The organism is Pseudoalteromonas sp. JC3 (genome assembly GCF_030291895.1).
Lineage (GTDB): Bacteria > Pseudomonadota > Gammaproteobacteria > Enterobacterales > Alteromonadaceae > Pseudoalteromonas.
In genome coordinates this window covers 173,015-288,357 of sequence record NZ_CP127856.1, presented here as the reverse complement: position 1 = coordinate 288,357, position 115,343 = coordinate 173,015, and the positions used below count along the sequence as shown (strand labels likewise).

Here is a 115,343-nt window from a genome sequence, read left to right as displayed (position 1 = left end):
GGGTAGTTGGACGTTTGGTAGCATTGAAGACTTTGAAAATAAGAAATTATTTTTAAATAGATACGATGACTACCAATTTTCTTACGCCAATGCTTATACTAATGATGTCAATGACTTAGCTTATGATGCAACGCGTGAGCAACTTGCGCTTTACATTGAAGATAAGTTTTATCTAACAGATGACCTTGAAGTGACGGCGGGCCTTCGTTATGAGCGTTTATCTTCAAGTGACAAGCCTACATTAAATACTGCTTTCCAAGAAACTTATGGTTATACGAACCAGGAAAACTTGGATGGTGCTGATATCGTTCTACCTCGTATTGGCTTTAAATACTATGCTACTGAGTCATTAACAATTAATGGTGGTGTTGGTCGCTTCCACGGCGGTATTCCAAATGTTTGGTTTAACAACCCATTCCAAAAAGATGGCTTAACGCAAGTTGATGCGACACAAGACGCTATCAATAATTACTTTGCAGGCGTAGATCAAGTTGATTTCACTCGCGTGCCTCAGCAAATTCAAGATTCTTTACAGCAAGGTGCTGGCAGCACAGCTTATACGGATCCTAACTTCAAGCTACCATCAAGCATTCGTGCACAGGTTGGGTTTGAATACGAATTTGATTCTGAACTGCTAGGTGATGGCTTCAAGTGGACTGCTGAACTTGCTTACCACAACAAGCAAGACGAAGCGGTATGGCATAACACTTCTATTACGCCAAAGCTTGATGAGAACGGTAACATCGTGCGCTCTGCAACTGGTCGAATCATCTATGATAACAAGTACTCTGGTGAGCTTAGAGATAACTATGACATCATGATGACCAATGCTGATGAAGACGCACGTTCTATTATTTTAAGCACCGCAATTGCTAAAGAGTGGGATAACGGTCTTTACGTTTCTGCAAGTTACACGAATCAAGATGTTGAAGATGTATCGCCTGGTAGCGCTTCTCAAGCAGATGGTAACTACAAACACGCAACTACGCACAGCCGTAATGTTGACCTAGTAGGTCGTGGTCACTACGAAGTAGAACATAGCTTCAAGATTAACTTGCGCTACACCACTGAATTCTTTGACGGTTATGCGTCGAAGTTTAACGTGTTCTTTGAACGTCGATCTGGCCGTCCGTTTAGCTACACAATGGGTTCATACAATGATTATGACTTGGGAGATACCCGTGACTTTGCAGGTACATCTGCATACCTAGCGTACATCCCATCTGGTCCTGATGATGCGAATGTAAACTGGGAACAGTCAGATTTATCTTGGAATCAGCTAGAAGCCTTACTTAACCGTGCAGGCATAACTGAGCGTGGACAACTATTAGACCGCAATACGGGAACTCAGCCTTGGGTTACCACTATGGATGTTAGCTTTAAACAAGAAATCCCAGGTTTCTATAAAGAGCATAAAGGCGAACTTTACTTTATGATCGAAAACTTCGCTAACCTACTTAATAGTGACTGGGGTGTAGAGAAGAAGCTAAGTTACTCTGACCAAGCCGTTTATGACTTCGGCGGTTTAGATGACGATGGCAAGCTAATCATCGAGCCACGCTACAACGGTGCTGATGTTCGCAATTACTCGACTATCGATAAAGGCGCGTCAGCATGGCAAGCTAAAATTGGTATTCGTTACACATTCTAATATCTAACACGTAATTAGATAATCTCCCAAAGGCCAACGACCGTTGGCCTTTTTTCATTAATCAGCATTGCTGGTATCACCGTTTGCTAGTCTATTTTGAAGCGTCATTAGCAGCCCAATAAAATTTTCTTTCTGCTCATCGCTAAAACAACTAAGTAACTCAGCTTCCCATGCCAATGCAAGCGGCGTTAATGCTTGATAAAGCACTCTTCCTTGCTCTGTCACCGCAATAGTTTTTGCACGTTTATCACTTGGACTCACTAACATCTCGATCAACTGTCTGTCTTGTAACTGCTTAATTGCTCTTGAAACGGTTGATTTATCCATGCTTGCCAATTCACATATGTGCTTTGCAGTAAGCCCCTCCGTCTGTATTGCGTGAGATAATACTCGCCATTGTGGCTGCGTTAATTCTCCCTTTTGTTCGTAGACGTGCGCAAAGTCATTGCTCACTTTTGTTGACAGTGAAACGAGCTGATACGGCAAAAAATCGTTTATATTCAGCAGTTTTTTATCAGTTTTAGACATTATTTCACACTCCCAACTGTCACTATTACTTTACAGAGCGACTAGATGACAAACATTGAAAATACTCTCACATGAGAGTATCTTACTATAAAACACAAAGGAGTCGAGACACATGAGCCAAGAACTTCAATATTTAACTGGATTTGGTAATCAATTTGAAAGTGAAGCACTGCCGGGCGCTTTGCCTATTGGTCAGTTTTCACCGCAAAAAGTAAAATACGACCTTTATGCGGAGCAATATAACACCACCGCTTTTACAGCGCCTCGTGCTGATAATCGTAGAAATTGGTTCTACCGTATTCGCCCTTCTGTTTTACAAGGTGAATATGAAGCGATGGATAATGGCCTATTGCGCACGGCACCAATAACTGAAGCCGTTTCCCCCCCTTCTATGTTGCGCTGGAGCCCTATCGATATACCACACGAAAAAACAGACTTTATCGATGGCTTAGTGACGATGGCAGCTAACGGCAGTGCCAATGGCCAAAGCGGGATTGGTATTCATGTATATGTTGCTAACGCATCGATGGAAGGTCGTTACTTCTATAATGCGGATGGCGAGCTGTTATTCGTCCCACAGCAAGGCGAACTCATTTTACACACAGAGTGTGGAAAACTCGCAATTAAACCAGGTGAGATTGCCGTTATCCCTCGAGGTATCAAATTCAGTGTAGAGCTTTTAAGCGATACGGTGCGTGGTTACATTTGTGAAAACTACGGACACCCTTATATATTGCCTGAACGAGGCCCCGTTGGGGCGAATGGCTATACCAACGAACGTGACTTTCAATACCCCGTTGCCGCCTTTGAAGACAAAGAAGGCGATTTTGAACTCGTTGCAAAGTTTAATGGTAATTTGTTCCGCTGTGAGATTGGCCACTCACCACTTGATGTGGTTGCATGGACTGGTAATAGCGCCCCATACAAATATGATTTAGCACGATTTAACGTAATGAACACCGTAAGCTTTGATCACCCAGATCCGTCAATCTTTACTGTACTGACTTCTCCATCAGGCACGCCAGGTGTTGCAAACGTAGACTTTGTGATCTTCCCACCGCGCTGGATGGTGGCAGAAAATACATTCCGTCCGCCTTATTATCACCGTAATATCATGAGTGAGTTTATGGGCTTAATTGAAGGGGTATACGACGCCAAAGAACATGGTTTTGTGCCAGGTGGCATGAGTCTACACAACTGTATGTCTCCTCATGGGCCAGAAGCTGATGTATTTGAAAAGGCGAGCAACGCAGAGCTTGCACCACAGCGCTATGAAAACACACTCGCGTTTATGTTTGAGTCACGTTACATTATCTCTCCAACTAAGTATGCTTTAGAAGGCAAAGCACGTCAGCCTAACTATGCTGATTGCTGGAAAGGCATTAAAAAGTACTTTAAAGGAGCATAAAGATTATGTTGAAACTCTATACTTATTTTCGCTCATCTGCAGCCTACCGTGTGCGTATTGCTTTAAATCTTAAAGGATTAGAGCATGAATTAGTCCCTGTAAACTTGCTTAAATCGGAGCAAAACGGCGAGGCATATTTAAGTAAAAATGGTCAAGGATTGCTACCGGCGCTTGAAACTGAGCATGGCGTTCTTGCACAATCTTTAGCGATATTAGAGTGGCTAGAAGAAACCCAAACAGGCCAAGCATTGCTACCACAAGATCCTTGGCAAAAAGCGCAGGTAAGAAACTTTTGCTACGCCATCGCCTGTGATATCCACCCTATCGATAACCTGCGTGTACTTAAATATCTCTCAAGTGAGCTAGGTGCATCTGATGAGCAAAAAAATGAGTGGTATCGCCATTGGGTTATCGAAGGCTTTAAAAAGCTCGAGCCTATGATAGGCGACGGTCAATTTTGCTTTGGCACGGAGCCCACACTTGCGGATGTTTGTTTAGTACCACAAGTGTTTAATGCCCTGCGTTTTAAAGTTGATATGACTGCATTTCCTAAGATCAGTCGAGTGTACGAATATTGTAATACGCTTGATGCGTTTTCTGATGCGGCGCCTGAAAATCAATTAGACGCACAATAAGGCTAGTAAACGATAAGCCAACTAAAAAGAGTGACATGCTAAGCATATCACTCTTTCAATCAAATGAACGTTTGTTATTTCAACGCGCTATAGACATGATCAAAATGGCCAATAAGGTCGTGACCAAGATCAGTCAAATAACCCCCATCGGGGCTGTCAATGACCCCTTTTTCAAATAGCCGCATCGCGGCACCTTGTATACCTTCAGGCGCGCTGCTATGAATTTTTATCCCCTGATGCAAACTATGTCTTGGAAATCTAGCTAGTAAGGTCAACTCATCCAACAATTTTTGGTCTAATGCCATTGTCATTTTTCCTTATTCTTCTATAGTCATTTAACACTCTAGTTCAAAAAACCAAATTTGATGAAGTTTTTAATTTGTTTAATCACTGTTAATTTGATCTCACTGCCTGTTTTGGCTACAACGCCCGCTGATTTGAGGTTATATGGAGAAATACCAAAGCAAGTCTGTTGGTATGAAGGAAAGTCATATAGCGAAGGCGCACTATTGCTACAGTTTGACATGCTGTTTGTCTGTGCAACGAAAAAGTACAACGAAGACAATGGCAAACTTGTGTGGGTAAAGGCTGACGCGTCTGGGGCACCAATTAGACCTGAAATTTCGGATAAAATTAGGGTAAACTAGGCGTAATATCTAAAGTTATATAGAAGTAGAAGATGACAACCCAAGCAAATAACCCCCTTCACGGTATCAAGTTAGAAGAAATTATTGTAAAACTTGAACAGCAACTAGGCTGGAAAGAAATGGCAGCCGCCGTAGATATCAACTGCTTCAAAGATAATCCAAGCGTTAAATCTAGTCTCAAGTTTTTGCGTCGCACACCTTGGGCAAGAACCAAAGTGGAGCAACTGTATCTAGATACCTTCCACGGCTTTCAGTGGCCAGATATAAAAAAATAACCCGTTTTCTCTAAGTTTATTTGGCTACATAAAGCACGTTGTAAGTTTCCTGGAGCTTTTCAAGAATATGCTTGGGAACATTTTTATTACAAGCTAGGTAAAGAGACGTATTAAACTGATCTAATGTATATACCGGCTCAAGTAATTGAGCCGTTTGCTCTTTTGCACTTCGAAACCTAAACTGAGCATCGCTTAATATCACCAAATCAACAAAGTCTTTGCGCGTCTTGAGTAGCTCAAAAACCTTATCAAAAGAATTAATCAGGATAAGCTGTTTCCCTTCTTGAAAACCATGCTCCATTAAAAATTGGTGGCTAAAATTATCTCGGATCACCGCAGTTCGATAAGCTTGAGCATCTTCTAATTTATTCAGCTTGATTTTGCTTTCACGTAGTGCATAAAAAGAGGTGGTAAACGTATCAATGGGAAATACCCAATTAAACTCATTTTCGCGAATGGTATTTCTGGCTGTTGAAAACACACAGGTATCTTCTTTTCTTAATGCGGCATTATAGGCTGCAGGCCATGAAAGTACGTTGATGGTGTAATCAACGCCAGAGTCATCAAGCACTGCCCTAACTTTATCCGCTGAACGCCCAATTAGCTCCCCTTTTTCATTAAGGTATTGGAAGTCAGGAAAGTTCTCAGTGACAATATTTAGCGTATAGGCAAGCGCACTGAAACTCGTCAGTAAAATACAAAGACCAAAAGAGTATGCACCCTTCATGAAACTCTCCCCATAGCTACTTGAATAATATAGTCTTAACTTAAAGGTTGAGCAATTTTTAAAGAGATAGAATAGCTGCTTGTGAATGCGGGTTATGAGTAACTTATTGAAGTGAATGAGTGATAGACAAAGATGCCTTCGCCTATCACAGTGCTGTTTAGTTATTTAGTTGCTTTAGCTATTGTTGATAGCATCAATTAAAAACGCACTCAGCTTAGCGCCTTCTTTAAGCGTGGTTTCTGAGCTCGTTTGTCCAACAAGAGAGCTGTCGGTAAATGGGGCTATTTCCATCATGTCTGCACCTGTGATTTTAAACTCACCACGCAGCGCTTGTAGAATTAACATCGCTTCGTCTGGAGTCATACCCCCTGCCTCTGGAGTACCCGTTGCAGAAGCAAACTCTTCATCAAGTGCGTCAATGTCAAAGCTAACATAAAGCTCTTCAACACCGTCAGCCTTTAGCTGTGCAATAACTTCATCTACAATCGCTTGTGCACCACGCTCTCTGATCTCATGAGCCCAATGCTGCTTAACACCGAATGTAGACTCCCAATGAGACTTAGGTTTGCCACTCGAGCGGATCCCAAATTGTACTAAATGATGGGGTGCAGGCAAAAACTCTAGGATATGCGTACACCAAGAGCCGAAGCATAAATCGATACCTAAGCGCTCAACAAGTAAATCCGTGTGAGCATCAAAATGGATAATCGCTGTTTTTACGCCACGAGCACGCTTTGCTTTAAGATACGCTTTTGTTAACGGGTAGCTGATTGAGTGGTCGCCACCAATGCCAAACACGCCTTTATCTGGGTAATTTTCGTAAAAGCCATCACACACATCTTCTGTAATAGATAATGGTGAGACGTAATACTCACTCTCTGGGTCAGCATAAAGTGCCTTTTGACAATTACTGATCGTGCTCTCGTTTAAATATTTGTCGTGCAGTAAATGTGGAATAACACGCACATCGCCAAGGTCAAACGCGCTCGTTTGCGGCTGTTGCTCAATTAATGTCGAACGCAAAAATAACGGGCCCCAGTTGGCGCCGCGTAAAATACCACCGCCACAATCTGAACTGATCCCAAGAATTGCCGCTTTATGTTCACTTTCGCCCAATTTTTCCAGTGACGCTTTCCATAAAGTATCGACACCTTCTGTTTGTCCATATAGCTTTCGTCTTAGCGCGTCTTTTCTTTCTTTCGCTGTGTTTACTGTAAACACACCATCTCCCGGTGGGCATAAACAGTGCTCAAGTTTTTTATGGAATTGTTTTTTGCTCTCAGACATCGCTATCCCCTCTTATATGCATAATCATGCGACCCAGAAAAATCTTCCCTATTGCGCTTTATATATTGCGAAACACTCAAAATACGATTGGCTTAAAATGAGTAAAAACGACAAATTAAAAATAAAAATCCTTATAAATCAAAAGATTTACTTGATCTCTAACTTCGTTTTCGGAAGACATTGACTGTTCATTAGGTCGTTGTTGCAGCACATATAACAGGTTCAAATAAGAAGTCAACCGCAGTACCAACAATGCTCATTGATGCTACGGTTGTTTATTCATAGAGGGTGTTTAGTTATTCGTAGTGGCGTGGCACTTTTGTTTTAATTACAGCGATATAGCCATGCCAACTTGCGTACGCTAGCAGCGGCATAATAACGATAAACCCAGCCGTTCCAGTTGCAAACCCAAGCATCACCAAGAACACTAAGATCCCACACCATACCACCATAGCGCCGACATTTTCTTTCACAGCATGCATTGAGCTTATTACCGCAGTCATAATATCCACTCGGCGCTCCATCATTATTTGTGGCGTAAACGCTGAGATTGCAAATACACACACCAATAAAATGCCTCCCACTATCGAGCCGAGTGCTAAAAATGCCGAAAGCTGTTCAAACGTAGGATTCGGAACATTTGGATATAATGCATGGATAAGCGCCGCTAAGCGCATCCAAACAATCATAATGACCATCAGTAACACCGCAAACCCCCACTCGCCAGCGGGATTACGAAACATTGATTTAAGACTATGCGTTAACGTTGGTTTATGGCCCTTTTCCAACTCCCACGCAACATCATACAAGCCAGCTGCGAAAGCAGGTCCAATAAGTGCAAAGGCGACAGCGGCAGGCAGAATTACCAAGTGGGTACCTGATTGGTACACTAACCACATGATAAAAGCAGGTATTAGGGTAAAAATAAGTCCATACACTAGGCTAAGTAATGGTGCATTCGCAATATCTTTAAATGCTAATGCAAGCCAGTGAAACGGTGCCAAGGTTGGAACTTTGTTGCATTCAAAGCAACGCGCAAATTCGTTATCTTTATTTATAGAATGTGTAGCAGGCATAACCATTCCTCATTGTTGCTCTCATGTTAAGGTTTAGTGGAACATCGACAATCCCGCAAGCTATCCTGAGCTATAATACCAACTGCGTTAATTCTCTAACCAATTTAACGGGTAAAATATCATACAAGCTTCGTTAAAAATTTCTTATTTAGAACAACTAAATAGCAAAATTTTTGCCTTGCCTATATGGATTTAGTTGCCAAAGCGGTAGCAGGACGCGAGAGCGGTGCTACTAATATTATTTCCCGCTTCAAAATAGCTCATTTACTTAATACGATTGGTATAATTTAAACACGCCACACTTAAATAGGACATCTGTCCTGTACTTGATAGGCGTTAACTATAAACATTACGCTTTAATTATAACTAAGGTTTACTATGGAAAAGGTATTTCACTTAGGTCTTACGAAAGCCGACCTACAAGGCGCTTCACTAGCAATTGTTCCGGGTGATCCCGAGCGCTCAAAACGCATTTCTGAATATCTCGACTCTCCAGTCTGCTTAGCACAAACTCGCGAATTTCATATTTACCTTGGCTTTTTAAATGAAAGTCCTGTGGTAATTTGCTCAACTGGTATAGGCGGCCCATCTACGTCAATCGCCGTTGAAGAATTAGCACAGCTTGGTATCACTACCTTTTTACGCATAGGTACGACTGGTGCCATTCAACCACATATCGATGAAGGTGATATTTTGGTGAGCACGGCATCAGTGCGTTTAGATGGCGCTAGCCAGCATTTTGCGCCTATCGAGTTTCCTGCTGTGTCTGATTTTCATACCACTTCAGCAATGGTACAAGCCTGTGAATCGTTGGGCATTACTCACCATGTTGGGATCACTGCGTCTAGCGATACTTTCTACCCAGGGCAAGAACGTTACGACACATACTCAGGCTACGTCAGAAAAGCGTATCAAGGTTCGTGTGCAGAATGGCAAAAGCTTAATGTGATGAACTATGAGATGGAATCTGCGACGTTATTTACCATGTGTGCAGCACTTGGATTGAAGGCAGCTTGTCTTGCAGGCGTATTGGTAAACAGAACACGCCAAGAAATTCCTAATGTCGACCATCAAGCTGTTGAAAAGAAAGCTGTCACTGCAGTTTTAAAAGCAGCTGAACTGTTACTTTCGAAGTAGTAGCAGTAAACGTAGAGATTGAGTGGTTACTCAATCTCTATATGTGTAAGCAAATGCTCGGCATTGTATGCCTTTAAAACCGCTAAGCTTACTTGCAACTGATTAGCACTGCCCTGTTTTTCTAGCAAAGTGATCTCTACGACATTTACCTCAGATAATACTTTACCCGACATAGCTAATTGACTTAGTGCACTTTGTAATGGCGATAAGCTTGGGTTATAAGCCGCATTTTCAGCATAACGCCCATAAAAGCACTCACCAGTGTCTAGTTTAATTTCCACCGCACTTTGGTTGTGTGTGTAGGGGCAATAAGCGCGCAGATAATGCCGATAAAGCGCCGCACTGATTGATGCAGGCGATGTTTCATTCGCAGCAAGATGTTGCGCTTGAGAAAAGAGCTTTTCACTGTTGCCCAGATCGTCCGGACCAAACGAAGTCGGCAGCAAGTCACACAACGAGGTTTTGCCTGTCGGCAATAAAATTTCAAGCTCCTTTGCCGTGCTTAGCTCATTCATAAATTGACGACAAAATCCGCAAGGCGCGGCATTAATCGTCATTTTAGAGATTTCCGTTGCACCATTTAACCACGCATTGTTAATTGCCGCTTGCTCGGCATGAACAACCAAAGAAAGCGCCTGATGCGAGAATTCTAAATTCGCGCCTAAAAACGCTTGTTGCGATTTATCATCCCAAGCAATGGCACCAACATAAAATTGTGAAATAGGAGGCGTAGCAAACTCAGCTGCAACTTCAAGTAATGCAGCCTCAAGCTCAGATCGAGATAAGTGAAAGCGGTTTTGATATTGTACTAATTGGGAATAACTAAATATTCCACGATGGGCGATGGCGTATTGCGTTAACGCACTTTTTATTGATGGTTCTATCTTTGCCATATTGTTGTCATGTTTATCTATGGCAGGATAGTTTACGCAAGAGTTACAGCCGACTCAACCATTCTCTTGCAGATTTAAAACACTCAAAGTTTTCAGCGCTGATATTAAAACGCTTAATTTTCTGTAGAAAAAGATCATGCATATAACCTTCAAAACCAACGACGCGTGCAATATGTAAATTGCCAATATTGTGCGCAACTTTTGGCATTATGTTCACAATATCAATTGCGGCGAAGCGGTGTTCAAGTTCACTCACATCTACTAATACTTTGCTACTATTATGCTTTTTTGCGTATAGATTGGCTTTCTCGTATGCCGAGACCACATCGTTTGCATTCGCAATGCCTCTGATCTTCATCATAATCAGATCATTACACTCATCAAATGTGACGCTAGTAGATATTTTGTGCATGTATCGTAGACCCATCAACCGACAATTCTTGAATAAAACAAATAAAACGACTGGTAAAACCAGCCGCGCATTTTAAATCAATGAGAATTACTGTCAATAAATATACTAATAAAAAACCAATCAAAATAAAAAAACCAATCCATTGGGATTGGTTTTGTAGCTATTATGCTTATAAATGTAAAATTTTACAAAAATAGATTATTCAAATTGTTGCACTAACCCGTGTTGCGCATCCCCGCCGCAATCCCTGTCATCGTGATCATGAGTGCCAGTTCCAAATCGTGATTGGTTTCTTCACGCACACGCTTTAACAGTTCTATTTGTAACAAGTTTAGAGGATCAGTATACGGATTTCTCAGCCCGATCGATTCTTTGATCCAAGGTTGCTGTGACAACAGCGACGACTCTGGCGCAAGGCCGCGAATAAGCTCGATGGCCTGTTGTAAGTTGTCTCTTAACTCATCCCCTAGGCCTATATACTCGTCACTAACTAAACTTGCATCATACATCTCGCTGAGCCAAAGGTCGGCTTTACAGAATACCATTTCGAGCATTTCTAAACGGGTTCTAAAAAATGGCCACTTTGCGCTCATTTCTTGCAGCATGTCTTTACCAAACGTTTCTACGGCAGCTTCAAGACCTTCTTTCGCCCCTAGCCAAGCAGGCAACATCAAGCGGTTTTGACTCCATGCGAAAATCCATGGAATAGCCCTCAAACTCTCTACTCCGCCGTTTGGATTTCGTTTAGAAGGCCTCGAGCCTAGCGGTAATTTAGACAGCTCTTGTTCTGGCGTTGCCATTCTAAAGTAAGGCACAAACTCAGGGTTCTCTCGAACAATACTGCGATACTTTTTGCAGGAAGCTTCACTAATCGTCTCCATAACCTCTACCCATTTAGGTTCGGGTCGAGGGGGCGGCAACAAATTACTTTGTAAAATCGCACTGGTATAAATAGATAGACTTTGCATCGCGACTTTAGGTAAACCAAATTTAAAGCGGATCATTTCGCCTTGCTCGGTCACTCGCAAGCCACTTTTTAGCGAACCAGGAGGCTGAGATCTCAGCGCTTGTGCAGCAGGCGCCCCCCCTCGACCAATCGTACCTCCACGGCCATGGAAAAGCACCAGCTCAACGCCCTTCGCATCAGCAAGGTTAACCAGCTTTTCCATTGCATCATACTGCGCCCATCCTGCCGCCATCATCCCTGCGTCTTTTGCAGAGTCGGAATAGCCGATCATGACATATTGCTTGGCACCAATCGTGCCTTTATACCAAGTGTTCTCAAATAACCCGCTGATCACTGATTGCGCATTGTTTAAATCATCCAGTGTTTCAAATAGCGGGGCTACCGGTAAGTTGAATTTACACCCGCTTTCTTGGAGTAATAAATGCACGGCAAGAATATCAGAGGCACTTTGCGCCATCGAGATAATGTAAATGCCGAGTGCGTTTTGGTCTTGATCCGCAATCGTTGCAAATGTCTCTAGCACCTCTTGGACATTGGAAGAAGGTTGCCAATGACGTGGCAGTAACGGTCGTCTCGAGCTTAGCTCGGTTAATAAGAAAGCTTGCTTGTCTGCTTCTTGCCACTGAGCATAATCACCAAGACCCAAATAGCGTGTTAATTCAGAAAACACTTCGGTATGTCTGGCGGAATCTTGGCGAATATCTAACTTACATAAAGACACGCCAAAACAGTCAATTCGTCTTAATACATCTAACAACAAACCGTCGGCAATATTAGCCATGCGACAATCAACCAGCGAGCGATAACACGCCTCTAGTGGCTCTCTTATCTGTGATACCTGTTTAATCTTGTCCTGATAATGAGAGGGCGTGCCTTTGATTTTATATTCCAATGCTGCAATGGTTTCTTCTACCTCAGCGCGTACTTGCTTTAGTACATAACGATAAGGTTCATTACTGCCGTCCGCTCGCGCTATAAAGCTTTCGGATGCATTACTCATAGAGAGTTCTGCGCCCAAAATTTCTAGATCTCGACGATATAAATCAAGCGCCATCCAGCGGCCGTGATCAAGCACAGATTGCGTCACATGAGAAGTAACAAACGGGTTGCCGTCTCTATCGCCCCCCATCCAAGAAGTGAGTTGAATAGGACTAAAATTGGCGGGTAGTTGTAAATTTAATCGCGTTTTCACTTGGGCGTTGAAATACCGAACAAACTTAGGCACGGCTTCCCAAAGACTATTTTCAATAACCGCGAATCCCCACTTTGCTTCATCCAGCGGCGTAGGTCGCTTTTCTCTAATATCGCTTGTGTGCCACGCTTGTGAGATCAACTGCTCAATGCGGTCAATGACCTCATCGTAGACAGGGTCCTCACCTGAGGTCACCTCAAGCACTTTTAAACATTCGCTCAGCTCAACGTGTTTATTGATGATGGTTCTGCGTGTTACTTCCGTCGGGTGAGCAGTTAGCACCAAATCGATTTTTAGTTTGCTTATTACATCTGCAACTTCGTTTAGTGTCAGCGCACCAGCATCAACTTTACTTTGCAATTCATCAAGCGCCTTATCGACTTCGATCATCACGCCGTCTGGAGAGCCTGATTTTGAAATGGTGTGGAATTGTTCTGCGACATTCGCCAGGTTTAAGAAATGATTAAATGAGCGAGCAACGGGAAGTAGCGCTTCATCGCTTAGGCTACGTAAGGTGTCAATCAGCGCTTGCCTATCTGAATCATTACCGCTTCTAGAGGATTTTGCTAGGTGTCTAATTTCTTCAACTTTGTCTAATGTTTCTTGACCCTGCGCTTGTTGAATAATTTGCCCTAACATCTGCCCCAAAAGGCTCACATTACTACGTAGGCTTGCGTATTGCTCAGTCATACAATCTCCTTGATGAAAAGATACTCGAACTCCACTATACCGAGAATAAATTGATTTGCGAACGATCTATTTTCAAGACGTTAACGTAATAACATGACAAAGATAAGTATTATTCGAGTGAGCGAATGATTGTATTTTACGATGGTAACTGTCCGCTATGTGTGAGAGAAATGAATGAACTTAAGCATTTCGATCAACACAATAACATTGATTTTGTGAATATTCATGATGCTCGCTTCTCGAGCGAGTTTCCTGAGATAGAGCATGAAGCAGCTATGGCTAAACTCCACGGTTATGATAACCAAGGTAAGCTTATTTTAGGACTAGATGTTACCGCAGCGGCTTGGAGTCACGTTGGCAAACATCGCTGGATCAAATTATTAAGATTACCCATCATCCGAACAATTGCAGACGGCGTTTACCTGTTTTTTGCAAGGCACAGAATGAAAATTTCTAAACTTCTGGTCCCAAATCAATGCAGTATACAAAATAGTGGAGATTGCAATCGTGACTAACTTCGCCATCATAGTGATTGGTGCAAGTTCAGCGATCGCTGATGCCTTTATACAAGCGCAATCCGAACAAAATCCCGACGTAAAAATGATCACGGTGTCTAGGCAAGCTAAAACGGCTTCACATGCCAATAACCTGCATTTTCAGTGTGATTATTCTAAAACACAAATTCGTCAAGTTGCGAGCCGTATTCTCGAGTTGGACTTAATGGTAAAAAGTGTCACCATTTTTAATGGCTTACTCCATGACGAGTTTGATACATTCCCAGAGAAAAAGCTCGAGGACATTGATCTTGAATACAGCATGGCGCTGTTTAATATCAATACCATGATCCCCATGCTTTGGTTACAAGCTTTATTGCCAGTCTTAAAAGGTAAGCAGTCATGCGTAGTTACAGCACTCTCTGCCCGTATTGGAAGCATCAGTGACAACCAGATGGGCGGCTGGTACAGCTACCGCAGCTCAAAGGCTGCGCTTAATATGATGTTTAAAACCGCAGCAGTCGAGCTTGCGCGTCGAGCAAAAAACATTAAGCTCATTTTGTTCCATCCAGGTACTACCGACACGCCACTTTCAAAACCTTTTCAAGCCAATGTCCCGGACGAAAAACTCTTTACGCCGGAATTTGTAGCACATCAACTTAGTGGCATCATCGCAAACAGTCATCCTGATGGTACGGTGAGCTATGTTGACTGGCAAAATAAATTAATTGGATGGTGAACACAGCATGAAATACTTCTCAAGTAACGATATTAAAACCTTAGACGAGCGTTATCGCGCATTGATGATAAATTCACTATCAGGCTTCAAAAGCGCTAACTTAATTGGAACGGTTGATGAGACAGGTCAAGAAAACTTGTCTATCGTCAGCTCCGTTTTCCACCTCGGTGCCAGCCCGGCGCTCGTGGGTGTGATTTTTAGGCCTCATAGTGTACCTAGGCACACATTGGAAAATATCTTAGCGACTGAAAAATACACCATCAATCAAGTTAATGTTCAAATTTATACGGCAGCCCATCAAACCTCAGCCAGATATGAAAAGAATCAATCTGAATTTGAGGAAACGGGTTTAACCTCCGAGTATTTAAATGCTTTTCCTGCTCCATTCGTCAAGGAAAGCAGATTAAAATACGGGCTTAGCCTCAAAGAGCACCAAATCATCAAGCTCAACGATACTGAGCTGGTAATAGGCGAAATTGAGTCGCTTCACATTGAAGAAAACGCTCTACTCGAAGACGGCTATATCGATATAGAGGCGCTCGACTGTGTCGCGATTTCCAGTTTAGACGGCTATCACAGTACCAAGCGTATTAATCGCTTGGAGTATGCTAAACCAAACAAGCCAACCAGAATTAAATTACTTGGCTAGGTATCTCTACAATGATTCCAAGAGCTCAAGTAATTCTTCGAGCTCTTCCTTAAAGTGCTTCTTTTGTTTGCCGCTCATCGTGCCTTTAAGTTTAACAGCGAGATTTGCATACTCTTTTATTCGCCTTGCTTGAATATCTAGGATGCGCTCAGGCAGCGCTGTGGGTGTAGTAACTATCGCTTGCTGCAACAGCTCAGGTGAAACCTGCTCGACTCCGCTCAGTATCATGGCTTGTTTAAACTGGCTAAATCGTCTTTGTTCATGTGCACGCCAAACCTGACGCGCAAACTCGCCTTGCTCGTAATATTCGTTAATAAGCTCCTTTTGTTTATCACTCAAATCACCAAGCCAACGCTCGTAGCGGTTAAATTGGTCTCCTTCCTCCCAGTCATCGTCCAACATTTCTTTTTCTATGTTGGCTATCAGCATTTCTCGCTGTTCACGGTTAAGCGAATTTAGGTGTGTTTCTAACTTGGGATATACGGCTTCAACGACGGAATACCAATAGTTCCTTGTGGTATACACCATATGCACCATGTCACTCTCTGTCATGGTTTGCCAGTGCTTCAACAGTGATTGGATATGAGATTTGTATTTTGGTAGCTCTGACTGTCGATGCCACGCAACCAAAGATTCTACATCAGCCTCAAGCTTTTCCTCTTGCTCATCCGTCAGCTCAACATAATCGGAAATATAATAACTCGCTAACCATCCTAAGTTGTTATAGGCCAATCTTTGACTACATCCAGCCAAACACAGTAAACATAGCGCCAGTGCTATTAATTTCTTCATCCCATAGCCTCAATTTTTGTTTTTATTACCTTATATTAACGCAGTATCTGCCATTTTAGATTTGTATTTTGTAAATCTGTGTTTCTGGCATTAGAATAACTAACAACATAGTTAGCATAGCTACCTTAAGGAGGTCTATGATGTTAGGCAGGATTTCAAAAGCATGTATCGCCATTGCACTTTTAAGCCAAGCACCTTTGGCAACAGCTGGATTGGAAGAAGGCATAGATGCACTCAATGCTGGCAGGTTCGAAGAAGCACTACAAGAATTCAATTATTTAGCTGAAATGAACTACGCCCCAGGCATTTATCAACTCGGTGTAATGTATGAAGGCGGCTATGGTGTCGTTAAAAATCAACGCAAAGCTGCAGAGTTATTTCAACAGGCCGTAAAACTTGGTGAAGCCGACGCAATGTTTGCGCTAGCAGTCATGTATGACGAAGGTCGCGGCGTTAAAAAGGACCGCTCAAAATACGTTGAGCTAATGACCAGAGCGGCAAACAAAAACATGCCAGCCGCGCAATTTAACGTAGCGCTAATGTATGCAAACGGTGACGGTGTACCACAAAGTTACCGCCACGCACTTAACTGGTATGAAAAAGCCGCCGCAAACAACTACACCTTAGCCATGTTTAATTTAGCACTCATGTATTTTCAGGGCTTAGGAGTCGAGAAAAATATTGAACGCTCGTACGTATGGAACACGTTAGCCGAATTTAATGGTTATGCTGAAGCCACAAAGAGCCGAGTACTCGACGAAAAACAGCTTTCCCCTTCACAAATCGAGCAAGCGAAAGAGCTCGCTAATAGTATTTACGAGCGAATTCAAGCCGGTAAATACGTAGCTGAAACACGTACAAAGTAAGTAAAGTGGTAAATAATAAAGGTCTCATGTGAGGCCCTTATTATTTTCCTTACTAAGAGATTGAGCTAGTACCATCACACCTAGGTAAAAGTCATGCTCATTGTTAACTGCGGCAATCTTTTTACATTGTTGAACCCGCTAACACTAAGGTAAACTAGCACTTCATTCATAATGAGCTGTGAAAATGAATCGCAAAAAGAAAATTTACGAAACCTTAAAGAAAAAAGACAAACGTGCTAATGCTAAACTCCACAAAAGCAACAAACCTCGTTATATTTCAAAAGCTGAGCGTGAGAAAATCGCAGCCCAACAGCAAGAAAGTGACGAGTTAAATAGCGAAAACAATGAACATTAATTGCCTGAGTTTTGTGCCAGCTCGTCATTAACTGTTTTAATTTCAAGCTCTTTTTAACTATGATTCTGCATTGTTGCCTACCTCAATCAATCCTCCAACGTTAGATGAGGATCTCTGCTCTCAAATTAAAATTGATTTGCTGGTTTGAACAGTGAAAATTCACACGTGTTAGGTGTTACTATTTCCATGACTCTGAGTCTTTGCAAACAAGGTGGATAATCGATGCAGGGCTTGACACCCAGAATGCCTGAAATCCTTCAGGTAACGGCTCGATTTCATCACAGCGTACGACGCCAGCAGCTTTGAGGTGCTCTGACGCTGCTGCAATATCATTGGTAACAATCTCGAGCCATGTTTCGGCTTGGCTGATACCAGGTACGCTGTCGAGCCAGAGACTATTGGAGCCAAACTCAAAACCAACCGATGGAGCATGCTCTGTTATTTCTTTGAGGCCAATGACATCGCGGTAGAACTGAAGTGTTGCCTCGTACTGATGAGGCGGCAGCTTCATGGCGATATTACGACCAGCTGTGAACTTAACCTTAGTATTCATGTGAACTCCTTCCTGACTGAAACTGTCATCCTGTATCGTGTTAGCCTGAATATTGGGCTGAGCCAGCACTCTCTCTAGCATCAGCTTTTTTATCTGTTGATATAGTAAAGTCCCATAAAAATAACCAGTGATATTTCAGGCTAAGTCTTATTTCAAGTACATTGGATCTCAATATGTAATGGCGCTTCGCTCAACACATTAACGCTACTTTCTCCTCAAAAATAGCCACTCTAAAGGCTTTGTAAGCAGCTTCGAATGGCTAAGCAACATCTTGTTGCGCCATTTAGTATTATTGGATTGGAGAATGGGCTTTTTGTGGCTAAAGGTATAAAAGCCTTCTTCGCCATGATATTGACCCATACCAGAGTGACCTAGGCCACCAAAGGGTAAAGACTCAACAACCACGTGCACTATGGTTTCGTTGATCGCTAGAGTCCCCGTTGCGAGCTCCTTTGACACTTTATTCATAGCAACCTGAGATTGCGTAAACAAATAACTCGCAAGCGGTGTGGTGTCTTCTCTAATGTAGTTAATCGCATCATTTAAGTCGGATATTTTTAGTATCGGCAAAATCGTTCCAAATAACTCCTCTTGCATCACCCTCATGCTTTTGTTGACATGGGTAATGATATGCAGAGGGAGCTGACGGTTGTCGCATGCCGGCTCAGCTTGCCATACATTTGCGCCTTTACTTTTGGCATCAATAATAATGTCATTTAAGCGCTGAAATTGTCTGTCGTTAATAATTGAAGTTTGGTTTTTTACACCTACTTTTGTTTTATATGTTTTTTCGTAGTGCTGTTCCAGCTCAGCAATAAATGCGTCGTATTTTTCTTCGTGCACTAACACATAATCTGGTGCAACACAGATTTGACCTGAATTAGAGAGCTTACCCATTAACACGCTCATCGCAGCGGCGCTGATATCAGCGTCATCAAGCACAATAACAGGTGATTTCCCCCCTAACTCTAGGGTGACCGGCGTGAGATTTTTAGCCGCCGCCGCCATCACCTTTTTGCCAACTGCTGTTGAACCTGTAAATAGCAAGTGATCAAATGGCTGCTCAGTAAAAGTCGTGGCAATATCAGGTCCACCTTCAATGACGCACACTTCATTATCCAATCCTTTAAAAATGGCTCTTATCACCGCATTCACATTGGGAGTGAACTCGCTCAACTTGAGCATGACTTTGTTTCCAGCGGCGAGGGCGGTAATCACGGGGACAATCGCCAACTGAATTGGATAATTCCACGGGGCTATCACGCCCAAGACTCCTTTTGGCACAATCTCAATTTTCGCCTTAGATGGTAGCCACTGCGCACCGGGTGAACGATGCTGCACTTTGCTCCATTTGCGCAGGTGCTTAGCGATATAATCAATCGAATTAATGCAAGGCATGATGTCTGCAATCACAGTATCGAATCGACTCCGAGTACCAAAGTCCTGATCCGCCGCCTCGACTAATTGATCTTGCCGTTGCAATATACGTGCTTTTATTTCCGCTAGTAAACGTAAGCGCTTTTCAAGCGCTGGGTAAGGATCTTGGTTAAAGCGGCTTTTTAACTGAGTAAATGTGGCTATTAGAGTGCTGGTATTATCTTCAATCATTATCAGGTCCTGCTAATGTCTAATTCGAATATAGCAAGGAAAAAACAACGGGTCTATCTTCAAAAAGCTAGGTATTACTATGGAGGCAGGCTGCGTATGACCGAGTTGCCTTTCGATGGACACAGCCTGTGGAGAATGGCAACTTTAAAACCCTAGTATGCTCCTTGCCAAAGTCAAGGTAACGATTGTAATTAACCCAATTGCGACTAAGTTCAAAACAAACCCTGCTCGGATCATGTCTTTAATTTTAATCTCACCCGAGCCAAATACGATGGCATTTGGTGGTGTTGCGACAGGCATCATAAAGGCGCAACTGGCCGCGATTGCTGCAGGGATAACCCAAGCTAAAGGAGAGCCCGTGATTGATTCAGCGACAGGTCCAAGTAAAGGTAAAAAGCCTGCAGCCGTTGCGGTATTGCTGGTAATTTCCGTTAAGAACGTAATAAGCGCTGCAACAACTAGCACGCCAAGCACTAAGCCCATGGCATCCGCGCCCACAAGTAAGTTAGCGATGTAATCGGCAAGTCCTGAAGATTTGATCTGTGCCGCGAGCGATAAACCACCGCCAAATAATAGCAAAATCCCCCAAGGCACCTTAGCTGCGCTTTCCCAATCTAAAATACGTTCGTCACTTCCCGACTTAGCAGGAAGAACAAATAGTAACAGTGCAGCGGCAATTGCAATGCCAGTATCTGACAATTTAAGACCCGTAACATCACCAATTAGCGGTCTAAAGATCCAACATACTGCCGCTAAAATAAATACCGCAAAAACCCCTTTCTCCGCACGAGACATTTCACCGAGTGCTTTTAATTGGGAAGTAAATAACGACTTAGTATCAACATTGATTTCTTCTTTATCAACCTTGTAAGTCACTTTGGTCAACCAGAACCAAGCAAATGCCAGCATCACCAAAGACAAAGGCACACCAATCATCATCCAAGTGGCAAAACCAATCTCTATTTGATAACTGTCGGATAAATATGCAGCCATTAACGCATTTGGTGGCGTACCAATTAAAGTTGCAATACCTCCAATACTGGCACCATAAGCGATAGAAAGTAATAGCGCTTTAGCAAAGCTTTGGCTATCTCCACCCTGCTCTTTTACCAAGTGAATAACCGAAAGTGCAATCGGTAACATCATTACTGCCGTTGCCGTGTTTGACATCCACATAGATAAAAATGCTGTCACGCCCATCATCGCTAAGATCTGTATACTCGGTTTAGTGCCTGCGAACAACATGGTATTCAGCGCGATGCGTTTATGCAGCCCCCACCTTTCCATGGCGATTGAGAGCAAAAATCCACCCAGAAATAGATAAATCAAAGGATGCGCAAACGGTGCAGCGACTGCTTTAATAGATGCAATCCCGACTAAAGGCGAAATAACCAAAGGTAATAACGAAGCCGCTGGAATAGGCACAGCTTCGGTTATCCACCAAGAGGCTAGCCAAAACGCTAAGCCTGCGGTTCTCCATGCCTCAACCGACATGCCAGATGGTGGTTCAACCAAACAGATCAGTAACATTACCAAGGGACCAAGCCACAGAAACAGCTGCGTTTTTATCGTTTTTTTATTCTCTTCTGTCATTATCTTGAACCTTTAAAACTTATATTTTAAACCAACAGCGATGCTAGTATCGTCTTGTGTTTCAAGGTCGAGCTGCGTTGCCATTACATACAAGTTAGTTTGTTTATCAAAAATATAGTCTGTACCTAGCGTCCACTGAGTCGCATCTTCACTGTGGCGTAATCCGCTTGAGTCTTTGGCAAACTGTAGCTTCGGACGCCAATTATCGTCGAGTTGATAACTTGCGCTTAGCACATAGCCATTACCTGATTTGTCTTTCGCTAGATTTTCACTGTCTTGGATGATGGCACCAAGTTGTAGCTTTTGCCACTTGTAAGCCAACGCGATACGCGTGGAAACCAAATTACCAATACTGTCGGTATGACTCAGAGCAACATAGTAATCTTTATTTTTTAATGCTCGGTCACCATAAATTGCGGTAGCTGCAAACCCAGTTTCGTCGTTGCTCGCGTCGTCTTTCGGTGTGTAGGTCAGAGAAAAAGAAAAGTCGTTCCATTTAGGTGAAGAATAGGTAATTGAATCACCAACTCTGTCTTGGCCTGCTAGCACTTGGGCAATATCACTTTGGGTTTCGTTAAATTGATCGATTTTCCCTTCACTGAATTTAAAACGCGTGTCGTTTCTGCCCACTAAAACCGTACCAAATTTACCTTCAAGGCCAACATAGGTGTTTCTTGCTGAAAATGGCTCGGTGGTATCGTCGTGTTCAAAACCTTTAACTTGTACTTCATATTTGTAGACGAGTTTTAGATCGCTTGATAAGCCGTGAGTGCCTTTTACACCAATTCTTGAAAATGGTGCGTCAATTTGTGTGCCCTCTTTGGTATAACGCATCACACCTTTGTCTGTGTTAGCAATTTGAACTTCTGCTTTACCATAAATGCTGTAGTCTGCGGCTAACGCAGAGGCTGATAGCATTGCACTGGCAACTGCCAACGCCACTAAAGATTTACTTGCTGTCATAACTTGTCTCATTTTTTGATTATTGTCGCTTAAGACAACGCAATTCTGAGACCAGAGTTTATTTTTTAATATAAATCATATGGATAAATATAAATCTAAGATTAACACCAGCTAAAATGTGCGGATTTCCACACACTTAAATCTATAATGTGTCACTAAATTCACCCATCATCATTGGTGAACATAGTGCGATTTAAACCATACTTGCTCATCTTGTCGTACAAGGTTTTTCTCGGCACTTTTAATAAATTCATCGCATCTTTTATGCTACCTTGGCTTTGTGCCAGCGCTTCTTCAATTAACGATTGCTCGTAGTAGCTCACCTTCTCAGCCAAACTCAACGTTTCATCAGACAAATTGCTTTGCATGTTGTTACTCGCAGTCATCGCACCACCGAGTAAAATATGGCGCTCGGCGTGGTTTCTCAGCTCTCGCACGTTCCCAGGCCAGTCTTGCGCCAGTAGCTGCGCCTCTAATTCAGGGCTAATTGGCTGCATAGGTTTATGAAAGCGAGTAGCAGCAATGGAGCTAAAGTGTTTATATAGCAGCGGAATATCAGCTTTTCTGGAACGAAGTGATGGGATCATCACTTTGACGAGGTTAAGTCGATAAAATAAATCCGAGCGAAATTTACCCTGTGCGACTAAGGTTTGTAAATCCACTTTCGTCGCCGCAACCACTCTAATGTCCAGTGCTATCGCAGTGTTGCTACCAACTGGCGTCACACTTCTCTCTTCTAAAACGCGCAGCAGCTTCACTTGTAAAGCCGCAGACATGGCTTCGATTTCATCCAAAAAAACCGTGCCACCTTGGGCAAAAGAAAATTTTCCCTCGCGAGACTCTTTAGCACCCGTAAATGCTCCGCTTTTGGCACCAAATAATTCACTTTCAATCAGCTCTTCTGGAATCGCACCGCAATTGATGGCGACGAAGTTATGGTTTGAGCGCTCGCTATGGTCGTGTAAGTATCGCGCCACCAATTCCTTTCCTGTACCGGTTTCACCTTCAATTAGTACGTCAGCAGGAGTATCAATCACGGCATCAAGCAAATGTAGCATTTGCTGCATTTGTTTTGTCTCACCTAAGATCCGCACCCCCGGCGCAGACTTTTTCTTGACTTGCGCTTTTAGCTCTCGGTTTTCCATCACCAGCCGGCGTTTATCAAGCGCCCTTTCTATGCAGTCAAGTAGCGGCTCTGACACAGGCTTTTCAAAAAAGTCGTAAGCCCCTTTTTGGATAGCTTTTACCGCCACTTCAACATCCGCAAAGCCGGTTAGAAATACCACAGGTAACTCAGAATCAAACTGCATTACCTGCTCTAAAAATTGAATACCATTGATCTCAGGCATATTGATGTCACAAAGCACAACACCGCTAAACTGACGAGAAAGCTTTTTTAATGCAGGCGTTGCACTGGAAAAACACTGCACTGAGTACCCTTCTATTTCAAACAGTTGCTTTAGTGCATCTCGTATACTTTGTTCATCATCGATGATTAACAGGGTTTTCTCTTCAGTCATGTTGCGGATTCTTTGTGTGTAAACTAATTAAAAACTCGGCACCACCTTGCGGATGATTATGGGCACTGAGTTTGCCATGAAACGATTCAATGATCTGTTTTGAAATGGATAACCCCAAGCCCAAGCCATTACCTGATTTAGTGGTGTAAAACGGTTCAAATATGTTGGATAAAGCATGCTGCTTTATCCCTTCGCCCGAGTCAATAATAGACAGCTGGATCTTGCCTTCGTGCTCCACGGCGCGAATATAAATGCATTTATTATCTTGCTCAACAATGGCTTGGCACGCATTGCTAATAATATTCACCAGTACTTGCTCAAACTTAAATGGATCGACCCAGATATTGCACGCAAGCCCCTCACTTTGAATTGCTACACCGTAGCGTTTGAGTTCAGGCCCAACTATAACTAAGGCGTTATCTACAGAGTGTTTAAGGTTGGCCACCAGCATCTTATTATCATGATGCTGACTAAATGATTTTAGCTGCGCCACGATTTTATGCACTCGAGTGATCAAAGATTGGATCAGGACCATATTTTCGACTACTTTGCTCACTTCTCCCTTTTGAGCCAACCGTTTGGCGCTGGCAACATACGCACTCATGGCACTAAGCGGTTGATTGATTTCATGGTTAATGCTGGCGCTGAGCTGCCCTATGGTTGCTAACTTGGCAGCGCGAATCAGTGCATCTTGCGCCTGCTCGAGCGCTTGCTTGCGGCTGGCAACCTCAGCCTCGAGACTCCGCTGGCTGAAAAGCAGTTGTCGGTATCCTGTCAATTTACTCAACGTGTACTCGACAACAACAAAGAGTAAAATCAATACCAGTGCAGTTACCCCAAGCCGCGGCCACTGTGCAGCTTTGATAGGCGCAACTTCATGTAGCAAATAAAGAGTGTATTGCTTGTTAAGCGGCCTCTTTTGCATCAGCGCGTCGCTGCCATGAGATGAAGTTTTCACTCTGGTTGGTGAAAGCACGCGCCAATCAATCGGAAACAGAGATTCGTTTTCAAACTGCCTTGAGGATTCAATTTCTTTTCGCTTTGCTGGGGACAGTTCCCCTAACGAGCCTAACCGCCACTGCTCAACATCAGATGCCAGTACAATATGATTATCGTCCACAATTAAGAAATGGCTATCAGTTCCCGTATCAAGCTGGGCTTTATCTGATTCAAATTTACTGGCGTTAACCTTCATCACCACCACGCCCACAAGCGAGCCGTCTTTATAGACAGACTTAGCAAAATAGAAGCCACGGGTTTTGGAACGTAAACCGAGCGCAAAAGAGACATGCTCATTGCCCTTGATTGTTTCGTAAAAATAGGGGCGAAAGGCAAAATTGCTGCCTTTATAGCTATGCGGTAAATACCAGTTGCTGCTCGCAATCACAGTTCCACTGAGGTCTAGCAGGTAAACGTCTGACGCACCACTGGATATTTGAATGTCCTGAAGGTATCTGTCCAGTTCATTGGAGTTAATAGCGGTTGCTTGCTGTAAGCCTGATTGCACCAAATTGCTTAGGCTCAATTGCGTTTGGATAGCTTGATAACGAGTAAATTCAGTCTGGACATAACTATTGAACTTTTCTAGGTTGGTTTTAGTCTGACCAAGGACATTTTCCTCATCCTGTGCCACATTGAACAAATAACTTGCCCACAGCCCACAAAATAATAATAAAAGATAAATTAATATCTTAACTGAGAACTTATGTGACACACGCAACTCCTAATTGAACTCATTGAGTCTATCAGAAGCAGAATATCAATTAAATCAAATCTCTCTAAATCAATGTATCACTAAGCGCCAAGACCGGAGATAAGCAAGATTATATCCCCGGTCTTAATTTTAAACGCGTATTAGTTGGCGTATTAATTCGCGCTAATACTTAGCGTTACATTGCTCGCTGCTTGGTAGCCTTGCAGGCCGATATGCCAAGTGCCAACCTGAGGATTGGAGATTGTACATACCTCATTATTGCCATTTTTGTATGGCCGACATTGGTAGGTGCTGGTATTTGGTTGCGTGCCAAAATTAACATAAAGATCCGCATCTCCCGTGCCTCCCGACGTCGTAATTGTCAGGGTTTGGTATCCCGCGGTTAGTGCTTGACTAAAATACTGCCACTGACCACTGGTGACAGAAATATTATTGATAGTTTCGTCAATAGGCGTATTGCCACTTGAGGTATCGTATTGTCCTACCAAACTGACCCCCGAAATCGCGTTCCATGCCTCTACCATCACGTAATACGTACCAGTTTGCACAGCGGAAATATTGCATTGCTCGTTACTAGACGAGTTAGTGCTCTTGCAGTCATGAGTATCCAAAGTAGGTTTGGATCCATAGCGAACGTAGAGATCGGCGTCACCAGTACCACCTGAGGTGGTAAAACTTAAATTAGTTGCACCTTGTGGTACTTCCATGGTGAAAAACTGTTGGCTTTTAGAAGCGCCAGAAATCCCCGTTTTAGCCACGCCGTTTTCAAGCTTATTGTTTGGTTGTGGCGGAGGTGTATCACCCGCATTTTTACCAAGCTCAGCAACAAATGCCAGCGCGAGTTTTGCAAATTTTTGTGCATGTGTTGAATCAAATTCAGTATCGTTGGTGGTATGAATTTTTCTGTTGATCTCAGACATTCTTGATTCAAATGGCATAGAAGCTGGGAACCCTTGCTGATACCAAGATGCATGGTCAGAACAGCCATAACCGCATTGGTCATAGGCATAGCTAAGGTTTGGCAAATAAGTTTCAATTAATTGGCCTAAGAACTGATTCTGTGCGCTGTTTGTATAGTCTGTCATCATCACAATATCCGCACTACTGCCATTGCGGCCAGTCATATCAAATTGTGTCATACCGACTACGTTTTTTCCCTGAGAGCTGTACGACTGCGCGATAGCTTTAGAACCTCGAAGCCCAACTTCTTCTGCCGCAAAGCCCATGATTTGGATTGTCCGCTGAGGCTGATAACCATCTTCAACAATAGCGCTTAGCGCTTCGGTAAGCACAGCTATCCCTGAGGCATTATCATCCGCACCCGGCGCAAGCCCACTCGAGTTAGATTGGTTAATTGAATCAAGGTGCCCGCCGATAATAACGATTTCATCGCTCAGTTCGCTACCTGGAATGGTGACAATCACTGAAGACTGAGCCCAAGAGTGGCTAAAATATTCAACACTAATATCTGAGCGACTTGCTGCAATATCGCTCCATGTTTGCTTGACCCATGCAGCGGCATCAACACCCGTTTGCGAGGTATAATAGCGGTTATAAAAACTGGTTAGCGAATTGACACTGCTGTCTAAATTTACCGTACTGACTTTTGAGATTAAGCTGTTAACCCGCGCGGGGTTATCAATGCTGTAGTTAACCAGCGTCGCACTTGGGTTTATGCTTTCTAACTGTGCAAGGTAGCTTTGCGCCTGCTCTAAAGAGTCATGAGCGACAAAACCACCACAGCGGTGATATTCGTCGTGCATAAATGCACTCAGGTGTGAATGTAAGCTTGCAGGTACTTTTAACGCTTTGACTTCGCTGTTCGGTAAAGAAAGCTGCTCAAAGTGAGTACCGCGAATAGAATTATGGACTTGGAAATGCTGACTAGACTTCGCATCCATCGTCACCCAAACCTCTTCTGACGCTTCAGAAAAGCCACTCAAACAGGCAATGCTCAGTAGCATAGGTGTAGTTAATTTCATTGTTGTATCCTCAACTCATTTGAATAACAACATGATTTAAGCGCTGAGCAAAATAAAAGAATTATTCAAATGAGGTAAATTTATGACTTTTTTGGGGCCTAATAAAAAAGGGAGCTTGCGCTCCCTATAAACTGTTACTTAGTTCGCTTTGATATTCAGTGTTACACCGCTAGCTGCGCTATAGCCACGTAAATCAATATACCAAGTACCTTGCTGCGGGTTTGCAATCGTACAAGTCTCATTGTTACCGTTTTTATAAGGACGACACTGATAGCTCGACGTTGTTGATTGAGAACCAAAGTTTACGTATAGGTCCGCATCACCTGAACCACCTGAAATGCTTACTTCAAGGCTGCTGTAGCTAGCATTTAGATCTTGCGTGAAACGTGTCCAGCTGCCAGATGCAACACTGATATTTGACTCAGTGCGGTCAATTGGTTGAGTTCCACCTGTTGAGCTGTATGTACCAGTCAAAGTTACGCCCGAAATCTGATTCCACGCTTCGACCATCACGTAGTACTTACCAGCTTGAATGTTACTAATATCGCAGCTTTCGTTGCTTGTAGACGTTGTGCTATTGCAGTCATAAGTGTTTAGTGTCGGACGAGAGCCATACTTGACATAAAGGTCCGCATCACCGCTACCACCAGAAGTGGTGAAGTTTAGGCTAGTCGCATCAGCTGGCACATCAAGGGTAAAAAACATTTGCTCTTTTGCCGCGCCACTGATCCCAGTACGAGGCTGACCGTTCGTTAACTCTTCATCGCCACCAGGAGGAGGTGGTGGGTTGGTGTCACAGCTACTACCTGTGCTTAAGTTAGAGTTAACGCCAACCGCTGCTAACGCAGCTTGTACATCACCAGGTTCATAACCTAGGTCACATGCCGCATCCATCACGCCATTACCAGCTAAGTCCCAGTCAGTATTAGCGGTCCAATACATTTGGTTAGCTTTTGCCATTACGATAAAGGCTTTTTTCGTATCCCAACCTGCCGTAGTTGCCAGATTGTAGAAGGCTTTGTTGAACACCCCTGAAGTGTGATGAACATCCATGCTAGACGTATAGTTAGACTGATGATCGATTGAGCGACCGTCTTGCGTTGGATCATTCATATAACGCAATGCACCACTCCCTTTGAAAATGTCTTGTCCAACTAACCAGTCATTGCTGCCTTTCATATAAAATTCAGCAGCTTCACCTGCCATATCAGAAAACGCTTCGTTCAAGCCACCTGATTTATAACGGTATACCAAACCTGAGTTTTGCTCAGTGAAACCATGGCTTACTTCGTGAGCAGATACATCAAGACTTACCAACGGATAGAATGTATTTGCACCATCACCAAATGTCATCGCACTGCCATCCCAAAACGCGTTTTCGTAGTTGCTACTATAGTGCACACGCATTTTAAGCTGGAACGACAACGGCGCTGTGCCGAGCCAATCGTTGTACATATTAAATACTACATTGCCAAAATAATGGGCGTCGTTCAGCGGTGAGTATGCACCGTTAATTTCTTTAACGGTATTTTCTGGGCATGTAAAGCTATGTGCAGTCGAACCGCTACTACCGTGATTTAAGTTAATTGTCTTAACGTTCGCATTCGTCATGGTACAAGTATTGCCCGACTGCGCTACGTCTAGATGACCATAATCAGTACCATATTGGTAACGACCAGTCTTTTGGTTACCACCAGGGCCTATCGCATCTGCATGCTGCAAGTTATTGAAGCTTTCTAACACTTCGCCTGTGTTTGCATCAATGATCAAATATGGGCGTTTAGGCTCATCACCATAAGTAACAAAAGTGACTTCATAGACTAAACGTGCCGTTGAATTGCCATCCAACCAGATCGCAAGGCGAGATTTCTCGTTATGTTTTTTAAGCTTTTTGCCTGCACTAAGCGATTGCTTTTCAAACTGATTCAATGCCATTTTGGCATTTAGCTTGGGTTTTACCGAACCGATGTCAGCCGCGATGTTATAAACCGCTGCACCGTGAGCCTTTTTAAGCGCACCGGCATCGTCAAACGTTAAAATGACCGAATCGCCAATCACTGGTAATCCTTGGTACATTTGTTGAAAACGCTTAGTTACTTCACCTTTTTTACTATTGAAGCTTTTAAGCTCCTTTAGTTGGCTCGCGCTTTCCAAACCAATCAGCACTTCTGGTTGTGTACTCAACACTGTTTGAGAAGCTGACTTAAGCATAGTATTAATGTCAGCTTGCTGGTTTAAGTATTGTTTTGTTGCAGCTTGAGCACTGAGCGAAGTAAACGCAATCGCACACGCCGTAGCCATAGTTACTGTAGATAATTTCACGAATTACACTCCTAGTATTGTTGTTTTATTGTCCTTTTCATCACTGCTTAACAAAAAACATTAGATGAAATGTGACTGTTTTCTCCTTCAACTGCAGAAGACATGGCAAGCCCATTAGCACTCGCCACGCCTTATTAGACTAGGCAGCAATTCAAATAAATAAACCCCAAAGTTAACATTTTAATAATATTTAATTTACTTTAAATATTTATGCAATGCTTTCATGCATTTGTTTAAAAAATAGACCCACACTTAATATCTTGAATTAAGTAACAAAACATACGTTTGTAAATTTTTTGATACAATATGAGTAAATATGCCAGTTTCTTCCCTAAACTAACTTTATAATCATTATGTTGTATCAAAACATGTAGTAACTACTCGGTAATTCTTTCTGCCTTGTGCTTCATTTGTTCAACCCCACAACATCTGAAATCTAAAATTATTAATAAAATTCAATACCTTATAAATCTCATTCTCCCGGTATAACACTTGCAGTTTGAATAATTACAAGCTGCAACGAAATTAGGAGGAGTAATGGATACTTTTGAAATATTATCCTACACAGATCATAGAGTTGGGGCCGTTCTAACAGGGAAAGCAGCCGCAGAAAAATTGCAAAATGAATTGTTAAACAGCCACCTTGTTCAACATGAGCATCTAGAACTGGTTAATCCGTATGACAAAGATGCCGACAAAAAACTTGAGCCTAAAAGCGAAAGTCGCCTTGCCAAAAACATGCTTAATTGGCATTTGTACCTTGGCAGCATGGGGGTGATATTAGGCTTTCTAATCGCGGGGCTATTGGTAAGTTATGGACCGGCTTTCACACAAGCTAATCCTTACTTAACGTTTATCGCTTTATTAAGCCCCGGCTTATTTTTAGGGCTATTTGCTTCAGGCCTTATTTCTTTGCGTCCAGACAAAGATGCGTTTAACCAGGCGGTGATGAATAAAATCGCAGAGGGCAAGTGGCTGCTTATCATTAAAACGAATAATGAGGCGCATCGCAGCAAACTCATGTCGTTTTTTAAAAACAGCACCAGAACAGACGTTTTAAGCTAGAAAGAGGTAATCTACATGGAAATTTTTAATGCAATAAAGCAAGATCATGATCATCAACGCGCCCTATTGAACATGTTGGCAGAAACGTCTGGTGATTCAAAGGTTCGCGAGAAGTACTATAAAGAGTTGAAGGACGCGCTAGAGGCGCATGCCATCGCAGAAGAAAGGTACTTTTACGCCCCGTTAATGGAAAGCGACATGACGATCGAAGACTCTCGCCACGGTATCGCCGAGCATCATGAGATTGATGAGTTAATTGAGGCACTGGATAATACGGAGTTTTCCGATCCTAGTTGGCTAACTAAATTGAAAAAACTCAAAGACAAAGTTGAGCATCACTTGGCTGACGAAGAGCAAGCATTTTTCCAGCGTGCGGGTAAGGTACTTGATAAAAGTGAAAAGTCGCAACTTGCAGATGAGTATCAAAAAGAGATGGAAGAGCAGTTATAGCTTTCTATGCCCACAACATGTTGTGGGCATTTACTTTGCTAGATTTTGGTAACCGACACCATCACAGCAATTTACCAATCAATACCACTCCAAGTATGAGCAGTAGTCCATTCATCACCAGCAAAAATTGCTTTTTAGGTAAGCGTTTCGCAAGGTGCACACCGAGCCTATTACCAAGCAACGCTAAAGGTGTAAAACAGATAGCAAGCAGCACATGTTGCCACTGTAACAACCCAGTTGCAGAGAAGGTCGCCAACTTAATCACATTCATCAGCGCAAATAGTACCGCAACCGTCGCGATATAAGCCGTTGGCTCTAATTTTCGAGCGTTAAAATACACCATGAGTGGTGGGCCGCCTGCATGAATTAAGGTCGTGGAGATACCAGCTGCGGTAGAGGTGCTCGCGGCCAATAACCTTAAGTGCTCAACACTTTCAGGTGTATTTTTAATCAGTAAGCTTTTAAGCGCAAATACTATGCTCATCGCTGCAATCACAACCGTCAGCCAAAATTCACTGACGCCTTGAAGAAAAAGCGTTGCTAAAGCTATCCCGACTAGCGTACCTGGCAATAACCGCTTTAATTCTGACACATTCCATAAGCGCCAATAGCTCTTCAGGCTAAAAACATCCGCAACGATAAGTAGCGGAAGCATCAACGCAATGGCGTCCCTTGGATTCAACACCATCATCAAAATTGGAACAGAAAACGCCCCTAACGCGCCTGCAAAGCCAGACTTTGAAATACCACTTAGCAGAACGACAAGGGCAATTACTGCAAGTTGAATTGGTTCTGTCATTCTTCAATTCCTTTAATTTTAGGCGCTGAATTTAATACCAATTTGCTTAGTTAAGTAATAAAAACCACAGCGCTTCAACATCTGTTACTGCCGTAACCTGCATGTTGTCATCAGCAATCAGACCGATGCCATCTCCTTGCTGAAACCTTTCACCATCAAGCGTCGCTTCACCGCCAACAATGTGCAAATAGGCTTTTTGCGCGTGCGCATTCAGCTCAATCTGTTGACCTTGATGTAGTTGCAATCGGTGTATTTCAGCGTCAGCATTGATACTCAGAGTGCTCTCTACGCCTGTAGGCGTAACAATCGGCGTAAGTGCACTACTTTGTTTGATTTGAATTTGTTCATAACTCGGGGTTATGCCTTTAAGCTTTGGCTCTATCCAAATTTGTAAAAAATGGGCAGGCGCTGTCTTTGAAGCATTATATTCTGAATGAAGAATGCCACTACCGGCGCTCATTCTCTGAACTTCACCTGCCGCCACAGTAAACTGATTACCCATACTATCTTGATGTGCTAATTCACCGTCAATGACATAGGAAATAATTTCCATATCTCGGTGACCATGAGTATCAAAGCCATGACCACCAAGTACTGTGTCATCATTGATCACCCTAAGATTACCAAATCCCATGTGGGCGGGATCATAATATCGACCAAATGAGAAACTATGTTGGCTTTGCAACCAGCCAAAATCTGCTTTACCTCTATCTTGTGCTTTTCGAATATATCGCATGTTTCGCTCCAAACGCATGTTGATGACCTTAGTCTATTGCCTGTTTGAAACGAATAAAATTTGATAATTTAACATCAACCATTCTACTCAAGAGAATCTTCTAGCTGCATGCACTGATATCTTAACTCACCAATAAAAGCGCGCGCGGCGGGCCCAAGCCTGTCACCATCTTTAAAAATAAGATGAAGCTGTGCTTTACGCTGACTATGTTGCGATAGTGGTAGTGGTTTCAAGACGCTAGAGTCTAGTTGCGTTTTAATAGCCGGAATAGGTAGCCAAGCAAATCCTAAGCCTTGCGCTATCATATCTATCGAGGTTGTCATATGGCTCACCGTCCAACGTTGATGCGCCCCCAACCATCCTTCATCTTTTTTACGCGAGATTGCAGAATCTCTCACTACGATTTGACGATGGGATTTTAAGTCTTCGAATGTAAGCTCGCGACCAAATTGATGTAATGCGTGATTGGGATTTGCCACTGCAACAAACTCGATTTGGCACAACTCTTCACTGAACCCATCTTGTAAAGTAACTGGAGAAATGGCGATATCTACGTCGGTATTTTGTAAAAGTTCTGATGCGCCTGTTAATACTGACTCGACCAACTCGACACGCAATAAAGGGTATTGTGCAGATGTATTTTCTAGCACCTTATAGAGTACCTGCTGTGGGAAAATTTCATCGACCGCAATGCGCAATTGACTCTCAACTCCCTCGCCCAGCGTCTGCCCTACCGCTTCCACTTTTGCCGCTTCTTCCAAGAGATAATTGGCACGGCGCAGCATCATTTCACCCGCTTCGGTTAACAGGGTTCTTCGCCCTTCGACTCTAAAAAGCTTAACACCAAGGCATTCCTCAATTTTATGGACCGCAGTGTGGATACTTGACTGGCTTTTATGCACTTCTTTGGCAGCTTGATTAAAACCACCATATTCAACAACGGCTCTAAACATTCGCCACTGTTCTAATGTCACTCTCAACATACTGATTTAACCTAATATTTATGCGTTATTGCTCAATGGTTGATGGTTTATTTTCACAATATTCACCATGGCAGGTATTAAGATCTTCTTGCGCTTTTTCGTCCGCCTGCAACACCTGTTTGAGGTCAGCCATACGCTGACGGATCGCAATACCATAGCTTTCATCGTCTCCCCACACATCGGCGAGCATATGCATAGATTCAACATCGTGTTTGGTAAAGAGGTAACCCGCTCGTGCGACATCTTCTTCACTATGGCCCAATAACTTGAGCGCCTGTTCACCTAACTTCACAGCAGAGACAAAGGTTTCTCGCTCAAACGCAGTGACACCCAATTTTATCAGTTGGTAGGCATGGCGACGGTCGGTCGCACGAACTACAAGTTTTAGGTTAGGGAAATGTTGCTGCGCCAACCTGACGATTTCGAGGGTTTTATCTGGCTCATCAATCGCCACGACCAGCATTTGCGCCTCGTGAGCCCCTGCGGCTTCGAGTAAATCTAATCGAGCACCATCGCCATAAAACACTTGATTGCCAAAGCGACGGAGTAATTCAATTTGGCTTGGGCTGTGATCCAAAATCGATAAATGATAACCCTGTGCATGAAGCAAACGCCCTATCACTTGGCCAAAACGCCCGTAGCCGACCACAATAACGTTTTGTGTCGCTTCCATCGTCTCTAAGCTATCTTGTTCTTGAGGAGTATTGGCCTGGCGTTCAACTATTTTGTCATAAAGAATAAAAATGAGGGGCGATCCGAGCATAGATACCGCAACAACCAGTGTAACTAACGCGACTTGATCTGGAGTTAAGATTGCTAAACTGCCAGTAACCGAAAGGAGTACAAACGCGAACTCACCGCCTTGACACAGGGCTGCGGTAAATAACCATGTCGCTCGCTTATGCAGTGAAAACGCCGTTGCCAACATATATAAAATAACCGCCTTTAACCCCATTAGTAGCACCACTGACGCTAAAATAAATAACCATTTTTGTGCCAATAAGGAAAAGTCGATTGATGCGCCTACTGTCATGAAAAAGAGGCCAAGTAGTAACCCTTTAAACGGTTCGATATCGGCTTCTAATTCATGGCGAAATTCACTTTCCGCGAGAACAACACCCGCGAGAAATGTTCCAAGCGCTGGGGATAAACCAATGCTTTGCATCAATAACGCGGTTGCGATAACGATAAATAACGCCACCACGGTAAATAGTTCGCGCATTCGAGTGCTGGCAATATACCTAAATAACGGCGCGGCAACATAATGCCCGGCAGCGATAATAGCCAAAATGACAAAAACAGAGATAATCACTTGGAGATAAGTCGGAAAAGCGTGTAATAAATTGCCGTGGCCATCACTCACAGCCAAATCACTAAATGCTAACAACGGCATAATAGCGAGAATGGGGATCACGGCTATATCTTGAAATAACAACACCGAAAACGCATTTTGACCGCCAGATTGTTTAATTAAGCCTTTTTCATTTAAGGTTTGCAGTGCAATGGCAGTAGAAGACAGTGCCAACATTAACGCGATGGCTAATGATTGCTGCCACAAAAAGCCAAGCACTAAATCAATCGCGAAATAGAGTACAGCCGTTGTTATAACTACTTGTAAGCCACCGAGACCAACTATAGAGCGGCGCATCGTCCAGAGCCTTTTGGGCTGTAACTCAAGCCCGACTAAGAATAGCATCATCACTACACCAAACTCGGCAAAGTGCATGACGTCCGTTTGCTCCCCCACAAGATGAAGAAGGTGAGGACCAATTAGGATCCCCGCCAATAAATATCCAAGCACAGAGCCAAGCCCTAGCCGTTTAGCGATTGGCACCGCCAATATCGCAGCAGCCAAATAGATAGTCGCGAGCAGTAACATAATAAAGACACCTGTTATTGTTATCGTCTTTATTATGTTCAGGGTAAGTGTATTTATCCAGTCTTCGTTCTAAAAAACAAAATATAAATGACCGAAATCCTGCAATTAATCTTGTAAATCCGAATATATAGTGGGGTGGCAGATCTGCATCAAAATGCTCGGATCTGGCACCGCTGCAAAGCCGAATTTTTCATATAGAGTATGCGCATCAAAAGTTGCCAGCATAAAGCGCCTTAAGCCTTGTAGCTCTGGATGTTCAACCACGGCTTGAACAATCGCTTTGCCTACTCCTTTACCTCTGGCACTTTCATCAACTATCACGTCAGCAAGATAGGCAAAGGTGGCATAGTCAGTTATCACGCGACAAAAACCCTGAAACTCGCCTTTGTCATCCAAACACATGAAACTCAGGCTATTTTGAATGGCTTTTTCTAGCAATGCTTTAGGCATTTGTTTTGCCCAATAAGCATTAGAGATCAGTGCATGGATAGTATCAAGGTGGCGCAAAATAAGAGGAGTATCAGTGGTTATCATTATTGTCCCGGTTAACAGCAAGAGTAGAGCTAAAAATTAAGCGATTTTTAGCAAGAAGCAAAGTGAAATTTTCACAGTCATAAATCTTTCATTATTGCGTAACCCTTCGGTCAATAAAGCGGCGTAATCTCCTTTACGAAGACTCCCCTTGATTGATTTAGAGTTGTTGGCAGTGTTGACTCAGTTGACACTGCCTTTTTTGCTTGATACCAAAAAATAATAAAAAACGGCGCTCTAAGCGCCGTAATTAAACAAGCTTTTGAATATAACTAACCTAAGTTTATTTGATAGGTTGGCGGTTGGTTAAGTTTATTGCCCAGTCGGGATAACCCTTTCCACCACGCAAATCCAAACAACAACATCGCTACAATCCAAAGTGAAGCACTCGTCGGCGAGGTACTTAACTGACTAGCTTGGTAAACTAAAGTCGCCATGATATAAGCAATTGAGGTCGTCCAGCCAATAACAAGCCACATCCACTTACCGCCAGATTCACGCTTAATTGCACCTAATACCGCTACACAAGGAGTATAGAGTAAGATAAAGACAAGATAACTAAATGCACCAATTTGACCATTAAATTTCGCGGCCATTGCGGTGAGTAGCACTGTGCCACTTTCAGCACCTGATTCTAATTCGTTAAGTCCTAATGGATCACCAAGGTTTGCGATAAGATCTTTACTATTGTCTACTATGGTCATCAACGCTTCTTTTAACGAAGCCAACAATGAAAACTCTCCACCTTCTTCTTCGGCACCGGTATAAAGCGCATCTAAAGTACCGACGATGGCTTCTTTGGCAAACATACCAGTCACAACACCAACCGTAGCAGGCCAGTTTTCCTCTTTTAACCCAATTGGCTCAAAGATTGGCGTGACAACTTGTGCAGCCTTCGCCAAAAGTGACCTATCTGTATTCTCATTGCCAAACGAACCGTCGGTACCAATCGAGTTTAATGCACTGAGTAAAATAACCACCATGACAATTGTTTTGCCAGCACGTTTGATAAAGCCGCTCAGACGCTGCCAAGTGGTAATGAATATATTGCGCCAAATTGGCATATGATACGCTGGCATCTCAGTAAACGAGGGTAATTTTTGCGTTTTGAATACTTGCTTTCTAAATAAAAAGCCAGAACCTACCGCAACCACTATGCCAAGCAAATACAGACCAAAAACGACATTGGCTCCGTTCGTTGGAAAGAAAGCCGCTGCAAATAACGCATATACCGTCAAACGAGCGCCGCAGGACATAAATGGCGCCATAATAATCGTCAGTAACCTATCTGACTCTCGGCCCATCGTTCTTGACGCCATAACCGCAGGCACATTACAGCCGAATCCAACAATCAAAGGTACAAAAGCATTGCCAGGTAGACCAATGGATGACATCAAACGGTCAATAACAAACGCGGCCCGAGAAAGATAACCACTGTCTTCCAAAATGGATAAGCACAGATACAGCACCGCAATAACAGGGATGAAGGTCGCCACTAATTGAATACCCGCACCAAAACCATCAGCCAATAACACACTTAGCCATTGAGGTGCGCCAATATCAGCCAGCAAGATTTTTACACCATCGATGAGTAAGGCGCCCACGGCGATGTCAAAAAAGTCGATAAATACAGCACCAACATTCACCGCAATGGTAAACATTAAATACATCATGGCTAAGAAAATAGGTACACCAAGCCAGCGGTTGAGCACAATTTTATCAAGCGTTTCTGTCGTATCTGCACGTTTTGGCGTAATGACACTTACGCCATCAGCCAATTTTTTCACTGCTTGGTGACGAGCAACCGCTTTTTCGAGGGGATCGCTGCTAGCACTTTCGGTGTTTGCCGTCACAGGTGCTTTTGGAAAACGCGTGATCTGTGCGAGTTGTTCCAACAACGCTTCTTGCCCTGTACCTTTAGCACCGTGGAATGGCACTACAGGTAACCCTAACTGTTCAGAGAGTCTTTTTAAATCTAACGTTCTTCCACGCTGTGTTGCGACATCAACCATATTTGCAACAACGAGAATAGGTTTGCCTAATTCTTTCAGCTGGGAAGTTAATACTAGATTTCGCTGTAAGTTTGCGGCATCCACGATGTTAATGATGACGTCAGCTTCATTTTGCTTTAGGAAGTCACACGCGATTTGCTCATCTTGGCTTGGCTCAATTTGCTCCATGCTATATAAGCCGGGCAAATCTACCAATTCTACGTTTGTGTTTTCTAAAGCAAAATAGCCGAATTTTTTCTCGACAGTTACCCCTGGCCAATTCCCTACTTTTTGTTTAGAGCCGGTCAGGCGGTTAAATAATGTGGTTTTCCCGCAGTTCGGGTTCCCCACTAACGCAATTTTCATACGTGAGCCCTTAATAACTTATAAAACTTCAATTTCAACGAACTGTGCGTCGGCCTTACGCACACTCACAAAGGTGTCACCAATTTTCACTTGCATCGGGCATCCAAGTGGGGCGACGTTAATGACTTCTATTTGCTCACCAGGAATAATTCCAAGTGCCATTATTCGACTCAGTAACGCAGTATCTGGATGGGTAAGAGAAGTGATGGTCGCTGCGCTATTTTTGGAAAGTTTATCTAATGTCATTGATTATGAGAACAATTTGCAATAAAAGTATGGCGCATCATACCTCATTGACTATTTTCTTTAAACTAGATTGCGACAATAATCTATTATTGCTTGTTATTTAAGGTGTTTACTAGTTAAGATGAACTAAACCATTGCCATATGCCTGACTGTATTAAGGGGTCCTGCCAATGAGTAACGACAAAAAAAAATGGACGCTCAAAAGCATTGCGGCGGAATTAGGTGTGTCAAATGCAACTGTATCGAATGCTTTTAACAGACCAGATCAACTCTCTAAATCCAAACGAGAAGAAATCCTAAAAGCCTGTAAAGAATTGGGTTATTTTGGACCTAACAAGGCAGCCCAATCGCTGCGTAAGGGCTCGTTTAACATTGTCGCGCTGGTACTACCCGATAGCGTTGAATATATGGTATCAGATCCCGTTGCGAGTAGCTTTATGCGAGGAGTTGCAAGCGTTTTAGAAGCTCAGCATATTAACCTACTCTTGTTCTCAGGCACCGCAGATAATGTCGGAGACATTGTCGATTTCGTCGACGGCTTAATTTGTTATGGCCGCCCGCGTAATCCCAAGTTAATTGAGCATCTTGCGAATGTTAGCAAACAGGTTGTGACGGTTGACTTTGATTTGCCCGCACATGCCAGTATTAATATCGACAACCAACAAGCCGCCTTTGATGTAGCGAGTAAAGCATTAAACGACAATAGTGATGTTGCTATTTTTGGTTTGAGATTATTAGACACTGATTTGCTATGCCGCGTATATGAGCAGAACCTAACAGATATAGAGACCTCTATTGCGCATCAGCGTTATAGCGGATATCTCAAAGCCATTGAAGAGCGTGGGTTAACACTTGGCGAAGACAGAGTGTGGAATATTCCTGAAAGCAGCGAAAGGTTTGCAAATATCGCCGCAAAAGAACTACTTAACCTCTCACCAAGGCCTAATACCGTGCTGTGTATGAGTGACTTAATTGCACTACCGCTGTTAAGAGAAGCCAAAAAACTTGGTGTAAAGATACCGCAGGATCTTAAAGTCGTTGGTTTTGATGGCGTTGATGAAGCGCTACGCTTTAGTCCCAGCTTAACTACCATTCATCAAAATAGTGAAGAAAAAGGCCGAGAAGCAGCCAAACTCTTCTTAAATAAAAGCGATGATAAAGTAATGCTTGGCTATACCTTAAAAATGGGGCAAAGCTGTTAATTGCCCCAAGCTAAATACTCAAATACGAGAAGTTCCTTACGGACACATGCCTTCCATTTCGAAAAGCACCTCTCCCCAAGGATCATAGAATGTCCATGTACAAAACTCTCCACCTACACCTCCACCAGAATTGCGACTTGGATATCGCCCAGTAGCTGGCGGTAAATCAATAGCACCATCTGAAGTATCACTACTTTTCACACTCGCTTTTCTATACATATTAAGCGTTTCAAGAACACAATTCGATACTTGATTTAGGCTTGCAGGATTCTCTCGTAAATAGCGCACAGATACTCCTGCGAATGTCGTCATGTCTTTATTTAAATCCATGCGAATATCATTACTAAACTCTAAATTATATACCACTCTATGGTTGCCATTAATTGCATCATAAAATTTTATATCTATCATTCTTGTGCGCGGTACATACTCTACTTGACCTGTAAATCCAACACCTCCCACACCTACCGTGTAACCAAACTGAGTAACACGAGTAGTCTCAAATGCCGCCCTTAAGCTACCATACTCTTCAATTAATGCATTTTCCGCACGTCTTCGTAGAGTCGTTCTTGTCCTTTCGTCGAAAGCGAGTATTGCAGCTCGGGTAATAGCTTCATTTTCACAGTTATTTTCAGATAACGCTTGCTGGCGGCTAGTGCTAGTATTGATACCCAGTGTAGATTGCATACTTGATGAATTATACTCTTGGGAAACTTTCGTTGTTGCCCGGCCCCAAGCATCATAAGACTTGATTAACTCGTCCGCTAATGCATTTGCATGATTTGGTACAGGTAAAATTTGACTACTAAGCTCCATTTCCGCACTAACCCCTCCTTGATTAGCATGCCATAACTTATAAAGCCACTTCTGTTTTGAGTTTGCGTTGATAATTAGGACTTCTCTAGTATCAGAGTAACATTCTTGAATGTAATCCCTATCGAATACTCCTTCATTTTCGTGACACGTCAGTGCTGGCAGATACTTTTTAGCAAAGCTTTCCGCAGTACTTGCATCGCATGTATAACATAGTTCCAAATCATACATTTTTCTGGTTGAAGCTTCAGCTGTAGCAACCTTAGTTAAGGTTAGTACAGCCGCTACCACCGAACTTGACACTAACAGGTATTTATTCACTTATATTCTCCTTAATATATAGTCAGCTGAATAAATCCAGATTAGTAAAGCATGAAACCATATAAGGAACAAGAATATTCACAAGCAAACACATTTACCTAACAATTTTGTTTGAAATCAGTCCTGCTGTGATTAAGAATATGCAAGATATTACTAAACAAGCCGCTAAGCCATACTCCAAAAAGATCCACCCTGACAATACTGTACCGAGTAACCGCCCGATGGCGTTCGCCATATAATAGAAGCCCACATCGAGTGACACTCCATCACTATCGGCCAAACTCACAATAAGGTAGCTATGAAGAGATGAATTGATAGCAAACACAATACCAAAGAGTAAAAGCCCACCTACTACGACTAAGCTTGTCCAGAGCTGCGTTTGAAGTGAAATAGCAATCAACAGCGGAATAGCCGCTAAATACAACGCCCATCCACTGACTTTACTTGGTGTTGATGCAAACTTATCACGACTAATAAACCTTGGAGTTGTTGATTGCACGATGCCATAACCGATAACCCAAGTAGCCATAAAGCCACCAACCCACCAATGATCCCAACCGAACTGCTGCGATAAAAAGACTGGAAGCGCAACCACAAACCAAACATCCCGTGCGGCAAATAAAAACAATCGCGCGGCAGACAGAATATTAATTGCTCGGCTTTTTGAAAATACATCGCTAAATTTGGGTTTGCTTTTAGCCTTGCCTAAATCGCTTTTTAAGCTGATAAGGCTAAACAACCACACTAATAGCAACATGATTGCCATTAACCACATCGCGCCGGTAAAGCCAAGTAAGGTAAGCAACAACCCGCCAAGAAAAAATCCGACGCCTTTTAGCGCATTTTTAGAGCCGGTAAGTATTGCTACCCACTTAAACAAGGTCCCTTCTTCACCCGATTTTACGATGGCCTTTATCGCACTTTTGGCACTCATTTTATTGAGATCTTTGGCAATACCTGAGAGCGCCTGTGCTGCCATAACATAAGGCACGGTGAGCCAGTGCGTTGGTACTACCAACATCAATAATGCCACTATTTGTATGCCTAACCCAATATTCATGGTGCGGTTTAAGCCAATGCGTGCGCCAAGCCATCCTCCAATTAAATTGGTGACAACACCAAAAATTTCATAAAAGAGAAATAGCATGGCAATTTCAAGCGGGTTATAACCCAATTGATGAAAGTAAAGCACCACCAACATTCTGAGCGCACCATCCGTTAAGGTAAACGCCCAATAGTTGCCTGTCACAATGAGATATTGCTTGATATTTTGAGGTATATTGCGCAGCTGCATAATGCTTTATTCGCCTAACGACAATCCGACTTTACGTACTAATTCCGCGGTACGATTTGCATAGCCCCACTCGTTGTCATACCACACGTACAACTTAACCTGAGTACCATTAACTACCATTGTAGATAACGCATCGACGATACTAGAGCGAGGATCCGTTTTATAGTCAATAGAAACTAATGGTCTTGATTCATAGCCTAAAATTCCGTTAAGCTCAGTAGCAGCAGCTTGCGCCATCCAGTGGTTAATCTCTTCCACTGTAGTTGGCCGCTCAACCTCGAAAACGCAGTCTGTTAATGAAGCATTCGCCAATGGAACACGAACGGCGTGACCATTTAGCTTACCTTTTAATTCAGGAAAGATATGGGTAATAGCAGTCGCTGAACCCGTTGTTGTCGGAATTAAACTCATGCCACAGGCCCGCGCGCGGCGTAAATCCTTATGTGGCGCATCCAAAATGGTTTGCGTGTTGGTGATGTCATGAATAGTCGTCATCGAACCGTGCTTTATGCCGATATTTTGTTGCAGGACTTTTACCACGGGCGCTAAGCAGTTTGTGGTACAAGAAGCGGCTGTAACGATTTGGTGGGGCATATCGTCATATAGATGGTCATTCACTCCCATCACAATATTCAATACTCCTTCTTCTTTTACCGGTGCCGTAACAACAACACGCTTAACGCCTTGATCTAAATACTGTTGCAGCAAAGCTTTGGTTTTCATTTTGCCGGATGCTTCGATCACGACGTCACATTGAGACCAGTCGGTTTGCGCAATCTCTTTGTTTTGAGTCACCGACAACACTGTTTCACCTATTTGGATCTGTTCATCTTGAAAAGACACACTGTGATGCCATTTACCATGGACAGAATCAAACTCTAGCAAGTGTGCTAGAGTTTCTGCATTGCCCGCAGGATCGTTAATTTGTACAAACTCGATTTCAGGCCAGTCAAAGCTAGCGCGAAGCGCCAAACGCCCCATTCGACCAAAACCATTGATCCCTACTTTAATTGTCATAAGAACTCCAAAATCTAATTATTAGTTACAGCAAGTTGCCATGCGTGTTGGCCGTTCGCCCATCGCATTTAGCCTCACTAACTCAGCTTTTATATAATCTGGTTGATGCATAACCGTGGCGTTTATCACCGCCTTCATCCATAGCGGTAGCGTTGGGTTTATAGAATAAAATACCCATTGTTTTTGCTTGCGATCACATAGAATTCCAGCCTTCTTTAGCTGCGCCAAATGCCGTGACACCTTGGGTTGGCTATCTTGTTCAAGCGCAGCCATTAGCTCGCAAACACATAGCTCACCTTCCACCATCAACATGGCAAGCGTTTTTAAGCGGATCTCATCCGCTAAGGATTTATAAAATTGCAAGGGTGTAAGTAGCGTATGTTGTGGCTTACCTTCGCGTAGTAGGGAAATAACTTGTTCATTGATGTCGAACAAGGTTTGCTCATAAGCATTATTGCGATTTCGCTCAGCTGGACTCGCAATATCCCACGCAAGGACATGTTCTCCTTGCAGTTTACCTTCGCATTCAGATTGCACTTCAGAGCATAAGGTTACCACCACATCAAAGTGTTCGTCCTTATACTCATTGAGGTGTTTACTGTACAGATTGTCCGTATTAATCCCTAAACGGCGTAGCATTGAAAGCGTAGTCGCATTCACGGTGCTCGGCTTAGTGCCTGCACTATAGGCATGAACATCCGAACCGCCATGAAAGTTAGTTAGCGCCTGCGCTAAAATTGACCGCGTTGAGTTTCCAGAACAAAGAAAAAGTATCTTCATCATTACATAACAAATTAATTATATAACTTTATTGTTATATAGATAATCCGCTATGTCAATTACGCTTTGTTGATATTTATCTATACATAGCAGCTCAACTAAGATTGCGAGCCGCTACCAAGGATAATCGATGTTGAGGAACTTAAAGCCAACTTTCTACGCGTAACTTTGGCTCCTCGCTATGGTTAGAAAAGCAGCGATTGAATGTTATAGCTCTGCTCTGTTGCGTTTTCAGAAGTTTTAATCATGGCTTCATCTTTTGCGAGATCAACTCGCAACTCCGCTTTTGCATTATTGCCCTCCCAAGTTATAACCAGATTTGAGCCTTGGCATGTTACTGCAAAATTGCCATCAAATGCGCAGCAAGTATTACGCAGTTTAATTAGAGTTTGCAGACCCTTCACGACAGGTTTATCGAGTGCAGCTTCCACCATCACTACATCCAAATAAGGGCGGTTGATATCGCGCCCAACATTACTTTTTTCAAGGAGCGCCATGTCATTTTCCATCGCCAATAGACCACCGTAATAAACTTGTGGTACTCCAGGGCAAAAGAACTGAACTGCTCTTGCTACTAAATAATAAAAATCATGCTTCCCTAAGGCTTCATAATAACTGCAATTGACTTGATACAAGTCGACATTGCTCGCTGCAGCGCCGGTTGCCTTGCGGCTTTGACCATTACTGTTGCTATGGATCTGCTCAACCAAAGCATCAATTTGATTAGCATCGAGTAACCCTGGTTTATCCCCTTCAGGCCCTGCGTCAATAATGCCAATTCCGTCATGAGTATCCAGCACGGTTAGACAATTACGCGGCGCAATGTCCAACCACTTGGCTAAAGCCGAGAAATCTTTATTGAATAAACTGTGTAAAATAAGCGGAGGGAGCGCAAAGTCATAAACACGGTCGACTTTGCTGGCAACCTCTACTTGAGTTTTGTAATAACTGTGGATTTCGGCAATGGTTTCCATGCCAAGCTCATTGGCGCGCTTAGATAATTGATTGATAAAAGCAAAGGCCTCATCGGTCATAAAACAGCTGGTATTTGCGCGTTTGATTGCATATCCTGCGGCATCTAGTCGAATAATTTTCACTCCACTGTCTGCAAACAATGTTAAGACTTTTTCTAAATAAGCGCGCCCCGCTTCTGACTCAACATTAATATCAATTTGGTTATCAGTAAAAGTGGTCCAAAAATCCACAACTTCGCCACTCGCTAACGCCTTTTTAGAAAAGCAACTTCCCGGCCTCGGACGATAAATTGCTTGCGCTTGTGCTTGCGTAATGCCATCAGGAAAGACATCTTCTTCTTTTAAAAACATCGACCAAAACTGTGACTCTTGGCCATGAGCCAACACATCTGCAAATTCTGCTGACTCTCCTGACACATGGTTAACGATAAGATCTGCCATTACCTCATAGTGCTCGGCAATCAACTTAATATGTTGCCAATCGCCCAATCGTCCGTCGACTTTGGCATGGTCAATCGGGTCGAAACCTGCGTCACTACCATCAATTGGATAGTAAAAAGGCAAAATGTGGACACCACCAAATAGTCCAGCTAACGGGCCCGTTAGTAACGTATTTAATTGTGCAAGGCCGCCGCCAGACAGGCGGTCAGCATACGTGATCAACTGAACTTGGTTTTTCATAATTTACTCATTAAAAAAGTTGAGACTTAATCGATTAAGTTATATCTTTAATCATGAACAAACAATAATCAAGTTTTATCGTAGCGTTCTACTAAAAATAATTCGCTTAATGCAGATTAGTATTACACTCAGTCTTATGTAAAGAAGTAGACCAGCTACATAACAAAGCCCTTCAAGAGGTGAACAATGAGCAGCAAGTCGAATCACACTCAGCTCAACACATTGCGCTGGTTAACTTATATGATGTTTTTGATGTTTGCGATGACATCAGACGCCATTGGCGTGATCATTCCAACACTGATCAGCGAATATCAACTTAGCATGACCCAAGCCAGCGCCTTTCACTATGCGCCAATGATTTTAATTGCCTTTAGCGGCTTATGTTTAGGATTTTTGGCAGATAAAATAGGTCGTAAGCTCACGGTGTTAATTGGCCTCATGCTATTTTCATCCGCATGTTTCTTGTTCGCACTGGGTGAAACTTTCACCATGTTTTTAATGCTTTTATGTGTGATTGGATTAGCCATTGGCCTATTTAAAACAGGGGCCCTCGCTCTTCTAGGCGACATTTCTGACGGCGCACAAGAACATACTCAAACCATGAATAAAGTCGAAGGCTTCTTTGCCATCGGCGCGATAATTGGCCCTGCAATTGTCAGTTATCTATTGATACAGGGGGTGAGTTGGACCTATCTTTATGTGCTTGCTGGTGGGCTGTGCTTAATACTCAGTATCGTGACTTTAAGCACTGAGTTTCCCAAGTTTAATACCGCTCATGCACAAAACAATGCGGGCCTCTCACACACAGCAGCGATGCTCAAGAACAAATATGCACTTGGCTTTTCCCTCGCCATAGCACTCTACGTTGCAACTGAAGTCGCAATTTATGTCTGGATGCCCACTTTATTACAGGATTACCAAGGTGATTTAACTTGGCTTGCAACTTATGCCCTCACCATCTTTTTTATTTTACGTGCAGTAGGTCGCTTTATGGCTGTATGGTTACTCGCTAAGTACCGTTGGCAAAGCGTAATGCTAGCGCTGAGCTTTGCTATATTTGTATGCTATTTTTTGACTTATCTTTATGGTGTTAATGCCGCTATCTATACGCTCCCGCTAAGTGGTTTATTTATGTCTATGATTTACCCAACATTAAACTCAAAAGGGATCTCCTGTTTTGACAAAACTCAGCATGGCTCTGTTGCTGGTGTGATGTTGTTCTTCACCGCGCTTTCTGCTGCGCTAGCACCACTTCTGATGGGCATGGTGAGCGATTACTTTGGCCATGTTAGCTATGGCTTTGTACTTGCGACTGGGTTTGCATTTTTACTCTTTGCGGCCATGCTGTACAACTGGTTAAAGGACCCTGCCCGCTTACTATTGAGCAAAAACGCTAAGTTGCAGCGAGTGTAACCCCTCCAACCACAAATTTTTCGCGGGTTAAAATTCATAAAAACCAAAGCATTAAAATTTTGTTTGAATTATTGATTAATTTTTAATTGCAACCAAATTAAATTGTGCTAAAAATAAGCTTAATCGATTAAGCTTATTTTTAATAGACCGCACGAGTTTGACAACGATAACAAGAGGCAAATGATGACAACAATCAAAACCACCCTATTTACACTCAGCGCACTCACGCTTGCAATCTCTCACTCGGCGGCCGCTGAAGAAAAAGCACACACTACGCCTGCCGATGGCTTCGAGAAAATAGTCGTAACGGGTGTACCAAAGCGAACAACCATTATGGCATCGAGTGTTTCTGTTAGCAGCATAGGACTGGAACAAATCTCTGTTGCAACCCCCAGAACTACCGCTGAAGCATTCAAACTAATTCCTGGTGTAAGGTCTGAATCAACCGGTGGTGAAGGTAATGCAAATATCGCTGTACGTGGTCTTCCTGTCGCATCCGGTGGCGCTAAATTTTTGCAGTTACAAGAAGATGGCTTGCCTATTTTGCAGTTTGGTGACATTGCTTTTGGTAACGCCGATATTTTTATGCGCCTTGATAATACCGTGGAGTCAATCGAGTCTATTCGTGGTGGCTCGGCTTCGACTGCCGCCAGCGACGCTCCCGGAGGCATTATCAACTTGATTTCAAAAACGGGTGAAAATGAGTCAGGCAGTGTTGTCACCACGTTTGGTTTAGATTATGACGAGTTTAGAACTGATTTTGAGTATGGGAGTTATTTAAGTGACGACATAAAATTTCATATTGGTGGCTTTGTGCGTCAAGGTGAAGGCCCACGTGACACCGGCTATACCGCAAATAAAGGCGGCCAACTCAAAGCCAATATCACCAAGGAATTTGAAAGTGGCTACGTTCGTTTATATGTAAAACACCTTGATGATAAAACAGCAGGCTACCTTCCTATGCCAATGTATTCTAATGGCGACTCCATCAGCAGCTTTGATGTACTGTCAGATACACCTCACTCTGTTTATTTCACCGCCACGCAAGGCTTAGGTGGTAACAATCAAATTCGTCAAGGGGATATGCGAGACGGAATGCACCCTGTTGTTGATAGTATCGGCTTTGAAGCAAATTTCAAACTAGGTAATGATTGGCAAATCGAAAACAGGTCCAGAAAGTCGAGTATCTCAGGCACATTTATGTCGCCTTTCCCTGCAGAGATCGCCAATAGCCAAGCAATTGCCGAGAGCATAGCCGATACCGGTGCGACACTCACCTTTGCCAATGGACCAAAAGCGGATCAAGCGTTCAATCAAGCACTACTAATGCGCGTTCATACCTTCGAAGTGGAAATGAATGATTTCGACAACATCATGAATGACCTAAAGCTCACCAAGTCATTTGGTACTGACACGTCACTCACCTTCGGCTACTTCATGTCATCGCAAAATATCAATATGTCTTGGTTATGGAATTCATACTTGCTCGAGGTTAAAGGAGATAACGCAGCGCTTGTCAACGTGGCCGCTGCGGATGGCACTGCATATTCTGAAAACGGATTATATGCCTACGGTACGCCCTATTGGGGAAATTGCTGCCAGCGCAACTACGACACTGAATACGATACTCGTGCCCCATATATCGCCTTTTCAACAAAGCTCGGCGATATTTCAGTTGATGCGAGTGTGCGTCATGATTCAGGTAAAGCGACAGGTACATTTGCAGGTGCTGTAACATCTCGTGTAGATATCAACCGTGATGGCACTATATCAAAGCCAGAGGAGCAAGTTGCAGCCATCGATCTCGCTAACCCCAATGTGGTTAATTACGACTGGAGCTACACAAGTTACTCTGTCGGCGCAAACTACCAAATGACCTCAAGCAGCGCCATATTCGGCAGATTTAGTGAGGGCGGTCGTGCAAATGCAGACAGACTATTGTTCGGTAAAGTGAATATTGATGGCAGTGTTGCTGATGAAGACGCTGTGGATGAAGTGACACAATATGAATTTGGTATCAAACAAAAGTTTGAACAAGGTCGTCTATTTGCAACTTTATTTTACGCCGAAACAGAAGAGCAAAACTTTGAGGCAACCAGCCAAAAGTTCTTTGACAGGCAATACGAAGCACAAGGTATTGAACTTGAAGGTGTCTATTTTATTGGCTCCTTCGACTTACGAGGTAGCTTAACTTGGACCGATGCTGAAATCGCAAAAGATGCACTCACTCCCGAAGTCGAGGGTAACGCGCCAAGACGGCAAGCTGACTTTGTTTATTCCTTATTGGGTAAATATAACTTCGATCAAGGTGCTATCGGTTTAAGCCTAATCGGCACCACTGACGCGTACGCACAAGACAACAACGAGTTAAAATTTGACGGTTACACTCAGGTCAACGCGTTTGCAAGTTATGATCTGACTGAACGCTTCAATATCGCGTTAAACGTAAACAATCTCTTTGATACCACAGGATTAACAGAAGCCGAGGAAGGCGTAATTCCAACTAACAATATTATTCGCGCTCGCAGTATTAACGGCAGAACTACGTCTGTCACTTTAAAATACCGTTTCTAATTGGGGGTAGTAGTTATGCAATTAACATGTTTTGGCGAGATGCTTATCGATTTGTTACCTACCGGCGACGGTAGCCTTAACCCTATTGCTGGCGGTGCTCCAGCGAATGTGGCGGTAGGCTTTGCTAAACTTGGTGGCAGTGCTCGGTTTGTGGGAGGTTTTGCTGAAGATCCCTTTTCGCTGCAATTAAAATCAACCTTGGCGTTATATGCTGTTGGAACAGAATATTGTGTATCCATAAGTGGAGCGCAAACCGCCTTGGCCATCGTCCACCTAGACGCTCAAGGAGAACGAAGCTTTTCGTTTTACCGCGACAATACCGCTGATATCGCAATCCGCCCAAAAGACTTTGAGCATTTGCAATGGCCAGATCACGGGATATTTCATTTTTGCTCAAACACGCTTACCGATGCAGAAGTTACAAGTACCACCATGGCGTTATTAAAGTCTGCTGCGGCTCATAATCAATTAATTTCATTTGATGTTAACCTGCGCTTGAATCTATGGCAGGACTTATCTTGCTTATCCGAACGTATAGAGGCTTGCTACCCCTATGTCGACATATTAAAAATGAGTAAAGATGAGCTGAGATATCTTGCTGAAGAAAAGAACATGAGAGAGGCTAGCTATTTAGATTGGTTATTTAGTATCGGCGTACAAGCGGTGATCTCAAGCGATGGGCCAAATCCTTGCAGTGTATTAACAGCTAAAGACTTTTATTCCGTCGCCTCTCCTACTATTGATGCGGTTGATACAACCGGCGCTGGGGATAGCTTAATGGCAGGGTTTCTATTTCAACTCAGCCAACATGGGATCTCAAAAGATACACTAGTGCAAAACTTCCCAACCGTAAAAAAGGCACTTAGCTTTGCTGTGAAATGTGGTGCGTTTACTTGTGAACACAAAGGTGTCATGCCCTTTATGCCAACGCTTATAGATGTGTCTGAACGGTTTTCTTCCTTCAACCCTGAGGCTTTGTTAGGTTAATACCTAAAGCGGGAAAAGGCTTTCCCGCTGTTTTATTATAAAAGTCGAAACTTAGAACCCGGTTTCATAATCAATATGAGCAGAGTTTGTCGTCTCGTATGTACCATCAGTATAAAGAATAGTTGCAGTCGCATTGTACTGACGATAAGCACGAATGGTCATGTTACACGTCGTACCACCGCTGCAGTTCGCATCACCATTCCAAATTACTTTACTAATCGCTTTAGTGGCATTTGCGATATAGAACTTACCTGAAGTTGAATTACCGAAAGAAAAATCAATTCCAGAACAATAGCTAGTATTGTTACCCCACACATTACCGCCTGATTTCACGTTCAAAGAGCATTTTAAATCTGCCGCTTGCGAACTAAAAGACAGGCCACCTAGTACAACCAATACTGAAGCAATTAATGTTGATTTCATTATTATTTCCTTTGATTAAGAATAAGTTAAGTAATTTTTAGTGACCAGTTTCATACGAGATACGTGATACATTCGTTTCTTCGTATGTGCCATCTTTGTATAAGATAGTCGCCGTTGCTGTATGTGTTTGATACGCATAAACAGTAAGTGCACATTCAACACCTCCGGAGCAGTTTGCATCACCATTCCAAATCACTTTGTTAATCGGCTTGCTGATATTCGTTAAGTAAAATTTACCTGTAGTTGAGTTGCCAAATGAGAAGTCCATACCAAAGCAGGTTTGTCCGTTACCGATGACGTTGCCACCTCTTTTCACTTGTAGGTCGCAATTCAACTCTGTTGCGCCAACGCTGCAGGTACCAACTAGTGCAATAGCTGCAAGTATCTTAGTTATTTTTTGTTTCATCTTGCTCTCCTTATATTTATTATGTTAACAACCAAGAAACCTTGGTTAAAAAATAAACTACACAATAAAAATAAAAAATTCAATTATTTTAACCCAATAAAAACATAAAATTCACAATAAGTTCAGAAGGCCATGTTCATTCGACTTGATGGCAAGGGATTTAAACGCTGAGAGTCAGCTGTAGAGATTATCGAAATAATAGACTAAATAAAAAAAGGCCGCAGCGGCGGCCAAACACATCATGGGTAAAACAATGAAGGGATGTAAGTGTGAATACACAGGCCATTCTATGCGAATAACCATAAATTAAAATCACATTATAAAGATTGTTATCATCGCTTTTTTCGAACAGTCAATTTTCTACGACACTCGTGATACAATTGCGGGATTAAAAATTACAACTAATTAACCATGCCATTACTTTGGATTGTTACTTTACTTTGGGCGTTCTCGTTTTCTTTAATTGGTGTCTATTTGGCAGGCCAAGTCGATGCTTGGTTTAGCGCTTTATCTAGAACCTTGCTTGCTGCAATTGTGTTTATTCCATTTTTGAAATTGAACTCAGTGAATAAAGAGTTGATAATCAAGCTGATGGCAATCGGTGCAGTGCAGATTGGTCTGATGTATGGCTTTTACTATCATTCTTTTTTATACCTAAGCGTACCTGAAGTGTTGCTATTCACTGTGATGACACCCATCTATATTACTGCACTCAATGATTTACTAAACCGCTCGTTCAATGCCACCTTTTTGCTGTCTGCACTCATAGCTATCATTGGTGCAATCACCATTAGATTTACAGAGCTTACTAGCGATTACCTTTTTGGCTTGCTACTAGTGCAAGGCGCAAACCTTTGCTTTGCGATAGGCCAAGTAAGTTACAAACGCTTAAGTAACCATAACCAGCTGGTACACCACCAAAGCTTCGGCTTTTTCTTTATTGGTGCGTCCCTCGTGCTCGCCATTGGATTTATGTTATTCGGCAATCCCCAACAACTCCCAAGTACGAATCTACAATGGGGAATACTGATTTATTTAGGCTTGATTGCTTCAGGCGTAGGATATTACGTCTGGAACTTAGGACTGACCCGCGTCTCGGTGGGTGAACTCGCGGTAATGAACAATGTGCTGATCCCAGCTGGGATCATTGTCAATTTGCTGATTTGGAACCGAGAGGCTGACCTCGTTCGCCTTGGTATTGGTAGTGCTATTATTTTTGCAGCCCTTCTGTACAGCAAACTCGGAACTAAAGGCGAAAAATGAGTAGAATAGTACAGCTCTTTCCAATCTGGGCCGTTATTTGCTCAATAGTTGCCTATCTTTTTCCAACTCTATTTAGCGCGTTTAAAGGCAGTATTATTCCGTTATTAATGTTGATCATGCTCACAATGGGTTTAACCCTCACTACAAAAGACTTTTTACGCGTGCTTGACAACAAAAAAGCCATTTGCGTTAGTGTACTGCTTCAATTTACCGTAATGCCGAGTGTTGCCTACTTGATTGCAACCACAATGAGCGTAGAAACTGACTTATTAATTGGTATGATTTTAGTGGGCACGGTTGCTGGCGGCACGGCTAGTAACGTTTTGTGTTATCTCGCCAAAGGAGATGTCGCGTTATCGATTTCTATGACCGCGATTAGTACTTTACTCGGCGTGTTCTTAACGCCACTAATTACCACATTGATGATTGGCCAGATGGTTGATATTCAGTTTTCTGATATGTTGACGAGCCTGCTAAAAATTGTGCTATTTCCTGTGGCTGTGGGCGTTGCTTTCAATACCTTGTTTGCCAAACCACTAGCGCACTCTATTATCAAAACAACTCCGATACTGCCGTTACTTTCAATGCTTTCAATCGTTTTTATCATTGCAGTGATCGTTGCTCTTAATCAACCAAAACTTGAAAGCATCGGGCTCGTTATGCTGGTTGCCGTGATCCTGCACAATACTACAGGGCTACTTTTGGGCTATTTCATTCCGAAACGGCTCGGTTTTGACGAGAAGGTATGTCGCACCATGGCCTTTGAGGTGGGCATGCAAAACTCGGGGCTTGCTGTTGCGCTTGCCATGAAGTTCTTTACTCCTACAGCGGCCGTAGCAGGTACCCTATTTTCTATCTGGCATAATGTCAGCGGCTCAATATTAGCAGGAATATGGAGACGAAGCGCCACTAGCTCATCTGGTAACAATAAAGCCTAATATCAAAGGTTAGGCTTTATTGTAATTGCTTATAAAAGTGAATTTTGCAATCCGATGAGCCGTTGATTTGTTCACAATTTACAATCTGGTAATCGCGGCTTATTAACATCAATAGCATGTTTTTGAATAGGTTTCTCGACTTTACTCTAATGGCACCATAGCCTTGCGCTTTGCACCAAGTTTCTTGCATCACCAACAGCTGCTTGGCAATACCTTTGCCGCGATATTCGGGGATGACCGCGCCTAACCAGCTATAAAACTCGTTGTTTGGCAGTTCGTGACCTAGCTTATACCCTACAGGCTTGCCTTGAGCGTACGCCACCAGTAACAAATGCTGTTTATCTCGCAGTTTGTATTCTACTTCTTCACGCTTTCTTGGCGTAACAAACTCAGGAATTTGGTTTTCTATTGTCAGTAAGTCATCTACCGAGCCAGTTTTAAATTCTAACTTCATTTTAATGTCTGTGTAATTGAAAAGGTATCGCCAACAGTCACTTCGGCATATGCGCCGTTAATCAGCGTTAAATTCGGCGCTTGATGGCCTATATCCACATCGTATAGCACGGGGAAATCGCAACCAGTAAAGACTTTTTGCAATGCATCTAGGTGCGTCCAGTCGCTATCTTTTGCTAGTGGCTCTGGATTTCGACCAATCAAAACTCCAGCGACTTTCGAAAACCAACCTCGTAAATTAATACTTTGCAGCGCACGATAGTATGCTGCTGGCGGCATTTCACCATTTTCAAAATATAAGATAATCGACTCATCAGGGTGCGCCTGTGAAAAAGCGTCCAGATCAAAATATTCCGTACCAGCCAATAACATGTGAATATCCAAACAGCCGCCTAATAATCGACCAGCAAACTGCTGCCGGTGATTGCCATTGGCCAAAATACGCCATTGAGTGCTCGCGGATAAGTTAAATCCAGCATCGGGAAAGTCAACAAAATTGAGTGGCTCAGCTTCAAAATGTGTCGAGGGAAATTGCGTGAAAGAGTCCTTAGGCGCACGCCTCAAATAGTCAAAAAGTCCAACCGTTAAAGGGTCTTGTTGATGCACATTTAATTGCATAAGGTTAGTTGCATGCACACTTGCCCAGCCTAGTTTGCAAGTCACTGCGCTCAGCAAAGTGCTGACATCAGAGAAACCGATGAGCCATTTTGGCGGAGCATGGGCCAACTTTTCCCAATTAAGTAATGTCAGTAAATCCATTGCGATTGCACCGCCCCATGGCGGCATAATCGCGTCTATTGTGTCATCGAGTAAGTATCCCATAAGCTCATTAGCACGGGTTTTGACATCCGCGCTAACGTAGTTGTGGTTATCGCGCAGGCATTCACCAACCACGAGTTCAAAACCTTGTTGCGTTAGATAATCCAAAGCGTTGTCTAGTCTCGCGTGCATAGCAGCAGGTACGCCCGCTGAGAATGCCGTGATCGCAATTTTACTGCCCGCTTTCAACGGATTGGGATACTTCATCATGATTTCCGTTATTTTTTTGCTTATCCTACCTGAATTTCCGCTTTTGCATACTTCAAATTCTCCCGTTTCGGGCGAGCGATCAAATATAGAAAGGTTAGCGGCCCCAAGCGTCCAATCAGCATTAAAAAGATGATTACCGCTTCACCGGGTGCGGACAATGAGCCAGTGATCCCTCGAGATAAGCCAACCGTGCCTAATGCAGACACCGCTTCAAACGTGATATCCGTTAAATTTGCCTGCTCGGTGATCGTTAAAATAAGGGTTGCGAGCATCACGGTAAAAAAGTACACCACGGTGAGACTAAGCGCCTTAAATACCGTTTCAGGCGAGATCTGTCTGTGTCCGATAGCGACTTGATCTCTGCGTCTCAGATAAGCGTAAGTTGCCATTAATAGCACCACAACCGTGGTTATTTTAAGACCACTGGCCGTACTCATAGAGCCGCCCCCTATTATCATTAACCAAATGGTCAGCACGGTACTTTCGTCATTCACCAGCGCAAAGTCGATACTGTTAAAGCCCGCTGTCCGTGGCGTTACCGCTTGCATCCAGGCGGTGCTCACTTGCTCAGACAACGGCAAATTTCCAAGGGTCTCTGGGTTATTTGCTTCAAAAAGCCAAAATAAGCTAAATGCCAGCACATTTAACACCGCTGTTGCTATCAACACTAACTTAGTGGCAGATCCAAACCGGCTCCAACGGCGTCTTTTCACTACATCCATCAACACCACAAATCCAAGTCCGCCAATCACAAATAATCCCGATATCACAAGATTAACGACCCAATCACCACGAAAACTGGTGAGGCTGTCATCATGCAATGCAAATCCCGCATTGTTAAAAGCCGAAATAGTGTAGAAGAAGCTTTGCATTATCGCATCACCAAGCGGTAGCGTTTGATACCAATGGGCAAGCAAAATGGTAAATCCTATCGATTCGATGATCAGTGCATAAACTAACACGCATTTGGCTGTATCAACCAACTGATCAAATCGAGCTATGCCAAAGCTTTCTTTTGCGATAAGTTGTTTACTAATGTCCATTTGCTGCCCCATCCCCCGCAGCACCACAACCGTAATGGTCATAAAACCAAGTCCACCGATTTGAATAAGACTAGCAATAACGAGATGGCCAAAGGTCGTAAAATCATTTGGCGTACTCAATACGGCAAGTCCTGTCACCGTTACCGCGGAAGTTGCTGTAAATAACGCTTGCATCACTTTGATGTCTTGGGTGTGTGCTATCGGTAGCAACAACAAAATAGTACCTAAAGCTATCAGCCCACAAAACCCAATAAACAGAACTGCTGGGGGGCTTAACCTAAGCGGCTTTTTGCGGGCTTTGGGCTGGCTACTTGGATAGGGATAATAATGGGGACTCCATGTTTTCATTACGCCCCCAGTTTTAGCGCGATAGAATTTAACGCTTTTAACTGACCGCTGAGGATCACTTTATCATCTTCGTTGATCAAAAATGACTCTGCCGGATTGCTATAACACGCTTTGCCGCGCTGTACTAACACAGCCTTGATTTCGCCCTTTGCACGCTTTAATAGCGTTGCCAAAGACTGCCCGCAGCTTAATTTATTCACGATGACTTCCACCATATAAAAACCATGCCCCAATTGCATATATTGATTGACCATGGGGTAATTCAGTGTTTGTGCGACCCTGATCCCCATTTCTTCTTCAGGGCGGATCACGCGTGTTACGCCTAAACGAGATAAAATTGTATGATGCGCTTCTGAGCTGGCCTTAACCCAAATTTGCTCAACGCCTAAGTTCTTTAACGACAGTACACATAAAATGCTCGATTCTAGGTTTTCACCTATGGCGACCAATACCGCTTTGCTTCTCGTAATATCTAGTTGGCGTAATGCCGTTTCATCGGTCGCGTCTAAAGAGGTGGCATAATCAATATGCTCAACAACTTGGTTCACCACACGTTCGCGACTATCTACCCCTATCACTTTGTTTCCAAGCCGCTTTAATTCCAAACAAGCCGCAAAACCAAATCGACCTAAACCAATAACTACAAATTGTGCCATAACAACCTCTATATACCCCGTTATGAGAAATGCTTATTGAGCGGTAAAAGTAAAAACCGATAACCAACCCCGGGCTCAGTTTCTATGATTTTTGGTGTAGCAGCATCGTCACTGAGTTTCTTACGTAACTGGCTGACCACAATCCGTAAATAGTGACTATCTTCCACATGGCTTTCGCCCCAAATTTGCTTTAATAAGGTTTGCTGACTGACTAATTCTTGTGCTCTTTGTGCAAGCATACTAAGTAGTGCAAATTCCTTTTTCGACAGTGCTAATGGTGCGTTATCCATAATGACTTGATGCTTTTGTAGATCTATCATCAACTTGCCGTAGTCAATGGCGAGCAAGCGTTTGTTCGGTACTAAATCTCGTAATAGCACTTTGACGCGCACTATTAGCTCTTTGATGCTAAAAGGCTTCGTCAGGTAGTCGTTTGCGCCGCCCTCCAGCAGTTTAATCTTCTCAGCCTCTTGATCTCGCGCAGTTAAGATCAATACAGGTAACTTGCTGGTTTCTCGGATCTTCTTCAAAATGCTATATCCATCAAAATCTGGTAGCCCGAGATCTAAGATAACTAAGTCTGGCAGCTCACCTTTTAACACCGACATGGCTTCCTTTCCAGTGCTGGCTTCCATATAATTCAGCCCTTCAGCTTTTAATGCTAAGCGGATAAAACGACGGATCTCTTCTTCATCGTCAATCAATAAAATGGTGTGAGTCATCAATGCGCCTCCTCTTTTGGCAAACTAACTTCCATTGTGCAGCCTTGCGTCGTCGGCAAAATGCGAATATCACCGCCGTGCGCACGAATAATACCTCTTGCCACACTCAGCCCTAAGCCACTGCCACCGTCTTTACTGGCGCTTTGCCGAAACGAGCTAAAGGCGGTAAAGACTTCTTTTTGCCGAGCAACGGGGATCCCAGGGCCGTTATCCTGAATAAATATCAACAACGCTTGCTGCGTTTCTCCAAAGGAAATCTCAACCCGCTCTCCATCGGGACTAAAGGTGACTGCATTTTCAATTAAGTTAAACAGGGCTTGTTCAATGAGTGCAGCTTGTATCGTGAGAATTGGACTCATATTCTGTGGCATTCTCGAGACGCATGGCGCGCCTAGCCGCAAAATCACGTTATCAATCAAGACATCAATAGACGTAGGTTGCTTCAAAAGCGAAAGCTCATCCCCTTGATGCTGTAACTTGGTGGCTTGCAAAATATTTTCGATATAGCGAAACAAACGGTGGCTTTCTGATCGTGCGGACCCCAACAGCTCATTTTGCTCGTCTTGGTCTAACTTATCACGATAGGTTTCTAGCGTTTCGAGCGCTCCTATCACCGCAGCGAGCGGTGTGCGTAGATCATGAGAAACCGACAACAAGATATTGGAGCGCACATTCGCAACTAAAAGCTGCTGCTTTTGCTCTTTGATATAGCTCGATAAATAGCTGGTAGCTAATGCCACCGCGATAAATACCACTAAATTGACCACGTCCTCGGTGTTATTCATATGAAGCGTGTATCTGGGCTCTGTGATAAAAAAGTTGAACACTAGACTGCTAACAATCGCCACTCCCAGCGCCATCCAACGTTTTGCGATGAGCGACACAACAACAACCCCCAACTGCAATACCAACAATACACTGATCGCCGAATGTAGCAACGAGTCTAAGGCAACGGCAAAGGCACTGGTTAACAGCAAAACCAGAAAACTCACGAGATACTCGTTCTTGGCAATAAATCCATTCTCGGAAAACATAGTGACTCCAACTTGCGCTATGTCTTTATTCTATCCTTGTCGAAATTTCGCTGCCGTATAATTTGCGTAAAATTTACTTAGCTTTAGGCTATTTAGCACAAGAGCCTGTTTATCTATCAAGTTTGTTTTTGCATATTGATGATAAAAAGGCTAAGCGCATATCTGATAAAGCCATTGTGATACGCTGGCACAAGCTGTTCAAAAGCAACTGGATAACTTAGAAATTCATTGAAGAATGGCCGAGAGCGAGTACTGACCACTTATTGTAAAACACTCAAAAAACGACGGCGCACAAACCTAGCAAATTGTGAACGTTTGCTGGCTAGACCAAATAAAGGCTTTAGCAATAACGCCTCAAGCTGCGCTAGCCGTAGCCTCCCCCATGCCGTGCGCGATAAGCTTATTTTGACGTCGAGAAATACGTAAACGCCAAAAACTCGCTTATTTTAGAAACACTTTTGATATGAGTGATGAACACTTGTTTGTAATTCTAAGTCGAAACTGCCGTAACTATGGTGAATAGATAATTTTGGGTGTCTGTATTGTTTTTAGTATCGTTTCCAATTTTATCCGCTTTCAAGCTATTTGTTAGCCGACACTATTAAACTGCATGATCATCAACTGCTTTTTGAAGAAGAGTAGCTAACTCAAAAATGAACTCCATGTCTTCAAAGTTCGATTCATAGCTTAATTCTCTTGAAGTAAGCCCTCGATGCGCAATTTGATGCCGAGATAATAAGATTCCATCAAGCCTTTCCTTTGCTTGAACACGTGAAAAATCATCAGTATCCCAACAAGTCGTAACTTTCGTTAATCCGAAAGCATCTTTAAGTAATTGGTCAATATTTTTTGTATTGGGAGTGTTAAACCTTTTCAGTTTATTTTCAACATTCTGAGCAAGTAAATCGTCTAAAGGATAAGGCCCGCTATAGGACTTTATGTCCGTAAATTTTCGACGCACGAGAGACTCAACAAAATCTTGCCAATACGCAACCAAATGAAACACGTAAGTTTGGTTTAGATATCTAATTTTGCTGTCAAACTTGCGTGTTGTTTCGATGTTCAAATCATTTTGAATATGCTGTACGTACTTTAACCTCACTAACTGGCGGCTAAACATTTGTAACGGAGACTTTCTTAAATCAACTTTCATTTAAAACCTGCAGAATGCAATAGCGGCTAACACCTTAATAAACGGCGGAAAATAGCTGGCTAAACTAAGCGAAGAATGAGCGCAAGCCAAGCGTTTTGCGTCCAATTGCCATGATGGCCTTGTTAGGTATACATTCTTCAAATGGATTTAGTTACTAACTTACGTCCCTTTTTCACTAGGCCAACCGCTAATGCGAAAAAAAGTATATTTGTGACTATAAGACCAATTACAAATCCAATTTGATAAGCAGAATTTTCTGCGTCTGTTCCCCAAAACACAGGCATTGATGTTAATACATTTAAGAGCGATATTGCTCCAAACACATAACCAAGGACAAGTAGAATATATCCGATAATTTTAGATGACTTCAACTTACTTCCTTGAATACCTAGACATAATGACTCCCACACGGTGCTAGCCTCCGCTTTTTCGTGGGTTAGCTTAATACAAAGCCAGAGCCATAATTAGTTTGTCAAATAACTAAACAGCAGAGGCCAGCATGAACAAACATAGCATACTTTTTATCGGACTTGATACACATAAAGAATTCAATGAAGTCGCCTATATTGAAGACTATCGAGGCGCACAACCTGTGCACTTTGGCAGAACACCATCAGCTAAAATAGCTGTTAAAAAACTAGTTCGTCATTTTGAATCTAAATGCCCTGATGCAACGCTTCACTTCGTTTATGAAGCTGGCCCCTGCGGTTACTGGATTTATCGGTTAATTAATAAATCGCTGACACCCACCACTAATTTGCACCCTCTAAATATACCGCCTAAGCTTTAATTCTGCACTCAAAGGATTGAGGAAACCAAACTATGGCTACTGCCCGTTAAAGACAAATCAGTTTAACCGACACCAAATATTATCACTGTATCTCCCGTTGCGTAAGGCACGCCTTTCTGTGCGGTGAAGATAAATTTACCGGAAAATCATACGAGCACCGCCGTGATTGGGTTGAAGAAAAGCTCCTGATGTTAGGCTCCGTGTTTTGCATTGATGTCTGTGCTTATGCCGTGATGAGTAATCACACCCACATTGTTTTATATGTTGATGATAAAAAGGCTAAACGCCTGTCTGATAAAGCAATTGTTATTCGATGGCACAAGTTGTTTAAAGGCAATTGGGTAAGCCAAAAATTTACTGAAGGTGAGCCACTCAATGAGTCGGAGCAGTTGATACTCAATGAGCATGTCGCCAAATACAGAGAAAGGCTCGCAGATATTAGCTGGTTTATGCGAGTGCTTAACGAAGACATCGCCCGCCGAGCAAATAAAGAAGATGGCTGTACAGGCCGGTTTTGGGAAGGACGATTCAAATCCCAAGCATTACTAGACGAGGCTGCACTGGCTGCTTGTCTAGCATATGTAGACTTAAACCCCATTAGAGCCAAAATCGCCGCAACGCCTGAAACCTCAGACTACACCAGCATCAAAAAGCGCATCGACCACGCTAAACCAAAAAGCCTACTACGCTTTGCTGGCAGCCCACGAAAACATATGCCTAAAGGCCTACCTTTTGAACTCAAATCCTATATTGAATTGGTTGAGCTCACGGGCAAATGCATTCGCGCCGATAAACGAGGCTATATCTTTGAGTCACAACCCATACTCACTCGACTCAATATAGAGCCTGAGAACTGGATAAAACTCACTACGCAATTTTCTCGGGTATTCCACGGTGCAGTTGGACGAGAACGAACAATAACCGCTTACTGCGAAACACTGCAAAAACGACGACGGACAAACCTAACAAACTGCGAGCGCTTATTGGCTTAGCAAAACGAACACTATCAACTCGAAAATCTATAACTGTTGTATTTACAGCGCTTTGTCGTGCGCGATAACTCGGTTTTGATGTAGAGATACGCTTGAGCGCTAAAAAATAACCTATCGATAAACGTTTTTGGCCAAAGTGACGGCTGTGCTTTCATACTTTTTTACTTCACCTCCTCAGCTTTGATGTTAATAGTGATGGGTGTCGCTTATTTTCCTTGGCTAAACTAAGCGAAGAATGAGCGCAAGCCTGCTGTTTTGCGTCCACGGTTTAATTAATTTGTTAGAGTTACAAAACATCTTTTTTGATTGAGTGTGCTTCAAGTTCCTTTGCTATTAAATTTCGATCCATATCTTCAGGTAATAAGAATGTGATTTCACTATCATCAGTAAACTTAAAAACGATGCCGTTAAATATAAACCTGTACGAAGAGATCAGCTCCCAAGGTATCGAAGTTATATTATCTGCTTTGATTCTGACAAGGCCTTTGGGACCGGAATCAATTTTAACTGGTGACAGCCACGTGACCGTATACAAAACCCAAGCTAAAGTGAAACCTAGCACAGGAGCAATCCAAATTGTTTTAGCTAGATGACTGATAAAGTCATCTTTAGTCAACAGGCTTACAACTGCCAAAAAAACGAAAAACAACGTCCATAGTAAGCAGCTTATTAACACCCCCTTTGAAATGAGGCTATATTTCTCTTGGTTTTGGATTGATTTAATCCAAGGTTCAGTCCACTTCATTGCCTGATTGTAACCCTAACGCCCGAATAACAGGCTAAAAAATTTTGGCTAAAATAGCGAGGCACGAGCGGAGCCAAACTTTTTTAGTCCTTGTTGATTTGTTTGTTATGCCTTTTAGCACCTTAATTAAAGTCGCTTTCAAAAAAAACTGACTTTAAGCTATTTAAATTTCTTACATTTAAATTAGAAAAAGAAATCATAGAGTTAACTACTTTACCTGAAAGGTCAGTATATTCTTCGTTACAATATTTTTTAACAGATCCATAAATGTTCCCATCATTAAGCATAAAGCGATCTAAAATTGAAAACCTTAATTGATGAAGAATATTTGATAGTACCATATGAGCGCACACATCAGTTTTTGATGGACTATAACCTTTATAACGCATGTATAAATCAGAAGAAAACCCTATTGAGTATTTTTCAAAATCCAACAATACGGCCAACGAGTTTGGGGGAAATAGAAACCTTGAACAAATGTATGTAAGCATATCAACAAATTGCATTATTTGAGCCATATCTGACTTAAAATCATCTTTCGGTAGCCGCTGAATGCTATTTATAAATGAATCATTATATTTGTCATTTTGAATTTTTCTAAAGCAATTTGAATCTAGATTATCAAAAATGATATCTGATGGAATACCGCCAAATAGTTGTAAAGACTCTTTGATACCACGAAATGTACTTTCATAATATTTAGGTATAACTTTTTTTCGTTTTATTTTTTGAAAGCTTGGATCATCTTTTTTAAGGTATGAAATATGTAAACAGTAATACTTACGAAAATGATCTAAAAAGCTTGAAAAAAGTACCCATCGAGCAATTGCATCATCTTTTTTCTGTCCGACCCCTATAACCCTAGAGTCTTTAAAAAGGTATTTGCCATCAGCCTTTATGTACCAATTATTAGGATCTAAATCAGGAATCAACTCCTTTTTGTAATCTCTAAATTTGGAAGCCATAATCGGAATATACATAGGTAGAGTTGTTATACCTACCAATGAGAATGAATTATCACTTGGCTTCTCATCAAGTACCGTAACTAAAGGATTTTGAGATGTAGAAGCCAACCTTAAAAAAGTGTTCCCTGCACTTACTTCATCTAACATTCTTAAATCCAACGTATTTGGTATGTTAGATTCATAATTACTCTGATGTTTAAAAGTTAACTCTGGAACTTTATCTAAATCAAATTTTAAGTGTTCCATATTTCAATATCCTTGCAAAACTACAGAAAGGTATAACGCCCCGCTAAGGGGCAAATTGAGTGGGCTATACTTGCGCGAAGCGCCAGCCCGCGAAAATTTGTCCCGCCAGCGAAGCTGGCTAACTTGAGCGACTTGTTAGGCAGCATTTCAGTAACCCTCTACAGTTACCTTTAAAACCATTGCACCCAATGCTTCTGATTCATTGAATTCCACTATAACTTCGCTCCCACTCCCGTCATTACCATAATGGAAAGAAAACGCAGCGTGTTCAATTTTAACTCCTGAGGCAAAATGGGTGTCAGGAGAAAGGCAAGAAACTACGCGCAATACATTGTTTCCAGCAAACTCAGCAGAACCGTATTTCATCAATGCCTGGCACGCAACCGAACCTAACTCAAACCCATAAAAATCACAGCGTTTATTAAATAGCACTTGTAGTGGCAAACTTGCTCAGGAACACCTTTGAAGTTGCGCCCCCAAACCGTTGAGAATTCTACATGGCGTGATTCACCTGGCGCTACTGATTCAACAAAAGACTTTAGAGAATCGCAAAGCACCTCAGTCTCACTATCCCCCCAGGAAGGACTAATAGAGAAAGCCAGAAAAATTGAAACAACCGAAGTGCGAGAAATACCCATATGCTGCCTAACGCTCGCATTTGCGGCTGATTTGGAGCACAGCGGAAAATCTGTCCGACAACATGCGTTTGTTATACAAATTTATACCAACCCAATTTGCAGCTCGTCGATTGAAGGAGAGACACCTCTCCCCCCAAGGTAAAAACGTGCTATGCCTTCGTGAGGCTTCATAAAGCTCCGGTACCTATGATGAACCAGACAAATATTATTTAGATTAATTTCAAAACAATCGAAGGAATAGCTATTAATCGACTTTAAATATTTTTCGTAACTGAATGGCAGCTTTCTTTTCAGAAATGCAACTGTACAATGAAGCAATATATGATTTTCTTCAATTTTAGGTTTTCTAGACCTCAATCTAGAGATGCTATCGAATGAGTTTGAAACTGGTTGAATAAACTTGTCGTGATATGTAGAGGTAGTACTTATCAATCTCCCCTCGACAAAAAGATCCGTTCCATCTTCAGACACCCCCAATCTATCCATGCATACCTTAATGCCATCAATGTTGGTAGAAGCATCAGAAACTTTTTGAGCGATTTCCTTGATACTATGCCCAGGAGTGAGTAACTTTTCTTTCTGTATTGGGCCGGTAGGACTACTTCTGCATAATGTTATGTGTGTAACATGCAGTTGCTCAGGGGAGAGAAATTCAAAGTATTTCATGCGATCAGATGAAATCGATTTACTAAGCCCCCCTAGGTACTCAAAAAATCTATTTACTTCACTCTGAACTTTAGAAATATCTTCCCTTTGCAGAAAGGATGCTATCGATAGCCCCCATCTTTTCTCCAAGTTCTGTATGATATTTTCTACTGAGTCGCTCTCGCAATGAGAAAAATCAATGGTTACATTTTTAATCATATTTTCCTCATAAAAAATATACAAGAATTGACAATGTGCCGTATATAACCAAAACCGCATTTAGTATTCGATTTGTAGACCAGTATTCTGAGTGTACTGTCTGGTTTAACCTTTCCTGAAAATTACAGCCAATCTCGCTTTCTAGATCTACAAGGTAATCCGATACGCTCTGATTAATACTTCTATATCTTCCATAGAGCAATATTCCTAACGACAAAACCAAAAGACCAAAAAGCCTTGTTATCAGACCCATTAATTCATTTTCTTGATTCAATCCAAATACAAGTATTGCTGAACTAGCTGTAACAAACAAAGAAAGCACACTCCATTGTGTAATGCCTATGCTTCGTTTGTACTCAATTGTCTTGAGATATAGATTTTCTTTAAACTGAGAGTTGCAATTCATTTCTTTTTCCTGGGATGATTTTTTTAATAACCTGATAGGAAGACAGCCTAATATCTTGGTAATAAATTATATCGACACAATTAATTAATATATCGTCGATAACGATTTTTCTAAATTCTTTTTTTATTGTGCTTATATAGGACGCATCAGTGAGATCACTTTTACCGATGCACCCTAATGTACACCAAGCATGAGATTGGACCCTGACATCAATATCAAAATTCGCAAAATATTGTTCAAATGTCCTAGTATCAATTTTTCTTTCTATATCCAGTAATTTGAAGGCCGCCCTTATGGCACCATCCACTCCAACTTCGATACCTTGAAATGAGGCTAAGATATCACTATCTATCTTTATTGAGCGTGCGGCTTCTTGAATCGACTCTAAATCCAAGGGATGATCCTTAGACTTTCCTCTGATAACTGTGATATGTAGACTGTCAGAAGAAAACCAATCAATACCGTCTAATACTTTTTGTGACAATTGACTGGGAATTTCAAAAAACACCTTGTGTGCCAAGCATGATTTTTTAGCAAAAAAAACGCCCGACACTCCGTATCGTTTCTGTTGTCTTCGCAACCTCCAAAGGTTAGATTTGTGCTCACATATCATTGTTTACGAACTCATGAATAGAGTTACAAATAGTAAACATCTCGCTCACCCCAGAAAACGTATTTTCAATCACTAATTTCTTTTCCGCTTTGTCAAATAGCTCTTGGTTCTTTAATAAAACATCTCTATTTTTACTAGTTGACGGTTTGTTCTTTTCCTCTCTAGAGTGTTTTGCTGAATCAGCTGGATTTGCAGTAATGAATACAGTTTTTATATGGGAGTGGAGATCCAACAGAGCCTTAGCTCCTGTGTTCCTAAACATTAAAATACCGATAGATCCTTTATTTATAACTCTGAAAATGTCTTCAACAAGGTAACCGTACATCCCCCTTTCCTTTTCACAGAAAAGCATAAAGTCATTATTTTTTATCATTGACTCGTATCTATCTTCCGAAATATAGCTAAAATGACCTGAACGATCATCGCTCCGTTTATACCGGGTCGTATAGTTTCTTATGATTTCATACTGAGGCATTTTATTTAGGATCGAGGAAATTGAAGATTTTCCTGATCCGGACGGCCCAACAACCAAGAGTATATTACCTGAAATATCTTTTGCTCTTCTTCCAAACAAATATTCATGTGCATAAAAATCACCATAGATCTCTCTCATTGATTAATCCCTATATCAGGAAATCCATATATACCTTTCATTCACTGGTCATAGTCGGCTGTATAACGCTTTGCTAAACGGTGGAATAAACTGGGGTGATTTTTGCCTGCGAAGCAGAAAAGCAAAAAGCGCCACAGTTTATGGAATCCGTTTTGAGCAACTTGTTATATTTCATTAACTTGCCATTCAATTTGTTCTTTTGACACAATAACTTGCAGATAGTTACTTGTGACACCTTTTTCAGACAATAATACATGATCAAATGGTGCACTAACATCAAACCATTCTCCAGAAGTGGATACAAAACCATCAAACTCAAACTTTGAAAGGTCTACTACTTTCCCACTTATCCAGTCTATAGCCTGTATTTTGGCAACACATACGATTTCATGTGTTGGAACCGCATTATGGAAGAACACTCTGCTATGTTTGTCTGTTTCATAATCACTGCCAGTTCCGTAAATAGCTAGACTTTCATTCGGATTGCAAACGACGCGTTCAACAAGTAGCTCCCAATTAGATTGAGCCCAATCGTGAAAATAGTCCTCAAACGTAGCTGCGAAATCATTGGGTCGGTTTTCAGCCTCTTTTGCATATTGTTCGTATGCTAATTTAATTGTTTCAAAACCGGAAACCAGGTGATTTCTAAAATTCTCCATTGCCGGTGCTATAAGCTCTACATTCATAAATTTAGTCACAAGGCTCGATTGAAATATAACAATTTAATATCGACCCAATGGGTCGTTTATCTACCGAGTCATGGGGCATTATTCTCATTGTACCAGTTCTATCACAATAACTAACTTGTTGCTACAGATATATTTTTCATCATTATGAAAAGGATGAAAACGACCCAGTGGGTCGTTTTCTTGACTATAGGAGAAACACGCCAATACTGTATATAAATACAGTTTTTTTTAGAGCTAATTCAATGAGAACTCGTTCACCATTTCTAAACCACATCGCAGAGTTTATGCTGACTAAGCAATATTCGCTCAGAACAGTTGATACATATCTTAAGTGGATTTCTTCCTATATTCATTTTCATGATAAGCGTCACCCAGCTTCAATGGGCGATAACGAGGTTGTCGAATATCTCGACTACCTTGTGCTTAAACGTAATGTGTCGCCTAAAACACAAGCGACAGCGTTAAATGCATTATCTTTTCTGTATAAGCAAATAATTAAACAGGATTTGTGCCCCAATCTAACGTTTATCAGAAGCAAGCGCCAATCTAAGTTGCCAATTGTTATGACCCCCGAGGAGGTTAAACGTCTCATGTCGTTTTTAAGTAAACGATATTATTTAATTTCAGGCTTAATGTATGGTAGCGGCTTACGTGTAATGGAAGCTGTTCAACTACGAGTTCAGGACATTGACTTTGACTACAAGTGCATTCGGATCTGGAATGGAAAAGGGAATAAACATCGGGTGGTTACTCTCGCCACAGAACTTATACCTTTGCTAAGAAATCAAATTGCTCAGGCTGATGAATACTTAAAATTAGATTCCCAGAATGAACGATATGCAGGTGTTTGGATGCCAAACGCACTAGCAAGAAAATATCCTAGCGCCAATAAGTCAATTGCTTGGCAGTATCTATTTCCCTCATATAAGTTAAGTGCAGATCCTGAAACTGGGGAGATCCGCCGACATCATTTTCATCAAACAGGAGTACGTAAAGCGGTTAAAGAGGCAGCCAAAAAAGCACAAATAACAAAACCTATAACGCCCCACACTTTTCGCCACTCTTTTGCTACACACCTGTTACAAAGTGGGGCAGATATTAGAACAGTACAAGCTCAGTTAGGCCATTCAGACGTTAAAACCACTCAGATTTATACCCATGTTTTACAGCAAGGCGCAAACGGTGTTGTAAGCCCTTTGAGCAAAATTTTCTAGCTTGTTTTGGGGCATAAATGAGTTAGTGGAACGTGCGCTTTGTGGAACAAAAGTAACATTGACGACCGTCTTTTGTTCCACAAAGCGCATGTCAGGTAAAGTCTCGCCCCGTTATTTTTAAACGGTGAGATTCGGGTATGGGCTACTACATTTTATACTTGGTAAAAAGTACAAATCCCAGCAAACAATAATGATCACGGTAATCAAGTCGTGCCAGTTACAGGCATATCCGAATCAAAGCCAACACTGGTAAATAGGCTATCTAATTCAAGCTCAAAATCTTTGCGATTAACATCCAACGCTTTTAATGTTGTTCCGCCAAGTAACGCCTCTTGGCCCTTTTCTAGGCGTGCATGTAAACTTGCAATTACCGCACGAATGCGATCTCTATCTTGCTGCGCCAATGCTTTTTGACTTTCAGTTTCATGATCAAGCTTTGCCAACATTTCCAGCCGCTCAGAGAGCTCCTTGTACGCTAAAAAATCTAACTCTAAATTTTTAAACAGTAATTGCTGCGCTTGATCTTTACTACTGATATCAACCTTTACAGGCCCTGTCATTATATCAGCCAACAACGCTCGGAGCTTTTCGTAAGCAGCCTCATCTTGAGAGTTGATGTTTGTAAGGTCGAATAGAACTTCGTGATCCGCAAATTGGAACTGCAGTAACGTTTTACTTTTTTCATATAGCGACGTTTCACCAGACGAGCCACTGCTCATGGCACTCATAAAGTTTTGTTTAAAGGTGTGAGCACGACCCCCACCTGCAGTATGGTGATTGTCATTTACTGTAAGCTGATTATGAGCGCTCGGGATCACTAGTTTATCTCGCTCTAAGGGTGAAAAGTTCAGTGAAGTAGGCTCTATGAGCGCTACTTGATGTCCAGTTAAAAACGTTGGCATTGGGCAAGTCTAAAAAAACAATCTCGGTGAGGGATCTTTGCAAGCATTATTCCAAATAAATATTTTCAACAATCAGCCGATGAATTGATATCAATAGCCACTGAACACGGAAATATTTCATTTTCTTAAATAACACGTACAGCTTCATGGGCAATTCATTGCCGCTTAGGTACGTTAGATTGCCCTATTTGAAGGCTAAATGGCAACGAGTCTACTGCTGAACAACTTGCCAAGCCCGTACTTAAAAAAGAAACGCCGCAGTAGCAATCAAAGCGGAATTTGGTATAAACCTTGCTGTATAAATATCAACCACCCAATGGATGTGCTTAATCATGAAGTTGACGAAGGAAGAATTACAATTCATTAACCGAACCCTAGCCGGTAATCGCGTTGCAGGTTCGCTATTGCCGGAAGCTAGGGATCAAAAGCAGCAAACTCACAGCGAGATTAAAAAGTTACTTGCGAGTATTTCAAATAGTTCTCAGTTTAGTCTCGTTGCCAAAAATGCCAACGAGCAGGTCGAGTTTCCACTTAGCGACCTATCGGCATTGATGGAGATTTTAGACAACAACTTAGAAGCCCCTAATATCGTGGAAGCCGCTAACTCTAGTGCCCCACGTAGTTGGCGTACCTGCCCATCAACACCGGTCAGGTTTAGATTGTCCCCTCAAATGATGCCGTTTAACATGGTCTCCATATCCCAATCCGGTGGACTGATTAATACTTTTCCCTACCAAGCAAATGCAATCCAAATTAATGTGATCAGTCGGATAGCTAAATTATATCTTGCCGACCCTATTCCACTGTTTGCAAACGTCCACTCGATAAAGGTGACAAGCCCATTGGAGCTCGCCGTATCCTTTGCAATGAATAAAACCGATAACGAAAAACTCAAAGCATTTATTCTTCATAACTACATACAGCGCAAGGGGTTAGATTAGTTCAGCTTGATAAGCGCGAACTGGCGATCCCCGCTCCCTATGCATATTATGCGATCATTCCTGATGGGCACAAAGATAGAGCGCCGACCAAGAAGTGCTTACAATGGCTACAAGGATTGGTAAATCACTCGTATGGCGAGCAGTAAAAAAGCACAGCCAAGAATTTTATCAATCACAGCTCGCTTAGCCGTTAAATCGAATTTATCTCTTGCTGAAGCACTCAAAATTGAGACAATAAAATACCACAACGCATCTATCGTTAGCACGGTGATACACATGATAAAACCTACCGTTAAAGTCATCTTTTCTGGGTCGATAAACTGCGAAAAGAGCGCAACGAAGAAAATAGCTAACTTCGGATTCAAAAATGCAATTGCAAAACCATCCTGCGCTGCTTTGGCATACGACGTTGCCACTTGAGACTGTGATACCGCCAACCCTTGGCTCTTACTCATTAGGATTTTTATCCCCATCCATGCCAAGTAGGCAGCACCACCGTAAACCAAAAATTGATATACAATCGGAAATTGATGAATAAGCCCTGACAACCCTAAAATTGCTAGGCTGGCATAAATCCCAACTCCCAAGCCATGCGCAAGGCTTGCGACAATACCGTGTTTGGCACTATGAAATAGGCTATAACGCAAGACAACCGCTAAACTTGGGCCTGGTGACATCGCACCAAAAGCACAAATAGCAGCAAGGCTTAACCAGGCTGTAAGCTCCATAATTTTTCCGTAGAGAATTGCAAAACGAGTAGGATAACAGATTTGAAAAAATAGATGGCACTTTGTAAGTAAAAAGGAGCTACCAGCCCCTTTCTACGTGTTTTTTATACAGACTGCGTTTGTAATTCACATTCTGTTTTATGCTGACCAATAAACCAAATGCTGTTGGCTTCGCCATAGTAAGCTCTATGCTTCGTCTTATCTGCCATTCGCCAAAAAATAAAACCTAGGATCATAGCAGTTAACTCTAAACCAATAGAAGACCAAGCTGTCGCAGGCCAAATACCTAGACTTGGGATTGCAAACGCAATGACTGAAGTCAGTGGCAACGAGAAGCACAAAATGGCAATCGCCTTTTGTGACCAAATTGCCGTTTTACTCATACCGATAACGAATGCTGCAATCAAGGTAAAACCAAAACACAGATAATAGACCCACATATACACAACATTGATGTTTATTGTGGTCAAGGCGGCCCATTTTGTTACAGCAAACGCGGCAGCTACACCAAGTAATGAGCCCATTGCCACGCCAATAGTCAATTTACCCATCACTCGGGTTGATTTTGACTGCTCCGGCTGCTTTTGCTTACGGCGCTTCTCAAGCCACAATAAGTTACCCGTATAAAACAGCACTGCGCCTAAAATACCCATAATAAAATAAGCCCAACGACCAAACTCACCACCGTAACTCCCGAAGTGAAGACCGAATAACGTGGTCACTACCGCCCCCCATACCCCTTGCGCATCATCTGCAACACTGCTTGCTGATACTTCAAATGTGTAAGGGTTCATAAACAAATAGTCAGTTTTAGGTCCACGCATCAAGTGTTTATCACTTAACAGTTGAATTGACGCAGAAGGCATGGCGCTATTTAATCGACTCAGGGTTATACCTTTGACTTGGTAGTCAGGTGCGTAGTCTTTCGCTTTTTTCAAAATTACGTCGAGACTTGGCAAGTTTTCAACCTTGTATTCAACAGCTGAGGGGGCTTGACGTGAAAAAAGAGGTTTATCTCCATATAATTTACCTAACCCATCGTACAAAATATCGTGGAATGCGAATACAATCACAGTGATGGCGATAATAATATGAAACGGTAAGCTAGTGATCCCAATTAGGTTATGAGTATCAAGCCAAAAACGGCTCGCGCCTTTTTTATCTCTTAGGGCAAAAAAGCTTTTTACTAAGCTCGGCAATAAGAAAATAACGCCCGAAACAAGCGCAATAAAATACAAAATTGCCGCAATACCGAGTACATAAACCCCTGCCTGATCATGGCCAATTTCCCCCGCAATGCCTGCACTGCGGTGAAGATAATCCACTAGTGATGATAACTCATTAATATAGCTGGTATGCGCCTCAAGCTCCCCTGCTTCATTTAAAGTGCCGTGCCAGAGCGTTTTATCAAGGCTCAAGCCCCGAGCGCCACCTTGCTCATACCAATTAACTGGAGAATTGTCTGCTTCGAAACTAATATTGATACCACTTAGAGCTTCAGGATGTTGTTTAAATACACGGTGGATAAGCGCATCATATTGGCTGGCATCGACTTGAGGCAAATGGTGAGAAGGAGGCGTTGCCCACTTGTCGATGCTACCTGCAAACATGGTGATAGCGCCAGCAAAGAAACCGATAAACAGCAGTAGACCGGTCGTTACTCCCGTCCAAGTATGTACACTTTGATAAATCCTTAATATATCGGCGCGGATCTTCATGCCATCCCTCTTACAACAAATAAAATAACGTAAACAACTAAATTAGCGCCGCCAAGCCAAAGTACTGCTTGTTTTGAGTTTTTGAACATAAAAACAAAACTCAAAATGAGCAACCAGATAGGAGAAATCATCCACATGCTAAATTGAGTCCGCCAACTTTGTCTTGCAGGAGTTAGCGTGTCCATCAAACCATCACTGCCCACCCAAGCGAAAAGACCAACGATCCCAAAGCTTAGTGCCAAGCCAAGTATGACACCTGCAAGTGTCTTCCCCCACCAGTCAGGCTGGATTTTATCAGCATGTGACAACCTGCTCATTGTGATTTCCTAAAAAGTATTAAAATGGTGAAGGGAATAAGCGCGGTAAGTACCATGACACCGATAAGCCAACTAAATACGACCGCAGCACCAGTGAAAATTTGTATTGCAAAAATGAATGTAATTGCCAGAAGAATGTAGCCAGCAGTTCTAGCATTGTTTGGCAGTGGTCGCTTTAACAAGCGCTGATGCTTGTTTGTGCAGTAAATTAACGTAATTGCAAGGCTCAGAAGAGCGACAAAAAACACACTTAACAAGGTAAAACTCCGTTTTACAATTAGATTGAGGATTAAGGTGAGATTAAGATTATAGCGAATGTTTTATTTTCAGCAACACAAAATACAATTGATATGATAATCATTTTTATTACATACAAGATATAACGAATAGCCTGATACTTCTGGATGCAACGGTCAGCTAATAGCGGCCACATTGAATTGATTTATGTATAAACGTAAAACAGTCATAATATGTTCTTTTGTTGCGCTTTTTCCAATCTATCATTACGCTTAGAGAAGGTAATTTAGGACAAACTTGCCGATGCGCATTTTTTTTATTTTGCTACTAACTCTCTCCAGTATTTGTACTCAGGCAAAAACGGATAGTCGTGCAGTACACATTTGCTTTGAACGGTGGTGGCCTTACAGCTTTGTTAACGAGCAAAAACAAGTTCGGGGCATAGAGGTTGATATAATTAAATCAGCACTTATAGGTACTCCCTATCGAGTGACATTTCATGAACTTCCTTATCGTCGCTGTTTAGCAGGCGTTGCCGATGGTACATTTGATTTTACCTTACATGTGGATGAGGCCGATGGCTTTCCAATTATCGATGTGTCATTCACCACCTGGCTGCTTTCTCTTGCGGTAAAACAAGGTCGCTTCAGCAACCCTGATGACTTTTATCAACTTGCCGCCCCAAGAGTCATGATCTCAGAGGATTACAGCTACCCGGAAGCGGCTGTACAAGGGCTGAAAAAAATCAACGCAGCCATTGTCAGACGTTCGTTTTATGAGCAAAACCACGACGACGGAAAAAAGTTTTTTAGCGTACTCAATAACAACAGAGTTGATGCAATTTTAGTCGACAAAGTGTGGGCTTTAGAGATGATCCGCCGCCATCAACTCGAGGTCACTTTTTTACCGCGTCCCTTTCATGCTGAGCAGCAATTTATGGGATACAACATCGCGAACCAAACTATGGCGAGGCGTATCGAGTCGCTCTTAGAAAGGGTTCCAGATAAAACAATTAAAGCTATTGAGATTAAATACTTAGGCGATGATTTTTAATTCTCAACGCAATAATTTCATGTTCAAATAACAAACAAATAACCACACTACGATGATCTAGTCCTACACTTATAATATCCGTTTATCCATTTGCATAGCACTCGAAGGAGCTCATATGAAATCCTTATTTTCTTGGCTCATCACATTATTATCTTTGATTGTTCTTGGCGCTTGTGGCTATTGGTTTTGGCTAACGAGTGAGCAAGAAGAAATTTACAGTGTAGAAAGAATAGCAAGCAGCGAAAGTAATCCTATTCTTGAGTTTTATCCGCATATTTCAAAAGTTAACAGGCCCGTCGATACCTTCGTATTTCCGATTGCGCTAGGAGATATTGGTCCGAATACCAACCTATACTCTGGCCCTAACCAATATCCTTTTTACTGTATGACTCTGGACTCTGGCCTTGGTCAACCAGAAATAGATAACCACTCGGGACTCGGTGTGCCGGTGATGGATGAGCTATCAAACCAAGTACTTGGTTTTAGTAAAGATTGCATGGCAAAAACGCGTTTACGCTACTTTGCGATAACTTCTGACAACCAAATCAAGCCGCTAGACGAAAGAAATAAAGCGATAGACACAAACTTACTGTTACGCGTTGAGCAAGGCACCATCAATCGCTTCATTTACACTATCGTTATGCCAATTACAGTTGACGAAGTGGGTGATAGACAGGCTAAGTCTCAATGGAATAACCGGCTTATCTACCAATTTAATGGCGGTTCAGGGATTGGCTTTAGACAAGGTAGGCAAAAACCGGAGCGTGTAATAGATAGACAGCTAGAGCAGTTAAAGCTTGGCTACGCAGTTATAAGCTCTAGTGGCAATAAAACCAGCTACACCTACAATATGTTACTGGCCGAAGACACTGCAAGACGGGTGAAAAAGCAATTCACGAGTTTATACGGAGAGCCACTCTATACAGTTGGGATTGGCGGCTCTGGCGGTGGGCTCGCTCAATATTTGATTGCACAAAATAGCCAAGGGATCTTAGATGGCCTTATCCCACTTTATAGTTACCCTGATATGATCACCCAAACCACTTACGCGTTAGATTGTGATTTACTGAATAATTACTTCACCTTTAGAGCCAATGACAGAAAAGCATGGCGTGATTGGACCCGCCGCCGCCATATTGAAGGCATGAATGCAATCAACGACTTTCCGCAACGAGCTGGTTTTTTGCAACCTCTCAACCAATTAATGTCCGGGTTTGCGCCCTCCTTTCCTGACGGCAATAGTGAATGCATCAATGGCTACTTTGGATTATCTACTTTTATTAATAATCCGAGGCAAGGGTTTTTAAGGGCCTTTTTTGAGGATGAGGTAGTAGAGAGAACAAACTGGAGTTACTGGCAAGACATGGCCAACGTATTTGGCACGGATCAATCAGGCTTAGGATTAAGCACTTGGGATAACGAAGGCGTTCAATATGGACTAGAAGCATTAAAGGCTCAGCAGATCACGATGGCTGAATTTATTGATCTCAACAAAAAAATAGGCGGATGGAAGCCCCAAAACCAAATGCAACAAGAAGAAATTGTATTACCGTTTGGCCACAAAGTACCTATTTGGCTCACTCTTTGGGGCAATCATAATATCACCACGCCAGATGACAATGGTATAGCACCAAGGCACAGTGGCAGCCTTGCGGCGATGGAAAAAGCGTATCGCTCTGGACAGGTATTTATTGGCAAGGTTGATATCCCTATTATTGATGCCAGACATTATCTTGAGAACGAGTTAGATATGCATCATATGTCTGCTTCATTTTATACTCGATTGAGAATGTCCGCCGCTGATTCAACCCCAGAGAATCAAGTGATTTGGGTTGCACATCAAGCGTTTAATCCAACTCAACTCGCATTTGAAAAAATGGATGAATGGTTACTCAACCTCAAAGCGCAACCGAATTTATCCGTTACAGACGCAAAACCGAAGACACTTGCTGATACGTGTTTCGACGAACAAGGTAAAGTCATCGCCAGCGGCAACGCAGTGTTTAATGGTATCTGGAATAACCAGCCGCAAGGAACTTGTACCGCCAGATATCCAATGTTTTCTACCAGCAGAATTCAAGCTGGTGCAAACTGGGCTGGTGATATATTTAAGTGTCATAAAATTTCGATTGAAGCGGCGCTCGCGCAAGGGATCTACGGGGATGTAGATATCTCAACACAACTCACCACACTTAAACAAATTTACCCTAAGGGCGTATGCGATTATAGCCAGTCCGATATGGGTAGACCGCAAGATCTTGATTGACCATGAAAATGTCGCAGCTTAGACTTAAAACTTACAGGAGAGCAACGGATTAGAATTAAGTGATGCAAGCATTATTTTCGTACGGCACACTGCAGCAGGAGCAAGTGCAACTTGATACATTCGGCAGACGATTAGAAGGCGAGAAAGCGGTACTTTGTGGATTTAAAATTGGCCAAGTTAAAATAACAGATCCCGCTGTTATTGCCAGTAGCCAAAAGGACATTCATCCCATTTTAATCGCGACAGGTGATGCAGAGGATAAGGTAGAGGGCACTGTATTTTTAATCACGGAAGCTGAATTAGCTCATGCAGATGGGTACGAAGTGGATGAATATCAGCGCATTTCGGCAACTGTTGTTTCTGGACAACAATGCTGGATTTATGTAGCAAACCAAAAAGCAATTCTCGTAGAAAGTCTATAAAATGATAGAGCTTTCCTAGCTCTATCATTAGCTACTACATATAAACTACTCACACGCCTTACCGCAGTTACTTATTGTGACTTGTTTCTGGCCCATATAGCTCGCAACGCCATATACTCGATTAAACGCAATCGCGCCGATAAACTGCCCATCATATAAAATACCTGGAGTCCAATCACTGCTATGCCAGCGACCGCTTGTTAACGCGTATTTATTTATACGATTCGCACCATTGGCAGCAACACTGAAGTTACCTCCCCAAGAAGAATTTATAGTCGGAGTACTCTGGTACACTCCAATTTGAGCAAAATGTTTGCCATAGCCATTTGCATCACGCTTTAAATCAATATAAATATTCATACCTGTAACCAAGTTAGCGATTGTTTCTTCAATATCGATATTTAACGCTCGTTCAGCACTGCTGATATTTGCAGATACGCGCCTATCCGCTAAAATTTTCTGCATTCCAAACAATGCCCCTGGCTGCTCTAGCTCACTGAACTTTCTTAAATTACTTTTGATCAAATCATCAACTTTCGCTTTTGCGTAATCACTTGCAAAGTAATCAACAAATATACTTACGCCTGGTATGGAAAATAATCCCGTTGAGCAACTTGCATCAACCTTTCGATTGTAGTTAATCGCAAGGTCTTCCAAAGCCCCTGTATAGTAGTTATATGTTGCGGTAGGAGCTAAGTTATTTAAACGTGCCGTCACAGTTACGCTGGGGCAAAGGATATCAATGCCGGAAAATTTGACCTTGGCATATAAGTTTATATTCTTGAGCGTCAACTTTACTTTGTAGTTAGTTGTTCCCGAAAAGGTTGCTGACACTCGCTTGGCATCAACGTCTATCGCATAAATACTTTTTACTTTACTCATGCCTGCAATATCACGACGCATACCCGATTCAGTTTCTACCTCAAAGCTCCTCAGATCAGAAAACAAATTGTCGGCTACTGAGCCAATATTTATCGAGCGAGCAGACTCCACCGGTGAGGGCAGGCCGCTTGGTTTTGATAACTTAAGTGTTGTCTCTCCGGCATTAACACTTAGTGTGGTAATACCAATCAAAATCAAACCAGCAAGTTTACAGATGTCTTTCACGTTCACTTTCCTTATTATGAGTTGAATGAACCCATAATATGTACAAATGATGTAACAGAAAAATGATGTGTTTATGTCGGTACTATTAACACAACTGAGCTGTTTTACATCCAGATACTGAATTAAGCCACCCCATTTGATTTAAGTCGTATCATTTGCAGCCTCATCCTTTTTACATACACAATTGCGACATAGTATATCGGCGTTTTCTAGAGACATGGACGTCTCCTTTACATAATTTCTTTTAGATATCCACTTACTTAGTGCTTCATGCATTTAAAAAGCAAATTGTTATAAATTGTAATACCCTGTTCTAGAAACATTAAAATAGCGCTACACTATTTTTGTACATATTGAAGAAAAGGAAAGATTCGTGAAGCGATTCAGCGTTATCGCAACTAGCATAATAATTGCCTCATTAGTTGGTTGCTCGACCGAGTCAACGCAGTCGGATATTGTAAAAACAGAAGGGATTTGGGCGGATATCCGCGTTACTTCAAATGGTGACACATCTCGTGTTGTTACAGAGTTCAATTTAAACAACAGTTCTGGCGCAAACATCATTCTTTCTGAAGGTGATAGTGTGGTTGCCAAACTAGGAAACGAAAAGAAGCAATTAGAAAAAGATGACGACTTATTTGATGTCGATTATCAAGGCTATTTTACAGCGACCGAAAAAGACACTGAGTTAACTCTTGAGTTTCTTCGAGATAAAGAAGATGAAACGCTAACCTCCAAAGTTAGACTTCCTACTCCAATTAAACTTTACTCTCCTGTTTCTGAACAGTTTAATCGTAATGATGATCTTTTAGTCGAGTGGAAACCGGAAAGTGACATAAATACCACGTTACTTATCAGCTTAAACTCAACTTGTATAGCGAATAATGGCGCTTCACATTTTGTTAATTTTGAGTCTGAAATCTCTGAGTCTAGCGGCCAATATAAAATCCTGTTGGGTGAATTAACTGGCTTTGATAACGAAGCACTGGATAAAACTAAACCGTGTGAGACAACAGTTAAGTTGTTCCGTATCCGAAAAGGTACTATTGATAGCAAGTTTAAACCCGGTAGTCGAATTAATGCGATTCAAGAAAAAGAATCTGAAGAATTCAAAATTACTTTAAATTAGTTTATTAGCGTAACTTACCCCTCTTCTAAAAGTTCGTTCGAATAACTAGTCTAGAGTAAACATAGCCCAAAAGCTCTCGCAAGAGAGCTTTTTCTTTAATGTGTATCCCACTTCTTATCCGCACTTTCCGATTCAAAGCAGCTGAAGATTTCCAAATAAGCTATTGAAGAGACTTACCTCGTATCAAAATGGCTCCATCATGAAACAAGCTGCACCGAGTGACAGCCAATATAAAAAGGCCTCAACATTTAGTTGAGGCCTTTTCAATGCTAAAACTGCAGTTAAGCTTAAAAACGATAGCTCAAATTAAGAGCTAGGTCATTTACATCATTTGCTGAAATGAAATAATGGCTATAATCGACTCCAAGTGATAATGATTCACTTAACTGATAGTGAACACCACCACCTATGTAACCGCTAGTACCGCTGTCTTCATAACGAGTGGAAAATTGACCATCCCGAACGCTGTTAATCTTGTAATCCCAATTAAATGCGCCCAAGAACATCTTCCCTACAAATTTGTCTGCAAATGGTTTTGAATAATTGAACTGCAACGCAAGACCCTCAGGCAAGACAGGAGCAACTCGTGCCAAAGTCATTTGGCTTTGTTCAGGATCAGCACTTAAGCCCGAAAACTCAACGCTACCTTGGCCAAGATCGATATAACGAAGTCCAATATGCCAATTGGGTATTAATTCGTAAAATGCGCCTATCGACCAACTGCTACTTTTCTCATCTAAGCTGACAACGTTTAGCTCAGTAGAATTAATTTCACTGTCTGCATTTGACTGCCCAAATGTCGCCTCTAACTCCCAATTGCTCGCCTGTGCCTGTGTTGTTAATAAACAACTACTACTTACTAATGCAAAGGCAGGTAAGAGTGATTTTCTGCGGCGAATCACCACCGCGCTGATTAATAGTATCAACATTCCTCCCATAGTCCCTGAGGACTTGTTAGTTATTGATGTAACTTGTTTCACCGCTACAGTGACATTTACTTGGCCTTCAGCCGTCGCACCAAACTCATCTTTAACAACATAGTTAATTGTATCTGTACCTTCAAATCCCGTTTTTGGTGTGTAGCTCAACGTACCATCGATATTGACGGCCACAGAACCTTGGCCTGCTGTTGCAGAAACAATGCTTAGCACGCCACCTTCAGGGTCACTATCATTTGCAAGTACATCAATGATAATTTTTGAGCCATTTGAGGTTGCCGTATCGTTCGCAACTTGTGGTGGTTGATTAGCAATAATAGAAACCGTTGCGGTACTATTACTCGATCCCCCCTGACCATCAGTGACACTATATTGAATAGTAGCATTACCCATAAATGCAGCTGGTGGTGTGTAATTCAGTTGATTATTTTCTATACTAACCACACCAAAATCAACGCTTGCACCAGTTATGGCGAGTACATCATTATCACTGTCCGTATCGTTTGCAAGTACGTCAATAACAATAGTTTGCCCCGAAGCAATTGTCACACTGTCGGCGTTAGCTATGGGTTGTGCGTTATCCGTAATTGGTACTGCAATTCCACCTGGGTCGACAATACTGCCATTGGCAATACCATCGTCATCATTTGGGCCCCCATCAACAATACGTAGTTGCACACACCAATCACCATCGCTAAGGCCTGCGCTCCATTCGTTGCTTCCAGGTGGTGGACAGAAACCTGGCTCACCTTGAGTTGAGAGCAACTCGTTACCTTCTCCAATCACAAAGTCTTGCCACTCACCGCCAATTAATTTGCGATAAACCGCATTAAGTGGGATAGGTTTGCGTTGTGGTAACACGATACTATATACATCTCCCGGTTGTGGTAACCCCGTCGCAATAAAGTCGAACAAACCACCTGCATTATTTGCATCCGGATCTGAAGGTAACTCAGACTCTAACAGCTGTAAGCCACCCGTATTATTCTGCGGTACAGTTGCACCTTTACGTAAGCAAACACCAGGATCACCTTCCACCAAGAACTGATTTGATTCTAATGCTTGTTCTTGCACCACATTACAATCGGTGATCGCATCCATGAAGTCAGGAATACCATCACCATCCTGATCGACATAGCCTTCTTGATCATCAGGAATTAAATCCCCATCAGTATCTTCTCCGGACAATAATCCTAATGACGGAACAACCTCAATAAACACGGTTCGAGATGTCGACAAACTGGGGGTCGCATTATCTTCTGCCGTAACCCCTACTTTATAAATACCCGTAGGTACATTTTCAGGGCTAAACTCAAAGATAAATGGATCATCCGATGTATTGACTAACACTGCATCTGGCTGCCAACTGACACTCACTTGATCATTCGGATTAGGATCAGCAACCAAAGCTTCTATGGTAACCACATCATTAGAGGCGGTAATTAGGCTACGCTCTTCACCACTTTGCTTCACGACCGCCGTTAAGCTTGGTGCCACATTCTGCTCAACAATTGTTACTGTTGAAGTAGATTTAGCGCCTCTGTTAACTGAGTCACTCAAGGAAATCACAATGGTTTCGTTATCTTCACTTATACCATCAGCAAAGATATTAAAGGTGATGGTAGCACTAGTACCTGCGTTTATTACCACTTCACCCGACTGCAAATCGTGATCACTACTATCGGCTGTACCAGTTACGGTATAAGGCACCGTTACTGGGTAACTTGGTGCTGTGCCATTTAGATACACCTTCACAGAATGACTACGATCTTCGGCAACTCGACTATCTTTTTGCAGCGAGATCAGAGGATTGACGTTTAGATTTTGACTCGCAGTGGCTTGTTGTCCTTGATTATCAGTTGTCTGCCAATAAACAATATGTTTACCAGGTGCAAAGATAGGTGTACCTCTAACCAATGATACTGGCAGTGGGTTTCCTGAGCTATCTGTAGCGACAGCAATACCAAGGTTCACTTTTGTGAATAACCCAGTTGCATCCACTGTTAAATCACTTGGCGTAGTGATTGAAGGAGCATTGCCGGTGCTTGTATTATTAATCGTAATACTTGCATTAGCCTTTGCTCTGGCTTTACCTTCATCTTCAATCATATAAGTGACAACAATTGGCCCTTGTGTATTTTGCACGGCTTGGTAAGTCAAGGTGTTATTTGAAATAAACGCAGAGCCTATCGATGCTTTTGCACCTATAATTCTTAGCGTTCCGCCATCTGGATCACTATCGTTGCTCAAGACTGGCAGAACATACTGATTAGAAGCCACAGCATCGAAGGTGAAACTGTCATCAACGGCAATAGGTGCATCATTTACGGAAGTTACTGTCATCGCGACTGAAGCCGTATTTGACTTAAATTCACCGTCTGACACTGTGTAAGTAAATACATCGGAACCATTAAAGTTTGGCAATGGTGTATAACTAAACACGGTACCTTGAATTTGAACTGCACCATTTTGTGGCTGCGACACTAACTCCATTGTTAATGCATCACCATCTGGATCGCTAACATCTGCTGAGAAGCTTGTCGTTCCATCCTCAAGCACGCTTCTTTGCATATTGTTTGCAATCGGCGCTGCATTAACTGCCTCAACATTGATTTCAAATGCAGGTAAGCTTGCTTGCAAGGCACCATCGCTTACGCTAACGACAATATTGCTATAAGTACCTACATCTTCTCTAGTCGGCGTCCCCGCAATATTACCAGAGGACGTATCAAAGCTTGCCCAAGCTGGTAAGTTGGTCACAGCAAACGTCAATGTTTGAGAATCTACATCAGATGCCGTCGGCGTAAAGCTGTATGCGTCGTCTTGTTTAACACTTGTTGATGGCGTACCTGAGATAACTGGAGCGTCATTCACAGCGTTTACCACTATGCTGAACGCAGGCAACGATACATCAGCTTGGCCATCTGACACCGTAATAACAATACCGCTATATGTACCATCTTGTCCTTCAGTAGGTGTACCTGTAATAGCCCCTGTTAAGTCGTTGAAATTCGCCCAAACTGGAAGGTTTGTGACGCTAAACGTTAAACTATCACCATCTATATCCGTCGCCGTCGGTGTAAAGCTATATGCATCATCTTCATTGACAGAAGTTGAAGGCGTTCCCGAAATAACAGGTGCATCATTTACTGATGTCACGGTGAGATTCACTGTAGCCGCGTTTGAAACTAGCCCTTCAGTATCCTGTACCGTATAAGTAAAGCTATCATTGCCGAAGAAATTAGCATTTGGTGTATAAACAATATTACCTGTTGTGAGTACTTGTAGTGAACCGCCTTGAGGCTGACTAACAATAGCAACACTTGCAACATTGAGCTGGCTATCTACATCCGTATCGTTACCCAATACGTTGATTTCAATGTTGCCATCTTCAAGTAATTGAGCCGTATTGTTAACAGCAACTGGCGCATCATTAACTGCTGTGATATTGACTGTAACCGTCGCCGGATCAGAACGCAGCCCTTCACTATCTTCTACGGTATAAGTGAAGGTCAATATACCATTTTGGTCTTGTTTTGGAGTGATCGCGAGCACACCATCCGAACCAACTGTAACGGTTGCAAGGTCGTAGTTACCTGCACCATCGCCTTTATCTTCAAGCGCAATATCCGAACCATCAAAACCTTGGTCTTCAACATCAGAGTCATTTGCAAGAATTGCCAATGTTGTCGCGGTATCTTCGTTTGTTGTTACCGTGTCATTACCCGCTATAGGTCGGTCGTTTACAGCGCCAATATTGACGGAAATAGTCGCAATATTTGACTTCCCACCCTCACTGTCAAGAATCGAGTAAGTAAAGCTATCACTCCCCGTCTCATTGGCATTTGGTGTATAGGTAATAGTGCCATTATTCAAGTCTATTGCCGCTTGACCTTTACTGGGCTGAGACTCAAGTGCAATAGTACCAGTTGGGTTGGTATCTTCGACATCCGTTGCATTTGCTCTCACGGGCAATGCTGAAGTTGACGTGTCTTCGTCTATATTCGGTGTAAAGTTAGCCGCGACTGGTAAATCATTTACAGGTGTAATGGTTATACTAACCGTTGCCTCATTAGATTCAGCCAGAGTCGAGTCTTTAACCGTATAAGTAAATGAATCCGAACCATTTTCATTCGCGGTTGGCGTAAAGGTCACTACCCCATTTGTAATGCTTAACTGTCCCTTAGTCGGTTGAGTTTTGATAGTAACCGATGAGGCAACCATGTTGTTTTCAGGGTCACTATCATTAGCAAGCACATTCACTGAGTTTGAGGCATCTTCAAGCGTAGTCAGCGTATCATTCACAGCCGTTGGTGCGTCTTCAATCGCGTTCATATTGATTGTTACGGTGTACACCGGTGAGCTGGCATTAGCACTGTCTTCAACATGATAAGTGAAGCTATCGGTATGATTCTCACTCCCCCCATGAACATAACTAAAACTACCATCGGCATTCAGGGTTAACGTACCGTATTGCGGATCTGTGTCTTTTACTATCGTTAGACTATCGTTGGAATCGAGGTCATCGTCACTCGCAAGCGACAGTAAGCCATTGTTGAAGTCCCGCGTTAATGTTGCGCCTTCATCTATAGTGAAGCTAGTGCTTTGCCCCGTTGGCGCATCATTGGTATTAACTACTTCAATATTAAATGCTGTGAGTGTATCGCTATCCGTTCCGTCGCTCACCGAAATTTCAATATTAGAAGTCGTGCCAACATGAGAGTCATCCGGAGTACCTGAAAGTTTACCCGTTTGCGTATCAAATGTTGCCCAACTTGGTTTATTCGTAATACTAAAGGTATGAGTATCGGCTGTGTCAGAATCAGTCAAGGTCGGCGTAAAATCGTATTCACTGTCTTCATTGACGCTCGTTGCCGGTGTGCCTGTGAGCACAGGGGCAACATTATACTTTTTAGTGACGGTGTCAGTTACTGCACTCGATTCATTCCCAGCGTTATCAGTTACAGTAACAGATAACGTCAATGTTCCTTCGTTTAATGAGGTGACATTAATTCCAGTCTCTTGGTGGGTAGTACCCGTTATAGATATTGCACTTGAGCTAGTTACTGAACTGCTACCGTCTGAGATTTCATAAGTAAAACTACCCGCTGATTCCAAGCCCGTTAATGTGAAGCTAAATGCAGTTTCATTACCTGCATTGATTAAATCTTGGTCAATCGCAGCTGAAATCCCACTTGGTGCGGAGTTGTCTAGCGTGACTGTCGTGCTCGCTGCGCTTGAGGTATTGCCTGCAGCATCACTTTGCGATGCCGTTACCGTCAATGTGCCATTGTTAAACGTGCTAACATCAAATTCTGAGCCACTTATTGTCCATTCGCCGAAACTATCAGCAGTGACAGTACGATCCAAACTATTCGCACCGTCATTGATAGTGACAACTACGCTATTTCCAGCTTCCGCTCCCGTTCCTACTATCAAAACATCATCATCTTCTGATGCATTTATTAAATCATCGCCTTCTATAGGCGTTGTGATCGCAGGTGCTGAAGGTGCTGAGTTATCCAATGTGATCGTGGTGCTAGCTGCACTTGAGGTATTACCTGCTGCGTCACTTTGAGTAGCTGAGACAGTCAATGTGCCATTGTTAAACGTACTGACATCAAATTCCGAGCCACTTATAGTCCAGGCCCCTGAGCCGTCCGCAGTGACCGTTCGATTAAAACTATTTGCACCGTCATGAATAGTAACGGTTACACTATTACCCGCTTCAGCGCCCGTTCCTACAATCAACACATCATTATCTTCCGCCGCATTTACTCGGCCATCACCTTCAATTGGTGTCGTAATTGCCGGTGCTGAAGGTGCTGTATTATCGAGTGTAACAGTAGTACTTGCTGCACCAGAGATATTCCCTGCTGAATCTGTTTGCGTCGCCGATACAGTTAATTCGCCATTACTAAATCCACTAACATTGAACTCACTGCCACTGATAGTCCAGTTCCCGCTACCATCGGAAGTTACATTTTGATTCAGCGTTGCTGAACCGTCAGTAATACTCACGCTAACAGTCACGTTAGCATCGGCACCAGAGCCAGCAATCAAGACATCATTGTCTTCAGCGGCATTAATTTGACCATCACCCTCAATTGGAGTCGTAATACTAGGCACTGAAACACTCGTATCAATGACCATTGATAAGCTATTGCTATTGGTAATATTACCGGCTGTGTCCGTTGATCGCGCTGTGATTGCATGCGTACCACTGGTCATCGCCGAACTTGGGGTAATAGTCCATGCACCTCCCGCAGCTGTGGCTGAGCCAACAACGCCATCAAGATCGGAAATTAGTGTCACTGTGTCGCCCGTAGATGCACTCCCTGTGAATGTGGGCGTTGTATCATTAGTAATGTTATCTGCATTCGAGGAGCCAGTATCACTCCCAGCGGTCAAATCTGGCGTACTTGGCGCGGTAGGGGCTGTATTATCGATCGTTACACTTAAAGCACTAGAGCTACTACTTACGTTCGTGCTCGCATCCGTGGCGGTCGCAAAAATCGCATGTGATAACCCAGCAGTCAACGGATCCGTTGTAATTTGCCAATTACCACCCGTTGCTGTGCCAGTACCAATGACCGTGGTACCTCCGCCTACCTGATCACTATATAATTTAACCGTCGCCCCGCTCTCAGCAGTACCACTGAAGGTTGGTGTGGTGTCATTGGTAATGTTGTCTGAGCTTGAAGCCCCAGAGTCTGAAGCCGCATCCAAGTCTGGTGTCGATGGCGCATTTGGGGCCACGTCATCGTTGACTGTTATCGTGAATGACTCTTGGTAACTTGCGGTTCCATCACTAGTTTGAATACAAATAACATAGTCACCCGGAGATGTTGATGCTTGCGTTTGTAACGTAGCTCCTGAAAATTGGAAACTGCCGTTACCCGTATTTGCGCTACATGTACCACCATCGCTACTGCCAGCCGTAACCAAGCTATAGGTATGACTGTCACCACTTTCCACATCTGTGGTGCTGGCTGTCGCCACGGTCGCAGCAGTTCCGGTATTCGATTGGTCTATGCTTGTTGCTGTCAATGCAATATCGGTAGGGGCATCATTTACAGGAGTAATAGTAACTGCGGCCTGATTTGTACCAGTACTGTCTGCCGTACCATCATTAAAGGTATAGTTAAGTGTTACAGATGAGCTTGGATCCTCAGAGCTGTTACCGTAGCCAATTGATTGCAATACATTATCCACTAGAGCAGAAGTAGCACTGCTGTTGAAAGTGAGTACCAGTGTGCCTGCAGAGTTAGTTGTTACTGTACCGACCTCAGTGCTATCGTAACTTAACGTGCCTCCCTGAGTCAGCGTACCAAGCAATCCCGTGTTACTAAAGATATCTTGACTGTTAGCGCCACCTGAGCGTGAGATTGTTAGCGACGCACCATCATAGTTACCATTTCCGCTATTAAGTGCGTCAAGTTCAGTATCTGAAATGGTTACATCGCTGTCTATCGCAATCGAAGTTCCATTTTCAGTAAAGGTATTACCACCATTTAAATTACTAAAGATAGGCTCATCATTCGCAGCTTCAAAGGTGATCACTGTATCACTGCCAGAGTCAGCGACCGTAAACGCAAGATCGTTCCCTGCGGCATTCGTGAGCGAAATACTTATTTCTGGGTTAACAAAAGTAGTAGCGTTGGTGTCCACCTCCAGCGTACTAGTACCATTAAAGCGAATATTGCTGGTTGATAATCCTGTTACGCCTGTAATTGTTATCTTATCTCCGATGCTAAGATCGGCTATTGTGTCACCATTTAAGTCACTTTGCGCTCCGACAAAATTATCGTTACCATCGTTACCTGTCATGGTATCTGTACCGCCGCCAGGACGTATAGTGTCTGCACCACTACCACCTGTGATCGTATCAGAACCATCCAAATCTGTTGCCGTTATTTCTAGCACATCACTAGAAAAGGCCGAAGCGTCTATGACTAAGTCTGACGTGATTGCACTGCCGCTGGCATTTGCAACCGATACAGTTTGACCGTCGGCATTAAAGTTATCAGTAAGGGTGATCGTTGCTGCGCTATTGGTGCCAATTGAAATGCCTTCAACAGCAGAAACCGAGGTGGTCGAGAAGTCAAATTCTCCACCATCCATAAGTTTTAATGTCTCACTGCCCGCCGCCCCTGAAATCGCTGTTGCAAAATCACTCAGATTGGCCGTATCAATCGCAACAGTTGCACCACTTGATAGACTAAGGTTTCCTATATTGAAGAATCCACCTCCAGTTACATCCGCACCATCTGACGCTAAAACAAGATCTGCTACGTTCGTGTCACCAGTTAAATCGCCAGTGTAGGTGCTACCACCGATATTAAACGTTACAGCATCATCGCTCGACGTTGCTGAAACATCAGTGGTACCGTTACTGATGGTAATAGTCCTAGTATTGCTAGAATCGTCACCAACACTATAAACTTCAACCGAAGAGAAAGTGGTGATATCCCCATCACCAGAAATATTGATAGTTTCTGATCCAGCTGCTGAAATATTACCAGTAAAACTTTCATGTTGAGCTACTGTCATGGAAACAGACGCGCCGGAGGCTATCGTTAAATTCCTGACCGCGTTTATACTTGCTGCCGTAATATCAGCACCAGAACTTAAAGACAAAGTATCGGCAGTGGTATTTTCGCCAGTAATTGTTCCAGTATAGGTAAGCGAACCTAAATCGAAGGTAATTGCATCTGAAGTTGAAGTACCAGTAACAGAATGACCCGCACTGCTCACGGTCACCGTTCTTGAATTGGTTGAATCATCGGATAAAGTATAATTTTCAAGCGCTGAGACCGTTGTAATATCACCATTGCCAGAGACAGTTAGAGAATTAGTGCCGTCGCCGGAAACCGAACCAGTAAACGATGACAACTGAGATACTGAAACTGTTGCAGAGCCACCAGTTGCTACAGAAAGGTTTTCAAAACCGCTTACTGACGCGCCTGCGATATTTCCGCCATCACTAATTGAAAGCGTATCTGTACCACTGCCTCCTGCTAGAGTGCCAGTAGCTGTGAATGTACCAACATTTACGGTGTCGTCACCACTGCTGCCTGTAACACTTTGCCCAGCAGCGCCAAGCGTAAAGGTATTAGCCGCTGAAAGTATGTAAGTTTCAATTGCACTGTTACCCGTTAAACCATCACTCACATCACTGATTGTAATCGTCTCGGTTGCCGCTGCTGTGATTGTTGAGAAGCTGTCATGCTGAGCTTCCGTCATAGTGACTGACGCATTATCACTTAAGGTCAGTGATTCGAAACCGCTGAGCGTAGCACCACTGATATTTGCACCATTATCTGCTTGTAGAGTATCTGTGCCTGCGCCAGCTGCGAGTATACCTGACGGCGTAAACCCGGTTACATTAACCGTGTCATCCCCGCTGCTACCCGTCACATTTTGTGCTGCTGCTCCCATGGTAAAGTTCATTGCAGCGCCTAACACATAGGTTTCAATATCGCTATCACCGGTTAGGGTTTGATCTCCATCAGCGCTAGATATTGTAAATTGGTTTGTACCTGAACCATTGATGGTAGTAAACGCATCATGCTGCGTTTCGGTCAGCGTTAAAGAACCGTCATTGTCTGGGGTTAATGTTTCAAAATTAGCTAGCGACGTAAAGTTAGCTAGATTAGAGCCAGTTACTACAAATAGTGTATCGGTACCTCCGCCCCCATCCGCAGTTGAACCAGCAATATGGCTAGTATCAGCAATAGTCAGTGTTTCATCGTCGCCAGTAAAGGTGATTGCTGGAGATAAGTTTGCGCCGTTTGTTGTATTAAAACCGGCTGCGGCACTGCTCGCTGCAGTAACGTTGCTCACAGAGACAGTGGCTGTGCGAGATACACTATTGCTGGTACCATCGTTGATCACAACAGTTACGGTTCTTGCGGTTTCGTTGGGAGTACCGGAGGTATTGTTGTAAGTGATCGCCTGTAGGAACGTTTGCACTTCGGACGCTGAAGCCGTTGCACCAGTTATAGAAATTGTATCTTGTAGCGAAATATCAGAAGAACCCGAAATTCCCGTCAATGCATCTTGAGCGGATGCACTGACATTCAGGCCTTCAGATGCACCGTCTTGATCGTTGGTAAGACTTACTGTTATGGTGGTAATTGTGTCGCCATCAGCTTCCGTCACAGCAGCATTCGCGGCGATATTTACCGCACCACCACCTTCAGAAAATGAAGCACTACTATCATCGCTGCCACTCGTTGAATCTAAATCAACTGCAGGTGCGGTGTTGGCTGTCGAGAAATTAAAGGTAGTATCGTCACTGATCCCCGCAAAACTGTTTCCCGCAGAGTCATCAACAGCAGTTGCATCAATACGAATGGCGTAGTTGCGATTACCGGTTAGGTCATTAGTAGGGTTTATATAAATTTTATCATTTGTAATGCCAATACGACCTGCACTTGGGCTAGTGGTCGTACCGTCGCTTTCTGTCGCGACATCAAACACTTCAAAATCACTACTACCACTGACGTCACGAATAGTAATGTTACCAGTTCCAAGGGCTATATTTTCGTTGAAGTCAATAGTAATATTACTACTTCCCGATACCCCTGTCGCATTGTCATTCGGTGTTGAGTTTCCACCATCGAACGTAGGTGCAACCTCATCGATATCTGTAACCGTGATGGTAATATTTTGTGTCGCTTCATTGTTGCTACTTCCACCATCATCGGCAGTAACCGTAATATTGTAAATATTGTCGCCGCCGTTGTCTCCCGGCGATTCATAATCCGGTGCAGTCTTAAACGTGATGACACCAGAGCTTGAGTTAATATTGAACTGCGAAGCATCTGTGCCAGATAAAGAGTAAGTGATCCCTGAGTCATTGCTACCGCCATCACCATTGTCAGCATTAACATCAAGCACTGTGCCCGTGTCATTTTCTGCAAAGTTAGTCGATGCGCTGCTGTTAAAGGATGGAGGATTATTACTAGGTGTGCCAGGATCCCAAGCACAAAGAGGTGCGTAAGCATTACATGCCGTCTCGGTAAGAAATTGACTACAATACGTATTTGCGGGGTTCCCGTCAGCAGGTCCACATTGCAGAAATTCCAGCCGCCCCCAATTTGGATCGCGCGTGACCGTAATGGTTTTGCTAGTCAACCTTGACTGCACGTACTCTAGCGCTTGCTGATTAACAGCGGTATGAGCCGCCCCGCCCTGTAATGTCTCTGCATTTGCTAGCGTTGATGAAGCCACCGCCACAGGCAACTGAATAGCAGCACTGCATAGCAATGCAGCCTTAATATGGGTTTGTAGTTTACTGTGCGTAAATACCATTGCGCTGTTATGTTCTGTATCCATAGTTTTATCCACATTTTATACCCAGAAGCTCACTTCCAAGGTAGGAACGACCTTTATCCAACTTGTTGTGTTATCAGTAGCTAACACAGCAGGTTAATTACTTTACTTACTCCGGTTGTCCAACATTAAACCAGACACTTGAGCCAGCTTTTGCTTGACTTTATTTGCCGATAATTCAGGTTCAGCAGCCAACAACAGTGCAATCATACCCGTTCCATATGCCGCTGCGTAAGAAGTACCACCAAAACCACTGTAAGCATTATTTTTTGCGGTTACCTTGGCGCTGTAACCTGGCATCCAAGCACTTACCGATTTACCAAAGTTGCTAAAACTTGCCGGCATACCGCCACTATTCATTGCGCCCACCACCACCGCAGACGCAATACTCGCCTCTGTGCTGTTTGCTTTAATCATCTTCCCGCTGTTTCCGGCGGCTATTACTACCAGCGCACCTTTACCGCCTCGGCTGGTTTGTGCTAAGCCATCAATGGCATCTTTTATTGGTTCTAGTAGTAACTGTGTTCGCCAACTCATGTTAACAACATCGGCTTGCGCCAGTTGCGCGATATGTAACGACTCCAATGTATGGCTTGTCCAGCTTTTTGTTTGCCTTATTGCAATAAGCCCTGCGTCGATTGCAAGGCCCGCCCTTTCAGCTGGCAAAGCGTCATTTGCTCTGGCAAAAATCACTCCAAGTACCTTAGTACCATGGATATCAAAACCGCTTTGCGGCTGTACGTCCTTGACTCTTCTTTCAATATCGTAGGTGAGTAATACCTTAGTTTTACTTAAGGCCTCATGTTTTAAATCAAAGCCATCATCGATAACAACTATTGTTACTCCTTCACCTTGAGTCGATTGTTGTAGTTCTTTTTTCCATTTCTCTAACTGAAATAAACGAAAAGGTAAGCTTTTCATAGAACCTGATTGCGACAAGGTTTTTGTTAACCATTGAGACGCGTTATGATTTTCAACTTCGAGCTTACTTTTTATTTGTAAAATATCTGGTTGGGCATATATTACCCCCTCCAAACCACTGGCAATCGCTAGTGCAGCAGTCAAGCGCTTTGCGGACGCGTCTTTTAGCGATACCACCATAAACTCGTGCTCTGCAAAGGGCCCAAAGGTGGCTAGCTGACCCACCTCTATTTTTCGTTTTAAGGCATTTGCAACGTCACCGCCCATCCCAGCCTTTATTTTTATAATTATTCTGTTACTCAGCTCTACCAATTGCTCTGAATTAGCAAACTTATACACACTCTTAGGTTCAGCGTTGCTCTGTTCAAGCTTTATCTTGTTGCCAAAATTAACAAACTCAATTCCCTGTGCATTCGTCGTACCAATAAATAAAACAACAAATATAAAGCACAGCACCAGCTTTAATCTTGTTAGATAAAAAAGCTGACAAACCTCTTTTTTACACATTGGTTACCACTCTTACAAACACCACAGTAAGTTACTAATTTAAAAGCGATAATAACACCCAATTACCACCGTAAAATATAAGTATTAGTAAGGACCAGCACCAACAACAGGCCAATCTCTTACCAATACTTTGCGCCTTACTAAGCTAGTTCCTTGGTGGAAATGTACCATCTAGTGCCAATGCAAACTGAATCGCCAAAAATGGTTGGCGGTTTTCATGCCCCAAATTTGCCATGCCATTAGTACCAAGCGCAGTATAATCCATCTCTACCTGCTCTTGCGCGTTAGGAGCGTTATCATAAACGTTACCGCCTGAAGATTGTGCGAGTAGATTCCCCTGCCCCGTATCAACCGTTCCGCCTAATGAAGTCGTACCATTAAAAGTATGGGTATGAGCAGGTAAGTTCGACTCATATAACACAACTTCATTTTCGCCTTGCTTTTCAGTTAACATATTTGGTGTCAGGCCTGGGCCTGTCCCCGTCCCCATCGGAACTCTACATTGTAAATTTGGCACCCCCATGGTGGTGCGACAATCACCACCAAAGTTACAGCCTATTACCGCAAAAAGTGCTGAATTTTGCGATATAGGTAGTAGCTGTCCTCCACAACTGGTCCACCACTCTGGTGTAAAATTGCAAACAAACATTCGAACTTCACCTAAAAAACAATCAGCCATTATTCTTCTCCTTAATTTCTAGGTGGATATATGCCATTTAGGCATATGATAAAATTAACCCCAAGGCTAGGCATTTTGTTTTCATGAGCCTGATTGCTTCCCGCTGAGGCAATGATGCCGTCATACATAGCTGAAGGACCATCATTATACTGGGCCGTTGCTGGTTCACAGTACATATCAGCTTTACCCAACACTTGCCCACCAGGGTTTGTACCCGTAGCGGTATTGTTACTTACCTGAAAATTATGGCTATGCGATGGTATTTGACTGACGTCCAAGGTAACCGTTTCCACCCCTTTCATTGTTCCTATCAGTGTTGGCGTTAATCCGGTACCATTGCCAAATCCCATAGGTAATCGACCTCGCATATCAGGAAACCCAAAACTACTTCTACCATCTCCACCATAAGTATTCCCAAGCAAAGAGAATAACGCTTCATTCCCTGGAATTGCGGTGATCTGTCCGTAGCAAAACGCCCATTTAAACGGCGAGTAATTGCCGGCAAACATAGTTATCTGTCCAATAAACCCTTCCATTACGACCTCCTTAGTTTCGGCTTGGATAAATGCCAGTGAGTGCAATGGCAAAGTTAAGAGATAAGCTGGGTTGCATATTATTGTGGCTCTGACCGCCGCCAATGCTTGATACCGTGGAGTCAGAGGTATTTACCAAACTTGTAGCTGCGGCATATATAGGCTCTGCCGTCTGCGTCGCCATTTGGTTTGGTCCCGGAATATTAGCAAGTGGAGAGTTAGCCGTTTTCGTACTTGCTTGCACATCGTGGGTGTGTGCAATATTTGCTAAGGTTAACGTTACGTTTTCAGCGCCACCAGCATTGCCTCTATCGTAACTAGCGTTTCCTAAGTTACCAAGCCCCACCGGCACTCTGCCACGAAAGTCTGGCAGACCAAAGGTTGTTCTACCATCACCACCATACGCGGTGCCGGTAAGAGAATAAAGCGCTGGATTTTGGCTAATTTGAATTAGCTGACCATTACATAAAGACCAATTTTTAGGTGCCCAATTGTAGCCATAGAGGGTAACCTGTCCAATATAGGGTTCTGACATTATTAAACTCCTTTATGCTTCTTTTTTTATACTGATAATTATTTGATACTTGTCTTTTTCGTATGCAGATAAAAACAGTGGCATTTCACCCAGCTTTTGATGCTTTAATGTATACGTATCATCCGTAAGCGGAAAATTTGATTTAGCGGTTAACGTTACAGAAAATCCTTCAAATTCATTACTGTTTAGCTTGCACTCATCAATAGCATCAACTTGCAACTCGTTTAGCTTATGCTTGCCATCGGCTGTAAATACTTCAACATCCTGACCGATTAAGTCTTCAAATAAACTACTAGTTAGTTTCACAACACTTGCTCCTTTGCTCATTAAGTTAGACTCGCTCTTGTTAACTAAAAAACAGTTATTAATACCAATGATCAAGCGAGGCGCTTTATTACCTTTCGTCTATTACCCCTCTTTTTAAATTAACCTAAAACTATATTCCTCAACGCTGGCGGATACCAAATTAGTAACTCATAAGGAGCCTTAATTGATTCAATTTTAAAGCCTAGCTTTTGATATAAACGCTTTGCATCGTAATTATTTTGCAATACCGACAAAGTCATTGGCACGCCGGATTGAGCAGCAGCTTGCTGGAAAGATTGAACAACCGCTGCACCGAGTCCTAATCCACGAGCTTGAGGTATTAAAGCAATTTCTATTAATCTCACTTCATTATTACCAAAGTCAATTGTCGCCTTGCCTATTCGCTCATGGTGTTTTTCAATAATGAAATACATAGCGTTTGGAAATTGATCTCCATAGCCATTACTTTGCGCTTTAAACTGCATTTCAATAATTGACTCTATAAAATCCTTATCTCCATCAATCAACTGCAAATCTTGCCGAGTGCTATGGTGTAAGCTTTCCAGAAAGCCTTTATCTTCTGGTTTTGACGGTCTAACATATAAACCATCTGGAGGCGTAAACTTCATCACTCTTACCTTTATATTTTAACTATAAAAACCAACTACTTTTCGATTAATAGCACCAACTAATTTATCATCAAGTCGATTACCAATTTTATCAAGCAGCCAAAACTCAAATTCCTCAAACAACCTAAACCGATACAAGGCTTCTAAAACCAATTCTAAACTTAACTCAAGTTCACCCCATATTTGTGTATCCAAAGACCACTCACATTCATGGTTGTTAATATCAAGCTTATTTACTTTATTTAATTGGCATTTAACGAAGATACGTTTAATTTGGAAAATTCCAGACTCACCCACCTCATGATAAGCGGGAAGATTTGGTAAACTTTCACCAGGGAAGCTAAAGATGAACTCAGGTATTGGATCGTTAATATACTCAAAAGTAATCCGATCACCGGCCTTTAGATTTTTATCTTGGTACTTAATTGGTAAATTCAAGCTGCATTGGTTTTCGGTGAGTCTATGCTCCCTATAGACTTTGATTTCCGTTTTCAATTCCAGTGTATGATAAACTTTCCCGCAATCCGGTACCTCAAACGAACCAGATAAAACATCTAGGTTATTCTCATTGAGTGCGCTGGCTGTGTTTTTATCGAGACGGAAAAACGAACCAAGCTCAGCTGGGTTGACTCTTTGCTCACTTTTCGTCAGAGAACTTGGATTGCATAGCCAAGCAGTAAGCTCAATTTCTTGAGGTATGAGCTCTCCATCTGGCTTTAAAAACTGTTGAAGGTGGCTAAAAATCCATACTTGAGGCTCTCTGCGTAATAAGGTATTCATGGTCTCGGAAATGATGAGATCAAACTCTATTGGTTCTTCAGGTAGCCAAGTTGTTGCATCTGCGTGCACTATACGTTTCACCATATGAGCGATATCAAGTTTAGTTACCAGCTCATGTATTGCTTGCGTATTTTCTGGATGAATATCTAAAAGTGTTACTGAGACTGGACTCGTTTTGTGGAGCGCGAGAAAAGGTAATAGTAATACACCATATGGCCCGGTCCCTGCGTAGAGGATATTTATATTATCTTGCTGATTGATTTTGTCTCGTATCGCGCTCGCAACGCCCTGCATAAATATCTGACTACGTAGCGTTTCTAGTAAACATTTAGCTGCCTGAACAGGTGAAATCGCGACCCCTTTGTCAGTGTTTATATCAGACCAATCATTCATATCGAAGTCAGTGGATACGCCTGTTAGTTCAGCTAGAGCCTCAGACATAGATAGTGCGTGAGGTCTATTTAACCCAGCATCAATATCATTTAGGAGCAAAGCTTGAGAGTGCTCTAGCAATTTTTTTACTTGGTACACGCTGCCAGACGTCATTACAGATCCTTCAACCTATTATTTTTAAATCGCTTGCTAACGAAACACACTGCATTTTTTTAGCTTGTATACTCTTCACAAGGAACGCCCATTGACCCTGACTGGCAATCTAATAACCAATCATTTACTTTGCAATCAATAACGATATTGACTCTATCAAGGTTTCCTCGGTTAGCGACACTGTGTATTTTGTCCGCATTTATGTACCACACCTCTCCTTCTTTCATTGGTACTTGCATACCATCAACGACAAACTCAAGAGCAGTGTCGATGACCAAAGGTATATGAAGTCTTGCTTCACCATTTTCGATACAAAGGCCGCCATCTCTGTGAGGTTTTATAAAAGCACCTGCTTTCAATCGCATGATTCTTACAGAGAGAACTTCACAGGGGAAATTATCAACGAACGATTTAAGTAGCGGCTTTTCTTCTAATATAGGTAAGTTTTGCCAGTGAGTGCCTGACTCAATCGCAAAGTTTTGTAAGATCGGGTGAGCAGATAAATGCTCTGACAAACAACGCAACGCAACTACGTCCCACCCGCCGTCGTAATTTGCTTTATTTACATGGTCAGTCCAGGCCAGCTCATTCAGCGTCCCAAGCTCGTCGAGTACTTGTTGATGTTCAAGAAAAATTGGAAGCTTAAAATAAGCTAACCGTTCCTTACTATATGGCATAACCATCCTTAAGTTCACAGATAACTAACCTAACGTAACTCAAGCTCCAAACTGCTTAAGTGGCAAAAAAGTAAAATCCGATCAAGCCCTTACTCAGCTTAGTCCACCTCGATAAAATTGCGAATATTTTGATCTAATTTCCATTGGCGATCTGAAAACTTCCCACCATTGATAATAATCTGATTAGCGCCATCGATACTTGTAACTGTGCGTTTTTGCTTTTGACTCAATGTATAGTTTTTTAAAAATACTCCATTGCTTTCAAAAACTTTGATACTAGAACTGCCAGAATTCAAAACAAATAACTGATTAGACTTACCAATGGTGATGCTCTTTGGACCATTAAGTTGATAGTCTTGCTCAATTCCGAACTCACCAAAAGTGCCCAATATTTCACCGCTAAAGTCGGCTAACACTATGTGGTGCTTTCCAGGTTGCAATAAATAAAGCTGTTGTTGTGTCGGATCTACAGCAAAATCTTTAAGATCGCTAATGTATTTAGGTAAAGGCAATTCATTGGAAGCAGGGTTACCCTGGGTATCAAAAACCCTGATCACCTTCTCATGTTCGAAGTAAACGTAGAGAGAATCTCCGTAACGCCTAATTATATTGGCTCTTTTTTTAAAAGAAACTCGTTCCCCTGAAGGGCTTAGAACATCCCTGATAGGTACTTGAATACCGAGTTCATTCAATAGATTTTCAGGAAGCCTTTCCGTTGTATCTTTTGATACTCCAGAAGCAGTGAAGCTTTGTCTAGCAAAACTAACAGGAGGCAAGACTGATGCAACCGTGAGTGCTGCACCAGCAAACATAAACGTTCGGCGTTTCATTCATTTTTCCTTTTTATTCTTATAGGTAAAGTATGCCAACTTTTTCGAGCAGAAGGAATTACACTCCATTACAAGCAATATTCCAAAAAACTCACCCAAATAAAAATACAATATTTTCAAAAACTTATAAAATCCCACAGTCAACCCAGACTGTTAATTATCCAATTTTAAAAAACAATTAAAATTCTCATGCTAGACAAGTATTTACATTCCAATTACCCTATACCATTAACAAAAAATAAGAATTAGTAATCATATGTCTCTGACACAGTTTTCGGATAGCCATATTGTCGATGTATTCCAGTCTGACAAATACCAACTACTTGAAAAAATTGGAGAAGGTGGATTCGGTAAAGTTTTTAAGGCGCGCCAAATAAACACAGGGCAAATCGTTGCACTAAAATTTTTGGCGTTAGAACCACAACTAGAAGCGACGAAAAAACAAAGATATGCAGAACGTTTCAATCGTGAAACCTTACTTTGTAGTCAATTAAACCACCCAAATATCGTACGATTATTAGATAAAGGACAATTAAATGAAAATTTAATGTTTGGAGTCTTCGAGTATGTGGAAGGACAAACATTAAGGGACTATCTAAGTCAAAATGGCGCGATTGATTCTGTGTATGCAACCGACATCATGTTGCAGGTGCTAGATGCACTTATTCATGCCCATCAACAAGGCATCATTCACAGAGACATAAAACCAACCAATATTATGCTAAGCCAATCTGGTGCTAAGACTTACGCCAAAATACTTGATTTTGGTATCGGTACACTTGCGCAAGAAAGCCGCCAACATGACTTTGAAACAATCACGCTTACGCAAGAAACATTGGGCACGCCTTCTTACAGCGCACCAGAACAATTACGTGGCGAGCCAGCTTCTGCCAAATCAGATCTTTATGTATGGGGTCTGGTATTCTTAGAATGTTTAACTGGCGTGCCTGCGGTAACGGGCACTAGCGTCGCATCGATTTATCACAAACAATTAAGCGATGTACACATTCCAATTCCAAGCGCCCTACTTGGCCACCCCCTTGCGGGACTGCTTAGGCGTGTACTCAATAAAAGTGCGTTGGAACGTGTGATCACCGCAACCGAGGCATTTTCTGAACTTGCTCGGATGAACGTATCGAACCTTGTTGGTGTGCTAAATGATGTTAAAGCCCAGCATGGTTACGACGAAACCACAATAATGATCCGTGATGACGATCCTAATCATCGCGCCATTCAAGAATATACTGCGCTTACCGAACGCAAACAGCTAACCGTTCTTGCGGTAAGGTTAAGTGTCAAAGCACTCGACAACAATGAAAAAGACTTCGATGTCATAGACACGGTTTATAAATCTCAACGCAATCACTTTATTGATATCGCGACTCGTTACGGCGCTTATCATGTGGGTAATCTCGCCGATACCAGTTTGTTTTATTTTGGCTACCCCGTTAGCAGCGATAATGATGCGCGATTATCTGCCCGTACCGCACTTGAAATGATAAGCGAGCTTGCGAAGCGTAACGCGCTAATGCAAGAAGCTCACAGAGTCGCGCTTAACGCCCATATAGGCATTCACACTGGAATATTTATTACCTATGCTAATGCCGTACCTGAAGGACATCACGCGAATATTGCAGCAGCACTCTCCCGTGAAGCTGGCGAGCGTCAAGTCTTATGTAGTGCAGAGTCACGCTCACTCCTTGATGCTTTTTCTGAATTCAATCTGTACGGTCAAGTACAAATAGGCCCGTTATTTGAACTAACACCGGTTTATAACTTGCAAGGAGAACGTCGCATCGAAGCATTTGGCTTTATGCGTGGTACAAAGAACCATCACGAACTTGTTGGTCGTCACATTGAGCTTGAACAGACACTTTCACTCATTAATAACGAGGTCGAAGGTGCAACCCGCATCGCTCACATTCATGGTGAGGCTGGCATAGGTAAATCTCGGCTGCTGCAAGAAATTCGTGCTAATGCACCGCAATATCAACATTTAGTCGCCCAGTGTTTACCAGAGCATCAAAATAATGCTTTGTATCCAATTTTAACGCTGGTCAAGTATCTATTTAACACCGAGCAGCTAGATGCTCATTCAGCCAATACCGTTTTTAGTTATGTATTATCCAACATGGATAGTAAGCTCGATTTAGCACAAGCTATCCCTGTGTTGCTAGTTTGGCTCAATATCTCACTTGATGATGAAATCACGCCTTCTACACTTTCTCCCGATGAGCAAAAGCAAGTGTTGTTTAAAGGGCTTTGTGCATTGTTATTGTCAAATCGCCATGGACTCAGCAAGTTTAAACTTTACATTATCGAGGACATTCACTGGGCAGATAGCACCACCTTAGAGTTTTTACATCACTTTGTCGGTGCGCTCGCTTCAGGTGATGTTTTACTAAGCACTTCAAGACAAGCGGTACCAACTCAGTTAAAAGACCTCACCTTAGTGGATGTTTGTCTGAAAAAACTAACCGAAAAAGCCACAGAAGATTTTATCATTAATTTGTTTGATGGGCGCCGAGTGTCAGAGCAAGTTCTCAAATTACTTACCAGCCGCACCGACGGGATCCCGCTATTTATTGAAGAACTCGTCAACATGCTTAAACAAAAGGCATTAGTTGGAGATAAAGGCGGAGAGATTGACTTCCTCGCACCAGATAAACTTGACCAAGTACCTACGAGTTTAAGAGAGTCATTACAACAAAAACTAGATAGCCTTAGTCACGCCAAAGAAACAGCCCAACTAGCAGCCACAATTGGCCGAGAGTTTGAATATGATTTACTCGTTGCGGCATCTTCTTTAAGCGAAAACCAGATCCAAAACGACTTAAATGAGTTGATAGCAAACGACCTTATTGTGCAGCAACGTCGTGTTGATAACGATAGCTATATTTTTAAACACGCTTTGGTACGTGATGCTGCCTATGAAAGTATGGGTAAGCATGAATCGCATGCACACCACATGAGTATAATTGAGGTACTCAACAATACAGGAATGAGCCAAAAGCAACCACTGCTTACAACCCACCATTTAGCAAAAGTGGGAGAGCATGATGCGGCTGTTGAATTATTACTAACATCAGCAAAAAGCGCCGCTGCGATTTATTCTGTCGCAGAGGCCAGTATTTACTATGCAGAGGCATTGAATTTCTTCCAAAATGGTTTAATCGATAACCAGCCTTTACTCCATAAGATTAAAAATGCACTTGCCTCATCTAGGATTGCATACAATGGTTGGCTAGATACGTTGGCAAAAAAGCACGTGCTTCAAAATATCAGTGAACTCGCCACAATTTTAGACCCTAAAGAGCGCTTCATTACGATGAGAGGCGAATGGCTGCACGCCTACGCTACCGGTGATATTTTAAAAGCTCATAATATAGGATTACAGCTGCACGAAAACAAAAGCGAATATCCACCTCACCAACACCCAGTGATCTTCGAGCTTTTATCGCAATCCTACTTTTCACTGGGGGAGTTTGACAAAGTAATAGCGCTTGTCGATACGTTACCAAAAGAAGGCTTTTTCGATAATAGCTCTCAAGCCATAACTGATAATTACGGCTTTTGCTCTGAACTCACTTGTATTGCTTTTAAAGCTCTATCACAGTTGCTCACTGGTAAGGTTGATTTGGCACAAAGCGCTATGAATAATTTAGCTGAACTTTCCAAAGATATAAATATAAATGATATTAGCTCAGCAACAAATGGAATATGGGCGTGGTTTAAGCTAATACATGCTTCAATACAAAACGATTCCATTAATTTTAAAAAATATCAAGATGAAGCAAAATATTACTCATCAACAGGAGTAAGCCTTGCAAAAAACTCTAATAACGCTGGCTGGTTGGGTTATAATAATATGCTCAACTACTTGGCAAATTTAGATGATATAGATAGTTTACAAGAATTCGAAGAAAAAATATCAAGCTTTGCTGGGTATCGTTCACATCGAACTTTTTATTATTACTTTTTATATAAAGTATTACTGTTTAATAAAAACACAATGAAAGATGATGCTTATAATGAATACTTAAATGATAAGGCTAGCACTAAAACCTTATACCTCCAAAACTATGAAAATTAGGAAATGAAAAATGAGTGATAATACAAAACTACCAACCGGTTTAATCTCTTACATCTATAATGTAACTAACGATGAAGCTTTGAAACAACGAGCGACCGATAACTTGGCTGAAGTGATGGCTGAGTTTGATTTAACAGCAGATCAAAAACGCATTATTACTGAAATTTCTTTAGAGACTGGATTGACAGATGATCTGTGGGATCAACTATCTGCAGAACTAAGACCTGAAGTTCAACACACTATCAAAACAATTTGGTAATACATAGGAGCAGCGGGTGATTTTTAGCTTAATCAAGCGTGTATTTTTTTGTAGTGAAACTCTGTCAACGGTACAGGAACGATTTAGTTGTTTTACTTTGTAAAATTCTAATGTTATTAACATCAGAAACAGAACAAAAAATAGACCAAAAATTAAGTTAAATTGGTATTTCACCCGCATTCATCATGAAATATAGTAAAAGTGAGCTTTATAGCATTGCACTTGATAGTGAGGTTCAACATCTCAATCGCACAATAACGGAAAAGCTTCAGCCAATTGTAAATGGCATTCCTGAAAATATACATGCAATATGTTTTGAAAAGAGAATTGATCAGTTTGAAGAAGCAGTTGATTTCCTAGTATGCTATTACTGCTCTCCTCATAATTTAGATAGCGTTTTATCTTATATAAACCAAAAACTTCCAAATGAATACGCCCACAGAATAAACAAGTTTATAAAGAGGAGGAAGCTTTCTTCTACTTACAAACCTGTAAACTTAATATGGCTTAGCTTTGACTGGGAAGATGGTCGTTATAGCACAGTTCCAACATTTTGTATAAGTACACAACATTGTCAGTTTGCTGACTTCAGCCTATTAAGCGCATTTATAATTAACGCATCTGAGTTTTTAGCTCCTGAATTTTTAAATAAAACAAAAGAGTTACTTCCTAGCTTAGAGAGTACTAGGATAAACCACTTCAGCTTTACATTTGGACGAAAGGAATTTAGAGCTAAATTCGTTTTTAAATTAGAAACATTGAAACTTCCCGGTTTACTCAAAGATCTAGACTGGAAAGGAAACTTATATCTACTGGAACAATTATTAAATGCTATCGTTCATGTATCAGATGAAATACAAGTTGGGCTTTCCTATTCAACGGAGTTGTCAGAAAAAATTGAAATTGAACTGCCTTGGATCACAAACCTTGACGAAGATTACCTACATGACAGCTTTTTGAGCGCACTAAGAAAAATAACAGACAAAAAATTAAGCACTAACTTAACTCCTTGGCTCAACCTGAAAGTACAAACTGGTTACTATATAAAAATAACCCTCACATCAACATCTGAATTTAATATCAAATCATATTTATATTCTTCACCTTATAAGAAAAGGAAATAACCATGAAAAGTGTAATAGCGAAGCTCTCTTTACTATTAGTAAGTACTGGTACTTTTGCTACTGAATACAGCATTTTTCCAGATTGGCTAGTCAAAGACGAATGCACATTAACTGAGCCCTTTCCTTTTCCTAGCGACTTGACTCAGCTAAAACCTTACCCTCTTGACGCATACAATAAGTTAGTGAAGTCATGTGAAAAGTTAAAACCCGTAAAACCCTCTGAATCGAAGAAGCTTGACTATTTGGATCATCGTTACGCACTATTTTCATGGTTGAGCTTTATTGCACTAAACAGGCAATTGGACGAAAACTATAAGCTCACACAAAATAATCTAAAAGTGTGTACTGCCGACTCAGGCGCCAACTGCCCGCTTCCACTTTGGATAAACTGGCGTGAAACCGAGACCATTTTCACAGTAGATGCAACGCCTCCGGTAAACTGGGATATATCCAAAAACTTTGCCATGATGCAGCCTTTATCTGCTGTGGAACAAGTTGCGCCTAAAAATGAACCGAAAAAACATGCTATTTTAACCGATCAAAAAAACAATCCTGTTTATTATCAAAAGTTCGTCAGTCCATATGTTTTCAATTTTATTACTAAAAACAAACTATATAGCATAGATGGCCAAATTGAATTCGCGAATAACCCGACTTATAGTTGGGCGTGCAAAAGTCAGCAGGCAAGTAATATGTGTATCAACATGAATACTATTGGCTTTTTAGCTTGTTCCGACAAATCTTCACTACCAACTTGTAACTTGCCACAAAACTTGACAAGTTTTGACCCTAAGCCGCCAGGCCTTGCTATAGAGATAAAGGTAGCTTGGAAATTGCTAGATGAGTCAGATGACCTTAGTAAATATATTCGAGCCAAACTACCCGTAAAGCGCTACAACCAGATACAAAATGGCGAAGCTGGTTCATTTAAAATCGAAGAAAAAGAAGTTGGCGTTGTTGGATTTCATATAATGCAGAAAACTGGCACGTCTAGTAACTGGATTTACGCAACCTTTTCACATCAGAATAATGTTTGGGGCAACTCACCAACATTTTTCAACAAGCAATGCCCAACATGCGCAATCAATCATCCAGTAGGAGGCACTAAGCCTACTCAGGTGGTGCGATTAGAGCAAATATCACCTGTTGTTGAGCAAGTGAACCAGCATATTTCTAAGTTGTTTAAACAAGAAAACGCTGTCCTTCAATATTACAAACTGATTGGTACCCAGTACTCAACTAATAACCGAAGTAAGCCAATGACTGATATTAACGGCCAAGCAAGTGATACGATTGAAACCAAACTCATTAATTATTCGGGAGGAATGCCTCACCCGGTTTATTTGACCAATGAAGTGATTGAGACATTTTTACAACTAGGAAATCAACCTCAAGGTAAAGAAGAAGCGCTTTATTATAAAAGCTCCTCTTGTATGAATTGTCATGCGGCAGGCGGGATCGCAACTGAATGCGATAAGAGTACTGGCAAACCAATATTTACACCACGTACAGCAGATTTCTCTTTTATATATCACGATGCAAAGACACAGTTTAAAAACCAAAACTGTATCAAAGAGGAAAAATCAAATTAAGGTTTTTAACCTGAGGTTCGGGGCTTAGCTACTACAGTTAATGTGTAACCACTAAATACACACCAGTCTATCAAACAGTAAAAGCAAGATAAGCAGTCATGCTATCTTGCTTTTACTTAGAAAAATAAAGCTTAGCGCTGCGCTAATTTCCCTCTTGCTGCATGAAGCTTCTTATAACTTTCAATAAGACGCAGGTGCTTATCCAAACCTTCCAGCTTCATGTTAGTTGGCGTTAAGCCATAGAATTTCACATCGCCATTAATTGAACCAATAACCGCATCCATCACGTCTTTAGAGAACATGCGAGTAAAGTTATGAATGTAATCTTCAATTTCTAGCTCTTCATCCAACGCGACTTCAAGTGTGGCATGCATTGCTTGGTAGAATAAGCCACGCTCAACGGTGTTGTCGTTAAACTGCAAAAAGGTTTCAACTAGTTCAATGGCCGTTTCGATATCGCCAAGCGCTAGATAGATTAAAATCTTAAGCTCAAGAATTGTAAGCTGACCCCACACCGTATTTTCGTCAAACTCAACACCAATTAGGGTGATAATATCGATATAGTTATCAAGCTGGCTGTCTTCTAAGCGCTCGACCAAGTTAGCTAATGCTTCGTCATCTAGAGAATGGATGTTGAGAATATCTTCACGATATTGCAGTGCTTTATTGGTGTTGTCCCAAATAAGATCTTCGGCAGGGTACACTTCAGAAAAGCCCGGAACCAAAATACGACAAGCGAACCCTAAGTCTGTGAACTCCGCAATATAGGCTTCTTTACCTAACCCTTCCAAGATGCCAAATAACTTATCGCATTCTTCTTCATTCGTGCCTGTAAAATCCCACTCAACAAAGTCGTAGTCATGCTTCGTACTAAAGAAGCGCCATGAGATCACCCCCGTAGAATCGATAAAGTGTTCAACAAAATTCTCCGGCTCAGATACCGCCATGCTGTTAAACGTAGGTTTTGGTACATCGTTTAAGCCTTCAAAACTACGGCCTTGTAACAACTCAGTTAAACTGCGCTCAAGTGCAACTTCCAAGCTTGGATGCGCACCAAAAGAGGCAAATACACCGCCTGTTTTAGGGTTCATCAGGGTCACACACATCACAGGAAATTGACCGCCCAGAGACGCATCTTTCACCACCACAGGAAAGCCCTGTTCTTCAAGCCCTTTTATCCCTTCAACAATACCTGGATATTTAGCAAGTACAGACTCTGGCACGTCAGGCAACACAATTTCCTGTTCGATGATTTGCTTTTTCACCGCGCGTTCAAAGATTTCAGATAAACACTGCACTTTCGCTTCAAACAGGTTATTACCAGCACTCATACCGTTACTTAGGAATAAGTTTTCTATTAGATTTGACGGAAAATACACGGTTTCACCATCTGAATGGCGAGTGTACGGAATAGAACAAATACCGCGCGCTACATTACCTGAATTTGTGTCGATTAGATGCGAACCGCGTAGTTCACCTTCTGGGTCGTAAATTTCACGAGTGTAGTCGTCTAAAATTTCACTAGGAAGCGCATCATCAGCTTCGGGTTTAAACCACTTTTCGTTCGGGTAGTGAACAAATTCAGCATTTGCGATTTCTTCACCAAAAAACTGATCATTATAAAAGAAGTTGCAATTTAAACGCTCAATAAACTCACCAAGTGCTGAGCATAACGCGCTTTCTTTGGTTGCCCCTTTACCATTGGTGAAACACATTGGTGAAGCAGCATCACGAATATGCAAAGACCAGACGTGTGGCACGATATTACGCCATGATGCAACCTCAATCTTCATGCCTAAATCCGACAGGATCTTGGTCATATTTGCGATAGTCTGTTCCAGCGGAAGATCTTTACCTAGGATAAAAGTGCTGTCGCTTTCGCTGGTATCAACCATCAGCATAGCCTGCGAGTCATCTTCAAGGCTTTCAACCGCTTCCACTTGGAATTCAGGTCCTGTTTGGATCACTTTTTTAACAGTACAGCGATCAATTGAGCGCAGGATACCTTGGCGGTCTTTTTCAGAAATGCTTTCCGGAAGCTCCACCTGAATTTTAAAAATTTGGTTATAACGATTTTCAGGATCAACGATGTTGTTTTGCGCCACACGAATTCCATCCGTTGGAATGTCACGCGCATTACAATACACCTTCACAAAGTAAGCTGCACAAAGCGCTGAAGAAGCTAAAAAGTAGTCAAAGGGACTTGGTGCTGAGCCATCGCCTTTATAGCGAATTGGCTGATCTGCAATGACAGAAAAGTCGTCAAATTTGGCATCAATTCTGAGATTGTCGAGGTAATTTACTTTGATTTCCATTGGAAGGTTCCGGTGTGTTGCAATCGAAAACGCCAATTGTACTTGAGGATGCAAAGTGGTGCCAATGGAAGTTTCTGATTATTCGAGTTGAGTTAATATAAACAAAATCCACAATGTAACCCACCGTAATTGCGCTAACTGGCATTTTACGACACTATAGTCAGTGCTGTAGCTGAGACAGACTCTATTGGCAGGCGAGTGAATATACTCGACAAACAACACTTAAGTCTGACAAGCAACAAAATAACTAGGAAGTACACGCATGACGATTGTGAGCAAAAGCAAACTCGATTTTTACAAAAACAACGGCTTCATTTTATTTGAACAAACTTTACCCGACACACTGCTGGAAAAACTGAAGCGACTATCTAATGCGCTCGAGAGTAAAGCAAAACAAGCACAGCAAGATGGAAAAATCGCGACTCAATACCATTTATCAAATGAATCAGGTGAGCCAAAACTCTTTCGTTATAATGATTTGCTTTTTGAAGCGCCCGAGTTAATTATCGAACTACTCGCAACACCAGCAATGTTAGCGATCAGTGAACACCTTTGTGGTGTAGGCTGTGTTCCATTGCAATGTGACTTAGTCTGCAAATATCCACATCCCCACCCTCACATAGCTTGGCATCAAGATGCTCCTCATTCTCGTCATTTTGCATATTTAAATGTCGGTATCTATCTTGATGATGCGAATATAGATGACGGGTGCTTACGCTATTTGCCAAATTCCCAACACCAAATTTTGGATATTTATTCTCTCTCGAGCGAATATGGCTGGAACATTCCAGGGGTTGTACAGCAACCAGCTAAAGCCGGAGATATCTTAGTTCAAGACATGATGGTTTTACATGGCTCAGAGCCGAAACGCAGTGAAGGTCCGAGAAGGACAATATATGTAGAGCTTCGGCCACTTGCAGGTGTCAATGAGAATCAAAGTAGTGAATGGGCTGAGCTTAGAAAGCAGTGGATGGCGCACGTTATTCAGGCTGCAGACCCAGAAGACGTACCTGAGAATTGGCTAGCCGTTTATGGTGAACCCAATTATGATTTGAATACGCTAGTAGAGCGTATCAAACAGAAACGAGAGGCCGTGATCCCAGCTGCTTGGGCACCGAAAATTGTTGAGCATCCAGACTACCCTACACCCGCCGACCTACGTTAGTCTGCATGAAGTAATTGTCACCGCTTATCGATGACAATTACCTCTGACCATACTGTGTTTGAAATTTTCTCTCACTTCACCTTAGCTAAAATCAAAAACACGATTTACTTCAATGCCATAGCACACTTCTTCAAACCTAAATCGTTTCATTGTTATCCCTTGGGCTTGGTCGAGATTTACCGCCCCATGCTTTTCGTAAAAGCGTCTTGCTTGTTGGTTTTGTTCATAGATCCAGGTGTAAGCGCTTTGACAACCCAGCTCGTAAAGCTTTAACAAGCGTGCTTTCAACAGCGCCCTACCGAGCCTGCGGTTTTGGTGACTTGGTAAAATGTAACCACGATAAAGCTCGCCAGCATTCGTTCTCGATACTTTTTGGCTAACCGGGTTATACATTCGGCGATAAATCCCAGCAGCGCCGCAGCCTAATATTTTCCTGCCATCAGTCACAAGCAATGCTGTTTGGGTTGTCGAATTTTTGATAATCTCAGACCAAATAGTTGCAAAAAATTCGACGTTTCCCCTTTTTAGCACGTGCTCTGGTAAAAACCCGCTAAAGGCCGCTTGCCAACTCACCTTGGTGACTAAAGCCATTTCCTCTATATCTGTGGTGCTAGCAGTCTTTATGGTGATTTTTTCTGGCAGGTTAAATACGTCAACAAATGCCTTTTCATCTAACTCAGTGATATCCATATAAACACTCAGAAGCTCTTTTAAGTAACAATTAACACATTATTGTTACAACTTGTGATTTATACAAATATTTATTCCAACTTCCTTCTTGCTTGGATATTTACGTTTTTCACAAGGCCGACCACTATCAAAATTTATACCCAAATTGATAAATATCATCTAGGAAAAGCTCCTCAGCCAATTTTAACGCTAAATCAGAGTAGTAATGACGGTAGTGCCTACTTGATGCTTGATTATAATAAGGTAAATAATAATCTTTGCTCCCCAACTTCCTTAAAATTCGCTTACTGTCTTTTTGATAGTTTTCAAAGCGGCAAATTTCATTAACGAGTGAATTTCCCAAATGGTCAGATAACTGGGACCATTGACTCCACGCTATTCCGCCGTGCTGCTCTGCAACCATCTCTTGTACAAATAGTTCAAACCTCTCTTTCTCAGCATAATGATGCTTCTCAGATACCGCTTCTGAGTGTAGACTTTTACCTTTCTCTAATAGTGAATACCAAGAAACGAGTCTTTCCCATGGGTTACGTACAAAAGCAAATTTAAACGTACTCTCAAACGCTTCCGGCAATGCCGCTCTAGCCTCTAGAAGCGATGCATGCTGGCTGCATATCATCCTTAGGTCTGGCGCCGTTTGCCTGAGGACACTACATAACGACGTACCGCCAGTGCGGCTAATGTGGCAGAACAAAAAATTGTACTTTTTAGAATAAAACATAAGCCTCAATCATTTCAGACTACAAAATGCATTTTCTTCACTTTGTTAAAGCATCCTTGGTCAAGAATAACTACAAAGTCGAAATCAGGTCTCGCTGACTCACCTTACCAAGTTTAAGCTGTTCGTAAGAATGATAGATAGCCTTTTTGCTATCTTGCAGTCGCTGGGTAATGTCTTCACCTTCAAGTAGCGCCGCTTGCGCGGCTTCTAGCCTATCTTGCGTATCAGTAATAATTGCTGTTAATTTTGCTTTATCTGATCTAATTAGCGTACTGTCCTGCTCGACTTTTTGCTCAAGCATAGTTAACAACTCTGAGCGTACAGTTACCGTTTTATACTCTTTAAAGTCCAATCCCAGATGATTAAATAACAGTGCTTGGTTCATCTCTTCTGGTGCAATTTCTACTTCAATTGGCATCTCTACAATGTTCGTCATCATTTCACGATACATCTCGATGTTATATTCGCGGCTGCCTATTTTGTGATTCGAACTCACCAGAGCTTCATGGGCTAGCTTTTCAGCTTGCTCAAAATGCTTGGTAAGGTAGGTCGATTGGGTGTTGTTCGGGGCTTTTTCTTGAACGGCCTTTGCGGCTTCCATAAACGAAGGTGTACCTGAATTTTTTGCCACTGAATTAGAAATGTCTTGATCGCTCACAGCATTATTGTTCTTTCGACTATAAAGATCGTTCGAACCATACATTTGTGAATAAGGTGAATTTTGAATGTACATACTCGCTCCTTGGTGCATTGGCTGTTCTAGTACAGCAATAAGTGCGCCAAGGAAGCGTTATTAACCTGATCTCGGGTTAGTTAGAGTCCTAGGAGTCTTTTATCCAATTTTTCGATGTAATCGGGTTTTACCAAACCAAAGTTTGCCGTTCAAGCGCTTAATATTACTGCGCTTGAGGCAAACTTTTTCCGTTATCGATTAATTATTAACTTTCTCACGCCAACGGATCATCAACATATACACTACAGGTAACACCACTAAGGTAAGTAATAGTGCGCTTGCCATTCCGCCTACCATAGGCGCGGCGATGCGGCTCATTACCTCAGAACCTGTGCCCGAACCGTAAAGGATTGGCAATAACCCGATAATAATTGTTGCCACCGTCATCATGACTGGACGAATGCGTTTGCCCGCACCTTCTAAAATGGCATTATTAATGGCTTCAAGGGTTATGATCGGTTGTTTCTCCTTAAGCTCGCTGATGGCTTGGTTGAGATACACGAGCATGATAACGCCTATTTCAACGGCAACACCAGCAAGCGCTATAAAACCAACGCCAACTGCGACCGAAAAGTTAAACCCCTCAAGGTATAGCAGCCACAGTCCACCAATCATCGCCATAGGTAACGTCGCCATGATAATTGCCACTTCGCTAAAGCTTCTAAAGTTCAAATAGAGTAAAACGATAATGATCCCAAGCGTGAGCGGCACCACATAAGTCAATTTAGCTTTAGCACGCTCCATATATTCGTATTGACCAGCCCAACTGATGGAATAACCTGCAGGTAACTCCAACTGCTCGCTCAGTACTTGTTTAGCGGCTGCCACATAGCTGCCAACATCGACACCATCTAAATCAATAAACGTCCAACCATTAATACGAGCGTTCTCGCTTTTAATGCCCGGTGGCCCATTTTCAATATAGATAGTTGCCACATCACCTAGGGCAATATTTAATCCCTCGGCGGTGACTATAGGAAGCTTCCGCAGTGCTTCTGGAGAATCGCGTAAGTCTTGCGGGTAGCGCAAACTAACCGGATAGCGCTCTTGTCCTTCAATGGTTTGCGTGACGTCCATTCCACCAATTGCAGTTGCGACCACTTGCTGTACATCAGCAATATTGAGCCCAAATCGCGCGGCTTTATCACGTTGAATATCGACCTTAATATAACGCCCCCCAGCTACCCGCTCTGAATAGACCGAAGCTGTACCCTCTACCTGACTCAAAATACGTTCAAGATCTTGACCAATCTTTTGGATAGTATCTAAATCTGGACCCGCGACTTTAATTCCAACAGGCGTTTTAATCCCCGTCGCGAGCATATCAATACGCGTTTTGATGGGCATCACCCAAGCATTGGTTAAGCCCGGAAACTGCACTAGCTTATCGAGTTCCGCTTTGAGCTTTTCAGTGGTCACTCCCTCACGCCACTGATCTTTAGGTTTTAATTGAATAAAGGTCTCAATCATCGTCAACGGGGCAGGATCGGTTGCGGTTTCCGCGCGACCAATTTTACCAAAGACATTTTTTACCTCAGGCACCGTCGCTATCAATTTGTCGGTTTGCTGCAAAATTTCTCTGGCTTTACCAATCGAAATACTTGGATATGTAGTCGGCATGTACATTAAATCCCCTTCATCCAAAGGTGGGATAAACTCGCTGCCGATTTTATCCATTGGATAAAAGCCAACGACAGTAATAGCAGCAGCAGCCAACAACGTCAGCTTAGGAAAGCGTAAAACTTGTTTCAACAAGGGCATATACGCGCCAACCAACATTCGATTGATTGGATTTTTATGCTCGGGCACAACTTTACCGCGAATAAAGTATCCCATCAGCACAGGAATAAGCGTAATGGCAAGCCCTGCCGATGCGGCCATCGCATACGTTTTAGTGTATGCCAGAGGGGCAAACATACGCCCTTCTTGCGCCTCAAGAATAAACACAGGTAAGAAGCTTACGGTAATAATCAGCAAACTAAAGAACAGCGCAGGACCAACCTCAGAAGCCGACTTTGCGACGATTTCCCAGCGATTTTCATCATTGAGTGGCGTTTTTTCCATGTGTTTATGCATGTTTTCAATCATCACGATTGCACCGTCGGTCATCGCCCCGATAGCAATGGCTATGCCACCAAGGGACATGATATTTGCGTTCACCCCTTGAAAATACATCACGATAAAAGCCACCAGAATGCCAAGTGGCAAAGTGATCACCGCAACCACGGAAGAGCGAATATGAAATAAGAACACCACACACACTAAGGCCACCACCACCAGCTCTTCAAGTAACTTAGACCAAAGATTATCAATGGCTTTGGTGATAAGCTCGGAGCGATCGTAAACCGTCACCACTTCCACCCCTTCAGGTAAGCCTTGTTGTAGCTCAGCAAGTTTTTGCTTTACCCCATCTATGGTCTTTTGCGCGTTTTCTCCAAAGCGCATGACTACAACACCGCCAACAACTTCTCCTTCGCCGTTAAGCTCAGCAATGCCACGACGCATTTGCGGTCCAATATTGACAGACGCAACATCTGCTATCGTTAATGGCGTGCCTTTGACAGCTTGCCCAAGTGGGATAGCTTCAATATCTTTAACGCTTTGAATATATCCCGTACTTGTCACCATATATTCGGCTTCAGCCATCTCAATCACAGAAGCGCCCGATTCTTGGTTACCCCGCTGCAGCGCCTGCTGTACATGCGTAAGCGGAATACCGTAAGCGCGCAATTTGTTGGGTTCAACCTGCACTTGATACTGTTTCACCATACCACCAATCGGCGCGACTTCTGACACGCCGGCAACCGATTGCAGCTCAAACTTTAAAAACCAATCTTGTAAGCTGCGTAGCTGGCTAATATCGTGTCTACCGGTTTTATCAACTAATGCATAAAGATACACCCAACCCACCCCAGTGGCATCAGGGCCCAACTGCGGTTTTGCCGCATCGGGTAATTGTGGTGCGACTTGACTTAGGTATTCAAGAACACGACTGCGCGCCCAGTAAAGATCCGTTTTATCGTCAAAAATAACGTAAACATAGGAATCCCCAAAGAAGGAATAACCACGTACGGTTTTTGCGCCCGGCACAGAGAGCATGGCGGTGGTCAGCGGAAATGTCACCTGATCTTGCACCACTTGTGGTGCCTGTCCAGGATAAGGTGTTTTGACAATAACTTGTACATCAGACAAATCTGGAATGGCATCGACAGGCGTGTTTTTAAGAGTAAATAGCCCAGCCCCCACCAGCATAAGTGTCAGCAGTACCACAAAAAAGCGGTTGTATACTGACCAGTGAATTATTGCTTGGATCATTGTAAATGCTCCTTAGTGGCCAGAGTGCATATTCATCGACATCTCGCCTGCAGGTTTGATATCAGTCACCACAAATTCGTCACCCACTTCAAAGGTGAAAGTCACCTTCATTCCTGTCATAAGCTGGCTTAAATCAATGTGCTCAGCTGCAACAAAGTCCATCGTTGTTGCGGGACGGTCCCATTTTTCAATGGCATCGCGAGAAATATTAAGCACTCGGGTGTCAGGGGTGATGGTGTTTATCACGCCACCCACTGTTGCTGTTGGTAAGGTAT

At 42.4% G+C, this 115,343-nt stretch carries 98 protein-coding genes and 2 pseudogenes (2 of these 100 running past the window's edge); 33 read left to right on the top strand and 67 right to left on the bottom strand.

Annotated features, from left to right (window positions below; genetic code table 11):
* Window positions 1-1,651, top strand: the 3' portion of a protein-coding gene (locus QSH61_RS20085; protein WP_206471940.1) for a TonB-dependent receptor. It extends 1,628 nt beyond the left edge of the window; only the last 1,651 of its 3,279 coding nucleotides appear in the window; the start codon falls outside the window, past its left edge; it ends in the stop codon at window positions 1,649-1,651.
* Between the two features lie 57 nt (window positions 1,652-1,708).
* Here QSH61_RS20085 and QSH61_RS20080 read toward each other — a convergent pair whose 3' ends face one another.
* On the bottom strand, window positions 1,709-2,179 hold the full coding sequence (locus QSH61_RS20080) for a MarR family winged helix-turn-helix transcriptional regulator (protein WP_206471939.1): 471 nt from the start codon (window positions 2,177-2,179) through the stop codon (window positions 1,709-1,711).
* A gap of 112 nt (window positions 2,180-2,291) precedes the next feature.
* On the opposite strand from QSH61_RS20080, the gene hmgA reads away from it, so the two are divergent.
* Window positions 2,292-3,587: a homogentisate 1,2-dioxygenase gene (gene hmgA, locus QSH61_RS20075; protein ID WP_010605337.1), complete on the top strand. Its 1,296-nt coding sequence runs from the start codon at window positions 2,292-2,294 to the stop codon at window positions 3,585-3,587.
* An 8-nt stretch (window positions 3,588-3,595) separates the two neighbouring features.
* Window positions 3,596-4,222, top strand: a complete 627-nt coding sequence (maiA, locus tag QSH61_RS20070) for a maleylacetoacetate isomerase (RefSeq protein WP_029215796.1) — start codon at window positions 3,596-3,598, stop codon at window positions 4,220-4,222.
* 74 nt (window positions 4,223-4,296) lie between these two features.
* Here the strand turns inward: maiA and QSH61_RS20065 are convergent, their stop codons facing one another.
* Window positions 4,297-4,527, bottom strand: coding sequence for a TIGR02647 family protein (locus tag QSH61_RS20065; protein WP_010373121.1), 231 nt, complete (start codon window positions 4,525-4,527; stop codon window positions 4,297-4,299).
* A gap of 60 nt (window positions 4,528-4,587) precedes the next feature.
* On the opposite strand from QSH61_RS20065, the gene QSH61_RS20060 reads away from it, so the two are divergent.
* Together QSH61_RS20060 and QSH61_RS20055 are read left to right on the top strand one after the other, a co-directional pair.
* On the top strand, window positions 4,588-4,869 hold the full coding sequence (locus QSH61_RS20060) for a DUF1496 domain-containing protein (RefSeq protein WP_010605335.1): 282 nt from the start codon (window positions 4,588-4,590) through the stop codon (window positions 4,867-4,869).
* A 32-nt stretch (window positions 4,870-4,901) separates the two neighbouring features.
* Entirely contained in the window at window positions 4,902-5,144 is a 243-nt protein-coding gene (locus tag QSH61_RS20055) for a VF530 family protein (protein ID WP_017216709.1), read from the top strand.
* 16 nt (window positions 5,145-5,160) lie between these two features.
* Here the strand turns inward: QSH61_RS20055 and QSH61_RS20050 are convergent, their stop codons facing one another.
* The 3 genes from QSH61_RS20050 to QSH61_RS20040 form a co-directional block, all read right to left on the bottom strand.
* Window positions 5,161-5,871 carry a transporter substrate-binding domain-containing protein gene (locus tag QSH61_RS20050; protein WP_174169276.1) on the bottom strand — a complete coding sequence of 237 codons (711 nt, stop codon included), beginning with the start codon at window positions 5,869-5,871 and terminating at the stop codon, window positions 5,161-5,163.
* Between the two features lie 174 nt (window positions 5,872-6,045).
* Window positions 6,046-7,158: an arginase family protein gene (locus QSH61_RS20045; protein ID WP_174169277.1), complete on the bottom strand. Its 1,113-nt coding sequence runs from the start codon at window positions 7,156-7,158 to the stop codon at window positions 6,046-6,048.
* 296 nt (window positions 7,159-7,454) lie between these two features.
* Window positions 7,455-8,234, bottom strand: coding sequence for a DUF2189 domain-containing protein (locus tag QSH61_RS20040; RefSeq protein WP_010605331.1), 780 nt, complete (start codon window positions 8,232-8,234; stop codon window positions 7,455-7,457).
* Between the two features lie 378 nt (window positions 8,235-8,612).
* Between QSH61_RS20040 and udp the strand changes: the two genes are divergently transcribed.
* Window positions 8,613-9,371, top strand: coding sequence for a uridine phosphorylase (gene udp, locus QSH61_RS20035; RefSeq protein WP_010605330.1), 759 nt, complete (start codon window positions 8,613-8,615; stop codon window positions 9,369-9,371).
* 26 nt (window positions 9,372-9,397) lie between these two features.
* On the opposite strand, the gene cdd is transcribed toward udp, so the two are convergent.
* The 3 genes from cdd to ppc all read right to left on the bottom strand — a co-directional run bounded on the left by cdd (window position 9,398) and on the right by ppc (window position 13,525).
* Window positions 9,398-10,264: a cytidine deaminase gene (cdd, locus tag QSH61_RS20030; RefSeq protein ID WP_010605329.1), complete on the bottom strand. Its 867-nt coding sequence runs from the start codon at window positions 10,262-10,264 to the stop codon at window positions 9,398-9,400.
* A gap of 43 nt (window positions 10,265-10,307) precedes the next feature.
* Entirely contained in the window at window positions 10,308-10,625 is a 318-nt protein-coding gene (locus tag QSH61_RS20025; RefSeq protein WP_223192100.1) for a hypothetical protein, read from the bottom strand.
* Between the two features lie 266 nt (window positions 10,626-10,891).
* Window positions 10,892-13,525, bottom strand: coding sequence for a phosphoenolpyruvate carboxylase (gene ppc / locus QSH61_RS20020; RefSeq protein ID WP_206471938.1), 2,634 nt, complete (start codon window positions 13,523-13,525; stop codon window positions 10,892-10,894).
* A 125-nt stretch (window positions 13,526-13,650) separates the two neighbouring features.
* On the opposite strand from ppc, the gene QSH61_RS20015 reads away from it, so the two are divergent.
* Genes QSH61_RS20015 through QSH61_RS20005 form a run of 3 tightly spaced genes read left to right on the top strand, consistent with a single transcriptional unit; the run spans window position 13,651 to window position 15,407 of the window.
* Window positions 13,651-14,040: a thiol-disulfide oxidoreductase DCC family protein gene (locus QSH61_RS20015; protein WP_206471937.1), complete on the top strand. Its 390-nt coding sequence runs from the start codon at window positions 13,651-13,653 to the stop codon at window positions 14,038-14,040.
* Window positions 14,033-14,758, top strand: a complete 726-nt coding sequence (locus QSH61_RS20010) for an SDR family NAD(P)-dependent oxidoreductase (RefSeq protein ID WP_206471936.1) — start codon at window positions 14,033-14,035, stop codon at window positions 14,756-14,758. The genes QSH61_RS20015 and QSH61_RS20010 overlap by 8 nt, the downstream gene beginning before the upstream one ends.
* A 7-nt stretch (window positions 14,759-14,765) precedes the next feature.
* A complete protein-coding gene (locus QSH61_RS20005) occupies window positions 14,766-15,407 on the top strand; it encodes a flavin reductase family protein (protein WP_206471935.1) in 642 nt (213 codons plus the stop codon).
* Window positions 15,408-15,413: 6 nt separating this feature from the next.
* On the opposite strand, the gene QSH61_RS20000 is transcribed toward QSH61_RS20005, so the two are convergent.
* Window positions 15,414-16,199 carry a DUF6279 family lipoprotein gene (locus QSH61_RS20000; protein WP_102057991.1) on the bottom strand — a complete coding sequence of 262 codons (786 nt, stop codon included), beginning with the start codon at window positions 16,197-16,199 and terminating at the stop codon, window positions 15,414-15,416.
* A 140-nt stretch (window positions 16,200-16,339) separates the two neighbouring features.
* Here QSH61_RS20000 and QSH61_RS19995 point away from each other — a divergent pair, with 140 nt between their 5' ends.
* Both QSH61_RS19995 and QSH61_RS19990 read left to right on the top strand, forming a co-directional pair.
* Window positions 16,340-17,065, top strand: a complete 726-nt coding sequence (locus QSH61_RS19995) for a tetratricopeptide repeat protein (RefSeq protein ID WP_010605322.1) — start codon at window positions 16,340-16,342, stop codon at window positions 17,063-17,065.
* Window positions 17,066-17,249: 184 nt separating this feature from the next.
* Window positions 17,250-17,420, top strand: a complete 171-nt coding sequence (locus tag QSH61_RS19990; RefSeq protein WP_206471934.1) for a DUF2986 domain-containing protein — start codon at window positions 17,250-17,252, stop codon at window positions 17,418-17,420.
* Window positions 17,421-17,598: 178 nt separating this feature from the next.
* Here QSH61_RS19990 and QSH61_RS19985 read toward each other — a convergent pair whose 3' ends face one another.
* From QSH61_RS19985 to QSH61_RS19950, 8 genes are all read right to left on the bottom strand, one after another.
* Complete coding sequence (locus QSH61_RS19985) at window positions 17,599-17,973, bottom strand: VOC family protein (protein ID WP_206471933.1); 375 nt, start codon at window positions 17,971-17,973, stop codon at window positions 17,599-17,601.
* A 204-nt stretch (window positions 17,974-18,177) separates the two neighbouring features.
* Window positions 18,178-19,581 carry a coniferyl aldehyde dehydrogenase gene (locus tag QSH61_RS19980; protein WP_174169283.1) on the bottom strand — a complete coding sequence of 468 codons (1,404 nt, stop codon included), beginning with the start codon at window positions 19,579-19,581 and terminating at the stop codon, window positions 18,178-18,180.
* A gap of 144 nt (window positions 19,582-19,725) precedes the next feature.
* A complete protein-coding gene (locus QSH61_RS19975; protein ID WP_206471932.1) occupies window positions 19,726-21,174 on the bottom strand; it encodes an SLC13 family permease in 1,449 nt (482 codons plus the stop codon).
* A gap of 12 nt (window positions 21,175-21,186) precedes the next feature.
* A complete protein-coding gene (locus tag QSH61_RS19970) occupies window positions 21,187-22,137 on the bottom strand; it encodes a porin (protein WP_206471931.1) in 951 nt (316 codons plus the stop codon).
* Window positions 22,138-22,298: 161 nt separating this feature from the next.
* Window positions 22,299-23,657 carry a sigma-54-dependent transcriptional regulator gene (locus QSH61_RS19965; RefSeq protein ID WP_174169304.1) on the bottom strand — a complete coding sequence of 453 codons (1,359 nt, stop codon included), beginning with the start codon at window positions 23,655-23,657 and terminating at the stop codon, window positions 22,299-22,301.
* Entirely contained in the window at window positions 23,650-25,371 is a 1,722-nt protein-coding gene (locus QSH61_RS19960; RefSeq protein ID WP_174169305.1) for a sensor histidine kinase, read from the bottom strand. Before QSH61_RS19960 ends, QSH61_RS19965 begins: the two co-directional genes overlap by 8 nt.
* A 152-nt stretch (window positions 25,372-25,523) precedes the next feature.
* On the bottom strand, window positions 25,524-27,353 hold the full coding sequence (locus QSH61_RS19955; RefSeq protein ID WP_206471930.1) for a M28 family metallopeptidase: 1,830 nt from the start codon (window positions 27,351-27,353) through the stop codon (window positions 25,524-25,526).
* A 138-nt stretch (window positions 27,354-27,491) separates the two neighbouring features.
* Window positions 27,492-29,675 (bottom strand): M4 family metallopeptidase, encoded by a 2,184-nt coding sequence (locus tag QSH61_RS19950; RefSeq protein WP_174169307.1) that lies wholly within the window; start codon window positions 29,673-29,675, stop codon window positions 27,492-27,494.
* Window positions 29,676-30,212: 537 nt separating this feature from the next.
* Here QSH61_RS19950 and QSH61_RS19945 point away from each other — a divergent pair.
* Together QSH61_RS19945 and QSH61_RS19940 are read left to right on the top strand one after the other, a co-directional pair.
* Window positions 30,213-30,740 (top strand): hypothetical protein, encoded by a 528-nt coding sequence (locus QSH61_RS19945; protein WP_174169308.1) that lies wholly within the window; start codon window positions 30,213-30,215, stop codon window positions 30,738-30,740.
* A gap of 15 nt (window positions 30,741-30,755) precedes the next feature.
* Complete coding sequence (locus QSH61_RS19940) at window positions 30,756-31,190, top strand: hemerythrin domain-containing protein (RefSeq protein ID WP_045990043.1); 435 nt, start codon at window positions 30,756-30,758, stop codon at window positions 31,188-31,190.
* A 61-nt stretch (window positions 31,191-31,251) separates the two neighbouring features.
* Here the strand turns inward: QSH61_RS19940 and QSH61_RS19935 are convergent, their stop codons facing one another.
* From QSH61_RS19935 to QSH61_RS19905, 7 genes are all read right to left on the bottom strand, one after another.
* The gene (locus QSH61_RS19935; RefSeq protein WP_206471929.1) at window positions 31,252-31,989 is read right to left on the bottom strand and encodes a sulfite exporter TauE/SafE family protein; all 738 of its coding nucleotides are present in this window, start codon (window positions 31,987-31,989) and stop codon (window positions 31,252-31,254) included.
* Window positions 31,990-32,035: 46 nt separating this feature from the next.
* Window positions 32,036-32,725 (bottom strand): pirin family protein, encoded by a 690-nt coding sequence (locus QSH61_RS19930; RefSeq protein WP_010605309.1) that lies wholly within the window; start codon window positions 32,723-32,725, stop codon window positions 32,036-32,038.
* A gap of 83 nt (window positions 32,726-32,808) precedes the next feature.
* Window positions 32,809-33,708 carry a LysR family transcriptional regulator gene (locus tag QSH61_RS19925; RefSeq protein WP_174169310.1) on the bottom strand — a complete coding sequence of 300 codons (900 nt, stop codon included), beginning with the start codon at window positions 33,706-33,708 and terminating at the stop codon, window positions 32,809-32,811.
* Window positions 33,709-33,733: 25 nt separating this feature from the next.
* Window positions 33,734-35,587 carry a monovalent cation:proton antiporter-2 (CPA2) family protein gene (locus QSH61_RS19920; protein ID WP_206471928.1) on the bottom strand — a complete coding sequence of 618 codons (1,854 nt, stop codon included), beginning with the start codon at window positions 35,585-35,587 and terminating at the stop codon, window positions 33,734-33,736.
* Window positions 35,588-35,692: 105 nt separating this feature from the next.
* Window positions 35,693-36,121: a GNAT family N-acetyltransferase gene (locus QSH61_RS19915; RefSeq protein ID WP_010605306.1), complete on the bottom strand. Its 429-nt coding sequence runs from the start codon at window positions 36,119-36,121 to the stop codon at window positions 35,693-35,695.
* A 269-nt stretch (window positions 36,122-36,390) separates the two neighbouring features.
* Entirely contained in the window at window positions 36,391-38,475 is a 2,085-nt protein-coding gene (gene feoB, locus QSH61_RS19910; RefSeq protein ID WP_174169312.1) for a ferrous iron transport protein B, read from the bottom strand.
* An 18-nt stretch (window positions 38,476-38,493) separates the two neighbouring features.
* Entirely contained in the window at window positions 38,494-38,721 is a 228-nt protein-coding gene (locus QSH61_RS19905; RefSeq protein WP_010605304.1) for a FeoA family protein, read from the bottom strand.
* Window positions 38,722-38,891: 170 nt separating this feature from the next.
* Between QSH61_RS19905 and QSH61_RS19900 the strand changes: the two genes are divergently transcribed.
* Window positions 38,892-39,923: a LacI family DNA-binding transcriptional regulator gene (locus QSH61_RS19900; RefSeq protein ID WP_010605303.1), complete on the top strand. Its 1,032-nt coding sequence runs from the start codon at window positions 38,892-38,894 to the stop codon at window positions 39,921-39,923.
* A 36-nt stretch (window positions 39,924-39,959) separates the two neighbouring features.
* On the opposite strand, the gene QSH61_RS19895 is transcribed toward QSH61_RS19900, so the two are convergent.
* The 5 genes from QSH61_RS19895 to gtfA form a co-directional block, all read right to left on the bottom strand.
* Window positions 39,960-41,057 (bottom strand): hypothetical protein, encoded by a 1,098-nt coding sequence (locus tag QSH61_RS19895; RefSeq protein ID WP_206471927.1) that lies wholly within the window; start codon window positions 41,055-41,057, stop codon window positions 39,960-39,962.
* A 94-nt stretch (window positions 41,058-41,151) separates the two neighbouring features.
* Complete coding sequence (gene arsJ / locus QSH61_RS19890) at window positions 41,152-42,351, bottom strand: organoarsenical effux MFS transporter ArsJ (protein WP_206471926.1); 1,200 nt, start codon at window positions 42,349-42,351, stop codon at window positions 41,152-41,154.
* Between the two features lie 6 nt (window positions 42,352-42,357).
* Complete coding sequence (locus QSH61_RS19885; protein ID WP_069019406.1) at window positions 42,358-43,368, bottom strand: ArsJ-associated glyceraldehyde-3-phosphate dehydrogenase; 1,011 nt, start codon at window positions 43,366-43,368, stop codon at window positions 42,358-42,360.
* A 21-nt stretch (window positions 43,369-43,389) separates the two neighbouring features.
* Window positions 43,390-44,151, bottom strand: coding sequence for a metalloregulator ArsR/SmtB family transcription factor (locus tag QSH61_RS19880; RefSeq protein ID WP_233525281.1), 762 nt, complete (start codon window positions 44,149-44,151; stop codon window positions 43,390-43,392).
* Between the two features lie 182 nt (window positions 44,152-44,333).
* Window positions 44,334-45,803: a sucrose phosphorylase gene (gene gtfA / locus QSH61_RS19875; protein ID WP_206471925.1), complete on the bottom strand. Its 1,470-nt coding sequence runs from the start codon at window positions 45,801-45,803 to the stop codon at window positions 44,334-44,336.
* Between the two features lie 186 nt (window positions 45,804-45,989).
* Here gtfA and QSH61_RS19870 point away from each other — a divergent pair, with 186 nt between their 5' ends.
* The 3 genes from QSH61_RS19870 to QSH61_RS19860 all read left to right on the top strand — a co-directional run bounded on the left by QSH61_RS19870 (window position 45,990) and on the right by QSH61_RS19860 (window position 50,777).
* Window positions 45,990-47,216 carry an MFS transporter gene (locus QSH61_RS19870; RefSeq protein WP_206471924.1) on the top strand — a complete coding sequence of 409 codons (1,227 nt, stop codon included), beginning with the start codon at window positions 45,990-45,992 and terminating at the stop codon, window positions 47,214-47,216.
* A gap of 183 nt (window positions 47,217-47,399) precedes the next feature.
* Window positions 47,400-49,790, top strand: a complete 2,391-nt coding sequence (locus QSH61_RS19865) for a TonB-dependent receptor domain-containing protein (protein ID WP_206472058.1) — start codon at window positions 47,400-47,402, stop codon at window positions 49,788-49,790.
* Between the two features lie 15 nt (window positions 49,791-49,805).
* On the top strand, window positions 49,806-50,777 hold the full coding sequence (locus QSH61_RS19860) for a carbohydrate kinase family protein (RefSeq protein ID WP_206471923.1): 972 nt from the start codon (window positions 49,806-49,808) through the stop codon (window positions 50,775-50,777).
* A 51-nt stretch (window positions 50,778-50,828) separates the two neighbouring features.
* Here QSH61_RS19860 and QSH61_RS19855 read toward each other — a convergent pair whose 3' ends face one another.
* Window positions 50,829-51,200: a hypothetical protein gene (locus tag QSH61_RS19855; RefSeq protein WP_174169317.1), complete on the bottom strand. Its 372-nt coding sequence runs from the start codon at window positions 51,198-51,200 to the stop codon at window positions 50,829-50,831.
* Between the two features lie 37 nt (window positions 51,201-51,237).
* On the bottom strand, window positions 51,238-51,606 hold the full coding sequence (locus tag QSH61_RS19850; protein WP_102057963.1) for a hypothetical protein: 369 nt from the start codon (window positions 51,604-51,606) through the stop codon (window positions 51,238-51,240).
* A gap of 411 nt (window positions 51,607-52,017) precedes the next feature.
* On the opposite strand from QSH61_RS19850, the gene QSH61_RS19845 reads away from it, so the two are divergent.
* Together QSH61_RS19845 and QSH61_RS19840 are read left to right on the top strand one after the other, a co-directional pair.
* On the top strand, window positions 52,018-52,869 hold the full coding sequence (locus tag QSH61_RS19845) for an EamA family transporter (RefSeq protein WP_206471922.1): 852 nt from the start codon (window positions 52,018-52,020) through the stop codon (window positions 52,867-52,869).
* Window positions 52,866-53,807, top strand: coding sequence for a bile acid:sodium symporter family protein (locus QSH61_RS19840; protein ID WP_206471921.1), 942 nt, complete (start codon window positions 52,866-52,868; stop codon window positions 53,805-53,807). Before QSH61_RS19845 ends, QSH61_RS19840 begins: the two co-directional genes overlap by 4 nt.
* A gap of 16 nt (window positions 53,808-53,823) precedes the next feature.
* On the opposite strand, the gene QSH61_RS19835 is transcribed toward QSH61_RS19840, so the two are convergent.
* From QSH61_RS19835 to QSH61_RS19810, 6 genes are read right to left on the bottom strand one after another with little or no spacing between them, the layout of a single operon-like run.
* Window positions 53,824-54,261: a GNAT family N-acetyltransferase gene (locus tag QSH61_RS19835; protein WP_206471920.1), complete on the bottom strand. Its 438-nt coding sequence runs from the start codon at window positions 54,259-54,261 to the stop codon at window positions 53,824-53,826.
* Window positions 54,258-55,289: a S66 family peptidase gene (locus QSH61_RS19830; protein ID WP_286124237.1), complete on the bottom strand. Its 1,032-nt coding sequence runs from the start codon at window positions 55,287-55,289 to the stop codon at window positions 54,258-54,260. The genes QSH61_RS19835 and QSH61_RS19830 overlap by 4 nt, the downstream gene beginning before the upstream one ends.
* 20 nt (window positions 55,290-55,309) lie before the next feature.
* Window positions 55,310-56,680: a TrkH family potassium uptake protein gene (locus QSH61_RS19825; RefSeq protein WP_206471918.1), complete on the bottom strand. Its 1,371-nt coding sequence runs from the start codon at window positions 56,678-56,680 to the stop codon at window positions 55,310-55,312.
* Window positions 56,680-57,336, bottom strand: coding sequence for a potassium channel family protein (locus tag QSH61_RS19820; RefSeq protein WP_174169323.1), 657 nt, complete (start codon window positions 57,334-57,336; stop codon window positions 56,680-56,682). The genes QSH61_RS19825 and QSH61_RS19820 overlap by 1 nt, the downstream gene beginning before the upstream one ends.
* Window positions 57,337-57,356: 20 nt before the next feature.
* Window positions 57,357-58,058, bottom strand: a complete 702-nt coding sequence (locus QSH61_RS19815) for a response regulator (protein WP_206471917.1) — start codon at window positions 58,056-58,058, stop codon at window positions 57,357-57,359.
* Window positions 58,058-59,092, bottom strand: coding sequence for a sensor histidine kinase (locus tag QSH61_RS19810; RefSeq protein WP_010605285.1), 1,035 nt, complete (start codon window positions 59,090-59,092; stop codon window positions 58,058-58,060). The genes QSH61_RS19815 and QSH61_RS19810 overlap by 1 nt, the downstream gene beginning before the upstream one ends.
* A 122-nt stretch (window positions 59,093-59,214) precedes the next feature.
* Here QSH61_RS19810 and QSH61_RS19805 point away from each other — a divergent pair.
* Window positions 59,215-59,310: pseudogene (locus tag QSH61_RS19805) on the top strand (transposase); the annotation flags it as partial.
* A gap of 383 nt (window positions 59,311-59,693) precedes the next feature.
* Here QSH61_RS19805 and QSH61_RS19800 read toward each other — a convergent pair.
* Window positions 59,694-60,245, bottom strand: coding sequence for a HEPN domain-containing protein (locus tag QSH61_RS19800; protein WP_206471916.1), 552 nt, complete (start codon window positions 60,243-60,245; stop codon window positions 59,694-59,696).
* 137 nt (window positions 60,246-60,382) lie between these two features.
* Complete coding sequence (locus QSH61_RS19795) at window positions 60,383-60,616, bottom strand: hypothetical protein (RefSeq protein WP_206471915.1); 234 nt, start codon at window positions 60,614-60,616, stop codon at window positions 60,383-60,385.
* A gap of 128 nt (window positions 60,617-60,744) precedes the next feature.
* Between QSH61_RS19795 and QSH61_RS19790 the strand changes: the two are divergent.
* Both QSH61_RS19790 and QSH61_RS19785 read left to right on the top strand, forming a co-directional pair.
* Window positions 60,745-60,975: pseudogene (locus QSH61_RS19790) on the top strand (IS110 family transposase); the annotation flags it as partial.
* Window positions 60,976-61,091: 116 nt separating this feature from the next.
* Entirely contained in the window at window positions 61,092-62,027 is a 936-nt protein-coding gene (locus tag QSH61_RS19785; protein WP_286124436.1) for a transposase, read from the top strand.
* Window positions 62,028-62,313: 286 nt separating this feature from the next.
* Here the strand turns inward: QSH61_RS19785 and QSH61_RS19780 are convergent, their stop codons facing one another.
* The 7 genes from QSH61_RS19780 to QSH61_RS19750 form a co-directional block, all read right to left on the bottom strand.
* Complete coding sequence (locus QSH61_RS19780) at window positions 62,314-62,772, bottom strand: hypothetical protein (RefSeq protein WP_174169333.1); 459 nt, start codon at window positions 62,770-62,772, stop codon at window positions 62,314-62,316.
* A gap of 122 nt (window positions 62,773-62,894) precedes the next feature.
* Window positions 62,895-63,983 (bottom strand): hypothetical protein, encoded by a 1,089-nt coding sequence (locus QSH61_RS19775; RefSeq protein WP_206471914.1) that lies wholly within the window; start codon window positions 63,981-63,983, stop codon window positions 62,895-62,897.
* A 147-nt stretch (window positions 63,984-64,130) separates the two neighbouring features.
* Window positions 64,131-64,427, bottom strand: coding sequence for a hypothetical protein (locus QSH61_RS19770; RefSeq protein ID WP_206471913.1), 297 nt, complete (start codon window positions 64,425-64,427; stop codon window positions 64,131-64,133).
* A 275-nt stretch (window positions 64,428-64,702) separates the two neighbouring features.
* On the bottom strand, window positions 64,703-65,485 hold the full coding sequence (locus tag QSH61_RS19765; protein WP_206471912.1) for a hypothetical protein: 783 nt from the start codon (window positions 65,483-65,485) through the stop codon (window positions 64,703-64,705).
* A gap of 383 nt (window positions 65,486-65,868) precedes the next feature.
* Window positions 65,869-66,444, bottom strand: coding sequence for a hypothetical protein (locus tag QSH61_RS19760; protein WP_206471911.1), 576 nt, complete (start codon window positions 66,442-66,444; stop codon window positions 65,869-65,871).
* A gap of 49 nt (window positions 66,445-66,493) precedes the next feature.
* Window positions 66,494-67,117, bottom strand: a complete 624-nt coding sequence (locus QSH61_RS19755) for a hypothetical protein (RefSeq protein ID WP_206471910.1) — start codon at window positions 67,115-67,117, stop codon at window positions 66,494-66,496.
* Window positions 67,118-67,281: 164 nt separating this feature from the next.
* A complete protein-coding gene (locus tag QSH61_RS19750; RefSeq protein ID WP_206471909.1) occupies window positions 67,282-67,815 on the bottom strand; it encodes a hypothetical protein in 534 nt (177 codons plus the stop codon).
* 233 nt (window positions 67,816-68,048) lie between these two features.
* Here QSH61_RS19750 and QSH61_RS19745 point away from each other — a divergent pair, with 233 nt between their 5' ends.
* Complete coding sequence (locus QSH61_RS19745; protein ID WP_130165411.1) at window positions 68,049-69,020, top strand: integron integrase; 972 nt, start codon at window positions 68,049-68,051, stop codon at window positions 69,018-69,020.
* 203 nt (window positions 69,021-69,223) lie between these two features.
* On the opposite strand, the gene QSH61_RS19740 is transcribed toward QSH61_RS19745, so the two are convergent.
* Window positions 69,224-69,922 (bottom strand): hypothetical protein, encoded by a 699-nt coding sequence (locus tag QSH61_RS19740; protein WP_174169335.1) that lies wholly within the window; start codon window positions 69,920-69,922, stop codon window positions 69,224-69,226.
* 332 nt (window positions 69,923-70,254) lie between these two features.
* On the opposite strand from QSH61_RS19740, the gene QSH61_RS19735 reads away from it, so the two are divergent.
* Window positions 70,255-70,863: a hypothetical protein gene (locus tag QSH61_RS19735; protein WP_010605268.1), complete on the top strand. Its 609-nt coding sequence runs from the start codon at window positions 70,255-70,257 to the stop codon at window positions 70,861-70,863.
* Window positions 70,864-70,970: 107 nt separating this feature from the next.
* Here the strand turns inward: QSH61_RS19735 and QSH61_RS19730 are convergent, their stop codons facing one another.
* The 3 genes from QSH61_RS19730 to QSH61_RS19720 form a co-directional block, all read right to left on the bottom strand.
* Window positions 70,971-71,591 carry a LysE family translocator gene (locus QSH61_RS19730; protein WP_206471908.1) on the bottom strand — a complete coding sequence of 207 codons (621 nt, stop codon included), beginning with the start codon at window positions 71,589-71,591 and terminating at the stop codon, window positions 70,971-70,973.
* A 104-nt stretch (window positions 71,592-71,695) separates the two neighbouring features.
* Window positions 71,696-73,309: a PepSY-associated TM helix domain-containing protein gene (locus QSH61_RS19725; RefSeq protein ID WP_206471907.1), complete on the bottom strand. Its 1,614-nt coding sequence runs from the start codon at window positions 73,307-73,309 to the stop codon at window positions 71,696-71,698.
* Window positions 73,306-73,626, bottom strand: a complete 321-nt coding sequence (locus QSH61_RS19720; RefSeq protein WP_010605265.1) for a hypothetical protein — start codon at window positions 73,624-73,626, stop codon at window positions 73,306-73,308. The genes QSH61_RS19725 and QSH61_RS19720 overlap by 4 nt, the downstream gene beginning before the upstream one ends.
* 540 nt (window positions 73,627-74,166) lie before the next feature.
* On the opposite strand from QSH61_RS19720, the gene QSH61_RS19715 reads away from it, so the two are divergent.
* The 3 genes from QSH61_RS19715 (at window position 74,167) to QSH61_RS19705 (ending at window position 77,604) form a co-directional block, all read left to right on the top strand.
* Window positions 74,167-74,916 (top strand): substrate-binding periplasmic protein, encoded by a 750-nt coding sequence (locus QSH61_RS19715; protein WP_102057944.1) that lies wholly within the window; start codon window positions 74,167-74,169, stop codon window positions 74,914-74,916.
* A gap of 115 nt (window positions 74,917-75,031) precedes the next feature.
* Window positions 75,032-77,182: a DUF6351 family protein gene (locus QSH61_RS19710; protein ID WP_206471906.1), complete on the top strand. Its 2,151-nt coding sequence runs from the start codon at window positions 75,032-75,034 to the stop codon at window positions 77,180-77,182.
* A gap of 62 nt (window positions 77,183-77,244) precedes the next feature.
* Complete coding sequence (locus tag QSH61_RS19705) at window positions 77,245-77,604, top strand: gamma-glutamylcyclotransferase family protein (protein ID WP_174169341.1); 360 nt, start codon at window positions 77,245-77,247, stop codon at window positions 77,602-77,604.
* A gap of 45 nt (window positions 77,605-77,649) precedes the next feature.
* Here QSH61_RS19705 and QSH61_RS19700 read toward each other — a convergent pair whose 3' ends face one another.
* On the bottom strand, window positions 77,650-78,711 hold the full coding sequence (locus tag QSH61_RS19700; RefSeq protein ID WP_174169342.1) for a hypothetical protein: 1,062 nt from the start codon (window positions 78,709-78,711) through the stop codon (window positions 77,650-77,652).
* Window positions 78,712-79,084: 373 nt separating this feature from the next.
* On the opposite strand from QSH61_RS19700, the gene QSH61_RS19695 reads away from it, so the two are divergent.
* Complete coding sequence (locus QSH61_RS19695; protein WP_010605259.1) at window positions 79,085-79,840, top strand: hypothetical protein; 756 nt, start codon at window positions 79,085-79,087, stop codon at window positions 79,838-79,840.
* A 287-nt stretch (window positions 79,841-80,127) separates the two neighbouring features.
* Here QSH61_RS19695 and QSH61_RS19690 read toward each other — a convergent pair whose 3' ends face one another.
* The 10 genes from QSH61_RS19690 to QSH61_RS19645 form a co-directional block, all read right to left on the bottom strand.
* Window positions 80,128-92,121, bottom strand: coding sequence for an Ig-like domain-containing protein (locus QSH61_RS19690; RefSeq protein ID WP_206471905.1), 11,994 nt, complete (start codon window positions 92,119-92,121; stop codon window positions 80,128-80,130).
* Window positions 92,122-92,223: 102 nt separating this feature from the next.
* Window positions 92,224-93,546 (bottom strand): S8 family peptidase, encoded by a 1,323-nt coding sequence (locus tag QSH61_RS19685; RefSeq protein WP_206471904.1) that lies wholly within the window; start codon window positions 93,544-93,546, stop codon window positions 92,224-92,226.
* A 145-nt stretch (window positions 93,547-93,691) separates the two neighbouring features.
* A complete protein-coding gene (locus QSH61_RS19680) occupies window positions 93,692-94,225 on the bottom strand; it encodes a phage tail protein (protein WP_206471903.1) in 534 nt (177 codons plus the stop codon).
* An 11-nt stretch (window positions 94,226-94,236) separates the two neighbouring features.
* The gene (locus QSH61_RS19675; protein WP_206471902.1) at window positions 94,237-94,761 is read right to left on the bottom strand and encodes a phage tail protein; all 525 of its coding nucleotides are present in this window, start codon (window positions 94,759-94,761) and stop codon (window positions 94,237-94,239) included.
* A gap of 10 nt (window positions 94,762-94,771) precedes the next feature.
* The gene (locus tag QSH61_RS19670) at window positions 94,772-95,293 is read right to left on the bottom strand and encodes a phage tail protein (protein WP_206471901.1); all 522 of its coding nucleotides are present in this window, start codon (window positions 95,291-95,293) and stop codon (window positions 94,772-94,774) included.
* A gap of 12 nt (window positions 95,294-95,305) precedes the next feature.
* Entirely contained in the window at window positions 95,306-95,599 is a 294-nt protein-coding gene (locus tag QSH61_RS19665) for a DUF6916 family protein (RefSeq protein WP_223192109.1), read from the bottom strand.
* 119 nt (window positions 95,600-95,718) lie between these two features.
* The gene (locus QSH61_RS19660) at window positions 95,719-96,228 is read right to left on the bottom strand and encodes a GNAT family N-acetyltransferase (protein WP_039494928.1); all 510 of its coding nucleotides are present in this window, start codon (window positions 96,226-96,228) and stop codon (window positions 95,719-95,721) included.
* Window positions 96,229-96,246: 18 nt separating this feature from the next.
* Window positions 96,247-97,554 carry an SAM-dependent methyltransferase gene (locus tag QSH61_RS19655; RefSeq protein ID WP_206471900.1) on the bottom strand — a complete coding sequence of 436 codons (1,308 nt, stop codon included), beginning with the start codon at window positions 97,552-97,554 and terminating at the stop codon, window positions 96,247-96,249.
* A gap of 59 nt (window positions 97,555-97,613) precedes the next feature.
* Window positions 97,614-98,231, bottom strand: a complete 618-nt coding sequence (locus QSH61_RS19650) for an aspartyl/asparaginyl beta-hydroxylase domain-containing protein (protein ID WP_010377783.1) — start codon at window positions 98,229-98,231, stop codon at window positions 97,614-97,616.
* A 98-nt stretch (window positions 98,232-98,329) separates the two neighbouring features.
* Window positions 98,330-99,061 (bottom strand): NHL repeat-containing protein, encoded by a 732-nt coding sequence (locus QSH61_RS19645; protein ID WP_010605250.1) that lies wholly within the window; start codon window positions 99,059-99,061, stop codon window positions 98,330-98,332.
* Window positions 99,062-99,317: 256 nt separating this feature from the next.
* Between QSH61_RS19645 and QSH61_RS19640 the strand changes: the two genes are divergently transcribed.
* The 4 genes from QSH61_RS19640 to QSH61_RS19625 all read left to right on the top strand — a co-directional run bounded on the left by QSH61_RS19640 (window position 99,318) and on the right by QSH61_RS19625 (window position 106,129).
* Window positions 99,318-103,154, top strand: coding sequence for a TOMM system kinase/cyclase fusion protein (locus QSH61_RS19640; protein WP_206471899.1), 3,837 nt, complete (start codon window positions 99,318-99,320; stop codon window positions 103,152-103,154).
* Window positions 103,155-103,164: 10 nt separating this feature from the next.
* Window positions 103,165-103,413: a hypothetical protein gene (locus tag QSH61_RS19635; RefSeq protein WP_010605248.1), complete on the top strand. Its 249-nt coding sequence runs from the start codon at window positions 103,165-103,167 to the stop codon at window positions 103,411-103,413.
* 185 nt (window positions 103,414-103,598) lie between these two features.
* Window positions 103,599-104,537 carry a hypothetical protein gene (locus tag QSH61_RS19630; protein WP_206471898.1) on the top strand — a complete coding sequence of 313 codons (939 nt, stop codon included), beginning with the start codon at window positions 103,599-103,601 and terminating at the stop codon, window positions 104,535-104,537.
* 2 nt (window positions 104,538-104,539) lie between these two features.
* Window positions 104,540-106,129 carry a hypothetical protein gene (locus tag QSH61_RS19625; RefSeq protein ID WP_206471897.1) on the top strand — a complete coding sequence of 530 codons (1,590 nt, stop codon included), beginning with the start codon at window positions 104,540-104,542 and terminating at the stop codon, window positions 106,127-106,129.
* Between the two features lie 131 nt (window positions 106,130-106,260).
* On the opposite strand, the gene QSH61_RS19620 is transcribed toward QSH61_RS19625, so the two are convergent.
* Complete coding sequence (locus QSH61_RS19620; protein ID WP_206471896.1) at window positions 106,261-108,444, bottom strand: OsmC domain/YcaO domain-containing protein; 2,184 nt, start codon at window positions 108,442-108,444, stop codon at window positions 106,261-106,263.
* 262 nt (window positions 108,445-108,706) lie between these two features.
* Between QSH61_RS19620 and QSH61_RS19615 the strand changes: the two genes are divergently transcribed.
* Window positions 108,707-109,609 carry a phytanoyl-CoA dioxygenase family protein gene (locus QSH61_RS19615; protein WP_206471895.1) on the top strand — a complete coding sequence of 301 codons (903 nt, stop codon included), beginning with the start codon at window positions 108,707-108,709 and terminating at the stop codon, window positions 109,607-109,609.
* 81 nt (window positions 109,610-109,690) lie between these two features.
* Here the strand turns inward: QSH61_RS19615 and QSH61_RS19610 are convergent, their stop codons facing one another.
* The 5 genes from QSH61_RS19610 to QSH61_RS19590 all read right to left on the bottom strand — a co-directional run.
* On the bottom strand, window positions 109,691-110,299 hold the full coding sequence (locus tag QSH61_RS19610; RefSeq protein WP_206471894.1) for a GNAT family N-acetyltransferase: 609 nt from the start codon (window positions 110,297-110,299) through the stop codon (window positions 109,691-109,693).
* A 127-nt stretch (window positions 110,300-110,426) separates the two neighbouring features.
* Complete coding sequence (locus QSH61_RS19605) at window positions 110,427-111,020, bottom strand: sulfotransferase family 2 domain-containing protein (protein WP_102057926.1); 594 nt, start codon at window positions 111,018-111,020, stop codon at window positions 110,427-110,429.
* A 70-nt stretch (window positions 111,021-111,090) separates the two neighbouring features.
* Window positions 111,091-111,753, bottom strand: coding sequence for a hypothetical protein (locus QSH61_RS19600; protein ID WP_102057925.1), 663 nt, complete (start codon window positions 111,751-111,753; stop codon window positions 111,091-111,093).
* Window positions 111,754-111,951: 198 nt separating this feature from the next.
* The gene (locus QSH61_RS19595; protein WP_206471893.1) at window positions 111,952-115,068 is read right to left on the bottom strand and encodes an efflux RND transporter permease subunit; all 3,117 of its coding nucleotides are present in this window, start codon (window positions 115,066-115,068) and stop codon (window positions 111,952-111,954) included.
* Between the two features lie 12 nt (window positions 115,069-115,080).
* A protein-coding gene (locus tag QSH61_RS19590) for an efflux RND transporter periplasmic adaptor subunit (protein WP_206471892.1) crosses the window boundary here: on the bottom strand, window positions 115,081-115,343 show its final stretch. It continues 1,465 nt past the right edge of the window; only the last 263 of its 1,728 coding nucleotides appear in the window; the start codon falls outside the window, past its right edge; the stop codon is at window positions 115,081-115,083.

Bases quoted from the DNA above. Each gene is read 5' to 3' on its own strand.
- QSH61_RS20080 (WP_206471939.1), bottom strand. From the start codon at position 2,179: ATGTCTAAAACTGATAAAAAACTGCTGAATATAAACGATTTTTTGCCG.
- hmgA (WP_010605337.1), top strand. From the start codon at position 2,292: ATGAGCCAAGAACTTCAATATTTAACTGGATTTGGTAATCAATTTGAA.
- QSH61_RS20065 (WP_010373121.1), bottom strand. From the start codon at position 4,527: ATGGCATTAGACCAAAAATTGTTGGATGAGTTGACCTTACTAGCTAGA.
- QSH61_RS20060 (WP_010605335.1), top strand. From the start codon at position 4,588: ATGAAGTTTTTAATTTGTTTAATCACTGTTAATTTGATCTCACTGCCT.
- QSH61_RS20055 (WP_017216709.1), top strand. From the start codon at position 4,902: ATGACAACCCAAGCAAATAACCCCCTTCACGGTATCAAGTTAGAAGAA.
- QSH61_RS20050 (WP_174169276.1), bottom strand. From the start codon at position 5,871: ATGAAGGGTGCATACTCTTTTGGTCTTTGTATTTTACTGACGAGTTTC.
- QSH61_RS20045 (WP_174169277.1), bottom strand. From the start codon at position 7,158: ATGTCTGAGAGCAAAAAACAATTCCATAAAAAACTTGAGCACTGTTTA.
- QSH61_RS20040 (WP_010605331.1), bottom strand. From the start codon at position 8,234: ATGCCTGCTACACATTCTATAAATAAAGATAACGAATTTGCGCGTTGC.
- udp (WP_010605330.1), top strand. From the start codon at position 8,613: ATGGAAAAGGTATTTCACTTAGGTCTTACGAAAGCCGACCTACAAGGC.
- cdd (WP_010605329.1), bottom strand. From the start codon at position 10,264: ATGGCAAAGATAGAACCATCAATAAAAAGTGCGTTAACGCAATACGCC.
- QSH61_RS20025 (WP_223192100.1), bottom strand. From the start codon at position 10,625: ATGATGAAGATCAGAGGCATTGCGAATGCAAACGATGTGGTCTCGGCA.
- ppc (WP_206471938.1), bottom strand. From the start codon at position 13,525: ATGACTGAGCAATACGCAAGCCTACGTAGTAATGTGAGCCTTTTGGGG.
- QSH61_RS20015 (WP_206471937.1), top strand. From the start codon at position 13,651: ATGATTGTATTTTACGATGGTAACTGTCCGCTATGTGTGAGAGAAATG.
- QSH61_RS20005 (WP_206471935.1), top strand. From the start codon at position 14,766: ATGAAATACTTCTCAAGTAACGATATTAAAACCTTAGACGAGCGTTAT.
- QSH61_RS20000 (WP_102057991.1), bottom strand. From the start codon at position 16,199: ATGAAGAAATTAATAGCACTGGCGCTATGTTTACTGTGTTTGGCTGGA.
- QSH61_RS19995 (WP_010605322.1), top strand. From the start codon at position 16,340: ATGTTAGGCAGGATTTCAAAAGCATGTATCGCCATTGCACTTTTAAGC.
- QSH61_RS19990 (WP_206471934.1), top strand. From the start codon at position 17,250: ATGAATCGCAAAAAGAAAATTTACGAAACCTTAAAGAAAAAAGACAAA.
- QSH61_RS19985 (WP_206471933.1), bottom strand. From the start codon at position 17,973: ATGAATACTAAGGTTAAGTTCACAGCTGGTCGTAATATCGCCATGAAG.
- QSH61_RS19980 (WP_174169283.1), bottom strand. From the start codon at position 19,581: ATGATTGAAGATAATACCAGCACTCTAATAGCCACATTTACTCAGTTA.
- QSH61_RS19975 (WP_206471932.1), bottom strand. From the start codon at position 21,174: ATGACAGAAGAGAATAAAAAAACGATAAAAACGCAGCTGTTTCTGTGG.
- QSH61_RS19970 (WP_206471931.1), bottom strand. From the start codon at position 22,137: ATGACAGCAAGTAAATCTTTAGTGGCGTTGGCAGTTGCCAGTGCAATG.
- QSH61_RS19965 (WP_174169304.1), bottom strand. From the start codon at position 23,657: ATGACTGAAGAGAAAACCCTGTTAATCATCGATGATGAACAAAGTATA.
- QSH61_RS19955 (WP_206471930.1), bottom strand. From the start codon at position 27,353: ATGAAATTAACTACACCTATGCTACTGAGCATTGCCTGTTTGAGTGGC.
- QSH61_RS19945 (WP_174169308.1), top strand. From the start codon at position 30,213: ATGGATACTTTTGAAATATTATCCTACACAGATCATAGAGTTGGGGCC.
- QSH61_RS19940 (WP_045990043.1), top strand. From the start codon at position 30,756: ATGGAAATTTTTAATGCAATAAAGCAAGATCATGATCATCAACGCGCC.
- QSH61_RS19935 (WP_206471929.1), bottom strand. From the start codon at position 31,989: ATGACAGAACCAATTCAACTTGCAGTAATTGCCCTTGTCGTTCTGCTA.
- QSH61_RS19930 (WP_010605309.1), bottom strand. From the start codon at position 32,725: ATGCGATATATTCGAAAAGCACAAGATAGAGGTAAAGCAGATTTTGGC.
- QSH61_RS19925 (WP_174169310.1), bottom strand. From the start codon at position 33,708: ATGTTGAGAGTGACATTAGAACAGTGGCGAATGTTTAGAGCCGTTGTT.
- QSH61_RS19920 (WP_206471928.1), bottom strand. From the start codon at position 35,587: ATGTTACTGCTCGCGACTATCTATTTGGCTGCTGCGATATTGGCGGTG.
- QSH61_RS19915 (WP_010605306.1), bottom strand. From the start codon at position 36,121: ATGATAACCACTGATACTCCTCTTATTTTGCGCCACCTTGATACTATC.
- feoB (WP_174169312.1), bottom strand. From the start codon at position 38,475: ATGAAAATTGCGTTAGTGGGGAACCCGAACTGCGGGAAAACCACATTA.
- QSH61_RS19905 (WP_010605304.1), bottom strand. From the start codon at position 38,721: ATGACATTAGATAAACTTTCCAAAAATAGCGCAGCGACCATCACTTCT.
- QSH61_RS19900 (WP_010605303.1), top strand. From the start codon at position 38,892: ATGAGTAACGACAAAAAAAAATGGACGCTCAAAAGCATTGCGGCGGAA.
- arsJ (WP_206471926.1), bottom strand. From the start codon at position 42,351: ATGCAGCTGCGCAATATACCTCAAAATATCAAGCAATATCTCATTGTG.
- QSH61_RS19885 (WP_069019406.1), bottom strand. From the start codon at position 43,368: ATGACAATTAAAGTAGGGATCAATGGTTTTGGTCGAATGGGGCGTTTG.
- QSH61_RS19880 (WP_233525281.1), bottom strand. From the start codon at position 44,151: ATGATGAAGATACTTTTTCTTTGTTCTGGAAACTCAACGCGGTCAATT.
- gtfA (WP_206471925.1), bottom strand. From the start codon at position 45,803: ATGAAAAACCAAGTTCAGTTGATCACGTATGCTGACCGCCTGTCTGGC.
- QSH61_RS19870 (WP_206471924.1), top strand. From the start codon at position 45,990: ATGAGCAGCAAGTCGAATCACACTCAGCTCAACACATTGCGCTGGTTA.
- QSH61_RS19865 (WP_206472058.1), top strand. From the start codon at position 47,400: ATGACAACAATCAAAACCACCCTATTTACACTCAGCGCACTCACGCTT.
- QSH61_RS19860 (WP_206471923.1), top strand. From the start codon at position 49,806: ATGCAATTAACATGTTTTGGCGAGATGCTTATCGATTTGTTACCTACC.
- QSH61_RS19855 (WP_174169317.1), bottom strand. From the start codon at position 51,200: ATGAAATCAACATTAATTGCTTCAGTATTGGTTGTACTAGGTGGCCTG.
- QSH61_RS19850 (WP_102057963.1), bottom strand. From the start codon at position 51,606: ATGAAACAAAAAATAACTAAGATACTTGCAGCTATTGCACTAGTTGGT.
- QSH61_RS19845 (WP_206471922.1), top strand. From the start codon at position 52,018: ATGCCATTACTTTGGATTGTTACTTTACTTTGGGCGTTCTCGTTTTCT.
- QSH61_RS19840 (WP_206471921.1), top strand. From the start codon at position 52,866: ATGAGTAGAATAGTACAGCTCTTTCCAATCTGGGCCGTTATTTGCTCA.
- QSH61_RS19835 (WP_206471920.1), bottom strand. From the start codon at position 54,261: ATGAAGTTAGAATTTAAAACTGGCTCGGTAGATGACTTACTGACAATA.
- QSH61_RS19830 (WP_286124237.1), bottom strand. From the start codon at position 55,289: ATGATGAAGTATCCCAATCCGTTGAAAGCGGGCAGTAAAATTGCGATC.
- QSH61_RS19825 (WP_206471918.1), bottom strand. From the start codon at position 56,680: ATGAAAACATGGAGTCCCCATTATTATCCCTATCCAAGTAGCCAGCCC.
- QSH61_RS19820 (WP_174169323.1), bottom strand. From the start codon at position 57,336: ATGGCACAATTTGTAGTTATTGGTTTAGGTCGATTTGGTTTTGCGGCT.
- QSH61_RS19815 (WP_206471917.1), bottom strand. From the start codon at position 58,058: ATGACTCACACCATTTTATTGATTGACGATGAAGAAGAGATCCGTCGT.
- QSH61_RS19810 (WP_010605285.1), bottom strand. From the start codon at position 59,092: ATGTTTTCCGAGAATGGATTTATTGCCAAGAACGAGTATCTCGTGAGT.
- QSH61_RS19800 (WP_206471916.1), bottom strand. From the start codon at position 60,245: ATGAAAGTTGATTTAAGAAAGTCTCCGTTACAAATGTTTAGCCGCCAG.
- QSH61_RS19780 (WP_174169333.1), bottom strand. From the start codon at position 62,772: ATGAAGTGGACTGAACCTTGGATTAAATCAATCCAAAACCAAGAGAAA.
- QSH61_RS19775 (WP_206471914.1), bottom strand. From the start codon at position 63,983: ATGGAACACTTAAAATTTGATTTAGATAAAGTTCCAGAGTTAACTTTT.
- QSH61_RS19765 (WP_206471912.1), bottom strand. From the start codon at position 65,485: ATGATTAAAAATGTAACCATTGATTTTTCTCATTGCGAGAGCGACTCA.
- QSH61_RS19755 (WP_206471910.1), bottom strand. From the start codon at position 67,117: ATGAGAGAGATCTATGGTGATTTTTATGCACATGAATATTTGTTTGGA.
- QSH61_RS19745 (WP_130165411.1), top strand. From the start codon at position 68,049: ATGAGAACTCGTTCACCATTTCTAAACCACATCGCAGAGTTTATGCTG.
- QSH61_RS19740 (WP_174169335.1), bottom strand. From the start codon at position 69,922: ATGCCAACGTTTTTAACTGGACATCAAGTAGCGCTCATAGAGCCTACT.
- QSH61_RS19735 (WP_010605268.1), top strand. From the start codon at position 70,255: ATGAAGTTGACGAAGGAAGAATTACAATTCATTAACCGAACCCTAGCC.
- QSH61_RS19730 (WP_206471908.1), bottom strand. From the start codon at position 71,591: ATGGAGCTTACAGCCTGGTTAAGCCTTGCTGCTATTTGTGCTTTTGGT.
- QSH61_RS19725 (WP_206471907.1), bottom strand. From the start codon at position 73,309: ATGAAGATCCGCGCCGATATATTAAGGATTTATCAAAGTGTACATACT.
- QSH61_RS19720 (WP_010605265.1), bottom strand. From the start codon at position 73,626: ATGAGCAGGTTGTCACATGCTGATAAAATCCAGCCTGACTGGTGGGGG.
- QSH61_RS19715 (WP_102057944.1), top strand. From the start codon at position 74,167: ATGCGCATTTTTTTTATTTTGCTACTAACTCTCTCCAGTATTTGTACT.
- QSH61_RS19710 (WP_206471906.1), top strand. From the start codon at position 75,032: ATGAAATCCTTATTTTCTTGGCTCATCACATTATTATCTTTGATTGTT.
- QSH61_RS19705 (WP_174169341.1), top strand. From the start codon at position 77,245: ATGCAAGCATTATTTTCGTACGGCACACTGCAGCAGGAGCAAGTGCAA.
- QSH61_RS19690 (WP_206471905.1), bottom strand. From the start codon at position 92,121: ATGGATACAGAACATAACAGCGCAATGGTATTTACGCACAGTAAACTA.
- QSH61_RS19685 (WP_206471904.1), bottom strand. From the start codon at position 93,546: ATGTGTAAAAAAGAGGTTTGTCAGCTTTTTTATCTAACAAGATTAAAG.
- QSH61_RS19680 (WP_206471903.1), bottom strand. From the start codon at position 94,225: ATGGCTGATTGTTTTTTAGGTGAAGTTCGAATGTTTGTTTGCAATTTT.
- QSH61_RS19675 (WP_206471902.1), bottom strand. From the start codon at position 94,761: ATGGAAGGGTTTATTGGACAGATAACTATGTTTGCCGGCAATTACTCG.
- QSH61_RS19670 (WP_206471901.1), bottom strand. From the start codon at position 95,293: ATGTCAGAACCCTATATTGGACAGGTTACCCTCTATGGCTACAATTGG.
- QSH61_RS19660 (WP_039494928.1), bottom strand. From the start codon at position 96,228: ATGAAGTTTACGCCTCCAGATGGTTTATATGTTAGACCGTCAAAACCA.
- QSH61_RS19655 (WP_206471900.1), bottom strand. From the start codon at position 97,554: ATGACGTCTGGCAGCGTGTACCAAGTAAAAAAATTGCTAGAGCACTCT.
- QSH61_RS19650 (WP_010377783.1), bottom strand. From the start codon at position 98,231: ATGCCATATAGTAAGGAACGGTTAGCTTATTTTAAGCTTCCAATTTTT.
- QSH61_RS19645 (WP_010605250.1), bottom strand. From the start codon at position 99,061: ATGAAACGCCGAACGTTTATGTTTGCTGGTGCAGCACTCACGGTTGCA.
- QSH61_RS19640 (WP_206471899.1), top strand. From the start codon at position 99,318: ATGTCTCTGACACAGTTTTCGGATAGCCATATTGTCGATGTATTCCAG.
- QSH61_RS19635 (WP_010605248.1), top strand. From the start codon at position 103,165: ATGAGTGATAATACAAAACTACCAACCGGTTTAATCTCTTACATCTAT.
- QSH61_RS19630 (WP_206471898.1), top strand. From the start codon at position 103,599: ATGAAATATAGTAAAAGTGAGCTTTATAGCATTGCACTTGATAGTGAG.
- QSH61_RS19625 (WP_206471897.1), top strand. From the start codon at position 104,540: ATGAAAAGTGTAATAGCGAAGCTCTCTTTACTATTAGTAAGTACTGGT.
- QSH61_RS19620 (WP_206471896.1), bottom strand. From the start codon at position 108,444: ATGGAAATCAAAGTAAATTACCTCGACAATCTCAGAATTGATGCCAAA.
- QSH61_RS19615 (WP_206471895.1), top strand. From the start codon at position 108,707: ATGACGATTGTGAGCAAAAGCAAACTCGATTTTTACAAAAACAACGGC.
- QSH61_RS19610 (WP_206471894.1), bottom strand. From the start codon at position 110,299: ATGGATATCACTGAGTTAGATGAAAAGGCATTTGTTGACGTATTTAAC.
- QSH61_RS19605 (WP_102057926.1), bottom strand. From the start codon at position 111,020: ATGTTTTATTCTAAAAAGTACAATTTTTTGTTCTGCCACATTAGCCGC.
- QSH61_RS19600 (WP_102057925.1), bottom strand. From the start codon at position 111,753: ATGTACATTCAAAATTCACCTTATTCACAAATGTATGGTTCGAACGAT.
- QSH61_RS19595 (WP_206471893.1), bottom strand. From the start codon at position 115,068: ATGATCCAAGCAATAATTCACTGGTCAGTATACAACCGCTTTTTTGTG.